Raw genomic sequence first — 109874 nt, 5'->3', positions numbered from 1 at the left:
GCATCGCCCGGGCACCGGCGCGCAGGATTTCCACCTGTTCCGGCGGCGTACCCGCCGCGGTGATCAGCGGCAGACCGGGCACCGCCGCCGTGCGGCCGATGATTTTCAGCCCCTCCAGCGCCTGCGGCTGCGCCCGGCGCAGCAGTTCCATGCTGATTGAATCGATGGCGGCGATATCCGCCTGCCCGCTGCGGATCAGCTTCAGCGACTGATAATGCGCGCCGGAGGCAATCGCCGCACCAAAGAATTTCCCGTCCTGCGCCAGCGGCGCGATCAGCGCGCGCAGGCCGTTGTAGCCGGATTGGGAATCGGTGCTGTTATAGGCCGCCGTCCGGCCGCGAAAATCCGCCAACCGTTCGCCGGGGTCGCCCGCGCGCACCACCAGCCAGCTGCGGTAATTCGGCCCGTCGCACCCCTCAACCCGATAATGGTAGGTGCCGATCAGCTGCACCTGCGGCAGAGTGCTGACCAACGGATAACCGCAGGTTTGGCTGAGCAGCAGATCGTCGCGCCGCCAGTGCTGCGCCAAATCGTCCGGCCAGCTGAGCCGCTCCGGCGCCGCCGGCAGCCCCAGGCGCAGCAGCTTGTCGCGCAATACCTGCCAGAAAGATTCGGCCTGCTCCCGGCCAACGCCGTACATCGGTAGAGACACCTGCATCATTTCCCCCTTACCCCGCCGGAGTGGTCGCCAGCGTCTGCTGACGCCAGGCGGTGAGATAACGCACCCAACGTTCGAACAGCATATCGGTGATAATAGCCAACAATGCCACCACCGCCGCGCCCTGGATCACATAGGCGGTGTTAAAGCCGCTCAGACCGATGATGATCGGCGAGCCGAGGGTCTTGGTGCCGACGGTGGAAGCGATGGCCGCCGTGCCGATGTTAATGATCACCGACGTGCGGATCCCGGCGACGATCACCGGCGCCGCCAGCGGCAATTCGACCCGCCACAGAATTTGCCAGGCGCTCATCCCCACGCCGCGGGCAATCTCGCGCGTGGCGGGCGGCACCGATTCGATGCCCGCCAGCGTGCCCTGCAAGATCGGCAGCAGGCCGTACAGCACCAGCGCAATGATCGCCGGCTGTTCGCTGAAGCCCATCACCGGCACCGCTACCGCCAGCACCGCTACCGGCGGGAAGGTCTGCCCCACCGCCACCACCGTTTCCACCAGCGAACGAAACTCCCGGCCGCTGCGCCGGGTTACCGCCACGCCGGCCGCCACGCCGAGAGCCACCGCGATCAGGCTGGAGATCGCCACCAGCGACAGGTGCGCCCCCACCAGCGCGATAAAGCTGTCCTGCTGATAAATGGGCCGTTCCAGATCGGGGAACCAGGCGGCAAACAGGCCGCGCAGATGATCCATGCCGAACACCAGCGCCAACAGCAGCGCCAGCGTCCAGGGCAGCGGATCGCGCAGCAGGCGCCAGATGCGCCCGCTCATGACAGCGCCTGCCCGGCGATCAGATCGTTGAAGTGCAACACCCCCAACGCTTCGCCCCGTTCATCCACCACCGGCAGGCAGTCGCTGCCGCGCGCCACAAACACCGACAGCGCCTCGCGCAGGCTCATGGCGGCGGCGATCGGCTCGCCCTCGGCGGCGCCGGGCCGCACTCGCTCCGCCACCGTTCCCAGCGACAGCAGCTTGATGCCGCGATCGCTGCGCCCGAAGAAGTCCCGCACGAAGTCGTTGGCCGGCGCGGTCAGCAGCGCCAGCGGCGTGCCCTGTTGCACCACCCGCCCCTGATCGAGCAGCACCAGGCGATCCGCCAAGCCCAGCGCCTCGTCGATGTCGTGCGTCACCAACACGATAGTGCGGTCGGAGAGCTGATGGATGCGCGCGATCTCCGCCTGCAACGCCGCGCGGGTGACCGGATCCAGCGCGCCGAACGGTTCGTCCATCAGCAACACCTCGGGATCGGCGGCCAGCGCGCGCGCCACCCCTACCCGTTGCTGCTGCCCGCCGGACAGCTGGTGCGGATAGCGACGGCGAAACAGATCCGGCTCCAGATGCAACAGCTCCAGCAGTTCGGTTACCCGATCGCGAATGCGCGCGCGCGGCCATTTCAGCAGCTGCGGCACGGTGGCAATGTTTTCCTCCACCGTCCAGTGCGGAAACAGGCCGATCGATTGGATCGCATAGCCCATGCGCCGCCGCAGATCCTGCGGTTTGAACGACTGGATCTCTTCGCCGGCAAAGAGAATCTTGCCCCGATCGTGCTCGATCAGGCGATTGATCATTTTTAACGTCGTGGACTTGCCGGAACCCGAGGTGCCGATCAACACGGTGAATTCGCCCTCGGCGATGTGCAGCGTGAGATCGTCTACCGCCGGCTTGCCCTGAAAAATTTTGCTGACTTGCTCAAAGTGAATCATCGGCGCGATACGTCCAGGATTGAAACCCAAAATTTAAACAGCGAATCGACGATGACCGCCATCATGACCACCGGGATCACCCCCAGCAGAACCAGATCCAGCGCGCTGCTGAGCAGCCCCTGAAAGACGATGGCGCCAAAGCCGCCGGCGCCGATCAGCGCCGCCACCACCGCCATGCCGACGGTTTGCACCGCCAGAATGCGCACGCCGGTCAGGAACAGCGGCAGCGCCAACGGTAGCTGCACGCGCAGGAAGATCTGCCCGCGCGTCAGCCCCATGCCGGTGGCGGATTCGATCACCCCCGCCGGCACGCTTTGCAGCCCCGCCACCACGCTGCGCACCAGCGGCAACAGTGCATACAGCACCAGCGCCACGATCGCCGGCGCCATGCCGATGCCGCTGACGCCGTGTTCTGCCAGCCAGGGCACCGCCGTCGCCAGCCCCGCCAACGGCGCGATCAGCAGGCCGAACAGCGCAATGGACGGCACGGTCTGGATAATGTTCAGCGCGGAGAAAATCGGCCGCTGCCAGCGCTCGGAGCGAAAACACAGCACCCCGAGCGGCACGCCGATCGCCAGCGCCGGCGCCATCGTCGCCAGCAGAATGGTCAGGTGCTGCAGCAGCGCGGCGTCAAACACCTCCTGACGATTGTGGTACTCCTTCAGCAGCGACAGCTGATCGAGCTGATGCCCGAACAGCAGCAGCGCCGGCGGCACCAGCACCAGCGCGTTGCCCAGCATGCGCCACAGGTGCGACGCGGTGATGCGCGCCATGGCGTCGGCGGCGATCAGCAGGCTCAGCGCCATCGTCAGCCAGCATCCGCTGCCCCAGGAGGTGCGCGCCAGGCGCGATCCCTCCTGCGCCAGACGCCCGGCGGCCTGCCCGCTGATCCAGAAGGCCAGCGTCAGCACCCCGCAGGCGGCCAGCGCCGCCAGCAGCGCCCGTCCCCGCGTCGGCGGCAACAGGCTGAGGATCGCCAATGCCGCCAGCGGCAACAGCAGCCACAGCGCCGGGCCGTGCAGCAGGGAGAACAAGGAGAGGCTTTTGCCCGACAACAGGCGATTGGGGGCATAACTGAGGAACGGCAGGCCGAACGCGGCCAGCAGCAACAGCATGAACAGCGTCAACAAGACGCGATGTTTTACGGCGATAGTCAAAGAAACGCTCCGGTTCCCTCGGTTTACCCCCTCTCCCGACGGCAGAGGGGGCACCTCGGCATTATCCCTTAACAAACCCTTTCTCTTTCAGGTAAGCGGCCGCCACCTGTTTGGCGTCCTGGCCTTCCACGGCGATCTGCGCGTTGAGTTTTTGCAGCGTCGGCCCGTCCAGCGAGGCGAACACCGGCTTCAGCAGCTCAGGCAGATTGGCGTGCGCCTTCAGGGCCGCTTCGCGCACGATCGGCGCCGGCGCGTAGATCGGCTGTACGCCTTTCGGATCCGCCAGCGTCTGCAGCCCCAGCGCCGCCACCGGGCCATCGGTGCCGTAGGCCATCGCCGCGTTGACGCCGGAGGTCTGCTCCGCCGCCGCCTTGATGGTCACCGCCGTATCGCCGCCGGCCAGGGACAGCAGCTGATCCTGATTCAGCTTGAAGCCGTAGGCATTCTGGAACGCCGGCAGCGCATCCGGCCGCTCGATAAATTCCGCCGAGGCCGCCAGCTTGAACTTGCCGCCGCCGTTGATCCACTTGCCGAGATCCGACAGCGTCTTCAGGTGATTGGCCTCCGCCACGTCCTGGCGAATGGCGATGGTCCAGGTGTTGTTGGCCGGCGCCGCGTCCAACCAGACGATTTTGTTTTTGTCGTAGTCGAGTTGCTTCACCTTCTCGAAACCGGCCTGGGCGTTCTTCCACGCCGGATCTTTCTCATCGGAGAAGAAAAACGCGCCGTTGCCGGTGTATTCCGGGTAGATGTCGATCTCGCCGGAGGTGATGGCGCCGCGCAGCACCTTGGTGGTGCCGAGCTGCAGCTTGTTGGTGGTCTGGATGCCGTTGGCTTCCAGCACCTGCACGATGATGTTGCCGAGCAGCGAACCTTCGGTGTCGATCTTGGAGCCGACGCGCACCGAGTCGGCCGCCTGCGCCAGACCGCCGGTGGCCAGCAGGGCCAGCGCGACGGCAAAGGAACGTCCGCGTGATAAGGTGATTGCCATACTTTTCCTCTGGTTATACGTTTTCCGGCTCATGGGCCGGTTAGGTTGGAAAATCCTGAGAAACGCGCTTCCAGCGCGCAATAAATTTTTCCGTCGGCAGGGCATCGCCCTCCCTTTGCGGTTCACCGGCGCGCAACGGATGCACGCCGACGTCGATCGGCGTCAGGGCGTAATCGCGCAGCCACTCGCCGTAGCCTTGCGCGACAAATCCCTGGCTGCGGCGCTGGTACGCCTCGCGCTCCGCCAGATAGACTTCGCGCAAACCATACCAGGGCAGGCCGGGCAGATCGTGATGCACTAAATGGTAGTTCAGATTGAGAAACAGCAGCCGCCACGGCCAACCCGCCTCATTAATAATAGAACGTGCCTGCGGTGCGTCCACGGCGCGATGCTCAAAAAACGATCTTACCTTGGTCAGCGCCAGCGCCGGGTAGCTGATGGCCAGCAGGTAAAACGCCGCGCCGATACCCTGCGCCTGCAGCCAGTCGAGCAGCATCGCCAACAGCGACAGGTGCACCAACCACCTCGTCCAGACGCGCCACTCCCCGGCGGCAAGCGCTTTCACCGCCCCGGCCAGGGTCGCGGCGATATCCAGCGCCGGGCCAAGGAGCACCCGGCCGATCAGCGTATTGCGCACGGCGGCCAGCAGCGGCAGCAGCCGGGGATAGCGCCGCCACTGCGCGGCGCTGAAGTAATAGCTTTCGGGATCTTCGTGCGGATCGGTCAGGTGGTCGTTGCGGTGGTGGCGCAGATGCGAATCGCGATACAGCCCGTAGGGATACCACACCGCCAGCGGCAACAGGCCGAACAGCTGATTGACGCGCGGCCAGCGCGTCGGATGGCCGTGGATCAGCTCGTGCTGTAACGACATGTACCAGGTGGTCAGCAGGATCAGCAGCGGCGCGCCAAGCCACGGGCCCAGCGTTTGCCAGCCCAGCGCCACGCCGAACCAGCCGCCGTACACCGCCGCCATGATCCCCCAGGTGGGCAGCTCCAGCCGCCAATGCCGGCGCCGATAAAGCTGCCTGATTCGTTCGCGCTGTTCGGGGTGTAAATAGAGGGCGTGGGACATGCTGCGGCTCGCGGTAAGAGATTTTCTCCCAGTATCCGTGAGCCGTAGCGGCATTCAAAATAACGAAAATGGCAAAGCTAAGTGAAAATTCAGCGGGTTGCGTACGCGTTAAAGCGAAAAAACGGGCCGCGCAGGCGGCCCGTCGGTCACATCTTCAGGGAACGAAATCGAGCACCACGGCGTTGAACAGCGCATACTCGGTGGCGTTGGCCATCGGCGGAAACTGCGCGCGCTGCACCGCCGCGCTCGCCGCTGCGCACAGGGGCGCGTCGCCTCTTACGATCTTGCTGCTCGCCAGCTTGCCGTCCGGCAGCAGCCGAATGCTGATGGTGCAGCGTTGGCCGCGCGCGCGTTCAGGCAAACGCAGCTCGCGGCTCACCGCGTTATGCACCCGCACCGGATAGCTGAGCGGCGCCGTGGCCTGCGCCCCGGCCTGCGGCTGCGGCAACGGGATGCCGGCCTGACGCCCGGCGCCGCAGCCGCTTAACAGCAACAGCGCCAACAGGCTTAGTGTCTTTTTCATTCCCTATATCCTTATTGGGTTGTTAATCCTTATATGACGGCGATCACTGCATATGACGGCGATCACTGCGCCGCCGGGTAAGCCTCGCCGTCATCCGCGTAACGCTGCAGCCGCTCGCGCCACCACTTCGCCGCCAGACCGCTGGCGCTTTCCCGCCAGCCGAAATAGGCAACGTCGCTGCAGCGCTCAGATTCAACGCGTTTCGCCACCAGTTCGCCGCTGTTCAGGTAAGGTTCCGCCAGCGAACGCGGCAGATAGCCGCAGCCCAGCCCGGCCAACTGCGCATGCAGCTTGGCGTCGAAGCCGAAGACCGTCAGCGTATCCTGTTCTTCCAGCAGGTTCAGGCTCTGCGGCGCGTTGACCCGTGAGGTATCGCGCACCACCACCGCCCGGTGCTGACGGATCTCATCCTTCGGCAACGGTTCCGGCAGCGCCGCCAGCGGATGCTGTGGCGCGACGGCGAACACGTAATCCAACTGCCCCAGGCGGCTGAACGCATAACCCACCCGCGACGGCGGCTCGCAGATGGCGCCGATGATAATGTCGGCGCAGCCGTAAACCAGCGATTCCCAAGAGCCGGCCAGCACCTCGTGGCTGAAACGCAGCCGGGTATGGTGATGCTGCCGATAGAACTCGTCGATCAGCGGCAACAGGCGGGCAAACGGGAAGGAGGCATCGATCCCGAGCGTGATCTCGCTTTCCCAGCCGTTCTCCACGTAGCGCGCCTGCTGCTCCAGATCCTGCGCCGCCCGCAGCAACACCCGCCCTTTTTCCAGCATCAACTTACCGGTATCGGTGAACTTCGCCCGGTGGCCGGAGCGATCCAGCAGGGTGATGTCGAGATCGTTCTCCAGCTTTTGCACCATATAGCTGAGTGCCGAAGGGGTTTTAAACAGTGCGGCGGCCGCGGCGGCGAAAGATCCGTGCCGGTCCAGCGCGTCCAAAATCAGCAGCGCTTCCAGGTTTAATCTCATGCTTTCTCCCGTGTATAAAAAAACTCAACAAGTCGGCAAAAATTCTGCGGTATCTTTGAAATCGCCCTCTGCCTACCATGCGTTTTATCGGCGTTACACTCATCAGATGTTCAACCGAAATATCACTGGGAAGGTAAATTATGTCCAAGTTTCAACTGCTTGATAAAGACAACTCCGCACTGATTTTTATCGACCATCAACCGCAAATGGCCTTCGGCGTGGCTAATATTGATCGTCAGCAACTGAAAAACAACGTTGTTGGTTTGGCGAAGGCGGGCAAGATTTTCAACGTGCCAACCCTTTTCACCTCGGTAGAAACCGAAAGCTTCAGCGGCTATATCTGGCCGGAACTGCTGGCGGTACACCCGGAAATCACCCCGATTGAACGCACCTCGATGAACTCCTGGGAAGACGCGGCCTTCGTTAAAGCCGTGGAAGCCACCGGCCGCAAAAAGCTGGTGATCTCCGCGCTGTGGACCGAAGTGTGCCTGACCTTCCCGGCGCTGATGGCGCTGGAAGCCGGCTATGAAGTGTATGTGGTGACCGACACCTCCGGCGGCACCTCCGTCGATGCGCACGAGCGTTCGATCGATCGCATGGTGCAGGCCGGCGCCGTGCCGGTGACCTGGCAGCAGGTGCTGCTGGAGTACCAGCGCGACTGGGCGCGCAAAGACACCTACGACGCGGTGATGGCGCTGGTGCGCGAGCACAGCGGCGCGTACGGCATGGGCGTCGACTACGCTTACACCATGGTGCACCACGCACCGGCCCGCACGCTGAAATAATTCCCCTTGCCCCGGCCCCGCGCCGGGGTATTTTCAGGAGTCGGTTTTATGGCCCATCCGCAGCATGTCACGCTGGTGATCACCCACCGTTTGGCGCCGGGGAACGAGCAGGCCTATGAGGCCTGGCTGAACCGCATCATGCCCGACGCCGCGGGCTTCACCGGCCATTTGGGCGTCAACGTGATTCGCCCTTCCGGCGACGAGCAGGCCTATACGGTGCTGGTCCGCTTCGACAACCTCGACAATCTGTACCGCTGGATCCACTCGCCGCTGCGCAAGCAATACATCGAAGAAGTCACCCCGCTGTTGCTGGAGAGCGACCATATCGAGATCCGCCCCGGCGCGGAGTTCTGGTTTACCCCGCCCAGCCCCGGCGTGCGCCAGCCGCCCCAGTGGAAGCAGTTCATCATCACCCTGCTGGTGATCTTCCCTTCCACCAATCTGGTGCCCTGGTTTTGGGGGTTGGCGCTGCCGCAGCTGAACGGCACGCTGCTCGGCCATTTTCTCAATGACGCCACCGTGGTCGCCCTGGTGGTGTACCTGTGGATGCCTATCGTGACCCGCGTTTTTCATCAATGGCTGACCCGCCGCTAGGCGGTTCGCCGGGAGAATGTTATGAACCACCACGCTTCATTGATTATCACCAACGGCAAGTTTCACACCGTCGATCGCCAAAATCCCACCGCGCAGGCGGTCGCCATCCGCGACGGCAAGTTTCTGGCGGTCGGCAGCGAAAGCGAAGTCATGCAGCACGCCGGGCCGGAAACCCAGGTGATCGATCTGCACGGCCACACCGCCATTCCGGGCCTGAACGACTCGCACCTGCACCTGATCCGCGGTGGCCTGAACTATAACCTGGAGCTGCGCTGGGAAGGCGTGCCTTCGCTGGCCGACGCGCTGCGCATGTTGAAAGAACAGGCGCTGCGCACGCCGAACCCGCAGTGGGTGCGGGTGGTCGGCGGCTGGACCGAATTCCAGTTCGCCGAACGCCGCATGCCGACGCTGGACGAAATCAACCAGGCGGCGCCGGACACGCCGGTATTTATTCTGCATTTATACGATCGCGCGCTGCTCAACCGCGCGGCGCTGAAGGTGGTCGGCTACACCAAAGACACGCCGAACCCGCCGGGCGGCGAAATCCAGCGCGACGCCAACGGCAACCCGACCGGCATGCTGATCGCCAAGCCCAACGCCATGATCCTGTACGCTACGCTGGCGAAAGGGCCGAAGCTGCCGCTGGAGCAGCAGGTCAACTCCACCCGCCAGTTTATGCGCGAGCTGAACCGTCTGGGCCTCACCAGCGCCATCGACGCCGGCGGCGGTTTCCAGAACTACCCGGAGGATTATCAGGTGATCGCCGAGCTGCACGAGAAAAAGCAGCTGACCATTCGCATCGCCTATAACCTGTTCACCCAGCGGCCGAAGCAGGAGCTGGAAGACTTCGAGCTGTGGACCGACATGCTCAAGCCGGGCCAGGGCACCGACTTTTATCGCCACAACGGTGCCGGCGAGATGCTGGTGTTCTCCGCCGCCGACTTCGAAGACTTCCTGCAGCCGCGCCCGGATCTGCCGCCGGGCACCGAGGACGAGCTGGAGCGGGTGGTGCGCCATCTGGTCGAGCACCGCTGGCCGTTCCGCCTGCACGCCACCTATGACGAATCCATCAGCCGCATGCTGGACGTGTTCGAGAAGGTGAACCGCGACATTCCGTTCAACGGGCTGCACTGGCTGTTCGACCACGCCGAAACCATTACCGAGCGCAATATCGAACGGGTCAAGGCATTGGGCGGCGGCATTGCGGTGCAGCACCGCATGGCATTCCAGGGCGAGTATTTCGCCGAGCGCTACGGCATCGAAGCCACCAAACATACGCCGCCGGTGGCGAAAATGCTGGCGGCCGAGCTGCCGGTCGGGCTGGGCACCGACGCCACCCGCGTCGCCAGCTACAACCCGTGGACAGCGCTGTACTGGCTGGTCTCCGGCCGCACCGTCGGCGGCATGGCGATGTACGACGACAGCGCGCGGCTGGATCGCGAAACGGCGCTGATGCTGTGGACGCAAGGCAGCGCCTGGTTCTCCACCGAGCAGGGCAAGAAAGGCCAGATCAAGGTCGGCCAACTGGCGGATGTGGCGGTGCTGTCGCAGGACTATTTCAGCGTGCCGGAAGAGCAGATCAAAGGCATTGAGTCGGTAATGACGGTGGTGGACGGCAAGGTGGTCTACGCCGCCGGCAGCTTCTCGCCGCTGGCGCCGCCGCCGCTGCCGGTGCTGCCGGAGTGGTCGCCGGTCACCCAGGTGCCGGGCCACTACCGCTCCGCGCCGCCGTCGGCGGCGGCCAAAGTCGGCGTGCTGAGCCAGGCGCACCAATGCTGCGGCCCGTGCGGCGTACACGCGCACCAGCATGACATCGCGCGCCGCTCCAGCATCCCGGTGTCGGATGAAAACGCCTTCTGGGGCGCGTTCGGCTGTTCGTGCTTCTCGTTCTAAGTTGCCAGGCAAACAACTTATTATGTAACTAGCTTAATAAGATATTAAGTTATTAACATGACAAACTAATGGCGCTGCCCACGGGAGAGCGCCATTTCATTTTCAATCGCGGTTAATCTCCAGCCAGCGCTGCTGCTCGGCGGATGCGGCTATCGCATCCAGCACGCAAGACACCTTCCAGCCTTCTTCAAAGTCCGGCCACATGCGATCGCCCACGGCGATGCCGTTGACCAGATCGCGGATCTCCACCGTCTTCTGATCGTTAAAGCCGATGCCGTGCCCGGCGCTGATGCAGAACGCCGCGTAGTCCGGGTGCTTCGGCCCTACCAACAGCGTTTTGAACCCTTGCCGCTCCGCCGGCTCATCGTGCCGATACAGCTTCAGCTCCGCCATCCGCTCCTGGGTATAGCTCAGCGTGCCCTTGGTGCCGGTGACCACATAGGTCAGCCCCATCTTGCGCCCGCAGGCAATGCGCGAGGTTTCGATAGTGCCCATCGCCCCGCCGGCGAAGCGCAGCAGCGCGCCGGCCTGATCTTCGTTTTCCACCGGCAGCAGGCGCGCCGGGTCTTGCGGGTCCGGGCGCTGTTTGATCACGGTTTGCATATCGCCACAGACCGCCACGATGTCGCCCACCAGGTAGTGCGCCATGTTGACGATGTGCGCCGCCAGATCCCCCAGCGCGCCCAGCCCGGCGCTGGCGCGGCGGCAGTGCCAGTCGAGCGGCGTGCGCGGGTCGGCCAGATAATCCTCATTGTGGGTGCCGTAAAAATGCACCACCTCGCCGATTTCACCGTTGGCGATGATCTCGCGCGCCAGCTGGCTGGTCGGGTTCTTCATGTAGTTGAAACCGACCAGCGTTTTCACGCCCTTGGCGCGGGCGGCCTGCACCATCTCCGCCGCGTCGGCGGCATCCAGCGCCAGCGGCTTTTCCGAATACACGTGCTTGCCGTGGCGGATCGCCTCCAGCGCCATCTCTTTGTGCAAGAAGTTGGGCGCGCAGATGTCCACCACGTCGATCGCCGGATCGGCCACCAGCTGCCGCCAATCGCCGGTCGAGCGCGCAAAGCCGAACTCGGCCGCGCGCTGCGCCGCCAGCTCGGGCGTCACTTCCGCCAGCATCTCCAGCACCAGCTCCCCTTTCAGAGGAAAGACCGTGGCGGCCTGCGCATAGGCGATAGCATGACAACGCCCGATATAGCCGGTGCCGATTAACCCAACGCGTACCTGTTTCATCATTTTCTCCCGTGATCGAAATCCTGTGTAGAACCACGCGCCGCTCAATGAAACGCGCCGGTTGATAACAGGTTTATATGGAATTTAAATTTCAACAACAAGAAAAAAGGAAAATAAAGTTCACATTCGTGATGCCGTTCATGAAACATTGACGGGATGATGCAACGGGGAAAGCCCGGATACGGCTTGCCGTATCCGGACGAGATAAAATGAACCGTTTATTTCATATTAAGGTAAACCGTTGGCGCCATGCTGCACGTAGCCAGGGCGTTGCAGCAGGCGCTGCTGATAGGCCGCCAGCGCCGCATAATTCGGCCGCTCGAACGGCGTCATCAGCCAGCGATTCAGCGACAGCCCCAGCACCACGTCCGCCAGCGTGAAGGCCGCGCCGGCGGCATAAGGGCCGTGCTGCGCCAAATGCTTGTCCAGCAGCCCCATCAGCCTATTCCACTCACGCTCGGCGGCGGCCAGGCTGGCGGCATCCTGAGAATCCGCATGCCCGCGCACCCGCGACATGAACACATAGCGCCAGGCGCCGTTCAGATCGGTGGCCTGCCAGTCCATCCACATCTCCACCGCCGCGCGCGCGCCGGGTTCCTGCGGCAGCAGATCGCGGCGCCCTTCCCGTCCGGCCAGGTAGCGGCAGATGGTGTTCGACTCCCACAGCACCCGCTCGCCGTCGATCAGCACCGGCACCAGGCCGTTGGGATTCAGCGCCAGAAACGCCGGCTCCTGCGTGGAGCGAAAGCCGCTGCCCCAGTCCTCCCGCGCCAGCGGCAACCCCAGCTCCTGGCAGGTCCACAATACCTTGCGCACGTTGATCGATGAGGCTTTGCCCAATAATTTCAGCATTCGCTTTCCTTACCCTCTCCAGAACGGTTTATCGCCTTCGCGCCGCGCATCCGCCCGCGTCAGGCCGATATCCGCCAATTGCCTGTCGTTCAGCAGCAGTAACTCTCTGCGCGTACTGCGGCGCAACAAATACCAACGCCAGCGTGACCAGCCTACCCGTCGCCACGTCGTCATGCCATCAAACAGTGCCATGTTGTTATTCTCCCTGCTGTTTTTGCGTTGCAGTCATCATGCTCGCCGGGAGAAAAACAATACAGATTCACGCTGGCGCTATTTTTTTCATACAGCTGCGCCAAAAAAACCGCTGAATGGTTTACTTTGAAAGCATCTGTACCGGTTTTTTAATCCTGTATCCCGATAAGAGGCCTCTGTATGACACGCTACGCCACTCTGGCCGCCATTCTCAGCCAACGCATTCAGCAAGGGCTGTATCCCGCCGGCCATCGCCTGCCTTCGGTGCGCGCGCTGAGCCAGGAGCACGGCGTCAGCATCAGCACGGTGCAGCAAGCCTACCGGCTGCTGGAAGAACAGCGCCTGGTGGAGGCGCGGCCGAAGTCGGGCTACTTCGTGCATACGCGGCGCGCGCAGGCCGAGCTGCCCGCCATGACGGCGCCGGTGCAGCGGCCGGTGGACATTTCGCAATGGGAGCAGGTGCTGGAGCTGGTGCGCAGCCGGCCGCGCGAGGGCCTGATCCAGCTGGGGCGCGGCATGCCGGATATCGCCGAGCCGACGATGAAACCGCTGATCGTCGCCCTGCGCAACGCCGCCCGCCACGGCGATCTGCGCAGCCTGTATTACGACAGCATTCAGGGCGTGGCCGCGCTGCGCGAGCAGGTCGCCCGCCTGCTGCTGGATTCCGGCTGCCAAATCGGCCCCGATCAGTTGCTGATCACCACCGGCTGCCAGGAAGCGATCTCCGCCGGGCTGCGCGCCGTTTGCCAACCCGGCGACATCGTGGCGGTCGATTCGCCCTGCTTCCACGGCACCATGCAGACGCTGAAGGGCCTGGGCATCAAGGCGCTGGAAATCCCCACCGATCCGCTCACCGGCGTCAGCCTGGCGGCGCTGGAGATGGCGCTGGAACAGTGGCCGATCAAAGCCATTCTGCTGACGCCCAACTGCAACAATCCGCTGGGCTACATCATGCCCGACGCCCACAAACAGAGGTTGCTGACGCTGGCGCAGCGCCACGACGCGGCGATCATCGAGGACGACGTCTACGGCGACATCGCCTATCACTACCCGCGGCCGCGCACCATCAAGTCGTTCGACGAAGACGGCCGCGTGCTGCTGTGCAGCTCGTTTTCCAAAACGCTGGCGCCGGGGCTGCGGGTGGGCTGGATCGCACCCGGCCGCTACCTGGAACGGGTGCTGCACATGAAGTTCATCGGCTCCGGCGCCACCGCCACCCAGCCGCAGCTGGCGATCGCCGAATTCATCCGCGGCGGGCACTATCTGCAGCACCTGCGGCGCATGCGCGCCCGCTACCAGCAGAACCGCGATCGCATGACCGACCTTATCCTGAAACACTTCCCGGCCGGCACCCGCGTCAGCCGGCCGCGCGGCGGCTTTATGCTGTGGATCGAACTGGACGAGGCGTTCGACACCCTGCGGCTGAACCGCCATCTCGAGCAGCAGGGCGTGCAGATCGCCGTCGGCAGCATCTTTTCCGCCGCCGGCAAATACCGCAACTGCCTGCGCATCAACTATGCGCCGAAGCTGACGGCGGAGATCGAACAGGCGGTGCAGCGGGTCGGCGCCACCATCCTGGCACTGATGCCGGCCGACAGCTTGGCGCAATCGGATTAAATCTTGACGCAATCGGATTATCGCTGCGCTGCCCGGCGCTCTAAAGTGGCATCACACCCACTCACAATCAGGAAGGTCATGATGTCTCAGTCACAGGTATGGTTAATCACCGGCAGTTCTCGCGGCCTGGGCCAACAGCTGGCGCAGGCGGTGTTGGCCGCCGGGCATCGTCTGGTCGCCACCGCCCGTCAGCCGCAACAGCTGCAGCCGCTGGTGGAACGCTACGGCGATCGGGTCGCCACGGTCGCGCTCGACGTCACCGACGCCGCCGCTGCCGAACGCGCGGTGCGCACGGCGATTGAACGGTTCGGTCGGCTTGATGTGTTGGTCAACAACGCCGGCTACGGCAATATCGCGCCGGTGGAGGAAGCCGATGAGGCCGATTTTCGCGCGCAGCTCGAAACCAACTTCTTCGGCGTGTTCAACGTCACCCGCGCGGCGCTGCCGATATTGCGTCAGCAAGGCAGCGGCCATATCATCCAGATCGCCACCATCGGCGCGCGCCTCGGCATCGCCGGCCTCAGCGCCTACCATACCGCCAAATGGGCGGTCGAAGGGTTCTCCGAATCATTGGCCAAAGAGATGGCCCCCTTCGGCGTCAAGGTGACGATGGTCGAACCCGGCGGCTTCCGCACCGACTGGGCCGGCGCCTCGATGACCATCGCGCCGCTCGGCGCAGCCTATCAGCCGACGCTGGCCCCGATGCTGGCCTTCCTGCAGCAGCATAACGGCAGCCAAACCGGCGATCCGGCCAAGGCGGCGCAGGCGATCCTACAACTGGCGGCGCTGGACGCTCCCCCGTTACGCCTTTTGCTCGGCAGCGACGCGGTGCATATAGCAGCGCAGGTGCTGGCAGAACGCCAGGCGGAGGACGCCGTCTTCCGCGCTCTCAGTCTCAGCACCGACCACGACGACAGTTCGCCGGATCACGCCGCCATCGCGGCAGTCGTGACAGGAAAACCCTAAGGAGCCCGCATTGAACAGCGATCAAATTCCGGTTTCCGGCGCGCTGGCGGTACACCTGGCGGCGCAGGGCGTCGATATCACGCAGCTCGGCCACCTGGCCGGGCTGCCTGCCGGGCTGTTCGGCGCGCGGCGCGACAAGATTAAACTCACCACGCAACAATTCTTCTCTCTTTGGCGCAGCCTGTCGCAGTTGACTGACGATCCCGCCTTCGGCCTGCGCCTGGGCGGCGAGGTACCGCCGGAACATTATGACATTGCCTTGGTCGCCGCGTTGCATTCCGCCACGCTGGGGGAAGCGTTGCAAAAGGTTGCGCGCTACAAACGGCTGGTTTGCCCGGAAGAGCTGATGCTGGAAGAAAACAGCGACAGCATGCGCTTGCACACGCGCTGGACCATGAGCGAAGCCCCTGCACCGGCGCTGCTGATCGACGCCATGTTCGCCGCCATCACGGCCCTGTGTCGCCGCGGCACCGGTCTGCCCATTCAGCCGCAGGCGATTGAATTGACCCGGCGGCCGGACGCCGCCTCGCCGCTGGCGCACTATTTCGGCTGCCCGGTGAAATTCAACGCCCCGCAGGACGTGCTGGTGTTTGACCGCGCGCTGATAGACCAACCGTTCCTCACTTACAATCAGGACATGCTGGCCGTATTGCTGCCTGGGCTGGAAGCGGAACTGGCCAAATCGCAGCCGGCGCACGATCTGCCCGCGCAGGTGATGACGATCCTCGGCCGCAGCATGCGCGGCCAGCGCCCCAGCGTCAACAGCGTGGCCGCTGAACTCTATCTCAGCCCGCGCACGCTGCAGCGCCGCTTGCAACAACATGGCTACAGCTACCAGCAGTTGTTGGACAAAACCCGGCACCGCACCGCCTGCCGATTGTTGGCGGAAACCGACCTTGAGCCGGGCGAAATCGCTTTTGTGCTGGGGTTTGAAGAACTGAATTCGTTCAGCCGCGCCTTTATTCAGTGGGAAGCGCTGACGCCCAGCCGCTGGCGTACACAGCGCGCCGCCGGCCAGTGGGAGAACAGAGCATGAAAGTGATTATTTTCGGCGCCAGCGGCATGGTGGGCCAGGGCGCGCTGCGGGAATGCCTGCTCGATCCACGGATCAGCGAAGTGCTCAGCATCGGCCGACGCCCGCTGGCGCAAAGCCACGCCAAACTGCGCCAGCTTTCTGTACCCGATCTGCGTAATCTGTCGGCGCTGGAGCCACAGCTCGCCGGCTACGACGCCTGTTTCTTCTGCCTGGGGATTTCGTCCGCCGGCCTGAGCGAAGCCGAGTATCGCGCGGTGACTTACGACCTGACGCTGGCCGCCGCCCGCCCGTTGGCGGCGCTGAATCCGTCGATGGTCTTCGTCTACGTCTCCGGCCTCGGCACCGACAGCAGCGAACGCGGCCGCAGCATGTGGGCCAGGGTCAAGGGCGCCACCGAAAACACGTTGCTGGCGCTGCCGTTCCACGCGGTGATGTTCCGTCCCGGCGCCATTGTGCCGCTGCACGGCATTCGCTCCAAAACCCGCTTCTACGATCTGGCCTATCGGCTGTTCAAGCCGCTATGGCTCGGCGCATTGCGGCTGTTCCCCGCCCAGGTGACCACCACCGAGCGGGTCGGGCTGGCGATGCTGGCGGTGGCGCGCCGGGAAACCGCCTTGCGCATCATCGAACCGGCGCAGATCAATCGGCTGGCATCGTCCTGAGACAACGGCGTTAACCGCCCCGCCGCCAATACTCCGCCACCCGGCGGCGCAGATGACCGATGCCCTGCGGGTGATGAATAAACTGCTCTACCGGCATCATTCGCCAGCGCTGCCCTTCATCGCCAAAGCGAATGGCGGCGATCTGCGCCGGGGTGATCACCCCGGCCATAAACCAGGTCGGCGGGTAGCCGGGCTGAATACCGTCGTAACGCCGCTGCCAGACAACCTGGCGTTCGGCGAGCAACACCCCGAACTCTTCCTGCGTTTCCCGCAGCACGCACTGCAGCGGCGTCTCGCCGTTTTCCCGCCCGCCGCCGGGCAGATCCCACATCCCGGGCCACGGAATGCCCGGCTTGTCGTCCCGTTGGTAAACCAGCAGGCGGCCGTCGCACAGCAGCGCGATCTTGGCCCCGCCAAACGCCCGATCCGTCATGTTTTCCGTCTCCCGCCCATACCGTTGCCTGAACATCATACTCCATCCCGGCACGGCCTGGTGTATAGTGAAAATCCGTTTTCACAACAGGCGAACAATACGATGAATTCTCCGTTTCTGGTGACCCCTCAATGGCTTGCGCAACATATCAACGATGAAAATCTGGTGGTGATCGACGTCCGGATGTCGCCGGTGGGGCTGACGCCGAAGAAAGATATGCTTGCCGAGTTCGAACGCGGCCATATCCCCGGCGCGGTCTATTTCGATATCGACGAGGTGGCGGACAAAAGCACCGCGCTGCCGCATATGCTGCCGACGGCGGCGGAATTCGCCGCGGCGGCGGGCCAATTGGGCATCAGCGAACGCGATACCCTGGTGATTTACGACGAGGGCAACCAGTTCTCCGCGCCGCGCGGCTGGTGGACTTTCCGCAATTTCGGCGCCGAGCGCGTTTACGTGCTGGACGAAGGGCTGAACGGCTGGACCGCGCAGGGCCAGGCGCTGGCAACCGGCCCGGCGCAGCCTGCCCCGCAGACGTTCAACGCCCGGTTCAACGCCGACGCGGTGGTGGATATGCGGCAAGTGGAGCAGGCGTTAGGCACGCCGGTGCAAATTCTCGACGCGCGCGCCGCGCCGCGCTTTTATGCCGAAGCGCCGGAGCCGCGCCCCGGCCTGCACCGCGGCCATATTCCCGGCAGCATCAACATTCCGTACGGCGAGCTGCTGGAAAACGGCCGCTTCAAATCGCTGGAGGCGCTGCGCCAAACCTTCAACGACAAGGGGGTGGATATCAACGGCCCGATCATCACCAGCTGCGGCTCCGGCGTGACGGCGGCGGTGCTGGCGTTCGGCCTGCTGTCGCTCGGCGCGCCGCAGGTCAAGCTGTATGACGGCGCCTGGAGCGAATGGGGCCAGCTGAGCGGCAAGCAGCCGATCGCCCAAGATTAAGTTTCGATCCGCTCGACCACGATCTGCGCCAGCCGCTGCACGGCGGCCGAAGGCTGATCCTCGGCGCGGTGCAGCACCACGCCGAGCTGGCCGAGAGCGGGCAGCAGATCGGGGGCCAGCGGCGCCAGGCCAGGCGGCAAACCCGCCGCCGTGCGCACCGTGACGCCCAATCCGGCGCTCACCGCCGCCCACACGCCGTTCAGGCTGCGGCTGGTAAAGGCGATGCGCCAGGGTATGCTGGCGCGATCCAGCGCCTGCGTCGCCGCGCTGCGCATCAGGCAAGGCGCGTCAAACATCACCAACGGCAACGGCTCGTCCCCTTCTCGCCAGGGCGCCAGCGCGAAGCCGGGCGAGGCGATCCAGTGCAGTTGCCGCTGCCCCAGCGCCAGATGAAACGGCGTGCTCAAACCGCCATCCCACGCCAGCGACAGATCCAGTTGACCTTTCAGCACCCAGTCGATCAGCTCGGCATTGCGCGCGATGCGCGCCTCGATGCGCACTTTCGGATTGGCGCGCGCGAAGCTGCCCAATACCTGCGGCAGAAACGTCTCGCCGAAATCCTCCTGCAGCCCCAGCCGCACCGTGCCCTGCAAATCCAACCCGCGCACCGCGGCGGCGGCTTCGTCATTGAGCTCCAGCAGGCGGCGCGCGTAACCGAGCAGCGTTTCCCCCGCCTCGGTCATCACCATGCCGCGCCCGGCCTTGCGCAGGATCGGCGCGCCGACCTGCTGTTCCAGCTTTTTCAGGTGAGCGCTGACCGCCGACGTCGAACGCCCCAGCCGTTCAGCCGCCTTGGCGAAGCTGCCCAGCTCGACGCCGGTGACGAAGCTGCGCAAATCCTCGAGATCGAACGTTATTCGCCTCATGCTGACCATCCTGATTTTCTGAACCATCGATAAAAATAATATCGATTTTACTGATAAAGATGGCGTGTCACGCTCTCCCGGTCAACGTCTTTGCGGAGAATCCTTATGCTCGCGATGCACGCAGCCCGCCAAGTGGCGGTTAGTGCGGCTGGATTTATGGCGTGAACCGCCGCAGGCGCAGCCGCACAACGGCCAGCTGTTCCGCGTCGGCCATCTGTCCGTCCCCTTTGACCACACTGCGCCGCGGGTTGACAGCCAAACTTGATATTGATAATCATTATCAACACTAAACATTCACTTGCGGCTCGCGGGATGCGGGCCGCTCTCCAGGGTCAACCGCCATGTCGTCATCACCGATCACACCTTACGCCACCACCTGCTGCATCGTGGGGGGCGGCCCCGCCGGGCTGATGCTCGGCTATCTGCTAGCGCGGGCGGGGATCGACGTGACGGTGCTGGAGAAGCACGCCGACTTCCTGCGCGATTTTCGCGGTGACACCATTCACCCGTCGACGCTGGAAGTCATGCACCAGCTGGGCCTGCTCGACGAACTGCTGGCGCTGCCACACCAGCGCGCCGAATCCCTGCACGCCGAAGTCGCCGGGCGCGACATTAAGCTGGCGGATTTCACTCGCCTGCCGACGCGCTGCAAATTTATCGCCTTTATGCCGCAGTGGGAGTTCCTCAACTTTTTGGCGCAGCAGGCCGCCGCGTTCCCCCATTTCAGGCTGCTCACCTCGACGCAGGTTCATAAGCTGCTCTACGACCGCAGCCAGGTATGCGGCGTGCTGGCCGACACGCCGGAAGGCCCGATCCGCGTACGCAGCCAGCTGGTGATCGGCACCGACGGCCGCAACTCGGTGGTGCGCGAGCAGGCGGCGCTCAGCAGCCGCTCCTTCGGCGCCCCGCGCGACGTATTGTGGATGAAGCTCAGCAAGCAGCCGGGCGATCCGGCCTGGTCGATGGGCCATACCGGGCCGAAGCAGAACTTCATCATGATCGATCGCGGCGACTACTGGCAGTGCGGCTACTCGATCGATAAAGGCAGCTTCGACGCGATCCGCCGCAGCGGCCTGGAGAAATTTTTGCTGCACCTCGCCGAGGTGGCGCCATTCCAGGACGATCGCCTGCAGGAGATCGTCGAGTGGGATCAGGTGAAGCTGCTGAGCATCCGCATCGATCGTCTGGATCGCTGGGCCAAACCGGGGGTGCTGTGCATCGGTGACGCCGCGCACGCCATGTCGCCGATCGGCGGCGTGGGCGTCAACCTGGCGATTCAGGACGCGGTGGCCGCCGCCAACGCCCTGATCCCGCCGCTGCGCCAGCATCGGCTGCAGCTGAAGCATCTGCTGAGCGTGCAGCGCCGGCGCGAATTCCCCACCCGGGCCATCCAGTTTTTGCAGATCAAAATGAGCCAGCGCAAGCCGGGCGAACGCCGCGCGGCGGGCGGATCGCGCCTGATCGCCCGCGTCGGCAACAGCCGCTGGCTGCCGCGCCTGTTCGGCCGCATCATCGGCCTGGGTTTTCGCCGCGAAACGCCGAGACATCTGTCCAACGAAACCTGCCCGCCGGAATAACATTGGTGCTTTTTTCATCGCACCGTATAATGGTTAAATCGAACGATTTAATTAATTGGAGCGATTAAATGTACGCACTCAGCGCGAACGAGGCCAAAACCCAATTCGGCGATTTGCTGCTCAAGGCGCAGCGTGAGCCGGTGCAAATCAATCGCAACGGCAAACCGGTCGCCGTCGTCATGTCGGTAGAAGACTACCAGGCGCTGGAAGATCTCAAACTACGCGCACTGCAGCAAAAAATCGCGCAGGCTACCGCCGAGGAAGACGCCGGTAAGGCGGTAGACGGTGATGCCTTCTTCAACCGTCTGCTCACCGATGAAACCGACTGATATGCCCGCGTTTCGCCTCACCCCGCAAGCCCAACAAGATCTGCTGGCTATTCGCCATTTCACCGTCGAGCACTGGGGCCAAACGCAATCTCGCCGCTATCTTGAGCAGTTGAGAGAGATCATGCATCATCTGGCGGACATGCCGGAAGCGGGTAAAGCCCACTTTCACGATCTGGGCGAAGAGATACGCAGTTTTCCTTACGCCAGCCATAGGATCTACTACCGCAGCCGCCCTGCCGGCATCACCGTTCTTGCCATTTTGCATCAGGCGATGGTGCCCCACCGGCATCTGGAACAACGGCTGTAATTTTTCTTACTCAAAGGGGCACAGATGTTCACCGTCCGTCAGGCATTGCTGGAAGATTTAACGCAGGTACGCGATATCGGCATCCGCACCTATCGCGCGCACTTCGGTGAGCTGTGGCGCTACCCGCACGAGCTGGAGGCCTTTCTGGCCGAGGATTTTGCCGTCTCCGCGCTGGAACGGACGCTGCGCGATCCCGACGTGTGCTGGCTGTTGGCCTATGAGGATGACGCCCTGGTCGGCTATGCGCGGCTCAACGTCGACAGCTTGCTGGCGCCAACGCAAACCCGCGGCGCAGAGCTGCAGAAAATCTATTTCCTGCCGGGCCATGCCGGCAACGGCTATGGCCCGCGCCTGTTCGAACAGGTGCAGCAGCGGGCCATCGAGCGCCGGCAGAAGACGCTGTGGCTGGAGGTGCTGCAACGCAACACCGGCGCCCAACGCTTTTATCAGCGCCAGGGATTGAGCATTTGTGGCGAGACCTGCTACACCAGCGCCCAGGGCTCGATAGGCATCTGGTATATGAGCAAGGCGCTGTAACCGCGCCCCGCTCCGCCTTCGTTTAGCGCGGCTCCCGCTGCAGCATCAGGAACAGCAAGGCAAACGCATTGGGCGCCAGGTAGATCAGTGCCCCCAGCTGCACCGCCAGCGGATCCTGCTTGGCCTGCCAGGCCATAAACCAGTCGCCGGCGACCACCATAAAGCCGACGCCCCACACCGCAATTGCGCAAATCGCCCCCAGCATCGCCCAGATTTTGCCCTTGGCGAAGGCGGCGTAAGGGCCTTTAAATCGCCCGATCATCAGCACCACGCCTGCGGCCGCGAATAGGCCGGCCAGCGTTTCCAGCGTGGTGATGACAGCCAACCCCAACATACAGGCCCAGTCGGCGCCGATCGCGCGCCACATCAACCCCGGTGTCTGATAGGTATCCTGCATGGCGAGCAGCGGGCCCACCGCATTGCGCGCGGTGCCGGCGAAATCCGCCGTATTGTTCAACAGGCTGAACAGCCCCCACAGGGCCGGAAACAGGGACAGGACGATGCAGCCGAGGCGTGACACAGTGATTTCGTTCATGGTTATCCTTAATGAGTAAACGCGTGGCTTCCGCCCTCATGGCGGTGCCGCAGTCGAGATCCTGAGAGTTTGACGTGCACGATGTAAGAACTAATCTTACAATGACGCAGCATAGCCGAAAGTGAGGGGGAACAATGGGCAGAACATTAACGGTAGATCTGGGTGACGAACTGCGTAGCTTCGTCGAAGACCTGGTGGCCAGCGGCGATTACCGCACGCCCAGCGAAGTCATCCGCGAATCCGTGCGCACTTTGCGCGAACGTACCGCCGCCTCAAAACTGGAAGAGCTTAGGCGCCTGATTGCCGAAGGAGAGCACAGCGGCGAAGCCGTCGAATGGGATCGTGATGTGTTCATGGAAAGAATACGGAGCAAAGCAAAAGGATGCGCAGGAAAGTAACCGTCCGCCCAAAAGCCTTGGACGATATGGAAGAGATCTATTTTTACGGATTGGCGCACTTTGGCTTACAGGTGGCCGAAGATTATCTGCGCCACCTGCACAGGCTTTCGATAACCTTAGCCACCACCAACTCGGCAGAAACATCGATGCAATCGGCCCCGGCCTATGGGTATTGCCCGTCGCCAACCACCTGATTTATTTTCGTCAGCACAGGCGGGAGGTGAATATCATCAGAGTGCTGCATCATTCCCGCGATCCGCTCAGCCGATCCTTTTTCAGCTGATCCAACGTCAAATCGCCACCAGCCCGCGTACACCGTCCTGTTCCATATTGCTGCCGGCTCCGCGCTGCACGATGCTGCCGCGCGACATCACCAGATAGCTGTCCGCCAGGTCGGCGGCAAAGTCATAGAACTGCTCCACCAGCAGGATCGCCATATCGCCCTTCGCCGCCAGCTGTTTGATCACCGCGCCGATCTCCTTGATCACCGAAGGCTGGATCCCTTCCGTCGGCTCGTCGAGGATCAGTAGCTGCGGCCGGCAGGCCAGCGCCCGGCCGATCGCCAACTGCTGCTGCTGCCCGCCGGAGAGATCGCCGCCGCGCCGATCCTTCATTTGCCGCAGCACCGGAAACAGTTCATAGATCGGATCCGGCACCGTGCGTGCAGCGGCGCCGGAAAAGCGCGCCAGCCCCATCAGCAGATTTTCCTCCACCGTCAGGCGCGGGAAAATCTCCCGCCCCTGCGGCACATAGGCGATGCCCGCCCGCACCCGCTGATGCGGCTTTTTACCGGTGATGGTTTCGCCCTGCCAACGCACGCTGCCGCTGCGCGCCGGGACCAATCCCATCAGGCATTTCAGCAGCGTGGTCTTGCCCACGCCGTTGCGCCCCAGCAGGCAGGTCACCTCGCCAATGCGCGCCTCGAACGACAGGCCGCGCAGAATGTGGCTGCCGCCGTAATATTGATTCAATTCCTCTACCTGCAGCATGATTACGCCTCCTCAGCGCCCCAGATATACCTCAATCACCCGTTCATCGGCCTGCACCTGCGCCAGCGATCCTTCCGCCAGCACCTGCCCCTGGTGCAGCACCGTCACGCGATCGGCGATGGTTTCCACAAACCCCATATCGTGCTCCACCACCATCAGCGAATGCTTGCCCGCCAGCTCGCGGAACAGTTCGGCGGTGTAGTCGGTTTCGGCGTCGGTCATGCCGGCCGCCGGCTCGTCGAGCAGCAGCAGGTGCGGCTCCTGCACCAGCAGCATGCCGATCTCGAGAAACTGTTTCTGCCCGTGTGACAGCAGCCCGGCGGGCCGGTGGCGTTCATGCCCCAGCCGCAGGGTCTTCAGCATCTCGTCGATGCGGTCGCGCTGTTCGCTGCTCAGGCGGGCGCGCAGGCAGGCCCACACCGACTTGCGGGTTTTCTGCGCGATCTCCAGATTTTCGAACACCGTCAGCGCCTCGAACACCGTCGGTTTTTGAAACTTGCGGCCGATGCCGGCGTGGGCGATCTGCATCGGCGCCAGCCGGGTCAGATCGACGGTCTGATCGTAAAACACCCTGCCGCTGTCCGGCCGGGTCTTGCCGGTGATCACATCCATCAGCGTGGTCTTGCCGGCGCCGTTGGGGCCGATCACGCAGCGCAGTTCGCCGACGCCAATGCGCAGCGACAGATCGGTCAGCGCGCGAAAACCGTCGAAGCTGACGTTGACGTTGTCGAGCTGCAGCACCGGATCGGTTTGCTGCCGGTATTTATCCGCCGGCAGCGGATGGGTAAACAGTTCGTCGGTCACTTGCATCGCCTTCATGAGGTTTTCCTCCGACGCAGCAGGCCAATCACGCCTTTCGGGAGAAATAGTGTGACGACGATAAACATCAGGCCGAGGAAAAACTGCCAGTATTCGGGAATGGCCATGGTGAACCAGCTCTTGGCGCCGTTGACGATGCCGGCGCCGAGCAGCGGCCCCACCAGCGTGCCGCGCCCGCCGAGCGCCACCCAGATGGCGGCCTCGATCGAGTTGGTCGGCGACATTTCGCCGGGGTTGATGATGCCGACCTGCGGCACATAGAGCGCGCCAGCCAGCCCGCACAGCACCGCCGACAGCGTCCAGACGAACAGCTTGAAGCCCTTCGGATCGTAGCCGCAGAAGGTCAGCCGGTTTTCCGCATCGCGCACCGCGGTCAGCACCCGGCCGAACTTGCTCCGCGCCAGCGCAAAACCGATGGCCAGGCTGGCGGCCAGCAGCAGCACCGTCGCCAGGAACAGCGCCACCCGCGTGCCGGCGGCGGTGATGGGAAAGCCGAGCAGCGTGGTGAAACCGGTAAAGCCGTTATTGCCGCCGAAGCCGGTTTCGTTGCGAAAGAACAGCAGCATGCCGGCATAGGTCAGCGCCTGGGTCATGATCGAGAAATACACCCCTTTGATTTTCGAGCGGAAGGCGAAGTAGCCGAACAGGAAAGCCAGCAGGCCCGGCACCAGCACGATCAGGCACAGCGCCCAGGCGAAATGCTGGGTGCCGCTCCAGAACCACGGCAGCTCATTCCAGGAGAGGAACGCCATAAACGCCGGCAGCCCGTCGCCCGCCGCCTGCCGCATCAGGTACATGCCCATGGCGTAGCCGCCGAGCGCGAAGAACAGCCCGTGGCCGAGCGACAGCAGCCCGGCATAGCCCCACACCAGATCGAGCGCCACCGCCACCACCGCGTAGCACAGGATCTTGCCCGCCAGCGTCAGGGTATAGGTGGACACCGCCAGCGGATGATCCGCCGGCAACAGCGTCAAGAACGGCATCACCAGCAACACCAGCAACGCCAGCGCGCCGATGCTCAACGCCAGCCGAGGCGCTTTCTGTACGCCGGTTACGGTCAATGGTTGGCTCATCAGTCAATCACCCTGCCCTTGAGGGCGAACAGCCCCTGCGGGCGCTTTTGAATAAACAGAACGATCAGCACCAGGATCAGGATCTTGCCCAGCACGGCGCCGATCTGCGGTTCGAGGATCTTATTGACGATGCCGAGGCCAAAGGCCGCCGCCACCGTCCCCGCCAGCTGGCCGACGCCACCGAGCACCACCACCAGGAACGAATCGATGATGTAACCTTGCCCCAGCTCCGGCCCGACGTTGCCCAACTGCGACAGCGCCACCCCGCCGAGCCCGGCGATGCCGGATCCCAACCCGAAGGCCAGCATGTCCACCCGCCCGGTGGGCACGCCGCAGCAGGCCGCCATCGCGCGGTTTTGCGTCACCGCGCGCACGTTCATGCCGAGCCGGGTCTTGTTCAGCAGCAGCCAGGTCAGCGCCAGCACCAACAGCACGAACGCGATCACCGCGATGCGGTTCCACGGCAGCACCAGGTTCGGCAGCAGCTGCACGCCGCCCGACAGCCACGCCGGGTTGGCGACCTCGACGTTCTGCGCCCCGAACAGCACCCGCACCAGCTGGATCAGCACCAGGCTGATGCCCCAGGTGGCCAGCAGGGTTTCCAGCGGCCGGCCGTACAGGTGGCGGATCACCGTGCGCTCCAGCAGCATGCCGATCCCGGCGGTGATGGCGAACGCCACCGGCAGCGCCGCCAGCGGGTAGAGCGCCAGCCACTGCGGCGCAAACTGCTGAAACAGCCCCTGCACCAGGTAAGCGGAATAGGCGCCGAGCATCAGCATTTCGCCGTGCGCCATATTGATGACGCCGAGCAGGCCGTAGGTGATCGCCAGCCCGAGCGCCGCCAGCAGCAGGATCGAGCCGAGCGACAGGCCGCTGAACGCCTGGCCGAGCAGATCGCCGATCATCAGGCGATGCTGCACCCGCTGCAGGCTGCGTTGCGCCTCGGCGCGCACCGCGGCGTCCGGCTCGTGAGCGGCGTCGGTCAACGCCTGCAGCCGCGCGCGGGTTTCCGGCTCGCCCGATTCCCCCAGCAGCCGCACCGCATTGAAGCGCACCTGCGGGCTGGCGTCGGTCAATTGCAGGTTCGCCAGCGCAATGCTCAGCGCGTCGCGTACCTGCGGGTCTTTCTCCTGCGCCAGCCGCCGGGTCAACAGCGGCAACTGCTCGCCCTGCGCTTCGCGCTGCAGCGCGGTCGCCGCCTGCAGCCGCACCGCCGCGTCCGCGCTGACCAACCGCTGCGCCGACAGCGCATTGGCGATCAGAATGCGCAGCCGGTTGTTCAGCCACACCTTCTTCGGTTCGCCAACCGGGGCCGCCTCACCTTCAAGCGGCAGATAGCGATCGCCCTGGCGGATAAAGGCGCGCTTCGCCCCGTCGATCGCCACGGTTTCCTGCTGCAGCCCCTGCAGCAGCGGCAGGCGCGCGGCGTCCGGCTCGGCCGCCCAGGCTTGCAACAACTTGGCCTGCTGCGCACGGTTGGCCGCCGCAAACTCATCGGCCGGCCCGGCCTGCGCCAGCAGGGGCCAGGCACACAGCAGCCACAGCCCGACGTGCAGAGAGGATAAAAACGGAGATTGCATCAGCTGCCTCTTCTGTTGGGCCGGCGGGCGCTGGGCCGCGCCGGCGCTGAGTGACGTTACTTGCCGCCTTTCACCGGGTAATCCGGTTTTTTGTCGTTGCCGGCGATATACGGGCTCCACGGCTGCGCGCGCACCGGTGCCTCGGTCTGCCACACCACGTTGAACTGGCCGTTGCCCTCGATCTCGCCGATCATCACCGGCTTGTGCAGGTGGTGATTGGTCTTGTCCATGGTCAGCGTGAAGCCCGACGGCGCGGCGAAGGTTTGCCCGGCCATCGCCGCGCGCACCTTATCGACGTCGGTGGTGCCGGCCTTTTCCACCGCCTGCGCCCACATGTGGAGGCCGACGTAGGTGGCCTCCATCGGATCGTTGGTCACCGCAGTGGCGTAATTCGGCAGGTTGTGCGCCTTGGCGTAGGCTTTCCACTGGCTGACAAACTGTTTGTTGGTCGGGTTATCCAGCGATTCGAAGTAGTTCCAGGCCGCCAGGTTGCCCACTAGCGGCTTGGTGTCGATGCCGCGCAGCTCTTCCTCGCCGACCGAGAAGGCGATCACCGGCACGTCGGTGGCCTTGACGCCCTGGTTGGCCAGTTCTTTGTAGAACGGCACGTTGGAGTCGCCGTTGATGGTGGAGATCACCGCGGTGTTGCCGCCGGCGGCGAATTTTTTGATGTTGGCGACGATGGTCTGGTAATCGCTGTAGCCGAACGGCGTGTAGACCTCTTCGATATCCTTGTCCTGCACGCCTTTGCTGTGCAGGAAGGCGCGCAGGATCTTGTTGGTGGTGCGCGGATAGACGTAATCGGTGCCCAGCAGGAAGAAGCGCTTGGCGCCGCCGCCGTCCTCGCTCAGCAGGTATTCCACCGCCGGGATCGCCTGCTGGTTCGGCGCCGCGCCGGTATAGAACACGTTCGGCGACATCTCTTCGCCCTCGTATTGCACCGGGTAGAACAGCAGCCCGTTCAGTTCCTCAAACACCGGCAGCACCGACTTGCGCGACACCGAAGTCCAGCAGCCGAACACCGCCGCCACCTTGTCCTGGCTCAGCAGCTGGCGCGCCTTCTCGGCGAACAGCGGCCAGTTGGAGGCCGGATCCACCACCACCGGCTCCAGCTTTTTGCCGAGCACCCCGCCTTTGGCGTTGATCTCGTCGATGGTCATCAGCGCCACATCCTTCAGCGGCGTCTCGGAAATCGCCATGGTGCCGGAAAGCGAACTCAGAATGCCGACCTTGATGGTGTCGGCGGCCTGCGCGCTCCAGGCCAGGCCCAGGCCGAGCGCGGCGGCGGACAGCGCAAAAGCTTTGATAAAACGACGACGTTGCATAGTTCAAACTCCTGATGTGTGTGAAATCAAAATCGTTACGCCGAGCGCGCCGGCTGCTGGGCCCGCGCCTGGTGCAACATGTGCAGCGTTATTTTTCGTACCTCTGCCTTGCTGACGGCGATATGCTCGCCGAGCAGCGCTTGCGCCACCCCGCTTTGCCGCTGCAGGATCGCCTGCAAAATGGCGGCGTGTTCGCGGTAGGTGGCGTCCACCCGCGCCTGCTGGGTGAAATCCAATCGGCGAATGATGCGGATCTTTTCGGTCAGCTCGCGGTGGATGCGCGCCATTTCGCCGTTGCCCGCCGCGGCCACCAACGCCTGATGAAACTGCTCGTCGTGCTGCGACACCGCCTGGCCGTCCGCCAGACGCGGCGCTTCGGTCCAAAAACGGTTCAGCGCCGCCAGCGCGGCCGGCGTTTCCCCGGCCGGCCATTCGCACAGCCGTTTCACCGCCTCTTGTTCCAGCACGATGCGCAGGTCGTACAGCTCTTCGAAGTAGGCGAAATCGAACGGCCGCACCTGCCAGCCGCTGCGAAACAGCACCTCGACATAGCCTTCGCGCTCGAGTCGAAACAGCGCCTGACGCACCGGCGTGCGGCTGGCCGCCATGCGCTGCGCCACGTCGCTTTCGCTGAAGCGATCGCCCGGCAGCAGGCGAAACTCGAAGATGTCGGCCTTGAGCTGCAGATAAATGCGCTCCGCCAGCCCCTCCGGCCGCGCCTTGTGCTCTCCGTTGGTGATTTGCATCCTCGCCCCTCCGTTCAGATCGCTTTTTCCAGCCACAGCAGGGCGTCGCCCGGCCCGACCGGCCGCCCCTGCCGGCAGCTGATGCGTTTGACGATCCCGGCGCGCGGCGCGGTGACCGCCAATTCCATCTTCATCGCCTCGACCACGATCAGCGGCTGCCCGGCCGCCACCGCCTGCCCCGGTTCCACCAGGATCTTCCACACGCTGCCGTTCAGATCGGCGCTGACCAGATCGCCATCGATCGCGTCTTCTTCAACCGGCGGCAACAGCTGCGCCTCGGCCTCGTCGTCATCGCTGCGCCAGCGCGCCACTTCGGCGATGAACGCCTGCTGCTGGCGATGCTGGAAGTCGGCGATCGCCCCGGCGTTGTCGGCCAGGAAATCGGTGTAGGCGGCGAAGTCGAATTCGCTCTCTTCGATGCGCACCTGCATGCGCCCTTCGCGGAACGCTTCGCGCTGCTCGTCCAGTTCTTGCTCGCTGACCGGGTAGAAGCGCACCTGATCGAAGAAGCGCAGCAGCCAGGGTTCACCGGCGGTGAACTGCGGGTTTTTGAGGAATTTGTTCCAGATCGGCAGCGTGCGCCCCACCAGCTGGTAACCGCCCGGCGAATCCATGCCGTAGATGCACATGTACATGCCGCCGATGCCGACCGTCCCTTCGGCGGTGTGGGTGCGCGCCGGGTTGTATTTGGAGCTCAGCAGGCGATGGCGCGGATCGAGCGGCACCGCGCAGGGCGCGCCGAGGTAGACGTCTCCCAATCCGAGGATCAGGTAGCTGGCGTCGAACAGGATGTCGCGCACCTGCTCGCGTCGGCTCAGGCCGTTGATACGCTGAATGAAATCGACGTTGTTCGGCAGCCAGGGCGCCGAAGCGCGCACCGTCTGCTGATAGCGATCGACCGCCCCCAGCGTGGCCGAATCCTCGAACGCCATCGGCAGCCAGACGGTGCGCGTCGGCACCTTCAGACGGCTGACGTCCCCCAGCGCCCGTTCGCGCGCCAGCAGGCGCTGCAGCAGATCGGCCTGGCTTATCAGCCGGCTGTCGTAGCGGATCTGCAGCGAACGCACGCCCGGCGCCAGCTCCGCCACGCCCGGTATCGCCTCCTGCCGCAGCGACTGCATCAGCAGATGAATGCGCAGCCGCAGCGCCAGATCGAGCACATTGTCGCCGTACTCCATCAGGATGTAGCCGTCTCCCGCCTGGCGATACGCCACCGCCGGGCGCCCTTCCGCCGCCGGCAGCGCCGCCAGCACCGCGGCGGAAACGGTCTCCGCCGGGGCCAGATCCGGCGGCGGCAGGGTGATGGCCTTCACCGCCGCCAGCGCTTCGATGCTACCGAGCTGCGCCTGTTCCAGCGACTGCGCCTGGCGAAAACCGATCGGATGGAACCGGATGCGGTCGCCCGGCTTCACCTGCCCCACTTTCCACAGCTCGGCCTTGGCGATGGTCACCGGGCAGACGAAGCCGCCGAGGCTAGGCCCGTCGCGGGTCAGGATCACCGGGAAGTCGCCGGTGAAATTGATCGCGCCGATGGCGTACTCGCAGTCGTGCACATTGGAAGGATGCAAACCGGCTTCGCCGCCGTCCTCTCTCGCCCACTCGGGCTTCGGCCCCGACAGGCGCACGCCGAGGCGATTGGAGTTGTAATGCACCTGCCAGTCGGTGGCGAAGAAGGCGTCTATCGATTCGGCGGTGAAAAAGTCCGGCGCGCCGTGCGGCCCGTACAGCACACCGATGTGCCACTGGTCGCCGTAATGTGGGATCAGACTGTCGTCCATCGCCTGCGGCGCGGCGATCGGCGCCGGCGTGGTGCTGGCGGCCAATTCCGGTTGAGCGATCGCCAGCATGTCCGCCACGCGCAAGGTGCGCCCGGCGTGGCCGCCGAACTGGCCGAGCGCGAAGGTGGAGCGGCTGCCGAGATACACCGGCACGTCGAAGCCGTTGCGTACCGCCAGATAGGTGCGGCAGCCGTGCGTGGCACGCCCCAGCGTCAGCACCTGCCCGGCCCGCACCGCGATCGGCCGCCAGTAGGTGACCGCTTCACCGTCCAGATCGGCCGGGCAGCTGGCACCCGTCAGCGCGATGGTGGCGTCGCAGTGAAAGCGCAGCGTCGGCCCCTGCAGGGTGAACTCCAGCCCGGCGGCCGCCGGGTGGTTGCCGACGATGCGGTTGGCCAGCCGGAACGCGAAGTCGTCCATCGGGCCGGACGGCGGCACGCCGATGTCCCAATAGCCGAGGCGGCCGGGATAGTCCTGCACGCTGCTGTAGGTGCCAGGTTGCAGCACTTCGAGGCAGTGCGGCTGGTAATGCAAATCGTCCAGCAGGCGCGTCCAAACGTCGCCGCGCTGAAATTGCGGCGTGGCGATCACCTGCCGCAAATAATCGAGGTTGGTGGCGATGCCGTGCAAACGGGTCGCCGCCAGCGCCACGCGCAGTTTTTCCAGCGCCTGCGCGCGGTCAGCGCCGTGTACGATCAGCTTGGCGATCATCGGGTCGTAAAACGCCGAGACTTCGCTGCCGGTCGCCACCCAACCGTCGAGGCGCACGTCGGCGGGGAAGTGCACCTCGGTCAGCACGCCGGGGCTGGGCTGGAAGTTCTTCAGCGGATCTTCGGCATAGAGGCGCACTTCGATCGCCGCGCCCTGCGGCGCGCGTTGCAACGCCGCCCAATCCAGCGCATCGCCCGCCGCCACCTGCAGCATGCATGCGATCAGATCCAGGCCGGTGACCATCTCGGTGACCGGGTGCTCGACCTGTAAGCGGGTGTTCACTTCGAGGAAGTAAAACTCGTCGCGCGCGGCGTCGTAAATAAATTCCACGGTGCCGGCGCTGCGATAGTTCACCGACTCGCCCAGCGCCACCGCTGCCCGATGCAGCGCCTGGCGGGTCGCCGCCGGCAGGTGTGGCGCCGGGGTTTCCTCCACCACTTTTTGGTTGCGGCGCTGCAGCGAGCAGTCGCGCTCGCCGAGCGCCGCCACCCGCCCCTGGCCGTCGCCGAAAATCTGCACCTCGACGTGGCGCGCCCGATCGACGAAGCGTTCGATAAAGGCGCCGGCGTCGCGGAAGAACTGCTCTCCCAGCCGTTTGACGCTGTCGTACGCCTCGCGCAGCGCCGCCTCGTCGTCACAGCGCGTCAGGCCGATGCCGCCGCCGCCGGCGGTGCTTTTCAGCATCACCGGGTAGCCGATGCGCGCGGCGGCGGCAACCGCCTGCTCCACGCTCTCCAGCAAGCCGGTGCCCGGCGTCATCGGCACCCCGGCCAACGCCGCCAGCTCGCGCGCCCGGTGCTTGAGACCGAACTCGCGCATCTGCGCCGCCGTCGGGCCGATAAAGGCGATGCCCGCCGCCTCGCAGGCGTCGGCAAACTCGGCGCTCTCGGACAAAAAGCCGTAGCCGGGGTAGATCGCCTGCGCGCCGGTGGCTGCCGCCGCCGCAAGGATCTTGTCGATGCTCAGGTAGCTGTCGGCGGCCTTGTCGCCGCCGAGCGCCACCGCCCTGTCGGCTTCGGTGACGTGCGGCGCATTGCGGTCGGCGTCGGAATAAACCGCCACGCTGGTGACGCCCAGGCGTTTCAGGGTGCGAATGGCGCGGCAGGCGATTTCGCCGCGGTTAGCGATCAGTACGGTAGTAAACATGTTCATGCCCCCTTAACGCCGGCGAGATAGTCGCGCCAGCCGCCAAACTCGGTAATATCCGTGGCGCCTTCCAGCGCCCAGGCTTCGCAGATAAACCCCTTCACCCGCCGGCCGTCCGCCAGCAGCAGCGTGCCGATACCCAAGGGCGCCGGAATTTCCGCCACAAACTCGCCGAAACGGGCCAGCGGGATGTCCCACAGCTCAAGACGGATCGCCGCTCCCTGCGCCGCGCGCGCCAGCCCCGGCTTCGGCGGCTCGGTATCGGCCAGCGCGTACAGGCGGTAACAGGGGGCGGTGACGGTTTGCTCCACCCGCACCGCGTCGCGCTGCGTCAGCTGGACGTTGAGCGGCATACCGCTGAGGTGAGCGCCCACTACCGCCAGACGCACGTGTCCCGAAGACGGCGCCGGCGCGGGCTGCGGCGGCAATGCCCGGCCGGTTGCGCCGAGCGGCAAGGCGCTTTGCCGTTGCCAGCGCAGGCCAAACGCCGCCAGCGCCCGGTCATGCCAGGCGGGCGCAATCAGGGTGATGCCCGCCGGCAGCCCGTCTTCGCGCAGCGGCCCCGGCAGCGCCAGCGCGCTCAGATCGGCCAGGTTGGTGAAATTGGTGTAAGTGCCGAACTGCGAATTGAACAGCACCGGCTCCTGCGCCATCTCCGCCAGGGTGCGAATAGTGGGCGCGGTCGGCACCACCAGCGCGTCGAACGGCGCCAGCCGCTGAGCGATCTGCCGCGCCAATTCGGCACGCAGGTATTCCGCCTTGTAGGCGTCGCAGGCGCTGTAGCCCAGGCCGTTGCCGACGATGCCGCGCACCACCGGGTCGATAGCCTGCGGGTTCGCTTCCAGCACCTGCTCAATCGCCACGGTGCGCTCCGCCACCCAGGGGCCGTAATACAGCTGCTCCGCCAGGGTGCGAAACGGCGCGAAATCGAGGGGCTCCAGCGTGGCTCCGCCCGCCTGCAGCTGCGCCAATGCGCGGTGAAACGCCCGCTCGGCCTGCACGTCACCGAAAAACTCCAGCTGGGCGGGAACGGCAAAACGCGGCGCGGCGGGGATATCCGCCGGCGCGGTATGCGGATCTGGGCGGGAATACGGGTCTGCCGGGTCAAAGCCGCTCGCCAGTTCCGCCACCTGCGCGGCATCGGCCACCGTCAGCGCGAAGACCGACACCGTATCGTTCAACCGGCAGGCCGGCACCACGCCGCGGTTGGACAACCGCCCTTTGGTCGGCTTCAGCCCGACGATGTTGTTGAACCCGGCGGGCACGCGCCCCGAACCGGCGGTGTCGGTGCCCAGCGCGAACGGCACCAGGCCGCGCGCCACCACCGAAGCGGAGCCGGAGCTGGAGCCGCCGCTGACGTAGCGGCTGTCGAAGCTGTTGACCACTGCGCCATAGGGTGAGCGGGTGCCCACCAACCCGGTAGCGAACTGGTCGAGGTTGGTTTTACCGAGGGCGATCGCCCCGGCGGCGCGCAGGTTGGCGACCACGGTGGCGTCCGCCGCGGCCTGATAGGTGAACGCCGGGCAGGCGGCGCTGGTCGGCCAGCCGCCGACGTCGATATTGTCTTTGATGGCGAAGGGCACGCCGAACAGCGGCAGGCGGCTGAGATCGCCGGCGACTGCTTCGAGCCTCTGTGCCAGTTGCCGATACTGCCGCTCGCGCTGCGCCGGGGTGGCGAGATACAGCCAGGCGTTGTCGTCTGAATCCAAATCGGCGACCAGCGCTTCAATCGTGGCGCTGACGCAGGCGAGGCGCTCGCCCGCCGGACGGGTTTGATAATGGTGCTGCCATTCACTGAGGGTAAAACCGCACGTTTCAACAGGGTCGCTCATCGGCTGAATTCCATCTGGTACACAAGATGGGATTCAACAGAGCAACCGGCGTGCCAATTTTTAATCTCATGATTTCAATAAATTATAATTAAAACTTATGACGACGACGGCGAACGACCTGCACCAGCGGCGCGCAGCGGGAGAACAAAAAGAGTGCAATAAGGGGATGATGCAGAGGAAAACCGGGGCGACGACGCTCGCCGCCCCGGGAGGGGGATGTGGATCAATACGCAATATGTTGCAGGCCAGGTTGCTACCAATTTTCTAACGCGATCCTTCTCCAGGTATTGGCCGCCGTGCAAACATAAAAGAATGCGGAATCTGCCGACCATTGACCGACTTTACCGGGGGCGGCGGCCGAAGCGGGGACGGCGACTCTGACACCTATGGGATCTCCGTTCACGTTCGCTGAATCATAAATATTCAACACTTTTATGTGGCCAGTGGAGAATTGGTTATTCGGCCCGCCAATAGGATAAGCACCGTTGCCGGCCGGGTAAATGCCATTATCCGCAACCGTTAACTGCTTAGTGTACAACCCGCTCCATTTGAATGAAGGTTGTCCTAAGGCGGTCGCGATATCCTTCTGCGGCGAAAAATCCGCAGGGGAGATGGATACGCCACTGCTGGTCGTATTGTTATTAGCGCCGAGCGTAAATTTAGGTGCAAAACTAATGAAAGAAGTCCCGTCCTGAGCCAACCTGACGCCTGGTTCAAATCCCTGAAGGTTTTTGCCTGGAGAAATGCCGCCAAAGTAATGGTAGTTGGTATTCCCTCCTCTGGCGGCATAGAACAGGTTATCGGATTCACCCTTGATGCCATGAAAAATGACTGGATAAGCGCCAGTGCTGGCTCTGTCCGCCAAGGACCACGGAAGCTGCCTCGGAGCCATATCGGCGATTGCCGCGTTGGCGAATCTTGTCGTATTGCTCATCATGTTATCAAATACAAATGCCGCCGCGATGCCGTTTACCGGCTCTGCCGCCACATTGTAAGTGGTATTACTCACATTATAGAAACCGCCTCGGCATTCAAAAGTGCTTCCATCACTCTGAAGAATGGTTTCACCTTCGCAAGTAAACTGCCCCAAGATGTTATCGGTGTCAGTTCGGGTGAGTTTAATAGCCGTAGCGCCGACGCCGCCGAACAGGTGGATATAGCAGAAACCGTTGTACCACCGCACCCTGTTGGCGTTTCCTCTCAGCTCCAGCCCTACGCCGGCATCCGTATTTGTGCCACCATCGCCCGGATTGCCGGAAACTTTTATCTGACATTGAATTTCGTGGAACCCCACGCCGTGGAAGGAGCTATCCCCGCCATTGCTCTCCATCAATATGTTGGACAGGCCGCGGTGGAACCGGCAAGAGTGAAAATTTACGAACTCGGTAAACGCACCGGCATAGCCGTTTAACAGATGTAGATTCACAAAAAACTTCATAATCAGCAGTCTTTCATGCCGCATGAAGCAGGAACCATTGATCCGATAGCCGGTGCCCGTATATAACGCGCCCTTGGCCGGCGTAATCGTCACGTCGCTGATATATCTGTTGGTATGGATCCCGGAACCGCCTTTCGACTCAAAACACGCATGATCATTAGACGTCGGCTTAAAGAAGAATTTCGTACTAATCCAATTTTCCCCCTCTATCGCAATGCCTTTATCTCCGATGTAGTTTTCTCCCCCTAAATTTAACGTATCCGTAATGTAATAGTTGCCAGCGGGAACATAGAGTTTCTTGTAGCCTTGATTAATCGCATAAGCGATAGCCTGTTTAAACGCCTGCGTATCATCTGTACCAACACCAGCTGTATCATTCCAATCGCCCTTCGCGCCGAACATCTGCGGGGTAATGTGTGCCACGCCTTCATTCGGGAAGGAATACTGAATGAGTCGATTGCCCGTCACCCCAGCAATCGTAGAGAGAATCGATTTAAAAGCGCAATCCCAGACGTTCTTGCCAATGAGGGTCGTTTCGTCAAATGCCCCGCCTAACTCCAGTGCACGAGCAGGCGAGGCAAGCTTAATCACATTCCCTTCAATAATGGCGTTTTTCCCATTCAAAAAGCGGATATAACCAAAACCAGAGTCCGTTACCCTATTGCCGGAAAACACCGTGCGGTCGCCATAGAGCTTGATCCATACCTGGCTGCTGGTCCATCCGGAGTCGGTTATCTTGTTGCCGGTCATCACGCAGCTATTGGCGAACAGGGCGACCTTACAGTTATTGATAATATTACCTGAAAGGGTCGCCTCCGTTGCGGCAATGCCATTGAAGGCCGACGCCGTGGAGGTACCACAGAAATTTAAAAAGTTATCTGCGATAACAGACTCCGCGACAGAAATATCGTTATTGCCGTGATAGTCGATGCCATTCTCAACGGTATCTTCCACGTGATTCCCAATGATTCGGGAATTATTCGTAGGGATTTTGCTGGGGTTATTTACTAAGGAATAGTCTATCTGAATGCCGAACCTTTCGATCGTTTTGATGTAGTTATTAGAGATATTAATGTCACTGATTCCACCCAGCGCGATGCCATAGCTGGTATTAACAATATGGTTATTGGCAACGGTCAGGTTAGTGAATGAATGAGGCGTGCCGGTCACCTCGTTATTCAGCGTCACCCCGCCCCCTCTTTGCGTGTGCCCTGCCCCTGCCGGTTTCGCAGGCTTGTGCCCGTCGTGAATATGATTGTTCACGATTAATATGTCATAAGCCTCTCTGTTCACGCCCGTTTTCAGCAGGATCCCATCACCCTGGTGATTCGTCAGCTCGTTATTCTGGATCGTGATATGGCGACCTCCACGAACCGCGATAGGTTCCTCTCCCAGATCTTTAAGTAAATTGTTCTCAAGGGTAACGGACGTACAGTCAGAAAGGCCCAAAGCATCAGTATGCATACTGATGACGCAATTTCTCACGGTGAAGTTTTCACAACGGGTGAAAGCCATGCCGGTACACGCGCGAGTGGCGTACCACCAAATAGGATCTGCATCTTTCTGAGTCACCTTTCTCGTGATCCTCAGATCTTCTACGATAAAATTCGACTGCTCAACGGTATTAAAAATGTTGATTTGAGGCGTATCGTCATCCAGGTGAATTTCACCACCGCCATAAACATGGCAGTTGCTGGGGATCTGCAAAGGCTGCCAAGCCGTACCCAGCGTCAATCTATAAACATTCGCCATTCTGACCTGCCGTTTTTTTATCGATTTAGCGGCGTCAATAGCCACTTTAGCGAACATGGCGCTGACAGCCTCTCGATCATCGGCCAGACCATCTCCTACGGCACCGAACTGTTCAGGGGTATATTCAGCGAATTCGCCGCCGTCATTGACCTGAACGGCGGTATTTCCTGCGTTGAACTGCTGATCTTCTTTTGACATTTGAGCCATTGAATTACTCCTCTGGATTTGACGTTTCAATCGACATTGAACGAACCCTAAAAAAGTAACCGGAGGGGCGGCCCGCCCTCCATCGATGGCGGATGGCTGAGAGCCAGTACAACAACGGCGGGCGGGAGAGCGGCAAAAAAAAAGCGCAACCTTGCGATTGCGCCCGATGTTCGGTGAACGCTGCGCGTTACTCGCCGCGAACGCGCTGCGCCAGCCCTTTGAGGAAGTAGCGCAGCATCTGATCGCCGCACGGGCGGTAGTTCTTGGTGCCTTCTTTGCGGAACAGCGCGCTCAGCTCCGGCTTGGAGATACGGAAGTCCACCGCGGTGAAGATCTGGTGCATATCGGTGTCTTTCAGCTCAAACGCCACGCGCAGCTTTTTCAGCACCAGGTTATTGGTGATCGGCAGCTCAACCGCCGGCGCCGGGAACTTGTCGTCCTTGCCGCGCTTGAAGAACACCAGGCCGTTGAGGAAGTGCGCCATCACTTCGTCCGGGCACTTCTCGTAGCCCGGCTCGCCTTCTTTGATCACGTAAGCGTCCATCGCCGACACCGCCACCTCGAAATCGTCCAGTTTGATAATCTCGACCATTTTGGCGTTGTTAATGCTCAGCATATAGCGCACGCTGCGCAGCACGTCGTTGTTCATCATGGGATTGCATTGCCTTATTTGTCTAACGGGGACGTGCGCACATTGCGAAACGAAATGACTGCCACACACCTTGAATGTGCGGCAGTATAGGGATCGGCAAGGGGTTTCTCAATCGATTTGGCTTTTTTGCTGATACAGCGGGATGTCTTCGCCGATGATGTACTTGTTGCGCAGCATCGACGAGACCTTGTCCATGATCATCACCACCACCACCAGGATCAGGGTGATGAACATCACCACGTCCCAGTTCCACAGCCGCATGTTCTCCGCGTATACCAGGCCGATGCCGCCGGCGCCGACGAAGCCCAGCACCGCCGCAGAGCGGGTGTTGGACTCGATCTGGTACAGGCTGAGCGCCAGGAAGGTGGGGAACGATTGGGTGAAGATGCCGTAGCGGTGCTTCTGCAACCCGTTGGCGCCTACCGCCGTCAGGCCACGGCTGGGGGACTTGTCCACCGCCTCGTGCCCTTCGGCGTACAGTTTGCCCAGCAGCCCGACGTCCTGCATCACGATCGCCAACACCCCGGCCAGCGGCCCCATGCCGACGGCGCGCACGAAGATAAGCCCCCAGATCGCCATGTCGATACCGCGCAGCACGTCCAGCAAGCGGCGCACCAGCACGGAGATCGGCCGCAGCAGCGGCGTCGACATCACGTTGCGCGCGGCGAAGAACGACAGCGGCAGCGCGATCAGCGACGCGGTAATGGTGCCGGCGAACACGATGGCGATGGTGATGCCGATCTGCTGGAAGTAGTACATGAACGGCCAGTTGACGAAGTCGTGCCAGACGAACATGCGCAGGAAATAGCGCCCCAGCTGCTGGCAGCCGTTGATAAACTGCGGCCAGGTAATGCCGAACACCAGGAAGAAGAACACGTAATACAGCACGATCGCCAATGCTATCAGGCCGACGGTGCGCAGGTAGCGCCCCTGCTGCGCGAAGATCGCCGGATGCTGCTGTTTCAACTGGCGCAGCGTTTCCGCCGACGCCGGAGTGCCCGCTATCATTTTGCCCCCTCCACCACGCGCTTGCGCAGCTCGCCCGACACGTAGTCGAGCACGGAAACCACCACGATAATCAACAGCAGCGTCATGCTGACCTGATCGTAGCGGTCGAGTTTAATGTTGGTCATCAGCTCCTGGCCGATGCCGCCCGCCCCCACCAGCCCCAAAATGGTCGACTGGCGGAAGTTGATCTCCAGCCGCATGAAGCTGTAGGAAAGAAACACCGGCTTCACCTGCGGCCACAGGCCGAAGCGCATGCGCTGCAGCGGCGTGGCGCCGCAGGCCGCCAGCCCGCGCACCGGTTTGTTGGAGGCGGTTTCGATCGATTCGTAGAACAGCTTGGTCAGGCTGCCGATGGTGTGCAGCGCCAGCGCCAGGAAGCCGGGAATGGCGCCGATGCCGAACGCCATCACGAACATCACCGCCCACGCCAGCTCCGGCATGGTGCGCAAAAACGCCACCAGCGTGCGGATCGCCAACCGCACCGAGGCCGGGGTATAGGTGTTACCGGCCGCCAGGAACGCCAGCACGGTCGCCACCAGCACCGAGAAAATGGTCGCCGCCAGCGCCAGCTGCAGGGTCTCCCAGATCAGCGGCAGCTGGATATTCAGGCGGTAACCCCAGTAGGCCAGCGAGCCCTCGGTGCGCCCGTCGGCGAACAGCAGAGGCCAGTGCAGCGTCGGAATGGTTTCGGCCAGGTAGTCGAAGAAGTGCGGAATAGACACCCAGACGGTGTGCAGGTTGAACTCGGCGAGGTTGCCGGCGCCCAGGTACAGCGCCACCAGCCCGAGCGACCACAGCAGCGCTTCGCGCTTTTGCTTGCTGCGGATCCGTTGGTAATAGTGTGCGAAATCGGTATTCAAAAGAGGTCTTCCATCTTTATGGAACAAGGGGCTCAGCACGCTGAACCCCTTCATTCGAACGGCCAGGGCAGCCGGGAATTAACGGTCGCCTTTGGTCAGCTCGCGCTTCATATCGATGATGGTCTGGTATTCCGCCAGGGTGGTGTCGCCGATGTGCTGCTTGCCGCCCATCGCCTTGATAAAGCACTGGTGATCGTCTTTATCCAGCTTCTTGATGGCGGTGACCACTTTGGCCTTGAAGTCGGCCGGCAGCGAGTTGCTCACCAGGATCGGGCCGTTCGGGATCAGCGGCGACTGCCAGATGATGCGGATCTGCTTCATCAGGTCTGGATGATCCATGCGGATCATGCGGGTGAACGCGCCGCTGGTGTAGCCGGTGTTGTAGTCGCCGATCATCGACGCCCAGGTCACCGCACCTTCGAACTGGCCGTTCAGCACGCCGAGGATGTCCTGCTCGTGGCCGCCGGAGAAGGTGACGCTGGAGAAGGTGTTGTTGTATTTGTTGTCGACCGTGCCGCCGAACAGCTTTTTAAACGCCTGGTTCGGGATCAGGAAGCCGGAGGTGGAATCCGGATCGGCGAAGCCGATGGCCTTGCCCTTCAGATCTTCCAGTTTCTGGTACGGGCTGCCGGCCTTCACCACCACCACCGAGTGGTAGCCGCGCGACTGGTCGACGTCGTCGACCGCGATGCCGACGATGTCCACCGCTTTCGGATCCTTGATGTAGACCGAGGCGAACGACGACGGCGACATGCTCAGCACCAGGTCAATCTTGCCGCCCAGCAGGCCCTGGATCACGCCGGAATAGTCGGACGAGTTGCGCAGCTTGGTATCGACGTTCAGCTCTTTGTCCAGAAACTGCTTCACGCACTGGTTATCGCCGATCTGCTGGGTGGCGTTCTGGCCGCCGAGAATGCCCAGGTTCAGCTCTTTCGGCGCATCCGCTGCGGCAGCATTAAATACCATCATCGCGCCGGCCATCAGGGTGGTCAGACTCAATACTTTTTTCATCAGGTGTGCCTTGTGTGTAAAGGGTAAAGGTCAAAAGTGCTTCAATGGATCTGATTGGCTTCTTCGCCATACAGCTGGTGCAGGATCCGTTCGTTCAGTTGCGAAGGATGCCCGTCAAACACGATCTTCCCGTGGGCGATGCCGATCACCCGCGAGCAATACTCTTTCACCAGTTCGACCGAGTGCAGGTTCACCATCACCGCGATGCCGTCTTCGCTGATTTTCTGCAGCGCGTCCATGATGCGGCGGGTGTTTTTCGGATCGAGCGACGCGACCGGCTCATCGGCCAGCAGGATTTGCGGGTTTTGCATCAGCGCGCGGCAGATGGCGACGCGCTGCATCTGGCCGCCGGAGAGGTGCTCGGCGCGCTGCAGCGCGTGCGGCAGCATGTTCAGCCACTGCAACAGCTCGATGGCGCGAGCGCGGTCGGCGTCATCGAACAGTTTGAAGAAGGATTTCAGAGTGGAAGTGTGGCTCAGGCGGCCCAGCAGCACGTTGGTCATCACGTCCAGCCGCGGCACCAGGCAGAAGTCCTGGAAGATCATGCCGCAGCGCGCGCGCCACTGGCGCATCTGGCGGCCGGCCAGCTGGGCGATATCCTGCGCTGCGCCATCGTCCTCGAAGTGCAGCATCTCGCCGCAGCTGGAAGGAATGGTGCCGTTCAGGGTGTGCAGCAGCGTGGACTTGCCCGCGCCGGAGCGGCCGATCACCGCCACGAATTCGCCGGCGTGCAGATCGAAATTGATGTCATCCAGCACGCGCTGCTGCGCTTTGTAGGCCTTGCCGAGTCCCTTTACCGACAATACTTTGCGGGATGCGGCGGCGTGCTGCCCTGGAAAGTCGTGCTGTGCCAATTTTAACAGTGCCTGAGCCATATGATTTCTCTGGTTTCAGTGGCTAATCATTATGGGCACCTATTAACGGATAAGTTTATGACAGTGGGATGATGGTTTTATGGCCGGGGCGTGACGCGTGCCGCCCCGGCGTTCGCCTCACGCCAGGGTGAAGAAGTCCAGCCCCAGCGCCGTCTTGACCTGCCGCAGCGTCTGCTGGCTGACCTGATGCGCGCGGCGGGTGCCGTGCTGCAGGATGCGCGTCAGCTCGCCTTTATCGGCGATGAATTCGGCGCGGCGGGTGCGGATCGGCTCAAGCAGGCTCTGCAGGCAATCCTCCAGCAGCCGTTTGATTTTCACGTCCCCCAACCCGCCGCGCCGATAGTGCGCCTTCAGATCCGCCACCAGCGCGGCGTCTTCGCAGAAGGCGTCCAGGTAGGTGAACACCATGTTGCCTTCCACCCGGCCGGGATCGCTGACGTTGAGATGGCCGGGGTCGGTGAACATGCTCATCACCGCCTTGTGCACCTCGTCGGCGCCGGCGCCTAGCTGAATGGCGTTGCCGCGCGATTTCGACATCTTGCCCTGCCCGTCCAGCCCCGGCAGACGCCCGACGTTGCTCAACAGTGGCCGGCACTCCGTTAATATCGCTTGGCCGACGATGTGGTTGAAACGCCGCACGATCTCATTGGTTTGCTCCAGCATCGGCAGCTGATCCTCGCCGACCGGCACGTGGGTGGCGCCAAAGGCGGTGATGTCCGCCGCCTGGCTGACCGGATAAATCAAAAAACCGGCCGGCAGGCTGCGGGCGAAATCCTTCTCGGCGATTTCGTTTTTCACCGTCGGGTTGCGTTCCAGCCGCGCCACACTGACCAAATTGAGGTAGTACATCGTCAGCTCGGCCAATGCCGGCAGCGCCGACTGCAGGCAGATCGTGGTCTTGTGCGGATCGATGCCCACCGCCAGATAGTCGGCCACCACGTTGAGCACGTTGGCGCTGATTTTTTGCGGGTTGTTGCCGTTGTCGGTCAGACCTTGCAGATCCGCCACCATCACCGTTTGGTTATGCTGGTGCTGCAGTTCCACGCGCTGGCGCAGCGAGCCGACGAAGTGGCCTAAATGCAGTGGGCCGGTGGCGCGATCGCCGGTAAGAATGGTGTAGCTCATGACAGTGCTCCTGAAGTCCTTGGACCGCCGGATCAACGCCACAAAAAATAATGCCGCCAAACCGGCGGCATTAATAAGAGATGTGAATACTCGTGCCGCCTCAGAAGAGGCGCCACCATGACTGATTGTGGGTGGAGTGCATCGATATATTCATGGCATCAAGGTATACCCGCAGCGGCAACGCGTCAATAGCGCGTAAGACGGCGTTACACTCCGGCATTTGCGTTCCTGCCCTGGCGCGCTAGGGTAAAACCTTCAACCTGAAAAAGGAGCGCATGATGAAGATCGGATTTGCCGGACTGGGTGGGATGGGCAGCGCCATGGCGGCCAACCTGTTGCAGGCGGGCTTCACCTTAACGGTATGGAACCGCTCGCCGCAGGCGGCGCAGCCGCTGGTGAGCGCCGGCGCGCAGCAGGCAGAACGGCCGGAACAGCTGGCCGATGCCGACGTGCTGATCACCATGCTGGCAGACGATGCCGCCACGCAACAGGTGGTGGTCGACAGCGGGTTGCTGCAACGGATGAAACCGGGCGCGCTGCATATCAATATGGCGACCATCTCGGTCGAACTCGCCAAGCGTTTGACGGCGCTGCATGCGGAACACGGCATCGGCTATCTCGCCGCGCCGGTGCTGGGGCGGGTCGACGTGGCCGCCGCCGGCAAGCTGAATATTCTGGCGGCCGGCGATAGCGAGCGGCTGAAGCAAGCGCAGCCGCTGTTCGATGCCCTCGGCCAGAAAACCTGGCACTTCGGCGCCGATCCGGCGCAGGCCAACGTGGTCAAAATCGCCACCAACTTTACGCTGGCCAGCGCCATTGAAGCGATGGCGGAAGGCAGCGCGCTGGTGCGCAACTACGGCGTGTCCGGCGCCGACTACCTGCAGATGCTGGGCGGCACCGTCTTCGCCGCCCCGGCCTATCAGGGCTATGGCGCGCTGATCGCCGCCGAGAAGTATTCCCCCGCCGGGTTCCGGCTGGCGCTGGGGCTGAAGGACGTCGGGCTGGCGCTGGCCGCCGGCGCCGACAGCCATACGCCGATGCCGTTCGCCGGGGTGCTGAAAGACAACTTCCTCGACGCGATGGCGCAGGGGGATGCGGATCTGGACTGGGCGGCGCTGGCCAAGGTGGCGGCGCGGCGGGCGGGCCTGAAATAACGAACGGGGGCTGAGGCCCCCGTTTTTCTGTTCTCAGAACACGATGTCCGCCGCGGGCACGGCGCGGATCGGCACGCCGAAGCTTTCGATATTCGACAGCGTCTCGTTATGGTGGGTGCGGATCAGCAGACCGTCGGCATAGGGTTTGTCGTGGCAGGTATGCGCATCCGCCGCCAGCGTCACCGGATAGCCGTGCGCCGCCGCGCTGCGCACCGTGGTGTCGATGCAAAACGGCGTGGAGTAGCCGCAAACCACCAGCTGCGATACGCCGTTAGCGATCAGCAACGCACCCAGTGAGGTGCGCAGGAACGAGTCCGGCGTGGTTTTATCCACCCGATGATCGCCCGGCGCCACCTTCAGCGCCGCGAGCACTTGCCAGGCGGCGCTGCCGTGCGGCAGCTCGTCGTCCGGCGTATGATGCTGAATCACGACAACCGGCACGCCCGCCCGGCGGGCGCGCTCGCTCAGCTGATTGATGCGCGCAACGGTGCCCGCGGCATCCGCCGGCGGCGGCGTAAACAATCCTTCCTGCACATCGATAATCAACAGCGCGCTGGTCATGGCGGCTCCCGAAGAGAAGATAAGTGGTGTCAGCACACCGGCTGGCGCGGGCGGAAAATATGGTCGACGCCCTGCTCGCGCAGCCGGTTAACCAGATCGTGCCCGCCGTTCGGCGTGGCGTGCGCCAGCTGCCGCTCGGCGGTAAACACCGGGCTGGCCCAGAACAGGTTCACCGGATCGCCGTACTGCTGCGGCAGAGTCAGGTGCGCATTATGCGGGTAGAAGGACGACGATAAAATATAGCCCTCGTAGCCCAGCGGCGCCACGTCCGACTCCAGCGTATGCCCTTCGCCGATCCAGGTCAGCCGCGCCCACGGCGCATGCGCGAAACCGGCCAGCGCGCTGGCCATCTGCACCGCGTTGTCTTCGGTCATGTATTGGCTGTCGATGGCGATCGCCATCTCCATACGGCGATAGCGCGAAGCCTCGTCGTTGAACAGGATCTCCACCCACGGCATCGGCCGGATGCTGACCCCCATGGTGAGGAAGTAATAGATGCCGTCGCGCTCATGCTGGGTGATGGCCATCGGCGGCCACTTGCCCTGATCGATGGCGTAGTACTTCACCGAAGGGCCGAAATGCGGCTCATAGCGCGCCTGAAAATCGCGCTGCATCTTCGGCCACGGGTTGCCCTCTTCACGCTGCCAGCTGCGCCAGAACTGGCGGGTGCTCTCCGCCTGCGCATACTGGGTGTTGGTCGAGGCCGAGCCGAGCGGATAGGCCAGCGGGCTCTCCTTGATGCAGCTGGCGGAATAGCACACCGAATGGTCGATATACAGGCTCCAGCCGGGGATCACCGCCAGCAGTTGGCCGTAATACCACAGGGCCGCGCCGTCGTCGCTTTCGCTCCACACCACCATCAGCCCTTCCGGGTTCAGCGGCGCTTCGCCTTCCAGGTTGCGGCAATACTCCGCCGCCAGCATCGGCGGCTGCCCTTGTTCCAGCGCGGCGCGATCTTCCTGCAGCGGCGCGGCGGCCAGGTTGCGCAGCCAGCAGGCGCGCACCTGATAGCGATCGCTGTAGGCTTCGGCGGGATAGATATAAAAATAGGCTGCCCTGCTCCCTTGCTGAACCACCGCAACCAGCGTCTGGTTCTCATTGCTGACTTCAGCAAGTACGTATGACTCGTTCATATCACCTCAATAGGGTCAGGGCGCGGCAGAATCGGCTGCGCGCTAAAAATGGAATGTGGTTTTGCCCCCAAGTGTAAAACGCATTACTGGCCGGATCACCCGTAAAAGTCTCAAAAGCGGCCGTAAACGAAGATAAACAAAGACTAATTATAGCGGCTGTGGCTCATGACGGCTGAGTGATGCGCCGCACCGCGCGCTGATAGGAGCCGTTGCGCATCGACGCGCCCAGCACCTTGCCGAGGCCTGCGGCGCCCGTTCGCACCAGCCGCCGCCGCAGCGCGCCCGGATGAAAACCGAACTGCCGCTGCGCCCAATCGGGCAACAGATCGATGCCCGCCTGCATCACCACCCCGCCGAGCGGGCGCGCCAATGCGCTCGGCGCCGGCGCCTTCAGCAGAATGCGCGCCACCTCTTGCGTGCGTTCATCGCAGACCAGCTGCGGCCGCATCGCCTGCAGGTACTCTTCGACCTCCGCGCAGGACTGAGGGATGGCGGTCGCCCCCAGCGCGGCGGCCACGCGCGCCGCTTCGCGGTAGTATTGATCCTGCAAATCGCGGGAAAGATGGGGGTTGCGGTAGCGCAGGTGGCTGGCCAGAAAACGGCTGCTCTCCGCGACGTGTACCCAGGTCAGCAGCGCCGGATCGCTGGCGGCATAAGGCGTGCCGTCGCTGCCGACGCCGGTCACCCGCAGATGGATGGCTTTGACTTTGGCAATCAGCCGCTGCGCCTCGGCGGTCGGGCCGAAGGTGGTGACCGACACGAACTGGCTGGTGCGGCGCAGGCGGCCAATCATATCTTCACGGAAGTTGGAGTGATCCCACACCCCGGCCAGCGCCAGCGGGTGCAGCATCTGCAGCAGCAAGGCGCTGACGCCGCCGCACAGCATCGGGGTGAAATCGCGGTGAACCTGCCAGATGACCGACTGCGGGCCGAACAAGCCCGGATCGCCGGGCGGGTTCTCAAAATCGACGCCGCCGAGCGCCAGCCCGGTCAGGCTGAGCACCTGTTTTTCTATCGCTGCGCGTACCGCTTCCATCCTGCTGCCCTCTCGCTCATTCAGCGGCCAGTGTATCACGCGGCGAACGCCCCATTGCGCCCTGCGGCGGTTGAAAGCATTAACTTACTGAATTACATTTATTATACCGCTGGCAGAAAGGCGGGCCTATTCGATCCACTGCAGAGGCGCTTTGCAGGGCGTTAACCCACGTTAATTCGGCACTAACCCCACAAAACCTCTATCTAGTTTTTTTCCTCCAACTTAGATAGCAGAGAGTTCGATGATTACCATCAGAGCACGCGCGGCGGAAGACAACGCGCAATTGGCAGATATCTGGCTGCGTTCGGTGCGCGCCACTCACCATTTTTTAACCGAAGACAACATCGCGCAGCTGTTCCCGCTGGTGCTGAACGACTACCTGCCGGCGGTTAACGTCTGGGTGGCCGAAGAGCGGCCGGGGCACCCCTGCGGCTTTATCGGCCTGAACGGCAACAAGGTGGAGATGCTGTTTATCGACGCCGATCAGCGCGGCAAAGGGGTGGGCAAAGCGCTGCTCACCCACGCGGAAACGCTGCACGATGAGCTGCAGTTGGACGTGAACGAGCAAAATCCGCAGGCCAGCGGCTTCTACCGCCACTACGGGTTTGTCATCACCGGCCGCTCGCCGCTCGACGGCCAGGGCAACCCGTTCCCGCTGCTGCACATGAAGCTGGACAAACGCTAGCCCTCCCGCCGGCCGCCCTGCGGCCGGTTTTCTCCCCCCTGTTTCACCCGCCGTTTTATATATCAAATCAGAATAAGTAATAGAATTTACATTCTTCCTGTCACTATAAACCCTCGGTAGGATTGCCCGGTATTCACCCGCAACAGAGGTTCCGTCCGCCACTCCCCGCCGGGTTGTGCCCGCCGAAAAGCCGAACGATCCCTGTCCGGCGCACCGCGCTCTGGACGGAATGCTGTGATGTATCGATAAGGATCCGCTTCGTTATGATCGTTCTTTCGAACGTTTGCAAAACTTTTGACAGCACACAGGGCCGCGTCGTGGCGGTAGACAACGTCAGTCTGGCGGTAGAGGCCGGGCAAATTTACGGCATCATCGGCTACAGCGGCGCCGGCAAAAGCACGCTGATCCGCCTGCTTAACGGCCTGGAGACGCCCACCAGCGGCCGCATTGACGTAGGCGGCTTCGATATCGCCCGCGCCAAAGGCAGCCACCTGCGCCAGGCGCGCCTGAAAGTCAGCATGGTGTTTCAGCACTTCAACCTGCTGTGGTCGCGCACCGTCAGCCAAAACATCGCATTTTCCATGCAGATCGCCGGCGTGCCCAAGGCGCAGATTGCGCCGCGCGTGGCGGAACTGATCGCGCTGGTCGGCCTGCAGGGGCGTGAAGACGCCTACCCTTCGCAGCTCAGCGGCGGCCAGAAACAGCGCGTCGGCATCGCCCGCGCGCTGGCCAATAACCCGAGCGTGCTGCTGTGCGACGAGGCCACCTCGGCGCTCGATCCGCAGACCACCGACGCCATTCTCGACCTGCTGCTGGACATCAACCGCCAGCTGAAATTGACCATCGTGCTGATCACCCACGAGATGCACGTGGTACGCAAAATCTGCCACCGCGTAGCGGTGATGGAAAACGGCCGCATCGTCGAAGAAGGCCCGGTGCTCGACGTGTTCACCCGGCCACAGCAGCCGATCACCCGGCAGTTCGTCAAACAGGTGTCGCAGTATGCGGATACCGAAGAGAGCTTCAACCCGCTGCTCACCGCCCATCTGCCGGGGGCGATTTTCAAGCTGACCTTCGTGGGCGTGCAAACCCATCAGGCGGTGATCTCTGAAGTGATCCGGCGCTACGCCCTGACCATCAACATTCTGCACGGCAAGATCAGCCACACCCTCAACGGTTCGTTCGGCGAACTGTATATTCACGCCGAAGGCAACGAACAACAAGTCGCCGACATGCTCAGCCTGCTGCACGAAAGAGATATCGCCGTCGAGGTTATCCAACATGATTGAATCCCTGTTCCCCCACCTGCGCCTTGACTCACTGTGGGACGCCACCTGGGAAACGCTGTACATGACCGGCATCGCCGGTTTGGCCACGCTGGTGCTGGGCATCGTGCTCGGCGTGCTGCTGTTTTTAACCTCGAAAGGCCAGCTGTGGCAGAACCGTGCGGTCTACTCGCTGATCTCCGTGTTGGTCAACGTCTTCCGCTCCATTCCGTTCATCATTCTGATCGTGCTGCTGATCCCGTTCACCAAATCGCTGATCGGCACCATTCTCGGCGCGGATGCGGCCCTGCCGGCGCTGATCGTCGGCGCGGCGCCGTTCTACGCCCGGCTGGTGGAGATCGCGCTGCGCGAGGTCGACAAAGGGGTGATCGAAGCGGCGCGCTCGATGGGCGCCAAAAACCGTACCCTGATTTTCCGCGTATTGCTGCCGGAGAGCTCGCCGGCGCTGGTTTCCGGCATCACCGTCACCCTGATCGCGCTGGTGAGCTACACCGCGATGGCCGGGGTGATCGGCGCCGGCGGCCTGGGCAACCTGGCCTATCTGGAAGGGTTTCAACGCAACCACAGTGATGTGACGCTGGTGGCGACGCTGACGATTCTGCTGATCGTTTTCGTCATTCAGTTCATCGGCGACACCCTGACAAGAACCCTCGATAAACGTTAATTAACCAAGGAAAACGATGATGAAAAAGCACCTACTGATGTTGGCTTTCGCCTCCGTCGCCACCCTCGCCTCTTACGGCGCCGCCGCGGCGACCAAGCTGGTGGTCGGCGCCTCCAACGTGCCGCACGCCGAGATCCTCGAACAGGCCAAGCCGATACTGGCGAAGGAAGGCATCGATCTGCAGATCAAGCGCTTCCAGGACTACATCCTGCCGAACACCGCCTTGGCCAGCCGCGACATCGACGCCAACTACTTCCAGCACGTGCCTTACCTGAACTCGGTGCTGAAAGACCACGCCGACGACAAGAGCTACGACTTCGTCAGCGCCGGCGCGATCCATATTGAGCCTATCGGCATCTACTCGAAGAAGTACAAGAGCCTGAAAGATCTGCCGGAAAACGGCAAAATCATCATGCGCGACGCGGTGGCGGAAGAAGGCCGCATCCTGTCTATTTTTGAACGGGAAGGCGTGATCAAGCTGAAGCCGGGGGTGAGCAAAGTGGACGCGCGCATCACCGACGTGGTGGAAAACCCGAAACACCTGAAATTCCAGGCCAACGTTGAGGGCGCGCTGCTGCCGCAGATGTACAACAACGACGAAGGCGACGCGGTGGTGATCAACGCCAACTACGCCATCGACGCCGGGCTGAACCCGACCAAAGATCCGATCGCGGTCGAAAGCGGCGAAAACAACCCGTACGCCAACATCATCACCGTGCACCAGGCCGACGTGAACAAGCCGGAGATCGTGGCGCTGGTGAAGGTGCTGCACTCCAAACCGATTCAGGACTTTATCCGCGAGAAATATCAGGGCGCGGTGATCCCGGTCAATCAATAATGGGTTACACGGCCCGGTAAAAGCCGGGCCGGTTGTTATACCTTATTGCCAATCTGGCTGAGCCGCGGCCACACCAGCATCAACGCCTCCAGCAACCGCAGCAGATCGCTCCGGCTTGCCCCTTCGCGCGCCTGCACCGACATGCCTTCAATGGTGCAAATCACGTATTTCGCCAGCAGCGTGGTGTCGGTTTTCGCCAGCAGTTCGCCCTGCTGCACCTTGCGATCGAAGCAGGCCTTCAGCGCCGCTTCCTGCGCATGATGTTTCCTGCGCAGCATCTGGGCGACGTCATCGGACGCAGACGACAGCGCGGCCGAGGCGCACACCATAAAGCAGCCTGACGGCGTATCGGGGTCGGTAAACACTTCGACGGAAGAGCGTACGTAGGCCTCGACGATCTCGGCCACCGGCAGATCCTGCTCCAACAGTTGGTTGGTGCAGGTGGTGTATTTTTGCAGATAGCGTTCCACCGCCGCGCGGAACATTCCTTCCTTGTTGCCGAATTCCGCATACAGCGTCGGCGCCTTGGCGCCGGTCACTTCCACCAGATCGGCCAGCGAGGTGGCTTCATAACCGTGCCGCCAGAACAGATCGAGCGCGCTTTCCAGCGCCCGGTCGCGATCAAATTGTTTCGGTCTGCCGCGGCTTTTCTTGCCGCAAACCTCTTCATTGATGCTCATCGTTCCTCTCCTATCCCGCTCCACGGCAGGGTTAGCACAAATAAATTAACGATCATTATAAAAAAATATTGCGCCTTCGTCGAGAACCGATTAGCATTTAGTTATCGATCGTTAAGATAATTTAGCGAAGCGGATTAAAACCCTCTATTCACCGTTATCGGAAAGGAATTAACATTATGAAAAACTTAAAATTAACCTTAGCAGCTCTCACTCTGGCCAGCGTTTCCTTCGGCAGCTTCGCCGCCGATTTAGTCCAGAACCAACCGGCAGACCAGCAGAAAGTGGGCGTCATCACCGTCAGCGGCGCGTCCGATCTGACCTCGCTGGAAAGCAGCCTGGCCGCCAAAGCCGATCAGGCGGGTGCCAAATCCTTCCGCATCATCGGCGCCGGTGGTAACAACCAGCTGCATGGAACCGCAGAAATCTATCAATAACAAGACATTAAACCAGCGGATCGCGAGAAATTCTGCTCCCGACGCCAGGGCATCAAAAAAAATTAATTAACGAGCATTAAAAAAATACTTGCAATCCGTCAAACCGGCATCTAACATTAAATTATCGATCGTTAATTAATTTAACGACCTTACAAAACAAACATCGTAAAGAACATAGATAGGAAATAAGACCATGAAAAACCTGAAAATGACCATCGCCGCCATCGCACTGGCCTCCGTCTCCTTCGGCAGCTTCGCCGCCGAACTGGTCAACGCTCAACCGGCCGATCTGCAAAAAGCCGGCGTCGTTACCGTCAGCGGTGCTTCCGACCTGAGCAGCCTGGAAAACAAACTGGCGGCCAAAGCCGACGCGGCCGGCGCCAAATCCTTCCAGATCATCGCCACCACCGGCGACAACAAACTGCACGGTACCGCGATCATCTACAATTAATTGCCAGATAGGTAATCGTGCAAAAGGGCGGCTCAGGCCGCCTTTTGTTTGTTTTGACGCCAACGTTCTGTTGTAAGCTGTAGCAACCTTTTTTTTGCTGAGCCGAGCAACGACATGACTCCCCTGCTGTTTCACAAATATCACGGCCTGGGCAACGACTACCTGGTATGCCACCGTTCGGTCGCCGATCGTCTGAGCCAGGAACAGATCCGCCTGCTGTGCCACCCGCATTACGGCATCGGTTCCGACGGCCTGCTGATCGACAGCGGCGACGCCGTCAATCCCACCCTGCGCATCATCAACCCGGACGGCTCCGAAGCGGAGAAAAGCGGCAACGGCCTGCGTATCTACGCGCGGTATCTGTTCGACAGCGAGCGCGTGGGGCATCAGCCGTTTCTGGTGCACACCGCCGGCGGCGACGTGCGTTGCCAAGTGGCGGAAGACGCGCATCAGATAACCGTGGAGATGGGGCGCGCCAATTTCAGCCCGGCGGCGCTGCCGGCCTTGATCGATCTGCCGGAGGCGCTGAACTATCCCCTGCCCCTGAGGGAGGAGACGTTAAGCGTTTCGCTGGTGTCGATGGGCAACCCGCACTGCGTGGTGCCGGTGGAGAAACTTGATCTGGCGCAGGTGCATCGGCTCGGACCGCAGATTGAACGCCATCCGCTGTTCCCGAAACGCACCAATGTACAACTGGTGGAAGTGGTCGATCGCCAGACGCTGCGCATCGGCATCTGGGAGCGCGGCGCCGGTTTTACCCTCGCCTCCGGCAGCAGCAGCTGCGCCGCCGCCAGCGTGATGCGCAAGTTGGGACGAGTCGGCGATCGGGTTAGCGTGCGGATGCCGGGCGGCGAACTGCAGATCGCCTTCAGCGGCGATTTTCAGGTCAGCATGCGCGGACCGGTGCATAAAATCGCCACCCTGACGCTGGACGAAGATTGTTTTGCCGGCGGCGCGGGGCTGTTTACGGGATCCACCCCAGCAGCCTGAACCACAGATAGTCCAACGGCACCAGCAGCGCAAAGCTGAGCGCGGCCAACAGCAGGCACAGCTTCAGCCCTTCGCGCGCCGGCACTTTGCCCATCCCCATCGCCACCACGATCGGCGAAGCCTGATACGGCAGCAGCGGCGTGGCGTAACCGATCACCTGGGTCATCAGCACCGTCAGCAGCGGCAGGCCGCTGCCCGCAGACAGCGCCTGCGCCAGCGGGGTAAACAGCGCCGGTACGCCGTTGGCGGTCACCACGAAATTCAGCAACGCGGTGATCCCCACCAGCGAACCGAATGCGGTGAACGGTTTGCCGTGCAGATCCGGCATCATCGCCAGCAGCGCACCGCCCAGCCGATCGCCAAGCCCCGAGTGGCTGACCAGCGCCGTCAGCCCCAGGATCCCCGCCACGTAGATGCAGGTGCGCACGTTAACCCCGGCGGCGAACTGCTCGCCGTTGAGAAACCCGATACGCGGCAACAGGCACAAGCAGGCCGCCGCCAACCCGATCCAGGCGGGAGCGATGCCGTGCCAGCTGTCGGTCATCCACAGCAACACCGTGGCGCCCAACAGCGCGATCAGCCGCCATTCGGCGGCGCTGAGCGGGGTTTGCGCCGCCTCGGCCGCCACCGGCTGCGGCCGCGCACGGAACAGGCCGCAGATGCACAGCGTCAGCAGTGCGCCTTTGGCGATCCCGAGCACCGGGGCGTGCAACAGCAGGTAAGAGAGATAAGCGAAGTGGCTGCCGTAGGCGCTTTCCGCCGCGCCGCTCATCACCAGGTTGGGCACATTGGCCGGCAGGATGCTGGCGGAGAGCTGGAAGGTGCCGAACCCCACCGCCAGCGCCAAACCGATGCGGCCGCGCGTGCCCTCAGCCAGACCGGCGCGATCGGCCAACGCCATGACGATCGGCATCAGCAGCGTAATGCGCCCCATGTTGGAAGGCATGACAAACGCCAGCGCGTAGCTTATCGCCACCACCCCGCCCACCAGGCGGGGCCAGGAGCCGGCCAGGTGCGGCAAGAGCCGGTTGGCCAGGCGATCCGCCAAGCCGGTGCTGCGGATGGCGGTGCCCAGCACGAAACCGCTGAGCACCAGCCAGAATGCGGAAGACGCGAAACCGGAAAAGGTCACTGCGGCGGGCGCCAGCTGCAACACCATCACCGCCGCGAAGAACAGCAGCGCGACCAGATACTCCGGTAAGCGGGCGCTGGCCCATAGCGCGATGACCACCAGCGTGACCAGCGCGGACAGCGCCATCGGATCCCCCAACATAGTTTCCTCCCTGATAAAACGTTGTGATTGTTATCAAACGGTTAACAGGGTGGCACAAGGCGCGGGCGCTAACCTTGAAACCGCTCACATATCGTCGTTCTGCAGATTTTTCAGCATGCACACGTTGCAGCCGTGATGGCCGGTGTTGCCGCGCCGTTCCGTCAACAGCGTGAACCCCAGCGCGTAGTACAGCCCGATCGCCTCTTTCAACTGTTCGGTGGTTTCCAGGTAGCAGTAGCGATACCCCGCCGCCCGCGCCGCCTTAAGCGCCTGCACCACCATATAGCGCGCCATGCCCAGCCCGCGCGCGCCGGGCTTGAAGAACAGTTTCTGCAGCTCGCAATAGCCGGGCTCTTCGCCCGCCAGCGGCGCCATGCCGACGCCCCCCACCACCTGCCCTTCCCGCTCCAGCACCCAGTAGTGGCCGCCGTTGTCGCGATACAGGCCGGTCAGCCGATCGAGATCCGGATCGTGCAGGCTGACGCCTTCCATCTTGTCCATACCGTACTCGCGAAACACGTCGCGAATGATCGCCGCCATCGCCGCATCGTCGCGCGCGGCGATCGGCCGCACCCGCAGGTTGGCGTCGCGCTGTTTGCGCGCGCTGCGCAGCGCCGCGGTCATCTTTTTCATCGCCGCCGTGGTGCTCGCCAGCTCATCGTCGTCCAACTGCGCCAGCGCCGCCTGCATAAAACCGTCGGCGTCGCTCTCGATGCCGGCCAGCGCCTTGCCGCCCTTTTTACTCAGCCGATGCAGGTTGTGCCGCCTGTCATCCGGATGATCCACCGTTTCTATCACACCGGCGGCCACCAGGCTGCGCAGCGCCCGGCTGGCGCTGGCCTTGTCGATGCAAAGCCGGGCCGCCAGCTCGGTGACGCCCAGCGGCTGTTCGCTGACTTCGATCATCAGATGGATCTGCAGCGGCGAAAAGCGCGAGCCGTTGCTCTGCTTGTTCAACATGCCGAATTCTCTGACCAAACTACGCGCCAATGCTCTGAAATCCCTGATGTTCACAATTGATATCCCCGATTAGCTGCCGATGAAAAATGACATTTGGTTGATAATGTTACCTAATTTTCACTACCTTAACGGATCATCAAGCCGCCATGAACCCCGGCATAACACAGGAGTTGATGCAAAACGTAACATTACTCAATACAACAAACTGATTAGTTAAAATATTTCAGGATTAATGGCCATATGTTTGCGATTAAAAAGACAATAACCCAGACAAAAAATGCACAATCGTGGAAAACGCTGTGATGACAAGAGAAAATCGAGACTAATTCATTGCATTCCAATAGGTTACAACAATGTTAATAGCGGCATTAATGCCGATATCTTGTTGTAATTTGTTACATATTCATGGCAGGATCGCGGCGTTTCCATAACGGCGACAACGTTCGTTATGTCAACGTCGGGCGCGGGTTGCTCCCGCGCTGTTTTATGCTCATGGAGAGATCGCATGCCAATGAAAAAATCACTCGCCGTCTGTTCCGTTGCCCTTTCCGTCACTTTGCTGGCGGGCTGCGCGACCGAATCCTCCCGCTCTTTGGAAGTGCCGAAAGTGGCTTCCTACAACACCACTTATCAGGGCCCACGCAGCCCTATCGCCGTCGGCAAATTCGACAACCGATCCAGCTACATGAACGGCATCTTCTCCGATGGCGTCGATCGGCTGGGCAATCAGTCCAAGACTATCCTGATCACGCATTTGCAGCAGACTGGCCGTTTCAACGTGCTGGATCGCGCCAACATGGAAGAGTTGAAAACTGAAGCCGGCATTAAAGGGAAGGCGCAAACGCTGAAAGGCGCCAACTATGTGATTACCGGCGATGTCACCGAATTCGGCCGTAAAGAAGTCGGCGATCATCAGCTGTGGGGGATTTTGGGCCGTGGTAAATCACAGGTCGCTTACGCCAAAGTCAATCTGAACGTCGTAAACGTACAGACCTCAGAAGTCGTCTATTCCGCTCAGGGCGCCGGTGAATACGAACTGTCCAATCGCGAAATCATCGGTTTCGGGGGCACCGCCAGCTACGACTCCACCCTCAACGGCAAGGTGCTGGATCTGGCCGTGCGTGAAGCCGTCAATAACCTGGTCACCGGTATCGAAAACGGCGCATGGCGCCCTGCTAACTAACGGAATAGAAGCAGAAAGATGATAACTAAAAAAATGGGCGGGGCGCTGTTTGCAGCGACCCTGCTGGCCGGCTGCGCCGCGCCGAAAACGCTTTACAATTGGGATGGCTACCAGACTTCTCTCTATCAATACTACCAGCAGGAGGGGCAAAGCCCTGAGCAGCAGATCGCCACGCTGAAAGAGATCGTCGAGAAATCCCGCGCCAAGGATAAAGCCGTACCGCCAGGTCTGCATGCGCAGCTGGGGCTGCTGTACAGCAAAATCGGCAACGACGGACAAGCCATGAATGAATTCAACACGGAAAAAACGCTGTTCCCGGAGTCGGCGCCGTTTATGAATTTCCTGATGGCCAGGGATAAAGGGAGCTTTAAATGAAACGTGTACTCACTTTCCTCGCCGTTGCCGCCACCCTGTTGCTAAGCGGCTGTGCCAAGCAGACGCCTTATGACTATGCGGCGTTCCATGAGAGCAAGCCGAAGTCGATCCTGGTCTTGCCGCCGGTTAACCAGTCGCCGGACGTCAAAGCCAGCCACAGCGTGCTCGCCAGCGCCACCTTGCCGCTGGCCGAGGCCGGTTACTATGTGTTGCCGGTCGCTGTAGTGGAGGAAACCTTCCTGCAAAACGGCCTAACCAACGCCAACGACATCCGCGCCGTCAGTCCGAAAAAACTGCACCAGATTTTCGGCGCCGACACCGTGCTGTACCTGGATGTCACGCAATACGGTACCAGCTACATGGTGATCAGCAGCGAAACCCGCGTTACCGTAGCCGCTCGCCTGGTCGATCTGCGCAACGGCAAACAGCTGTGGGCCGGCACCGCCACCGCATCCAGCAACGAAGGCAACAACAACTCCGGTGGCCTGCTGGGCATGGTGATCAGCGCCGCGATTTCGCAAATCGCCGATACCATCAGCGACAAAGGATTTGATGTTGGCGCCATCGCCAACACCCGCCTGCTATCGGCGACAGGTCAGAACGGCGCCATTCTTTATGGCCCACGCTCACCTCATTACGCCAGCCAGCGTTAAGCCATCTCTCGGGCGGCCTTCTCGGGCCGCCTATGCCAAACTTGTCCCTTTTGCCAAAAGTAGCCCATGCTTTAACGGCAACTGCTCCTCTCCTTCTGGCTAACCGGGACGCTGGCTCATGACGAAAAAAACCACCCTGCTGCAATTCTTCCACTGGTACTACCCCGACGGCGGCAAACTGTGGCAGGAGGCCGCCGAGCGCGCGCCGCACCTCGCCGAACTGGGCATCACCGATCTGTGGCTGCCGCCCGCCTGCAAGGGCGCTTCCGGCGGCTACTCCGTCGGCTACGATACTTACGATCTGTTCGATCTCGGCGAGTTTGACCAGAAAGGCAGCGTGGCCACCAAATACGGCGACAAGGCGGCGCTCGAACACGCCGCCAATACGCTGCGCGAACACGGCGTGGGGGTGCTCTACGACGTGGTGTTCAACCACAAGCTCGGCGCGGACGAGAAAGAACAGGTACACGTGTTCAAGGTGGACGCCAACAACCGCAACGACATCGACGACCAGGGCTTCGACGCGCTGGCCTACACCCGCTTCACCTTTCCCGGCCGCCAGGGCGTGCATTCCGAGTTTATCTGGGATTACAAATGCTTCAGCGGCGTCGACTACGTTGAGCAGCCGGACGACAAAGGGGTGTTCAAAATCGCCAACGACTATGGCGACGACGGCTGGAACGATCAGGTCGACGACGAAAAGGGCAACTACGACTATCTGATGGGCGCCGACGTGGAGTTCCGCAATACCGCCGTGACGGAGGAGCTCAAATACTGGGCGCGCTGGCTGTTGGAAAGCCTGCCGTGCGACGGCTTCCGCCTGGACGCCGCCAAACACATTCCCGCCTGGTTCTTCAAAGAGTGGGCGGATCACGTGCGCGACAGCGCGCAGCGCGACCTGCTGATCGTTGCCGAATACTGGTCGCACGATCTGAGCGCGCTGCAACAATACATCGAGTTGGTGGACGGCAAGGTGATGCTGTTCGACGTGGCGCTGCACCTGAAGTTTCATCAGGCGTCGAAACAGGGCGACGGCTTCGACATGGCGCAAATCTTCACCGATACCCTGACCGCCGCCGATCCGGCCCACGCGGTGACGCTGGTCGCCAACCACGACACCCAGCCGCTGCAGTCGCTGGAAGCGCCGGTGGAACCCTGGTTCAAACCGCTGGCCTACGCGCTGATCCTGCTGCGCGAACAGGGCGTACCCTGCGTGTTTTACCCCGACCTGTATGGCGCCAGCTACCGCGACAAGGGGCGCGACGGCGGCGAGTACCAGATTGATATGCCGGCGATCCCGGAGCTGGAGAAGCTGATCGCCGCCCGCCAGCGTTTCGCCAACGGCCCGCAAACCGACTACTTCGACGACAGCCACTGCGTGGCCTTCAGCCGCGCCGGCACCGCCGAGGCCCCCGGCTGCGTGGTGGTGCTGACCAACGGCGGCGAAAGCGGCAAAACCGTCGCGCTGGGGGCCGATCTGGCGCACACCGCCTGGCGCGATTTCCTCGGCAACCGTCAGGAGGAAATCACCACCGACGACCAGGGCAGCGCCCATTTCCCGGTCAACGCCGGCAGCGTCAGCGTCTGGGTGCCGGCCGCCAGCCTGTGAGCGCCCGCCGCCGCGCAATGATGCAGCGGCGGCAAAACTAATGTTTGCCTTTCGGGTCTAACTTACGCTATCAACTGCGCAAGCCATTCACACCGGAGCCTAAATAGGGTACAAGGCTGCATGAAAATTCCAAAACGACTCCAGCCGCTGGTTGATGACGGATTAATCGACGACGTCATCCGCCGGTTGAAAAGCGGCAAAGAAGCCGACGTGTTTATCGTGCGCTGCGGCGATGAGATCCGCTGCGCCAAAGTGTACAAAGAGGCCGAGAAGCGCAACTTCAAGCAGGCCGTTCACTATCAGGAAGGGCGCAAGGTGCGCAACAGCCGCGACGCGCGCGCCATGAGCAAAGGCTCCAAATTCGGCCGCCAGCAGCAGGAAGAAGCCTGGCAAAACACCGAAGTGGACGCGCTGTATCTGCTGGCCAAGGCCGGGGTGCGGGTGCCGCAGCCGGATATCTGCCTGGACGGCGTGCTGCTGATGGAGCTGATCACCGACGAAGAAGGCCTGGTGGCGCCGCGCCTGAGCGATGTCATCCTGACGCCGGAACAGGCGCGCGCCGATCACGCCCTGATGATGAACTACGCGGTGCGCATGCTGTGCGCCGGCCTGGTCCACGGCGACCTGTCGGAATTCAACGTGCTGATGGATAAAGACGGGCCGGTGATCATCGATCTGCCGCAGGTGGTGGACGCCGCCGCCAACAACCACGCCAAAAGCATGTTCGAGCGCGATATCGGCAATCTGGCGGAGTATTACGGCCAGTTCGCGCCGGAGCTGCGCGATAGCCAATACGCCAAAGAGATTTGGGCGCTGTATCAGGAAGGCAACCTGACGCCGGACAGCGTCCTCAGCGGCCGGTTCAGCGAAACCCTGAAACGCGCCGACGTCGGCTCGGTGCTGGAAGAGATCCAGGCCGCCGGCGAGGAACATCAACGCCGCATGATGGCGCGCAACGCGGAAGAGTAACGCGCCGCGCTATTCGACGCGAAACACCTCCGGCCGCTGTGGCGTCGCCGCCTCGTGATAAATATCCCCCAGATAGCCGGCGATCTCCTCTTCGCGCAGGTCGGCCGGCAGCACGATATCGCAGCTGGGAGCATATTTGCGCTCCGGCAGCGTCACGCGGAACAGCCGCCATTCGTCCCCGATGCGCTTCACGCCCAGCAGACGGCCGAATACGTTAAAAATCATCATCCGCGATTCCCCCGCTCGTCGCTTTCAGGCTATAACACTGTGATGCCGCCGCAGTGAAAAGGAAAGCGTATGAGTGAAAAAACGCCGCAGTTCTGGCGCGATCCGCAGTTGCCGTTCGTCGAAGCCCGCGCCATCGCGGATGGCCGCCAGGTGTGCTACAGCCTGCACAGCCACGAATTCTTTTCCATCGGCGCCATCACCGGCGGCGTCAGCACCTATGTCAACGGCGAGCAGCGCATGCAGGTCGGCGCCGGCGATTTGGTTGTCATCAACCCGCAGCAGGCGCATGCCTGCAACCCCATCGCCGACCGCCGTTGGTCATACATCATGTTCTATCTCGATCTCGCCTGGCTCGGCGCGCTGCAGCAGGAAATGATGGGCGGCGACGGCGACCGCTTTGTCCCCTTCAGCCGGCCGCTCAGCCGCGATCCGGCGCTGTTCAACGGGCTGAACCAACTGTACGCGCTGCTGACGAACGCGCAGTGCGGCGCGCTGGAAAAACAGATCGCCCTGGTGGAGTATTTCAGCGCCCTGCAGCTCGCGCTGGGCAGCGGCCGCCACCCGGAGACGCCGCCGCACCCCCGACTGGAAGCGGCGGCGGCGTTTATCGACGCGCACTGCACTCAGTCGCTGACGCTGGACGACATTTGCCACGCCGCCGCGCTCTCGCCCTCCTACCTGATCCGCGCCTTCCGCCAGCGCTACGGCATGACGCCGCACGCCTATCTGGTCAACCGCCGCGTGCAGCACGGTCATCGGCTGTTGAAAAGCGGCCTGCCGATCGCCGCGGCCGCCAGCGAAAGCGGCTTTGCCGATCAGGCGCACTTCCAGCGCACCTTCAAACAGCTGCTGGCCGCCACACCCGGCCAGTATCAAAAACCCTCCGCCAGCAGATAGCAGGCGCTGGCCGCCAGCAACGCCGCCATTGCGCGGTTGAAACGCCGCACGTTGCGCGCCTGCCTGAGCAGGCCGCGCAGCATCGCGCCGACATAGGCCCAGCAGGCCACCGAGGCATAGCAAATCACGAAGTAGAGCCCGGCGAACTGCCACAGCAGCCGGATGTCGCCGTCGCCGACAAAGGCGCCGAGGCTGGCCACCGACGCCAGCCACGCCTTGGGGTTCAGCCATTGCATCAGCGCGCCGTAGCGGCAGGAAGGCGCCCGCGCCGCGCCGCTGCCCAACCTGCCGTCGTCAAACGCCAGCCGATAGGCCATAAACAGCAGGAAAGCCACGCCGGCCCACTGAATCAAGCGGGTCAGCGCCGGCCACAGGATCAGCAGCTGGTGCATGCCCAATCCCAGCAGCACCAGCAACAGGGTAAACCCCAGCGTGGCGCCGAACACGTGGCGCTGGGCCGCGCCAAAGCCGAATTGCGCCCCGGCGCTCAATGCGACGATGTTGACCGGGCCGGGGGTGATGGAGGCCGCCAGCGCAAACGCGGCCATGGAAAGGTAGATATTCATGATGGTCACCTGAGAAAGTATTCACAGGCACCAGAATGCCGACCGCCGTCGACAAGGTATTGAACAGAATTGCCCTGTTCGGTTTAACGCGCGATCGCCGCCCGGCGGCGCGGCAGCCCGAAGGTGTTGACCGCCATGCCGCCCAGCACCAGCAATGCGCCGCCGAACTGCGCCGGCGACAGCGCTTCATCCAGCAGCAGCCAAGCGGCGAACAGCCCGACCAGCGGCACCAGCAGCGTCAGCGGCGCAACGCGCCAGGTTTCATAGCGCCCCAGCAGGCTGCCCCACACCGAATAACCGAACAGCGTGGCGGCAAACGCCAGATAGGCAACCGCCAGCCAGGTGCCGACCTGCACATGGCCCAGGCTGCTCAGCACCGCCTGCGGGCCGTCGAACAGCCAGCTGCAGGCCAGGAACGGCACGACCGGGATCGGCGCGCTCCACACCACCAGCGACAAAATGTTGCGCTGCGGGAAACCGGCCAGGATCTTCTTGTTGGTCAGGTTGCCCAGCGCCCAGGAAAACGCCGCCGCCAGCGTCAGCAGCAGGCCCGCCAGGGGGACCGCGCCGCTGCCCGGCTTATGCAGGCTGGCCTGCGCCAGCACCAGCATGCCGCCGCTGGCGATAGCGATGCCGACGAAATGGTTGACGCGCAGCTTTTCGCCCATCAGCACGACCCCCAACAGCAGGGTGAAGAACACCTGCGCCTGCAACACCAGCGAAGCCAGCCCCGCCGGCATGCCCACCTTGATGGCGACAAACAGGAAGGCAAACTGCGCGAAGCTCATGGTCATGCCGTACAGCAGCAGCCATTTCCATGGGATCGTCGGGCGCGGGATAAAGAAGATCGCCGGCAACGCCACCAGCAAAAAACGCATCCCGGCCAGCAGAAACGGCGGCATGCCCTGTAAACCGAACTTGATCACGACGAAATTCACGCCCCAGATCACCACCACCAACAGCGCCAACAGCCGATCGCGCAATGTCATCCTCGCCCCGCTTATCCCATTGAAAATTCGCTTTAGCTTGCAGGTTACAACCAAACCGGGCGTATGGACACCGGCAAACGCCGGCGATTATTCCGGCATCAGGCCGATAAAGGTGGTCTTCTTGCGCGGGCCGGTCATCAGCGCTTCCAGCTTCTCCACGCACTGCAGGTAGTGCGGGGTCTGCTTGTGCGCCGCCACCGCCTGCTCGTCGCGATAGGCTTCATAGATGTAAAACCGCGTCGGAATCTGTTCATCCTGCAGCACGTCGAAGCGCAGGTTGCCCGGCTCTTCGATTGCACCCAGGTGATTGGCGCGGAAAACATCGATAAATTCGTCGATTTTGTCTTGTTTAACGTTGATCTCAACCAATGTGACGTGCATGACAGCTCCTTGTTTGAACGGCGCGCCGTAGCATGGCGCTTTCCAACCATAGGTTTATTCCCGTCGATTGCCCTGCCGCAACGGCAATTTTGCCGCCTGGCTCACAAATCGCACCGGCGACGCCCACTCCTCCCCCGGCGGGGTAAGGCGGCGGCATCTATAGTTAACACTCCTCCCCCTGAGAGCATAGGCTATGGATAACTACTTGATGGCGCTGGACGCAGGAACGGGCAGTATTCGCGCGGTGATCTTCGATCTGGCGGGCAATCAGATCGCGCACGGCCAGGCGGAGTGGCAACACCTGGCGGTGCCGGGCGTGCCCGGCTCGATGGAGTTTGACCTCAGCCGCAACTGGCAGCTGGCCTGCCAGTGCATTCGCCAGGCCTTGCAGCGCGCCGGGCTGACGGCGCAGGCGATACGCGCGGTGGCCTGCTGCTCGATGCGTGAAGGCATCGTTCTGTACGACCGCAACGGCGTGCCGATCTGGGCCTGCGCCAACGTCGACGCGCGCGCCAGCCACGAAGTCAGCGAGCTGAAAGAGTTGCATAACCACGGCTTCGAACGCGAGGTGTATCAATACTCCGGCCAGACGCTGGCGCTGAGTGCCATGCCGCGTCTGCTGTGGCTGGCGCACCATCGGCCGGACATCTACCGCCAGGCGGCGACGCTGACCATGATCAGCGACTGGCTGGCCAACATGCTCAGCGGCGAGCTGGCGGTCGATCCTTCCAACGCCGGCACCACCGGCATGCTGGATCTGACCAGCCGCGACTGGCGGCCGGCGCTGCTCGACATGGCCGGGCTGCGCGCCGATATTTTGTCGCCGGTGAAAGAAACCGGCAGCGTGCTGGGGCGCGTCACCGAACAGGCGGCGCAGGAGAGCGGGCTGCTGCGCGGCACCCCGGTGGTGATGGGCGGCGGCGACGTGCAGCTCGGCAGCCTGGGGCTTGGCATCGTGCGCGCCGGGCAGACGGCGGTGCTCGGCGGCACCTTCTGGCAGCAGATCGTCAACCTGCCGGAGCCGGCCATCGATCCGGAGATGAACATCCGCATCAACCCCCACGTCATTCCCGGCATGGCGCAGGCGGAATCCATCAGCTTCTTTACCGGCCTGACCATGCGCTGGTTCCGCGACGCCTTCTGCGCGGAGGAAAAATTGCTGGCGGAGCGGCTGGGGGTCGATGCCTACAGCCTGCTGGAAGAGATGGCGGCCAGGGTACCGCCGGGCGCCTACGGCGTGATGCCGATTTTCTCCGACGCCATGCATTTCAAAACCTGGTATCACGCGGCGCCGTCGTTCATCAATATGTCGATCGACCCGGAGCGCTGCAATAAACAGACGCTGTTCCGCGCGCTGGAGGAGAACGCCGCCATCGTCTCCGCCTGCAACCTGGAGCAGATCGCCGCCTTCTCCGGCGTGCAGGCGCGCTCGCTGGTGTTCGCCGGCGGCGGCGCCAAGGGCAAGCTGTGGAGCCAGATCCTCAGCGACGTCACCGGGTTGACGGTGCGGGTGCCGGTGGTGAAAGAAGCCACCGCGCTGGGCTGCGCGATCGCCGCCGGCGTCGGCGCCGGGCTGTTCGAGTCGCTGGCCGAAACCGGCGAACGCCTGGTGCGCTGGGAGCGCGAGCATCAACCCGACATGACCCACCATGCGCTGTATCAGGAACAGAAAGAAACCTGGCGGCAGGTTTACGCCGATCAGCTGACGCTGGTGGATAACGGCCTGACCACCTCGCTGTGGAAAGCGCCGGGGCTTTAAACACAAGCGGCATTCGGTCATAACCTTATGCCGTTTTATTCCTTTCCCCCGCAGCGCGGCGCAAGCCGCGTTTTCACTCGCCGCCGGCGATTGTTTCCCCTCAGAAACAGTGTAACCACCGCAAACGGATTTATCCGCGGCTTCGGCCTGCCGTAGATTGTGACTTCGGTCACACCGCGCCCCGAGCGCGGCCTGCGCATTCACCCAAGACGAGCGGCATTATGCTGAATAATAAAGATAAACCTGCATCATCCCCGTGGCCGGCGATCTTCTCGCTGACGGTCGCCTGTTTTGTCATGGTCACCACCGAGTTTCTGCCGATCGGCCTGCTGACCAACATCGCCCCTTCGCTCGGCGTCAGCACCGGCACCGCCGGGCTGATGGTCACCATGCCCGGCATCGTGGCGGCGGTGGCCGCACCGGTGTTGAGCCTGGCTTCCGGCCGGCTGGACAGACGCCTGCTGATGCTGGGACTGTCGTTGCTGCTGATGGTGTCCAACCTGGTGGCGGCGCTGGCCGTCAACTTCCCGATGATGCTGCTGGGCCGCGTGCTGCTGGGCGTCTGCGTCGGCGGCTTCTGGTCGTTCGCCGCCAACTACGGCCGCCATCTGGTGCCGGAAGCCAGCCAGGGCCGCGCCACCGCGCTGATCCTCAGCGGCATCTCGGTCGGCGCGGTGTGCGGCGTGCCGGCGGGGGCGCTGATCGGCGATCTGTTCGGTTGGCGCGCCGCCTTCTTCGGCGGTGCGGCGCTGGCGGTCGGCGTACTGTTGGCGCAGCTGCGTTTACTCACGTCGGTACCGCCTTCCCGGCCGGTTACGCCGCGCGATCTGGTGCTGCCGCTGCGCCTGCCGATGGCGCGCATCGGCCTGATCGCCATCGTGCTGCTGTTCATCGGCCACTTCGCCGCCTATACCTATCTGCGCCCTCTGCTGCAACAGGTGTTCGTGCTCAGCCCATCGGCGATCTCGCTGCAGCTGCTGGCCTATGGCGCCATCGGCCTGCTGGGCACCTTCCTCGGCGAGCGCCTGGCGGAACACAGCCTGCGCGCCACCTTTATCCTGATCGCCGCCATGCTGGCGGGTATTCTGATCGTTTCGCCGCTGCTCAGCGGCCTCGCCGGCGCCACGCTGATGGTGTTGGTCTGGGGGTTGGCGTTCGGCGCCGTGCCGGTATGCGCCACCAACTGGATGTTCGCCGCGGTGCCGCAGGCGCCGGAAGCCGGCCAGGCGCTGCTGGTGTGCGTCATCCAGATCGCACTGGCCTCCGGCGCACTGCTGGGCGGCGAGGTGGTGGACTGGCAGGGCGTCAGCAGCGCCATGCTGTTCGGCGGCGCGCTGATCCTCTCCGCCACGCTGGTGTTCGGCCTCAGCTTGCGCTCCGGCGCGATTGGCGCTAAACAGTGTTAATCATTATCTATCTGCAGAAACATGCCCCGGCCACTGCCGGGGCATGACGTTGGGAACCTATGGACCATCATTTGCTCGCTATCCGGGTATTTAACCGCGTGGTGGAAACCGGCGGTTTTACCCGCGCCGCCGATTCGCTGGGCATGCCGAAAGCGACGGTCACCAAGCTGATCCAGAATCTGGAGGATCACCTGCAGACCAAGCTGTTCCAGCGCACCACCCGCAGCGTGTCGGTCACCCGCGAAGGCGAATGCTATTACCAGAATACGGTGAAATGGCTGGCGGATTTGGAGCAGATGGAGGGCTGTCTGACCGAGTCACAGAATTCTCCGCAGGGCGTGCTGCGCATCGATACCGGCAGCGGCACCGCCCGCCAGCTGCTGTTGCCGGCGCTGCCAGGCTTTTTGGAACGCTACCCGCAAATCCAGATCGATCTCAGCATCGGCGATCGCGTTATCGATCTGATCAGCGACAGCGCGGACTGCGTGATTCGCAGCGGCCCGTTGGCCGACTCCAGCCTGATCGCCCGGCGTCTGTTCGATCTGGACTGGGTCAGCTGCGCCACCCCGGCTTATCTGGCGCGCCACGGCGCCCCACGCCACCCGTGCGATCTGGAACAGGGTTTTCCGATGGTGCACTACCGCCATCCGGTCAACGACCGCATCCATCCGCAACGCTATGTCGAACGCGGCAAAGAGATCGCCATTCAACAGCGCTACCCGGTCAGCATTAACGAAGGCAACGCGCTGCTGGCGGCGAGCCTGGCCGGATTGGGCATCATCCAGATCTATCGGTTTATGGCGCAGCCGCACCTCGAGCGCGGCGAGCTGGTCAGCCTGCTGCACGACTGGCAGCCGCCGCCGGAGCAGATGTACGTGGTGTACCCGTCCAATCGCCACCTCAGCGGCAAGCTGCGGGCGTTTATCGACTGGGCAGTGGAGACATTTCGCTAGCGACAGGATGAGCCGCACGTTGTCGCCGCACGCAGTGTGGTATTATTTGCCGCATAGTGATTCACGACGGACGACCACCATGGCCTATATCCCCAAAAACTATGCGAAGCTGGAAACCGGCTATCGCGAAAAAGCGCTGAAACTGTTCCCCTGGGTATGCGGGCGCTGCTCGCGCGAGTTCGTTTATTCCAACCTGCGCGAACTGACGGTGCACCACATCGATCACGATCACAGCAACAACCCCGAAGACGGCAGCAACTGGGAAATGCTGTGCCTGTACTGCCACGACCACGAGCACTCGAAATACACCGAGGCCGATCAATACGGTTCGACGGTGGTGGCCGGTGAAGACGCGCAGAAAGATGTCGGCGTCGCCACCCATAACCCGTTCGCCAACCTGAAGGCGATGATGAAGAAGTAACGCCACCGACAGCTTAATGAGCCACTAACTTATTAAGCTGTTAAATTAACAACTCCCTCTTCCGTTCCGCCACTTCCCAGAGAATTCCTACTTACCCATCCGGGCCATCCAGCGCAAAATAAGCTGCGCAGTTAACGACATACTGGCTTGGCAAGCCGCCGCAGTTGGTGCATATTGTTCGCGAGTTGTTCTTGTTAACCTGTTTGATTATCAACCTAACAAGCACATTAACTTAATAAGTTATCAGCTTAATAACTTGAGAGATGGCAGCATGATTGTTCTGATTGGCTCGCAAAAAGGCGGCGTCGGCAAATCGACGAAAGCGGTGAATATCGCCGGGTATCTGATTCTTAAGCAAGGCAAGACGGCGATCATCGTCGATGCCGACGACCAGAAATCGATCATGACTTGGTACAACGACCGTCAGAACGTCGAGGGGCTGCCGCACATTCCGGTGGTGGCCGCGTCGGGCAAAATCAAGGAAACGCTGCTGGAACTGGATCGCCATTACGACTACGTAATCGTCGACACCGCCGGCCGCGACAGCGCCGAACTGCGCTCCGGGCTGCTGGCCGCCGATCTGTTCCTCTCGCCGCTGCGCCCTTCGCAGATGGATCTCGACACCATCGGCTATCTGTCGGAGATGTTCTCCACCGCGCAGGAATACAACGAGAAGGTCAAAGGCTACATCGTGCTGAACATGTGCCCGACCAACATCTTCATCAATGAAGCCAACGAAGCGGCGCAGGTGCTGAGCGAATACCCGGAGTTCACCCTGGTGAGCCACCGCCTGTGCGACCGCAAGATTTACCGTGACGCCTGGGGCGAAGCCATCACCGTGCATGAGGCGAACAACGAAAAGGCGCAGAGCGAAATTGAATGCCTGGTGAAAGAGGTGATCCTGTGAAGAAGCGCACCCCCACCCACCGCATGTCGGAAGACGAATTCATCAACAGCGCCACCTCGCACACGCTGCCGGTCGCGGCGCCCGCGCCGGAAGCCAAACCGGCCGGCCGCAGGCGCACCTATAAGGCGATTTCCGTCAGCCTGACGGACAGCCACATTGAAGCCATCGATGAAGTGATCGTGCAGGCGGCGCGCAGCGGCATCGTGCGCATTACCCGCTCCGACATCATCAAGCTGGCCATCGACGGGCTGGCGGAGAAAAGCGAAGCGCAGCTGCTGGCGCTGCTGAAGAAGCTCTGAGCGCGCGGCAGCCGGCGGGCCGTTACACCGAGGAGAACTCGCGTGGGAACGGCATCGTACGATAGGTTTTGCCGGTGGCCTTATGCAGCGCGCTGGCTATCGCCGGAGCGACCACCGCAGTCGACACTTCTCCGCATCCCTGCGGCGCACGCGCGCTGTCGAGCACCACCACTTCCACTTTGGGCATTTCGGCGATCGCCAGCAGCGGATAACGATCGAAATTCCCTTCCACCACACCGCCCCGTTCAAAGTGCAGTTCGCTGTGCAGACAGGTGGTCAGCGCAAAGCCGATGCCGCCCTCTACGTTGGCGCGCACCAGATTTGGGTTTATCACCTTGCCGCAGTCAATCGCACATACCGCGCGGAGCACCCGCAGCCGCCCTTCCTGAATGGCGATTTCAACCACCAAACCGACGTAAGTGGTGAAAGCGTTATTGCGGCCGAGCCAAATATTGCACGACATCCCGCGATAAACGCCCGGCGGCGGTTCGCGCTGCCAACCCGCCGCCGCCGCGGTAGCCTCCAGTACGCGCAACGCCTCTGGGTTGCCCTGCAGCAGATACCGCCGATACTGATACTCGTCCCGCTTGGCCTTATGGCTGAGTTCGCTGATAAAGCTTTCCAAAAAGAACAGGCTGGCGACGCTGCCGACGCCGCGCAGATAGCTCAGGGAAATCGGCTGTTCGACGATGCCGGCCTCCACCTTCAGATGAGGGATGCGATACGGCGTGCTGTAAACGCACTCCACCATACTTTCATCCCATCCCCCGGCCTCGTGTACCGTTTCGCGCCGCATTTGCCAGAATAGCGACTGCCCGGCATAGCGCGCCCACAGCGCCTGCGGGTAGCCGTTTTCATCCAGCAGCGCCCGATAATGGCTGATGCAGGCCGGACGATAATATTCATGCCGCATGTCGATCTCGCGCGGATAGATCACCTTGACCGGTTTCCCCACCGCCCGGGAGGCGGCGGTAGCATGCATTACGGCATCCGGCAGATATTTGCGCCCAAAGCTGCCCCCCAGGTAGGTCGTATTCACCACCACATCCGCCGGCTTCAGCCCGAACATTTTCGCCAGAACGTTGCGCACCATGTCCTGCCCCTGGAAAGGGCCCCAGGTTTCGATACGGCCCTCTTCATAATGGCTGGTGGCGTTGCAAGGCTCCAGGGTGGCATGCGCCACATAAGGCGCGCTGTAACGCGCCTCATGCAGGCGCGAACCCTGCTCAGCGTCATGGATCAACGCCGACGCCTCACCGCGATTGACCGCCGGCACCAAGGTATCGCCGTCCAGCATCGCCAGATTCTCCGCCGCAATCGCGCTACCGGACAGCGCTTGCCCTGCGCCCGGCAGCCAGTCGACCTCCAGCAAATCCGCCGCCTTTTTGGCCTGCCAGTAGCTCGCCGCCACCACGATCACCGTATTGAGCGACATATCGTGATCCAATCCGACCATGTTGTTCATCGACCACTGCCGGGTCAGCACCAGATCCACCACGCCGGGCATGGCCCGGATCTGCCGTTCATTACGCACGGCGACCAGCTTTCCGCTGAGATCGGGCACCATCCAGGGGACGCCGATCAGCATCTCCGGCAGGTCGATATCGATACCGTAAATCGCGCTGCCGTCCACTTTCTCCGGCGTATCGACCCGCAACAACGGCTTGCCGATGAAGCTCTCTTGCTCTTGCGCTTCGCTCTTTAAACCAGGCTGCGGATCCAACGGCAGCTCGGCGGCATAGCGCACCAAATCGCCGTAGGCGACCTTGCGCTGCCCGCCCTCCTCAATCACCCAGCCTTTCTCCGTGCGGCACTGTTGCGGTGAAAGTGCAAGATGTCGCGCACCGGCCCGCAGAAAGAAATCTCTCGCCTGCGCGCCGGCCAACCGGGTGCGCTGATAAAATTTGGTCATGGAGGTTGAAGCGGCGACAAATTGCGCGAAAGCCTCGCCCCCGGCAACCTGACGGTAGGCATCGCGGCCGGTGACGAACTTCACCGTCACCTGCGCCCAATCGGCATCCATTTCCGCCGCCACCACTTCGGCCAGGCCGGTGTAAATCCCCTGCCCGACCTCACATTGCGACACGCCGATGACGATGCGGCCGCCGCTATCGATCCAGATCCAATCGTTCAATTCGTACTGACCGTCGGGCGGCGCCGCATCCTGCGAAACCACGGCTGCCAGGCTGCGCGTCGATATCGGCAACAGCATGGCGGCCACCGCCAACGCGCTGCCTTTTAGCAAGGTTCTGCGGGTGATCGCCATGCTTAGGGTTCTCCCTTGTCGGCGGCGCGGTGCACCGCCGCGCGGATACGGTGATAAGTGGCGCAGCGGCACAGATTGGTCAGGCCGGTATCTATCTGCCGGTCGTCCGGCTTCGGGTGCTCCGCCAACAGCGCGCTGACCGCCATGATCATGCCCGATTGGCAGTAGCCGCACTGCGGCACATCCTCCGCTATCCAGGCCTGCTGCACCGGATGACTGCGATCGGTGGACAATCCTTCGATGGTGGTCACCTGCCGATCGCGTACCAATTGCAGCGGATAGCAACATGAACGCACTGCCTTACCGTCGACATGTACCGTACAGGCGCCGCAGGCGCCGATACCGCAGCCGAACTTGGTGCCGGTTAACTTAAAATGTTCCCGGATCACCCACAGCAGCGGCGTATCCGGCTCGCCGTTAAATTCGACCGCCTGGCCGTTCAGATTGAACTTCATGCCACTCTCTCCTCGCTCAACGCTTCACCCGACGTTTCACCCACGCCCCGATGACGATCAATGCCAGCAATACCCCGCCCCAAAACACATAAGGCAGTGACGCGATCAACCACGGTTTCTCACCGCCAGCCCGCAGCTGAGCCACTTGCTGCGGCGTTATCCTGACCGCCGGATTGCCGAATTGCTGCAATACGTAATTGCCCAGCTCGGCCAGTTGCCGGTCATCCAGGCTGTCGGCGAATCCCGGCATCCAGGTTTGCAGCGTCTCTCCCTGGCGCTGCACGCCATGCAGCATCACCATGATCAGGTTATTGGCCTGCTCGCTGCCTACGGTGGAATTGTTTGTCAAAGAAGGGAAATGGCCGTCGTAGGCGCCTTCGCCGCCCAGGCGATGGCAACTGGCGCAGGCAGCGGCATACAGCGCCTGCCCGGCGGCACGGCCTTCACCGCCTCCCTGATAGGCATAGGCCGCTTTCGTTCCTTGCGCGGTGGCGATCGGCGGCGTCTGTTTAAGCCAGTCGGCGATGGCGTCAAGATCGTCGTCGCTCAGGAAACGCAGGCTGTGCTCCACCGCCTCCGCCATGCCGCCGGCCGCCTGGGCTTTGTCATTGCGCCCGGTACGCAAATACTGCACCAACTCTTCCCTGCTCCAGCCGCCGATGCCGCTGACGGGATTCGAGGTGATATTCGGCGCGATCCAACCGCCGGCCTCCCCGCCCGCCAGATAGCGATCGTCGCGTTCGGCCATCATCGCGTTGCGCGGGCTGTGGCACGCCGAGCAATGCCCCAAAACATCCACCAGATAGCGACCCCGCGCTTTTTTCACGTCTTCATCGACGGGCGTTTTTTTCAGAAACAGCCAGTTCCAGCCGTGGATCGCATAACGCCAGGAAAAAGGGAACGCCAGTTGGGTCTCAGGCACCGCGCGATCGACCGGGGCGACGCCGGCCATGAAATAACGATACAGCGCGTGCAGATCGTCATCGCTCAACCCCCGATAAGCGGTATAGGGCATGGCGGGATACAAGGGTTGGCCGTCTCGCCGGATGCCCTGCGTTAACGCGCGGCGAAACTCTGGCTCACTGTAGTCGCCAATGCCGGTTCCTTTGGCGGGCGTGATATTGCTGGCGATGATATTGCCCATCGGCGAAGCGATGGCATAACCGCCGACGTAGGGGGCGTCCTGTTGGGCGCTGCCGCGGTGACAAGCCGCGCAATCTGCGGCGATCGCCAGGTATTTTCCGCGTGCGATGACCTGTTGGTCATTCTGGCTGGCGAAGACCGGGCAGGAGAAGATCCCCAACGCGATAACGCACAGCTGTTGTGCTCTCCGCCAGCGGCCGTTCACGCTTCACCTTCCGGCTTCATCGCACCTGCTCGCTCCTCCGCTAACAGCGCAAACTCGTCCGGCAATAGATTTTCCTGTTCGAGCATCGCTATCGCGTTATGTTTGATGCCAAACAATACGCGGTAAAAAGCCTCCAGATCGCCGGCCGAAATGCCGTTGAGCAGCTTTTGCCGTGCCTGTTGGCTTGAGTGATCCAACTGCGCCAGCATCTCCTGCCCGGCCGCGGTCATTCTCACGCCTTTAGCGCGCTTATCCTCAGACAGGGCATCGCGAGCGATCAGCCGATTTTTTTCCAAAAACAGCAACGCACGCGACATCGTCGAGACTTCGGCGTTCAAATGCTGCGAAACGTCTTTCAGGGTGCAGCCATCACCCAAATCGGCAATCGCGCTCAGCGCCAGCCAGTGCGGGCGCGTCAGATTGGTCATTTTTACCGACTGGTCCATCGCCGTGCGCCACAGGCGATTGGTCACATCCAGATGGATGCCCAGCGCAGCAGGAAGTTTGCGTGGTTGTGACATACCGGATTGCTCTCGATTATTTATTTGCTTGTGCAAACAAATAATAGATCGGACGTTATGACAGGATCAAGCAGATGTCGCGGAATAAAATTAAATCCAGTTAATACAGAGCGATATATCGCATTTTTACAGATTTGCTCCCCGACAACGCGGGGAGCGATAAGAAAAACTCAGTTCCCCGCCACCGCGCAGTGGTAGTCCTGAATTTCGCCGGCCGAGCCCAGGTTCAGGTCGGTCAACTTCAAACGGTTGGCCAACAGCAGCATCTCACCCTGCGGGCTGACCGCCAGCGCCAGGCCATAATTGCCGATGCTGTCGCCCTGCTCGACCACATAGTTGTGCAGCAAACGGAAAGGATCTTCCTCGGTTAAATCGGTGCCCGCCAATTTTCTGGCCAGATATTGGTGGCCGACTAATTTCACCGCCAGCGGGCGCCACTGCTGATCTAATTGCTCCGCCTGTTGCCCCAGCGCGTTATAGACATCCTGACGCAGGCAGGCAACGTGAATATGCAGCTGATCCTGAGAACGGCCATATTTCGAATTGACCGCCAGCGAAAGCCACGCATCTTTTAACGGTTTACCCAGCTCGCCGGATATATGTTCGCGGTTATTCCAGGCCTGGGCGAAATAAGGCGGCGCGTGATCCGTCTGCAATACCGGACTCTCGATGCCGCTGACCTTTTCGGTTGGCATCACCAGATCGTGATAGGGGCCTTTGCTGTCCTTAAACAGCACATAACCCTGTGTTAAATCAACCTTTAAGCAGGGCGCCGGATCGTCGTTCTGCTGCTGATTGGGCACGCACTGTTGGCTGACGATTTGCCACAGCGCATTCGGATTGCCGCGCCCAAAGAACCACCACAGCACCGCCGCCAGCAGTAAAATGGCAAGCAAAATAATTAATAGTCTGAAAAGTTTTTTCATCATGACTCCCTGTTTAGCTATTCCATCTTGAAAGGAGCGCCAGCATAAACCAAGGCGCTTATCGTCACCAGAATATTATCATTAGCATTACCTTTCATTGACGTCTTGTTATCAAGGGAAATTAAAAATAAGGATTTGCCTGAGTAATTTAAGGTAAATTAATACCGCAGTTCGAATATGAGTGTGATATAAGCAGCCGGACTCTCTTTATATTAAGGAACCGATAAGATGCCAACGATGGGCAACTCCCTGCATTATCTCGACGTGGGCTCAGGCTTTCCGTTGCTGCTGGGCCACAGCTATCTGTTCGATCTGAACATGTGGGCGCCGCAGTTTGAAGCGCTGGCGAAACGCTACCGCCTGATCGTGCCGGATCTCTGGGGCCACGGCGACTCACCGGCGCTGCCGACCGGGCGAAACAGCCTGTCGGATATCGCCGCCGATCATTTGGCGCTGATGGATCGCTTGGATATTGAAGAGTTCGGCATCGTCGGCCTGTCCGTCGGCGGCATGTGGGGCGCCGAACTGGCGGCGCTGGCGCCGGAACGGGTCAAGGTGCTGGCGCTGATGGACAGCTACCTGGGCGACGAAACGCCGGAGGCGCGGCAGCGTTATATGGGCATGCTGGCCGCCGTGGAGCAAGCCGGCGCCATCACTTCGCCGCTGCTGGAACATGTCGCGTCGCTGTTTTATTCCGATGACGTCCCCGACGCCTTATTGCAATCGCTGTTGTGTCAGCTCCAGAGCCTGCCCGCCGATCGCCTGCGCGAGAGCATCGTACCGCTGGGCCGGATGATCTTCGGTCGCCCCGACAAGCTGGCGCTGCTGGAAAACATCACCGCCGCCAGCATCGTCATCACCGGCGCCCAGGATAAGCCGCGCCCGCCGGCGGAAGGCCAGCGCATGGCGGATCTTCTCGGCTGTCAACATGTGCTGATCCCCAACGCCGGGCATATCAGCAACAAGGAAAACCCGACGGCGGTCAACGAAACCCTACTGGCGTTTCTGGCTGAAAACACCACCCCGCTGTTCTGGTAACATTCTCCGGGCCGCCAGGCCCGGCCATGCATGCCGCCGGCGTCGTCCGCAACGGCGCGCATCCATCCGTATTGACCAGGCAAACGGCGAAATAATGGATTGGGCGCCCTAAAATAAAATCAGGCCTAAAATAATTATTTTTAATCTCATAATTAATTAGCCATATCATTTTAAATAACAACCAATCAATCCCATTTAAAAATACAAAAAAATAAAGGCGATACTTTGCGAAAAATGAATTGATGACATAACCTTTCTAAACCCTATAACTCCACTCCCCGGAGATTAACATGCGTTTAGCGGTAATTCCTCCTCGTTGTCATGACAGAAACATTCTTGATATCACCATGAATTTATATACTTATCCAACCATCATTATCGCGCACCGCCTGGGCGTATTTGAATTCATGTCTAAATCGCCAAGAAATATTAACGATATCAGTACAGAACTGCAGATTAAAAAGCGGCCGGCGGAAGCGATCATGGCCACGCTGCGCGCGTTGAATCTGGTCGAACTGAATGCGGGCCTCTTTAGGCTCACGTCGGAGGCACAAGAGTTTTTATTAAAGGGCAGCCCAAATTACTTCGGTTACTTTTGGGACATGATGTATGAAAACAGTGAAAACTTCTCGCTAAAAAATCTGGAATCAGCCATCAGGAAGGATACGGCCCAAGTTTATCGCGAACGCGCTCTTTTCGATACGCATGCTCATGATACCGAGAAAGCGCGCAAATTCACCCACGCCATGCATAGCCTGAGCATGGGCTCGGCCAGCGTTTGGCCCACCGCGCTCTCTTTGGCATCACACCGCAAGGCGCTCGATATCGGCGGAGCATCAGGCGCGCACGCCATCGGCATGAGCGCGCATTGGCCCAATCTCCAGTGCACCATTTTCGATTTGCCGGAGGTTTGCCCGCTTTCGGCCGATTATATACGGCAATATGGTTTTGATGATCGAATTGGCACCCATTGCGGCAATATGTGGCATGATGATTACCCCGCTGCGGACCTTCATTTCTACTCCAATATTTTCCACGACTGGCCGACGGAAAAAAACCGTTTTCTGGCGCAGAAAAGTTATGCGTCATTGCCGAAAGGCGGAAGGATAGTTATTCATGAAATACTGTATGACGACACAGAACCGGGGCCACTTGCCGCTGCCGCCTACAGTTTGATGATGCTAGGCTGGACGGAGGGGCAACAATACTCCGGCAAAGAAATTGGCTCTCTGCTCTCTGAAGCGGGATTCGAAAACATTGAAGTATTTCCCGCCCTCGGTTATTTCAGCATTGTTACCGCAATAAAAAAATAAACCGTATTTTTGAGCGGCAAGGCGCATCACGTCCGTACATTACCCATCAACTTGATTGCCATAAGGTGAAAACGATGTCTTATCCAGCCGAACCTTTTCGTATAAAAAGTGTTGAAACGGTAACACTGCTCTCCCGGGAAGAAAGAATAAAAAAAATAGAGGAGGCGGGTTACAACACTTTCCTGCTGAATTCGCGGGATGTGTATATCGATTTGCTGACCGACAGCGGCACCAATGCCATGAGCGATAAACAGTGGGCGGGCATCATGTCGGGAGATGAAGCCTATGCCGGCAGCGAAAACTTTTTCCACCTTGAACGAACCGTCCGCGAGTTGTTTGGCTTCAAATATCTGGTGCCTACCCATCAGGGGCGCGGCGCGGAAAATTTGCTCTCTCAGGTCGCGATAAAACCGGGCCAATTCGTCGCCGGCAACATGTATTTCACCACCACCCGCTATCATCAGGAAAAAAACGGCGCCACCTTTGTTGACGTCATCAGAGACGAAGCCCATGACGCCGGCGCGATTCTGCCGTTTAAAGGCGATGTCGATCTGCGCAAACTGGCAGCGCTGATCGCGGAAAAAGGTGCTGAAAACATCGCCTATGTTTGCCTGGCGGTCACCGTCAATATGGCCGGTGGTCAACCGGTATCGATGGGCAACATGCGCGCCGTTAGCGAACTGACCCGTCGACACGGCATTAAACTTTATTACGATGCGACCCGGTGCGTGGAAAACGCCTATTTCATCAAAGAAAGAGAAGAGGGATTCAGGCAGCGGTCGATCGCGGATATCGTTCTGGAAATGTTCAGCTACGCCGACGGCTGTACGATGAGCGGCAAAAAAGACTGTCTGGTGAACATCGGCGGATTTCTTTGCATGAATGACGAAGAAACGTTTAACGCCGTGCGGGAATTGGTCGTGGTGTATGAGGGAATGCCCTCTTACGGCGGGCTCGCCGGGCGTGATATGGAGGCGATGGCGATCGGCCTGCGCGAAGCGATGCAATTCGAATACATTGAACATCGTGTTCAGCAAGTACGCTACCTAGGCGACAGGTTGCTCGCGGCCGGCATTCCCATTGTCGAACCCGTGGGCGGGCATGCGGTTTTCCTCGATGCGCGCCGTTTTTGCCCGCATCTTCAACAGGAGCAATTGCCCGCGCAAAGCCTGGCCGCCAGCATCTATATCGCAACCGGCGTGCGCGCCATGGAACGCGGCATCGTTTCGGCCGGGCGCGATGCGAAGACAGGCGACAACCGTCGGCCAAATCTGGAAACCGTGCGCCTGACCATACCGCGTCGCGTATACACCTACGCGCATATGGACAAAGTCGCCGACGGCATTATTGCGCTATATCAGCGCAGAGCAAGCATTCACGGTCTGCAGTTTACTTATGAACCCAAACAGCTCCGATTCTTCACGGCGCGTTTTGCTTACCGCTAACATCCGCGCTCTTGGCGGTTGCTCGAACGCGCTATATGGCTGCCAACATGTGCAGATCCCCCGGGCCGTCAGGCCCGGAGTTTCCTCTCAGTTAAGCCATTTGCGATCGCGAGTAAAAGAAACGGCCAATCACAGATCGTCGTCATCCATCCCTAAACCGGACTGAATTTCTTCGCGCATTGCATCCAACTCGTCTAACTTAACGCTCTGCACGACCCCCATCAAAATATTGATTTCGATAATGCTGATGCGCCCGTCATTTTGGCAATAGCTGTGATAATCGATGATATTGTGCCTGGCACCAGCGCCGCCATCGTCTTCTCAACCAAAGTGTCCAGTTCAACCGGCACCACGCGCAGCATATCCTTCAACGCGGGCCGCAAAATTTTGCCAACCGACGGCAACATTGCCAGAGCGATCACCACCAAAAACACATTCACCAATGCCTGCCGACATCTCACCCGATCGCTGCGTCCTCAGGCTTTCCGCCGCGCAACCGCTGGCCACGAGCGATGACCGCATCGTGACGGCGCAAAAACCCCGGGCTTAGCGGTTCACCGAGCGCGCTATGCGGCTGTAGGTGTGGCGCACGCCGCGAATCGCCACGCTGTAAGCGAAGATGTTTTCCGGCAGCGCCAGCCCCAGATAGCCGGTATCGCCGATATGGTGCAGATCCGCGCCGGCCATTTTGCTCATCAGCGCAATCTGCCGCACGGTCTGCACGTCGGCCCCCTCTTGCGAGGTGCCGATCGCCGTCATTGCCAGCGCGCCCTGCCGCTGCGCATAAGCAATCAGCGCCGCCACTTTCTCCTGCGACATGCCGGGAATGGTGCCGGGCGCCGGCAACAGCACGATGTCCGCACCGTTCTCCACGAACAGCGCGATGTCCTGCTCGCCGATCAGCTGGCTGCCGCTTTCGCGCACAATACCGGCCCCGTGCATCTTGCCGGTCACCAGCACCATCTCGTCGCCCACCTCATCACGGATCGCTTTCAGCGCGGCGGCGATCGCCTGATTGCTGACGCCGTTGTTCGGGTTGCCGGTCAGCACCAGCATGCGCGCGCCGAGTTGATACAGCTTGCGCGCATTCTCGGCGGTGGCGGCACGCCCCGCCGTCATCTGCCAGAAATCGTTATGTTCGGTGGCGAAGGCCGGATCGACGGCCTCCAGGTTCACCCCGATCACCCGTCCGGTCAGCCGCTGCAGCGTGCGCAGCGCCTCCTGCGGCGGCACGTCGGCGGGCAGGCCCGCAATATGCGGCTGGTCAACGTCGAACAGGTTCAGCAGCAGCAGGTCGGCGCCCTGGCTGGCCGCCAGCTCGGCGTTGGTGACGTTATTGAGCAGCGGCTGAGTGACCGCAATGGTTTCGCTGACCAAGATGCGCCCTTCGCTGGCGCGGATGGCGTAGAGCAGGTCGGCTTTGCCGATATCGGCCAGATCGCTGGCGCTGCAGTCCAGATAGCGTTTCATGAGGCAAGCTCCGATGACGTTAGCGGGAATGAATAGATGCCCCCTCGCTCAGCGCGGCGAACGAGGGGGACAGGGTTACTTCAGCGTAAAGCTTTGCGCCTGCACGTTGTCGGAGTCCAGGCCGACGAACACGTTGAATTTGCCCGGCTCCGCCCCCCATTTCAGGCTGGCGTTGTAGAACTTCAGATCGTCTTCGCTAATCGGCAGCTCAACCTGCTGCGACTGGCCGGCCTTCAGCGTCACTTTCTTGAAGTTGCGCAGCTCTTTTACCGGCCGGCTGACCGAGGCGGTCACGTTCTGCAGATACAGCTGCACCACCGTGGCGCCGTCGTACTTGCCGGTATTCTTCAGCGTGACGCTGGCGGTTAGCTTGCCGTTGCGCGCCATCGTCGGGCTGGACAGTTTCAGATCCGACAGGCTGAAGGTGGTGTAGCTCAGGCCGTAACCGAACGGATACAGCGGGCCGTTCGGCGAATCGAAGTAGCGCGAGGTGTACTTGCCCGGATTCTCCTTGCCGAACGGGCGGCCGGTGTTCAGGTGGTTGTAGTACATCGGGATCTGGCCGACCGAGCGCGGGAAGGTCATCGGCAGCTTGCCCGACGGGTTGTAGTCGCCGAACAGCACGTCCGCCACCGCGTTGCCGCCCTCGGTGCCGCTGTACCAGGTTTCCAGCATCGCGTCCGCCTGCTCGCTCTCCCAACTCAGCGCCAGCGGCCGGCCGTTCATCAGCACCAGCACCAGCGGCTTGCCGGTGGCTTTCAGCGCGGCGATCAGATCGCGCTGGCTCTGCGGGATCGTGATGTCGGCGCGGCTGGAGGCCTCATGCGCCATGCCCTGCGATTCCCCCACCACCGCTACCACCACGTCGGCCTTGTTCGCCGCCTGCACCGCTTCGTCGAGCATCTGCTGCGGCGAACGGGTGTCGAACGCCACCGCCGGCTCATACTCGTTCAGGTAGTCGATGATGCCTTTATCCTGCGTGACGTTGGCGCCCTTGGCGTAAAGAATGCGCGCCTTGTCGCCCACCGCCCGCTCCAGCCCTTCGCGCAGGGTCACCGACTGCTTGACCACCCCGGCGGCGGACCAGCTGCCCATCACGTCGCGCTGGCTGTCGGCCATCGGCCCGACCAGCGCGATGGTCGCCTGTTTGCTCAGCGGCAGCGTCTGCTTATCGTTCTTCAGCAGCACCATCGTTTTGCGCGCCACCACCCGCGCCTCGGCGCGGTGCAGGCGGCTTTCGGCGTTGGTGTCCTGCGGATCGGCACCCGCCGGGCCCAGATGCACATACGGATCGGTGAACAGTCCCATGTCGTACTTGGTGTTCAGCACGTCGCGGCAGGCGCGGTCGATATCGCTTTCAGCCACCAGCCCGTCTTTCACCAGGCCCGGCAGGTATTTGTCGTAGAACTCGTCGCTCATGCTCATGTCGACGCCGGAGGTGATTGCCAGCCGCACCGCGTCGCGCGCGTCGGCGGCCACGCCGTGTTTAATCAGTTCTTTAATTGCGCCGTGGTCGCTGATGGTGATGCCTTTAAAGCCCCACTGGTCGCGCAGCAGATCTTTCAGCAGCCACGGGTTGGCGGTGGCCGGCACGCCGTTGATCGCGTTGAGCGACACCATCACCCCGCCGCTGCCGGCATCCACCGCCGCTTTATAAGGCGGCAGATAGTCCTGATGCATGCGCAGCGGGCTCATGTCGACGGTGTTGTAATCGCGGCCGCCTTCGACGGCGCCGTACAGCGCAAAGTGCTTGACGCTGGCCATCACCGAACCGGGTTTGGCCGGGTCGCCGTTCTGGAAACCGTCGACCATCACCTTGGCGATTTTCGACACCAGCCAGGTGTCTTCGCCGAAGCCTTCGGAGACCCGCCCCCAGCGCGGATCGCGGGTGATATCGACCATCGGCGCAAAGGTCATGTTGAGGCCGTCATCGCTGGCCTCCTGCGCCGCCACCCGAGCGCTGAGCGCGATGGCTTCCAGATCGAAGCTGGCCGCCAGCCCCAGGCTGATCGGGAACACGGTGCGCTGGCCATGCACCACGTCATAGGCGAAGAACAACGGGATTTTCAGGCGGCTGAGCTGCATCGCCTGATCCTGCATCACCCGGATATCCGGCCGGGTAACGGTATTGAAGATGGCGCCGATCTGCCCTTTGCGGATGCCCTCGCGGATCGCTTCTTTCGGGTTATCCGGCCCGACGCTGATCAGCCGCAGCTGGCCGATCTTCTCTTCCAGCGTCATCTGCTTCATCAAATTGGACACGAAGGCGTCGCGCTGCTGGGCGTGCATGCCCTGCGTTATCGGCGTTTCCTGCGCAAAAGCCGGGCTGAGGGCCAGACCGGACAACATACTCACCACACAAAGCCATTTCATCTTGTTTTATCTCAGGCGTGTTTCCGCCGCCAACGCCGCGGAGTTTAATCGGAGTGAAGAAACAGTTTGCCACACTCTGTTTCATCGCCAAGGGAATTCGCATCGTTAATGTTTACAAAGCATTACAGGTTATCGGCAGGTAATTCTGCAGCCGGGCGCGGCTGTCGGCGGCCTCCGCCGTCAGGAAATCGATAAACTGCGCCAGCGCCGGCGATGGCGCCCCGCGTTCAGGATAGACCAAATAATAGGCCGCGCCGCTGCTGACGCAGAGTGGGAACGGCGTGACGATACGCCGCGCCTGAATATCCTCCTCCAGCAGGCACAGATCGCCGATGGCGATGCCGAACCCCTGCAGCGCGGCGCTCATCGCCAGATCGAGGGTATCGAAATGCTGAGCCTTGCCGGACGGCAGCGCATCGGCCCCCGCCGCCTTCAGCCAGCGCAGCCAGTCGCGCCGATCGCGCGTCGGGTGCAGCAGGGTTTTGTCCGTCAAGTCCGCCAGCCGGGGCGTTGGCGGCAGGAACGTCGGCGTGCAGACCGGCGTGAGGATTTCGTCGAAGAGCAGGTGCGCGCTCAGCTTTTTGCCCGGCGGCCGGCCGAATACCACCGCGGCGTCAAATTGCTCGGTGCTGAAATCCAGACCGTGCGACACCGAAGCGGTCAGCTCAATATGCATGTCCGGCCGTTCATTCTGCAGGCGAATGATGCGCGGCAGCACCCAGCGCATGGCGCAGGTCGGGCATTTGATGCGCAGCGCCCCCGGCGGGGCGGCGGCCCGCGTCAGCGCCTCGTCCAACTGCCCCAGCGCCTGCTGCACCGGCGCCAACAGCTGCGCGCCCTGCGGCGTCAGCGCCAAACCGCGCGCCTGGCGGCTGAACAGCGGATAGCCCAGGCGCTGTTCCAGCCCGAGAATTTGCCGGCTGACCGCCCCCTGCGTCAGGTGCAACTGCCGGGCGGCATGGGTAAAATTGAGGCGTTGCGCCACCACCACGAAGGTTTTCAACACGTCGAGCGACGGCAGGGATATCGGCATAGCGGGCCTCGATTAGGTATGATCGTAGTGCATGGCAAGTATGACAAACTTTCCCTTGTCCGCCTACGCCGCCTGATGCTTAATCGCTCAACACTTCCCTGTTTGCCTGGAGCCCATCATGCAGAGCGCTTGCTCATCCCGCTCGAAGCTGCCGGACGTCGGCACCACCATTTTCACCGTCATTGGCCAACTCAGCGCCGAACATCAGGCCCTCAATCTGTCGCAGGGCGCGCCCAACTTCGCCGGTGACCCGCAGCTGATCGAGGCGACGGCGCAAGCCATGCGCGCAGGTCATAACCAATACGCGCCGATGAGCGGCGTGGCGGCGTTACGTGCTGCTCTGGCGGAAAAAGCTGAACGATTGTATGGCACACGCTATGACGCCGACGAAGAAATCACGGTGATCGCCAGCGCCAGCGAAGGGTTGTACTCGGCGATTAGCGCGCTGGTGCATCCCGGCGACGAGGTGATCTATTTCGAACCGGCGTTCGACAGCTATGCGCCGATCGTGCGCCTGCAGGGCGCCACGCCGGTGGCGATCAAGCTGTCGTTGCAGGATTTTCGCGTCGACTGGGACGAAGTGGCCGCCGCCATCAACGGCAAAACGCGCATGATCATCGTCAACACGCCGCACAACCCGACCGGCGCGGTGTTTGACGCGCACGACATCGAACGTCTGACCGCCCTGACCCGCGACACCGACATCGTGATCCTGTCCGACGAGGTCTACGAGCACGTGGTGTTCGACGGCGATATTCACCACAGCATGGCGCGCTACCCGCAGCTGGCGGAACGCAGCGTGATCGTGTCGTCGTTCGGTAAAACCTACCACGTCACCGGCTGGCGCGTCGGCTACTGCCTGGCGCCGGCGGCGCTGATGGACGAGATCCGCAAGGTGCACCAGTTTATGGTGTTCTCCGCCGATACGCCGATGCAGCACGCCTTCGCCGCCGCGCTCGCCAACCCGCAGAGCTACCTGGGGCTGGCGGCGTTTTATCAACAAAAGCGCGATCTGCTGGCCAGCGCCCTGCAGGATTCGCGCTTTGAGCTGCTGCCCAGCCGCGGCAGCTTCTTCATGCTGGCCCGCTTTAGCGGCTTCAGTCACGAAAGCGACAATGATTTCGCCGTGCGCTTGATCCGCGAAGCGAAGGTGGCGACGATCCCGCTGTCGGCGTTCTACAGTGACGGCACCGATACCGGCATTATCCGGCTGAGTTTTTCCAAAGATAACGAGACCCTGCTGGAAGGCGCGCGCCGCCTGAGCCAGGTGTGATTTTTTGTCCAACCATGGGAAAGGGGCACTGCCTATGAAAGCATTGAAAACGCTGTTCGCCGCCGGATGCCTGCTGGCCGCCGGCGCTTCGCTGGCGGCGGAAAACAGCCTGCGCTTCGGCCTGGAAGCGCTGTATCCGCCGTTCGAATCCAAATCCGCCAGCGGCAAACTGGAAGGGTTCGACATCGAACTGGGCGACGCGGTGTGCACCGCCGCGCAGTTGCAATGCAGCTGGGTGGAAACCTCGTTCGACAGCCTGATCCCGGCGCTGCAGGCGCGCAAGTTCGACGCCATCAACTCGGCGATGAACGTGACCGAACAGCGGCGCCAGGCGATCGCCTTCACCGACGCCATCTATCAGGTGCCGAACCGCCTGATCGCCAAGGCCGGCAGCGGCCTGCTGCCGGACGCCAAATCGCTGGCGGGCAAACACGTGGGCGTGCTGCAAGGATCGATTCAGGAGATTTACGCCAAAACCCATTGGGCGCCGGCGGGCGTGGACGTGGTGTCTTATCAGGATCAGAATCAGGTTTATCTCGATCTGGCGGCCGGTCGGCTTGACGCCACGCTGGTGATGGCGCCGTCGGGGCAAAGCGGCTTCCTGTCGCAGCCGGACGGCAAAGGCTTCGCCTTCGTCGGCGAGGCGGTGCGCGACGACAAAATCCTCGGTGAAGGTATCGCCTTCGGCCTGCGTAAAGGGGATGAGGCGCTGAAGAAAAAACTGGATGCTGCCATCGCCAAAGTGAAACAGCAAGGCACGGTGGCGGCGCTGTCGAAGAAGTATTTCGGCGATATCGATGTGACGGTGAAGTGAGAGACGGGGGCGGCACCGCCGCCCCCTGCCGCGATTAGCGATCGAACACCGAGCTGTTCAGCGCGCGATCCTGCTGGTGGCGCTCCAGCGCCAATTCGATCAGGCGCGTGATCAGCGCCTGATAGCTGACGCCGCTGGCGGCCCACAGCTTGGGATACATGCTGATATTGGTGAAGCCCGGCAGCGTGTTGATTTCGTTGATCACCACCTGGTTGTCCGGCGTCAGGAACACATCCACCCGCGCCAGCCCGAAGCACTCCAGCGCGCGGAACGCCTTCAGCGCCACCTCGCGGATGTGGTCGCTCACTTCCGGCGCGATCGCCGCCGGCACCACCACCTGAGCGCCCTGCTCATTGATGTATTTGGTGTCGTAAGAATAGAAGGCGTCGCTCAGCACGATCTCGCCGCACACGCTGGCCTGCGGATCGTCGTTGCCCAGCACCGCGCACTCGATCTCGCGGCCGACGATCGCCGACTCCACCAGCACCTTGTGATCGAAGCTGAAGGCCAGCGATACCGCCGCGTCGAACTCGGCGCGGTTTTCCACCTTGCTGACCCCGACCGACGAGCCCTGGTTGGCCGGCTTGACGAACAGCGGCAGGCCGAGGCGCTCGCTCAGTTGCTCAAACGTGAATCCGGCGCGGTTGGCGCGGGTCAGGGTGACGAACGGCGCCACCGCCAGCCCGGCATCGCGCAGCAGGCGCTTGGTCACGTCTTTATCCATGCTGACCGCCGAGCCGAGCACGCCGGCGCCGACGAACGGCATATTGGCCATGCGCAGCAGCCCCTGCAGCGAGCCGTCCTCCCCCAGCGTGCCGTGCACGATCGGGAAGATGACGTCGAGCTGGCCCAACGCGCCGGCGCTGCCCGCTTCGATCAGCTGCTGTTTTTCCTGGCCCGGGATCAGCGCCACGTTCTTGTTCGAGCGGTTCAGCGCGATCAGCGCCGGGTTCTCGGCGTTGAGCAGGTAGTTGGAGGCGTCGTTGATGTGCCACTGCCCCTGTTTGTCGATCCCCAGCAGCGTGACGTCAAACTTCTCTTTGTCGATTGCATCCACAATGTTTTTGGCCGACTGCAGCGACACCTCATGCTCCGCCGACTTACCGCCAAAAATCACCCCAACACGTAGTTTAGTCACGCCTTAAATCCTTCTGAAAAATCATGGCAAAAAAGTCGTTTATCACAATAAACGCATTGCCTGGCGGCGGCAATCGTTGTTGCCAGAATCTTCTTACGCCACAGAATGCCACATCGCCACCATCCTAAACGTATACACTTCGTATATCGTTCACTTAGGGAGACGCCGATGGGCATCGTAAAAATTTCAGACGCGCTGCATGACGATCTGCGCCTCGCCAGCCTGACCATGACGCGTTCGATCAACGCGCAGGCCGAGTACTGGATCAAGATCGGCATGCTGGCGGAGTTCCATCCGGAACTGACCTACCCGCAGCTGGTAAAAAAAATGATGAAAGATAACGCGCTGACGCTGAAGGAGATTGTCGGGTGAAACAGATTGTGATTAAAACGCCGGAAGAGATTGCCAAAATGCGCCATTCCGGCGCCCTGCTGGCGAAAGTGTTTGCTATGCTCGATGAGGTCATCGTCGAAGGCATCTCCACCATGGAGATCAACGACCGCGCCGAGGCGTTTATCGTCGAAGAGCTGAAGTCGCGCCCGGCCAGCAAGGGGCAGTATGATTTCCCCTATGTGCTCAACACCTCAATCGACGACGTGGTGTGCCACGGGGTGCCGTCGGCCAGCAAAATCCTGCGTTCCGGCATGATCGTCAACGTGGACATCACGCTGGAAAACGGCGGCTATATCGCCGACTCCAGCAAGATGTACTGCGTCGGCCAGGTGACGCCGCTGGCCAAACGGCTGGTGAACAACGTCTATGAATCGATGTGGCAAGGCATTCGCGCGGTAAAACCGGGCGCTACCCTAGGGGATATCGGCCATGCCGTCCAGCGGCACGCCGAGCAGGCCGGCTACAGCATCGTGCGGGAATATTGCGGCCACGGCATCGGCCGCGATATGCATGAAGAGCCGGCGGTGCTGCACTACGGCCAACCCGGCAGCGGTCTGGTACTGCAGGAAGGCATGGTGTTCACCATCGAGCCGATGATCAACCAGGGCGACCGCCGCATCAAGCAGAAGAAAGACGGCTGGACGGTGGTGACGCGCGACAAAAAACTGTCGGCGCAGTGGGAGCACACCGTGGCGGTCACCGCCGACGGTGTGGAGATCCTGACGCTGCGCGACGAAGAGCGCCGAGCCGGCTACGCCGAGCGTTACTAAACCCGCAAGCCATTAGCCTGGCAAGCTGATAGCTTAATAAGTTATTTAATTGATAACCTCTTAGCTTATATGCGGCACTCCGGCGCCGCGGTTAAAGCGACGGGGATGACAGGGAGACAGACAGCATGCAGTCAGGCAATCAGGCGTTTATCAATCAGCTCAAGGACATCGTCGGCGGCCCGCAGCTGTTGACCGGCGATCGCAACACCGAGCGGTATCGCAAGGGGTTCCGCTCCGGCGAAGGCCAGGCGCTGGCGGTGGTATTCCCAACCAACCTGCTGCAGCTGTGGCGCATTTTGCAGGCCTGCGTGGCCGCCGACAAAATCGTCATCATGCAGGCCGCCAATACCGGCCTGACCGAAGGATCGACCCCCAGCGGCAACGACTATGATCGCGACATCGTCATCGTCAGCACCCTGCGCCTCGACCATATTCAGGTGCTGGACAACGGCAAGCAGGTGGTCGGCTTCCCCGGCAGCACCCTGCACCACCTCGAGAAATTGCTCAAACCCTACGGCCGCGAACCGCATTCGGTGATCGGTTCCTCCTGTATCGGCGCCTCGGTGATCGGCGGCGTGTGCAACAACTCCGGCGGCTCGCTGGTGAAACGCGGCCCGGCCTATACCGAAATGGCGCTGTACGCCCAGCTAGGGGAAGACGGCCAGCTGCGCCTGGTGAATCATTTGGGCATCCGCCTCGGCGACACGCCGGAAGAGATCCTCACCCGGCTGGAAAAAGGCGATTACCGTCCAGAGGACGTCGAATACGGCGAGCTGCGCGCCTCGGATAACGAGTACGCCAGTCGGGTGCGCGACGTCGATGCCGACACCCCTTCCCGCTTCAACGCCGACAAACGCCGCCTGTTCGAGGCCTCCGGCTGCGCCGGCAAGCTGGCGGTGTTCGCGGTGCGGCTCGACACCTTCGAGAAAGAAGGCAAAGAGCAGGTGTTCTATATCGGCACCAACGACACCGCGGTGCTGACCGAGCTGCGCCGCCACATGCTGAGCCAGTTCGACAATCTGCCGGTGGCCGGTGAGTACATGCACCGCGATATCTTCGACATCGCCGAGGTCTACGGCAAAGACACCTTCATGATGATCGACAAGCTCGGCACCGATCAGATGCCGCGCTTCTTCACCCTGAAAGGCCGCATGGACGCCAGCCTCAACAAGCTGCCGCTGCTGCCGCACAACCTGACCGACCGGCTGATGCAGGGCCTGAGCCATCTGGCGCCGAGCCACCTGCCGAAGCGCATGAAGGACTACCGCGAACGTTTCGAACATCACCTGCTGCTGAAGATGGCCGGCCCCGGCGTAGACGAAGCGCAGCGCTACCTGACCGAGTACTTCGCCCAGGCCGAAGGCGCTTTCTTCGCCTGCACGCCTGACGAAGGCAAAAAGGCCTTCCTGCACCGCTTCGCCGCCGCCGGCGCCGCCGTGCGCTACCATGCGGTGCACGCCGACAAGGTGGAGGATATTCTGGCGCTGGATATCGCCCTGCGCCGCAACGACACCGACTGGTTTGAAACGCTGCCGCCGGAAATCGACAGCCAGCTGGTGCATAAGCTGTATTACGGTCACTTTATGTGCCACGTCTTCCATCAGGACTACGTGGTGAAAAAAGGCGTCGACAGCCACGCACTGAAAGAAAAGATGCTCGAGATCCTCAACCGGCGCGGCGCCGAGTACCCGGCGGAGCATAACGTCGGCCACCTGTATCACGCCAAACCGGATCTGCAGGCGTTCTACCGCGCCGCCGATCCGACCAACAGCTTCAACCCCGGCATCGGCAAAACCAGTAAACGCAAAGGCTGGGCCGAAGTCCCCCGCTAAGACCGCCCGATTGGCCCGCCGCCGCACCCGGCGCGGGCCTACTCTCCCCTGCCTGCCTCATCGTGATCTTTCTGCGCCCTTAAAGATGTATTTATATTGCAACTTATAAATTTCCCGATTACCATTCATCGCAAATGAGAATCAATTACAAAACTGTCATGACGGATACATGGCATCCGCCGTGGCAATCACCGCGAAGTTGTTAATGAGAAGGAACCTACCATGAGTCAGACCCTCGATTCCGCCCAGCTGTTAGCCGCGCTCGATAAAGTGATGGTGATCTCCACCACCGATCTGCAAGGCACCATCACCTACGTCAACGATCTGTTTTGCCAACTGACCGGCTTTTCCCGGGAAGAGCTGGTGGGCCAGCCCCATAGCATCGTGCGCCACCCTTCCGTGCCGAAAGCGGTTTACAAAGCGATGTGGGACACCATCAAGGCGGGCGGCATCTGGACCGGCATCATTCCGAACGTCGGCAAAGGCGGCGTGCTGTACGTGGTCGACACCACAGTGCAACCGCTGTATGACGCCCAGGGCAATATCGCGGCCTATATCAGCATCCGCCGCGTGATCAACGATCTGATGACCGACTTCGAATCGGTGGAATTCGCCAAAGAACAGTTCGACAACCACTACGACAAGTAACCGCCATGGCCGACCTTATCGAACGCATCCTGATTGGTTACGGTTCGGAGTCGGGCAACGCCCGGGCGCTGGCGATGCGCCTGGGCGAGCAAAGCAGCCTGCAACCCTACCGCCCCGTCGTGAAAGAACTCAACGCCATCCAGCCCGCCGATGTGGGCGAGCATGACGCCCTACTGATCGTCTCGAGCTCATTTGGCGACGGCGAACCGCCCGCCAACGCCGAACGTTTTTCCGACGCGCTGGCGCAATGGCCTAACCGCCATCGGTTGCGCTACGCCATCTTCGGCCTCGGCGACACCGCGTACCCGCATTTCTGCGGCTTCACGCAGGCGCTGGATGCACGCCTGACGCAATACGGCGCCCACGCCATCGTCAATCGCGTCGACGCAGACGTTAACTTCGAACCGTTCTTCGCAACCTGGCTGACGACGCTGGATAAGGTGCTGGCCGGCGATGCCCAGGCCGGCCGCGATTTACATCTGCGCGTAACCGCCTACGGTGAAGACCATGCGTTCAGCGCCGCCCTCCTCGAACGGCGGCCGCTCAGCGCACGCACGCCGCAGGCCTGGCACCTGCGGCTGAATATCGCCGGCAGCGGCATCGTTTACCGGGCGGGAGATACCGTCTATCTGTTGCCGGAGAACGACGAAGGATTATTGACCCGGCTGGCTGACTGGCTCGGCAGGCCGGAGGCCGTCGACACGCTGCGGCGTCGGGAGCTGCGCCAGCTCAGCAAAACGACGCTGCGCGAACTGGCGCAGTTGGCCGACAGCGAAGAACTCAAAGGCTTGCTCAAGATCCGCCAGCGCAAAGCCCTGGAGAGTTATCTGTACGGCGCCGATCTGCTGGACGTGCTGCACGATTTTTGCCCGCCGCACGCGGTCACGCTGGAGAACCTGCTGACGCTGCTGCCCGTTTGCCTACCGCGCGCCTACTCCATCGCTTCGGCAACGCGGGAAGAGAGCCTCGATCTGTGCGTGCGCGACGTGCATTATGAACGCGGCGGCCGCACCCGGCGCGGCACGGCGACCGGCTGGCTGCTCAGCCAACCCGGCCCTTTCCGCCTCTTCTGCCGCGCCAACCCCGGCTTTTACCTGCCGCGCGATACCACCGTACCGGTGCTGCTTATCGGTACCGGTACCGGCATCGCACCGTTGATTGGCTTACTGCGCGAAATGGCCGCCCAGGGCGAACGGCGTGAAACCGTGCTGATCTTCGGTGAGAAAAGGCGCGATGAAGACTTCCTGTATGGCGAGGAATTGGTCACGCTGAACGCGGCGGGCGTACTCACGCGGCTCATCACGGCATTCTCGCGCGACACCGCCGACAAGTATTACGTGCAACACGCCATCGACGATCACGCCGGTGTCGTCAGCGGCCTGCTGCGGCGGGGCGCGCATGTCTACCTGTGCGGCAATCGTCAGTATCTGGAACATGCCGTGGCGACGGCGCTGGAGCAAGCCCACGGGGCGGAAAACCTGTGGCAGACGCTGATTGAGCAGCAGCGCCTGCATCTGGAGCTCTATTGAGACAGGGCGGCGTTCACCGCTCCGCGCGCAGCAGCAAGGACACGATGAACGCGCCCCCCAGCCCCGCCGTAATGATGCCGATGGGCAGTTCCTGATTGGGGATCAGGCTGCGGCTGAGCATGTCACCGCCGGTCAGCAGCATCGCCCCCAGCATGCCGCACATCGGCACGGACAATCGGTGGCGCACGCCCACCAGGCTCCGGGCCAGATAAGGCACCATCAGCCCGACAAAGCCGATCACGCCCGTCAGCGAAACGAGAAACGCCGTGGACAGTGCGCAGCACAGAAAGGTCTCGGTGCGCAGCCGCGCCACGTTGACCCCCATCGAATGGGCGGTTTGCTCGCCCGCCAGCAGCGCGTCCAGCGCCCGCCAACGCAGCGCCGTAAACCCGGCCAGTAGCACGAAACTCGCCAGCGGAATGAACAGATTATCCCAACGCGCCAGCCCCAGCCCGCCGAGCGACCAGAACAACACCGAACCGGCCGCCCGCTGATCGCCGGAAAACACCAGGTAGCTGGTGAGCGCGCTAAACAAAAATGAGACCGCCAGGCCACAGACGATCAACTGCTCGGCGCGCCTGACCCGGCTGACGCGAAACAGGATCATCACCGCCATCGCGGACAGAATGCCGCCGACGAAAGCCGACAGCGGCAACGTCAGTGCGCCCAGCGCATCACCGAAGCGCGTGATGACCAGCACCGCGCCGGCGGAGGCACCGGAAGAGAGCCCAAACAAAAAAGGATCGGCCAGCTCATTGCGGGTGGTGGTCTGCAGCAGCGCGCCGGTCATCGCCAGTCCGGCGCCGGTTAACGCCGCCAACAAAGCCCTGGGCACCCGCAGCTGCACGACGATGGTGTCCAGCATGCCGGAAAGCGGCGCCGAACCGAGCCCTAACGCCGCAAACGCCTGCCGCCATGACAGCGCGACGCTGCCCAGCTGCAGGCTCCAGATCATTAGCCCGCACAATACCGACAGCGCCAGCGGTGCGAGCAGCATAAAGCGCCGAGTCGGCGAGTTCATTCAGCCTCCGGCGCGTACAGCGCCCGCGCCAGCTTTTCCACTGCGCCGATGTTAGCCGGCCCCGGCGTCAGCTCCGCATACTGCAGTTTCAGATAGCGGTGGTGCCGTACGGCAGGCGTCAATTTCATCAACGGGTGAGACTCGAGGAAGCGCCGCAGCGCATCGGCGCCCGAACCGGTCTGGTAATCCAGCAGAATAATGAAATCAGGCTCGGCCGCCGCTACCGCCTCCCAGGACGCCGTCGTCCAGCTCGCCGGCAAACCGTCCATCACGTTGCGGCCGCCCGCCGCTTCGACGATCGCCGTCGGCATAGCGTATTTGCCGCTGGTGAAAGGCTTCTCCTCCCCCGAGTCATAGACGAACACCTTGAGCGGCGGCTGGCCCGCCGGCCTGGCGGGAAGCGCAGCCAACCGGCGCTGCCAGCCCTCAACCAGCGCGGTGGCCTCTTGCTGCTTGCCGAAAATCTTGCCGAGCTTCAGCTCATCGTCATACAGCAGGTTCATATCGGCCTTCTGCGGCCGCCCGCCGGCCTGTACGCAGCTCTCGCTCAGCACCAGCGTTTTGATGCCGAACGGGGCGAGCTTCTCCGGCGTGACGTCGCCGCCGATCTTCATGCCGTAATTCCAGCCGGCGAAAAAGAAATCCGGCTGTGCCGCCAGCAGCGTTTCCAAAGCGGGATATTTCGGCGCCAGCTCGGGAACGGTGCCCATCGCGGCCTTGAAGTCGGGCGTCAGTTTGTACCAGCCGGTGATGCCGGTCAGCCCGACAATGCGATCCTGCAGATGCAGTGCAAAGGCCATCTCGGCCATGTTGATGTCGTTGATGACGGCGCGCTGCGGCGCCTGGTTGAAGGTGACCGGCACACCGCAGCTTTCTACGGTGACGGGAAAATGTTCGGCCGCCGCCGACCTGGCGGCCAGCAGCAGAAGCAGAATGAATACGCGTGCGTTCATGTTTCTCTCTGGTTTATCAAGCGCAATGGGGAACGTCAAAAATGCGCAGCGTTTTCCCGCTGACGGGATGTGCCACCTTGAAACTGTTCATGCCGAACACCGGCAAAATCACCGGAGTTTGCAACACCGCCTCGGGCGTACCACAGGCCACCTGACGGCTTTCGTTGAGCACCAGGATCCGATCGGCAAACGCCTCTGCCACGGGCAGATCGTGCAAGACCGCAATCACGGCGATGTCTTTATTTTTCACTAACGACAGCAGCGCCGAGCGCCCGGGCGGATCGAGGTGATTGGTCGGTTCATCCAGCAACAGCAGATCGGGAGACTGCGCCAACGCCCGAGCCAGCGCGGCACGCTGGCGCTGGCCGCCCGAGAGCCGCCCCAACGGATGGCGCCTGAGCGGCACCAACCCGGTTTCCCCGATGGCTTCATCAACGATGCGCTTTCCCGTCGCAGAACATGCGCCGTGCGGCAAACGGCCCAACGCCACGTAGTCCTCAACCAACAGCCGCAAATCCGGCGAATCGTTTTGCGCCAGAAAGGCGATGCTTCTGGCGCGCTCCGCCGCCGGCCACGCGGACAAGGCGCGCCCTCGCCAGTAAATGCCGCCGCTGTCCGGCCGCGTTTCACCGATCAGGGCACGCAACAGGCTGGACTTGCCGCTGCCGTTAGGGCCGATCACCGCCAGCTTCTCACCGGCGCGCAGCGCGAAATGGATGTTGTCGAGTATCAATGCCCCGCCGTGGGCGGTCAGGCTAATCCCATCAACGTGGAGGATGTCGTGAACTGAATTCATTATGCGTAAATTGTTATATTATAACATATCAATATTTTTACCACGATTACGCGCCTTCTGCAAAAGCGAATCGCAGCGTCTTTCGTCGCACGCATTGCGTGAACCGAGGCAAGAGCAAGCCGCGCCCTCTGCGTCAAAACTGCGCGGCCAAAGCAACATAACATACCTCTCAATAAATGATAATGATTTTCATTATCATTTAAATCACTGCGATTTCCGATTGCACGCCCCGCTGAACTTAGTTATGTTTGAGCGATTAGTTTCATTCCCGGTTTTCAGGAACTCACATGGCCTACCTGGCGCACAGCACAGATCCGACAAACGCGACCGTTCCGGCCGCCGTTTTGCTGTGTGCTTCTTCCGCTCCACCCGCCGTTTCCTCTGTCGTTTCAGCGGTTGCCGCTTACCCGCCACGCATTGTGGTCGTGCGCTAAGCCAAACCGACTTTTTACCTCCGGCTTATTGATCTGTTGCGTTCAGGCGTAGACCGCTACGCACGCCGGAGCCTGTAATTTTCACGACAGGTGAAATTGACATGCGATTACCTTCTCTCTGGGCCAATGCCGGCCTGGCTACGCTGTTCGTCCTGCTTTGGAGCAGCGGCGCGATCTTCTCCCGCTGGGGGCTGGAGCACGCCTCCGCCTTCGCTTTCCTGTTCTTCCGCTGCGCCATCGCGCTGGCGGTGCTGTTGGCCATCGGCCTGTGGCAGCGCCAGTGCCTGCCCGCCCCCGGCACCCGCCGGCGCGTCGCGCTGATTGGCGTGCTGATGATCGGCAGCTATCAAATCTGCTATCTGCTGGCGTTGGAACAGGGTATTACGCCCGGCGTGCTGGCCACGTTGCTCGGCGTACAGCCGATCCTCACCCAGTTCATCACTGAACGGCGCTGCACTGGGCTGCGGGCGCTCGGCCTGGCGCTGGCGATGGCCGGGCTGACGCTGGTGGTGTACCAAAGCCTGATGGTGGCCCACTTCTCGCTGAGCGGCATGCTGTTCGCCTTTATCGCGCTGGGCTGCATGACCGCCGGCACCCTGCTGCAAAAAGGCATGACGCAGCCGCCGCTGGCGGTCTTGCCGCTGCAGTATGCCGTCGGGTTGCTGATGTGTACGCTGGCGCTGCCGTTTGAGCCGCTGCGGGTCGAGTGGCGGCCAGAGTTCGTGCTGCCGCTGCTGTGGATGGCGGTGGTGATCTCGGTGCTGGCAACCTTCTTGCTGTATCGCCTGATCCAGCGCGGCAACCTGGTGCAGGTCACCAGCCTGTTCTATCTGATCCCGGCGGTCACCGCCCTGCTGGACTACCTGCTGCTCGGCCACGCGCTGGCGGCGCTGAGCCTGCTGGGCATGGCGGGCATCGTGCTCGGCGTGATGCTGGTTTTCCGCCGCGCATAAAAGCAAAAGCCCCCGCGCCGTTCCACCGGCGCGGGGGCGACAACAACAACCGTTAACTCAGAATAACCAGGAACCGTACCCCCACAGCAGCACCGTCACCCCAAGCAGCAGCTCGAGCAACAGAATGCCGATGGCGAAGGTCGAGCTGGAGAAGATGAACCCTTCCTTACTGTCGATATTCAGGAAGTGCGGGATCCCCAGATTCAGCAGATAGCCCGAATAGCACAGGCCGATAATGCCGACAAACAGACACAGCCAGACGACCGGATAGAGCGCCACAATCCCGCTGAGGAACATCGGGGTCGCCACGTAGCCGGCGAACACCATGCAGCGGTGCAGGCTGGGGCGCGATTCATAGCGCCGCGCCATCCAGTGAATGACTTTCCCCATGGCCGCTACGCCCGCCAGCATCAGCAGGTAAAACGCCACGGCGGTATAAAGCGCGGTAAACATGTCGAGCCTGATGGCATGTCCCTCGCCGGAGAGCCAGCCCAGCTGGGTGGTGCCGATAAAGGCGCAGACCACCGGGATTGCTGCCAAGAGCAACACGTGATGGGTGTATAGGTGCGAGACGCTTTCATTCTCGTTTTTGATCTGTTCGAACTCGGCGCTGGGATGCGCCAGAAGTCCCCAAACATGACTGACCATGAGACACCTCCTATCTCGCCGTAGGCCGCGATCGGCGAACGAATTTCACACCTCCGACGGACTGCTACCCGTGCGAGGATTGCGGCCACGGGGCTCTCTCCCCTGTACTCATTATAGTCTTTCGGCGAAAAAACGTGCGGAAAGCGCAACGCCGCGGCGCTTTGTCTTATACTCCCACCATAAAAACCAGGCTGCGAGGAAGGCCATGTCATCCGTTATCACCACCCGCCAGGCGGGGATCGTCGACGTCGACGCCGGGCGCAACGTCACCGTTGTCGAGCCCTGCAATCTGTACGGCTGCCGGCTCGGCGACGATGTCTTCGTCGGCCCGTTCGTGGAGATCCAGCGCCACGTCAGCATCGGCGCGCGCAGTAAAATTCAGTCGCACAGCTTTATCTGCGAATACGTTACCCTCGGCGAAGCGTGCTTTGTCGGCCACGGCGTCACCTTCGCCAACGATCTGTTCAAAGACGGCGCACCCAATGCCGATCCGGCCAGCTGGGGGCGCACGCGCGTCGGCGATCGGGTGTCCATCGGCTCCGGCGCCACCATCCTGGCGGTGGAGATCTGCAGCGACGCGGTGATCGGCGCCGGGGCGGTCGTGACCCGCGACATCACCCGCAAGGGGATTTATGCCGGCAACCCGGCGCGCCTGCTGCGGGAGCTGCCGTAATGATCCCGGCCATCCGCATCGCGGCCATTGAGGCGCTGCCCGATGATTACCTGACGCGCGGCGATTTCGGCTTTACCATCCGCTGTTACGCCCTGCCGCAGTTCGACACCCCGGTCGACAGCTGGCCAACCCGCCCGGTGGCGCCGTTTCGCAAACAGTATCCCCTGGCGCCGTTCGCCAACGAAGACAGCGCGACTTTCCTGGCGTATCGCCAGGACCAAGCCGTTGGCCACATCACGCTGAGCAAAAACTGGAACGGTTACACCCTGATCGACGAGATCGCGGTCAGCGCTCACGCGCGCCGTCAGGGCATCGCCGGGGCGCTGCTGGACTGCGCCAAACAGTGGGCGCGGCAGCAGGAAACCTCAGGTATGATGCTCGAAACGCAGAACAACAATCTGGCCGCCTGTCGCTGCTACCAGCATTACGGGTTTATTCTCGGCGGCATCGACCGTTTGCTGTACCGCGCCGAGCCGGAGATCGCCGATCACGAAATCGCGCTGTTCTGGTATTTGCCGTTCAATAGCGAAATCGGTTACTGATTTATCGGCCGCCATTGAGGCTATGTTTACTTTTTAACCCCTACCATCGGATGAGAACTGTTATCACTGACTCTGATAAGCCAGCGACACCCAGGGAGGGCCGTATGAACCAGAACAAGGTTGTTTTACTGATGTTAGCTATCGCCATGAGCGGATGCGCCGAGCGCCCCACCGCCGTCTCCCCCGCAACGCCGCCGACCGACGTCATCGTTTCGCCGCCGGCTGTGCAACCGCAGATGGACGCCAGCACCCGCAGCAAGCTGCATGAGATCCTCGCGCTGCGCGCCGGTTGGCCCGCCACGCAGCCGCATGGCCGCACCGTCGATTTGATTTCGCGCGAGTTTCTCGGCACGCCCTATCTCGCCAACCGCCTGATCGGTTCGCAGAGCACGCCCGAGCAGCTGGTGATCGACTTCCGCGGGCTGGATTGCTTCACCTACATCGATTATGTGGAAGCGCTCAGCACCGCCAGCAGCGAGGGCGAGTTCGTACAGCGCCTGGTAGACATTCGCTACGTCGACGGCAAAATCGCCTTCCCGCAGCGCAAACACTTCTTCACCGATTGGGCGCAGCGGCCGAAAAAAGTGGCTGAAGACATCACCGCGCGGCTCAGCCCGCACGCCGTCACCCTCGTGAAAACCCTCAACCGCAAAGCGGATGGCGGCAGCTACCTGCCCGGCTTACCCGACGTACAACGCAGCGTGACCTATATCCCCAGCGACCGCATCGACGACAAGGTGCTGGCCCAGCTGCGCACCGGCGATTACATCGGCATTTACACCAACCTGGACGGGCTGGACGTGACCCACACCGGCATCTTCGTGATGATCGACAACGGCCCGGTGCTGCGCAACGCCTCATCGCGCAAGGCCAACATGCGGGTGGTCGATTCGCCCTTTATGGATTACGTGATGGCCACGCCGGGCATCGTGGTGCTGCGTTCGCTCAGCCGATAATCCCCCGCCGCATAACGGCTATAAGCTATAGCCGTTTATGCTGAGCGAGCGTTTGACTTCATCGGCGGTTCAAGCTTAGCTGTAAGAACAAAAACCAACTGATTTTATTGTTCTTTTCAGGGAGACTTCGATGACCTTACGCTGGCGTATCACCCCTCTGGCGGCGGCCTTCGCCGCCGTTTTGGCGCTTCAGGGCTGCGATCAAAAAACCGATCGGAACCATATCAAGGTCGGCGTCATCAACGGCGCGGAACAGGACGTGGCGGAAGTCGCCAGGCAAGTGGCGAAAGAGAAATACGGGCTGGACGTCGAGCTGGTCGGCTTCAGCGGTTCGCTGCTGCCGAACGACGCCACCGACAAGGGCGAACTGGACGCCAACGTGTTCCAGCACCGCCCGTTCCTCGAACAGCAAAACAAAGATCACGGCTATAAGCTGGTGGCGGTCGGCAATACCTTTGTCTTCCCGATGGCCGGCTACTCCAAAAAGATAAAATCGCTCAAAGAGCTGCCTGACGGCGCGGTGATCGCCATCCCGCTCGATCCGACCAACCTGGGGCGTGCCCTGCTGCTGCTGGAAAAAACCGGATTGATTACGCTGAAACAAGGCAAGGGGTTGTTGCCCACCGCCCTGGACATCAGCGCCAACCCGCACCGTTACCAAATCATGGAGCTGGAAGGCGCGCAGCTGCCGCACGTGCTGGACGATCCAAAGGTGACCGTCGCCGTCATCAGCACCACCTACATCAACCAGACCGGCCTGTCGCCGACCAAAGACGGCATCTTCATCGAGGATAAAGACTCGCCGTACACCAACATCATCGTCACCCGCGAAGACAACAAGGACGCGCCGAACGTGCAGAACTTCATCAAAGCCTATGAGTCTGACGAAGTGGCCAAGGCCGCCGAGAAAATCTTCAACGGCGGCGCAGTGAAAGGCTGGTAATTCCAGGCACAGCGCCACAGGGGCTCTCCCCAAAGAACCCCTTGTCAGCTAATCATCGCCTTTTCTTATCTCACCATAAGAAAACCCGATTTACCCCGGCGGCGAGCGGCGCGCATAATGGCGTTTATCCGCTGATTTCCAAGGTAAACAGGCATTACCATGACGCTCTCCGCTCCCGTACTCAGCCTCCTCGATGCCACGCCGGACGATATGGCCGCCGTGCTGCAAATTTACACTCACCACGTGCTGTACGGTGCCGCCTCGTTTGAAGAACAGCCGCCGCCCCTGGCGGAAATGCAGCTGCGGCTGAGCAAGGTGCAAGAAGCCGGGCTGCCCTGGCTGGTGGCGAAAAGCGAAGGCCATATTGTGGGCTACTGCTACGCCACGCCGTATCGGCCCCGGCCGGCCTATCGTTTTACCGTGGAAGACTCGGTGTATATCGCCGAGGGGCAACAGGGTAAAGGCGTCGGCAAGGCGCTGCTGAGCAAGCTTATCGCCCGCTGCGAGCAAGGCCCCTGGCGCCAGATGCTGGCGATCGTCGGCGATTCCGCCGCCAACCGCGGTTCGCTGGCGCTGCACCAGTCGCTCGGCTTTACCAGCGTCGGGACGTTAAAGGCCGTGGGGTTCAAACTGGGGGAATGGCGCGACACCCACCTCATGCAGCGCGCGCTGGGCGCGGGCGACAGTCAGCATCCTTGAATACATGGCGACGCACGATAGGAAGTTAGCGTCTATAGTGAAGAGTGATTTCATTAAGTTAGCGCCAATCGTGCGCCACATTTAACCGGTAAGGGAGAAGTAAATGAAAATTATTCTGTGGATTGTCGCCATCATCTTCATCGTGGGTTTGTTGACGATTACCGGCGTTCTCAAACTGATTTTTTAAAGCGTCAGCTCCGTCCCGCCCCTTGCGGGGCGAGACTTTTCATCATGCCTTGAAACGCGCGCGCACCGCGCCCAGCGCCGACACCACCGCCAGCACCACGCCGCCGGCAATCGCGCCGAACACCACGTTCAGCAGAGCTGGAATGACACCCTGCAAAATATGCCCCAACGTCGGCACCACCGTAGCGTAGGAAGCCCAGTCCTCAAACAGATGGTGCACCGGCGGCAGACCGTGGGTCAGGATGCCGCCGCCGACCATAAACATGGCGACTGTGCCGACGATCGACAGCGTTTTCATCAAATAAGGCGCGGCGCGCACGATGCCGCCGCCGACGGCGCGCGCCAACGCGCTGCCCTTGCGGCTCAGGTACAGCCCCAAATCATCCAGCTTGACGATACCGGCGACGATGCCGTAAACCCCCAGCGTCATCACCAGCGCGATGCCGCACAGCACGATCACCTGCTGACTGAAAGTGGCGCCGGCGACGGTGCCCAACGTAATGGCGATAATCTCGGCGGATAACACGAAATCGGTACGCACAGCCCCTTTTATCTTGCGCTTTTCATAGGCCGCCACATCCTCATTGGCGCCCGGTCCGTCTTGTTTATCCTCATGCGCCTGCTTGTCTTGGCTCAGGCTGTGATACACCTTTTCGAACCCTTCGTAGCACAGGTAGGCGCCGCCCACCATCAGCAGCGGCGTGATCGCCCAGGGCGCGAAAGCGCTGATCAGCAGCGCCAGCGGCACCAGGATCGCCTTGTTGATCAGCGAACCTTTGGCGACGCTCCACACCACCGGCAGTTCGCGGTCGGCTTTAACGCCGGTGACCTGCTGCGCGTTGAGCGCCAGATCGTCCCCCAGCACCCCAGCGGTTTTTTTTGCCGCCATCTTGGTCATCAAAGAGACATCGTCCAGCAACGAGGCGATGTCGTCGATAAGGGTAAGTAAGCTACTTCCTGCCAAAATGATTCATCCTTTTACATATGCATACGCGGGTTATTGTACGTTTAGCATAGCGGTAAACCACCGCGAGCGGATATGGGATAAACGCCACTTTCTCCATCACCTCAGATCCCCCGCCGGCACATTGAGCTGCCAGGAAAGCCCAAAGCGATCGTTGAGCCAGCCGAAACGAGCGCTGAAGCCGTAGTCGTCGAGCGGCATCAGCACCTTACCGCCCTCCGCCAGGCGGTGGAACGCCCTCTCCAACGCTTCTTCGTTAGGCAGGTTGATGAACAGCGACACCGCCGGGGTAAAGCTGAAATCATGGCTGATCGGGCTGTCGATAAACACCAGGTTCTGCCGATCGAAATCGATGGTGGCATGCTTGATTAACCGCCGGCCGTCCGGCGTCGGGTCGTAATGCTGCACCTGCATGAGCCGAAAACGCTCAAACACCTGGCTGTAGAGGTCGATCGCCTGCTGCGCCTCCCCCTGGAACATGACAAAGGTCGAAACCTGACTCATAACATCCCCTTCGGTAATCGTTGTGGTATTAATGGAGGATAGCGGATTACCCTTGAAGCGGCGAAAGGAGCAACCATGAGCATCATTCATCGCCTGGCGCAGCCGGACGATCTCAACGGCCTGTTGGCTCTGTATCGCGAGCTGCGCCCACAGGATGCGCCGCTGCGCAGCGACGACGCGCGCCGTGCCCTGCAACGCCTGCTGGACGATCCGGCGATCCGTCTGGTGGTGGCGGCGCAAGAGGAACAACCGATCGCCACCTGCATGCTGGCGCTGATCCCGGGGCTGGCGCATCAGGCGCAGCCGTTCGGCGTCATCGAACACGTGGTGACGGCGGAGCCCTATCGCGGCCACGGCGTGGCGCTCGCGATGATCGAATACGCGCTGCAGCTGGCCTGGCGCAAGGGCTGTTACAAGGTGATGCTGCTGTCGGGGCAGCAACGCACCGGCGCGCACCAGCTTTATCTCAAGGCGGGTTTCGACGGCGATCGCGAGCGGGGATTTGTCATCAGGCGGCCCGAGGGCCGATAGCGGCCTGCCGCAAACGGGCAGGCCGCCAGGCGGGTTATTCGCTGTCGTTCTTCGCCAGACGGGCGTCTTTTTGGCGGCGATAGTCACGGGCGGCGGCCGGGATCGGCGTCACCTTGCCGGTTTCAATCCAGCTGCGCAGCCGGTTGGCGTCGGCGAAGTGGGTATATTTGCCGAAGGCGTCCAGCACCACCAGCGACACCGAGCGGTTACCGATCACCGTGCGCATCGCCAGGCAGTGGCCCGCCTGGTTGGTGAAGCCGGTTTTGGTCAGCTGGATGTTCCATTTCGGGTTGTACACCAGGTGGTTGGTGTTGCGGAACGGCAGCGTGTAGTTCGGATCCTTGAAGCTGGCCATGCGCTCGGTGGTGGTGCTGAGCTGGCCGATCAACGGGTATTGCTTGGTGGCGATCAGCAGCTTGGTCAGATCGCGCGCCGTCGACACGTTATGAATAGACAGCCCGGTCGGTTCCACATAATGGGTATTGGTCATGCCCAGCGCCCTGGCCTTGGCGTTCATCGCTTTGATGAAGGCGTTGTAGCCCCCCGGATAGTGGTGCGCCAGGCTGGCGGCGGCGCGGTTTTCCGACGACATCAGCGCCAGCAGCAGCATATCCTTACGGCTGATTTCGCTGTTCAGGCGCACCCGCGAATACACCCCTTTCATCTCCGGCGTCTGGTGGATATCCACCGCCAGCATCTCGTCGAGCGGCAGGTGCGCGTCGAGCGTGACCATGGCGGTCATCAGCTTGGTGATCGAGGCGATCGGCACCACTTCATCCGGGTTGCGCGCGTACATCACCTTATGGGTTTGCATATCGACGACCATCGCGCTGCCGGAGGCCAGCTCCGGTTGGGTGGCGTGCAGGGCGGCGGCGTTGTCGCTGGCCAACGCGCGCGGCGCAAAGCCTGCGCCCGCCTGCAAAGCGAGCAGGGTCAGAACCAAAACACGTATTTTCACAGGCATTACTCTGAAATGGGGGCTTGAACTCAGCGAATTATATGTGAGGGTTCAGCGCTTGGCACTGGGATTGTATGGCGGATTTGTGACAAATTCTGTCCGCTGAAAAACGACGCAGCCCGCGGGCGCTCTGGGATGAACGCCCGCGTGGAAAAAGTTACAGCGCCGGCTGCCAGGCCGACTGCGGCAACAGGTACAGCCCCGGCGTTTGCCGCGCCCCGGCGCCGACGATATGGCCGATGCCGGCCGCCATCACCGCCAGCGTCACATCGAAGGCGTTAAGGCTGTCGCCATAGCCGGCGGTCAGGTTAAACATCGAGCCGTTGGCCAGCAAATACACCGTCTTCTCATTAAGTTGGTAAGCGTTCACATAAGGCATCGGCTCGTGGTGCGGCAGGCCTTGCAGGAAGCCGACGTCGATCTCTTCCGCCACGTGGCCGACGTTGAGGATAAACACGCCGTCCTGGGCCTGTTGCAAATGCTGCGCCGAGAGCACGTTTTTCGCGCCGGTTGCGGTGGCGATCACGTCCGCCTGCGCGACGGCGCTCGCCAGATCCACCACCTGCCAGCCGTCATAACGCGCCTGCAGCGCGCGCGCCGGATCGATTTCCGCCACCATCACCTGGCCGCCGTAAGCCCTGGCCGCCGCCGCTGTCCCCTGCCCGACCAGGCCGTAGCCGATCACCAGCACGCGCTTTTCGTGCAGCGTCAAATGGGTGGTCTGGAAGAAGGTGTGCCAGGCGGTCAGCCCAACCATATGTCGATTGTGCAGCCCCTCTTTCACCGGCAGATCGTCCCAGTTGAAGATCGGGTAGCGCGGCGCCACGCCGTTTAACCGGCTGATGCCCGATCCGGTGGCTTCCAGCCCGGCGACGATCTGCGGGCCGTTCGGCGATTGGTGCAAACGGGTGGTCAGATCCGCCCCCATTTCGCACAGGTGAGTCGGCTGCCAAGCCAGCGCGCGGTCGAAGGACTCCGACCATTCGCCGGCGTTCATGTCGCGCCAGGCATAGGCCTGCGCGCCCCGCCGTTCCAGCCAGGCCACCACGTCGTTCTGCACCGTGGTGGGATTGCAGGTGGTCAGGAAGATCGCCGCGCCCTTATCCAGCAGGCCGGCCACCAGCGGCGCCATTTTCAGATCCAGGTGCATATTGCACGCCAGCCGCACCCCGTGCAGGTCCGGCAACGCCGCCACCGCCGCCCGGGTGCGCGGCATATGGCGCATCGCCCAGTTCAATTCGCTCTCGAAATCCTGATACATCCGTTGCTCCTCTGGTGTGCCCCGCCGCCAGGCGTGGCAAAAAAGTTATCCCGCGCGGCCGAGCCGGCGGATCGCCTGCGGCGACAGGCCAAATACGCGGATAAACGCCCGCCTCATGCGCTCCGGATCGCTGAACCCCACCGAACGGGCGATCGCCTCCAGTGGCTCGGCGCTCTCTTCGATGCGCACCCTGGCCGCCTCCACCCGCAGTTGTTCGATCACCTTGGCCGGCGTCTGCCCGGTTTCGGCGCGGAACAGCCGGCCGAACTGGCGCTCGCTCAGGCAGGCGGCGTCGGCCAGATCCGCCACCGACAGCGGCAGGTGCAAGTGCTCGCGCGCGAACGACAGCGCGGCGCGCATGCGATCCGACGACGGGTTCAACGCCAGCAGCAGCGAATACTGCGACTGCCCGCCGGGGCGCCGATGATAGACCACCAGCTGCCGCGCCACGGCCGCCGCCAGGGTGGCGCCAAGGTCGTCTTCTATCAACGCCAGCGCCAGATCGATACCGGCGCTGATGCCGGCCGAGGTCCAGATATCGCCGTCGCGAATGAAAATGCGGTTGCTGTCGACGCGGATGCGCGGATAGCTCTGCTGCAGCCGCGCCGCGTGATACCAGTGGGTGGTAGCGCGCTTGCCGTCCAGCAAACCGCAGGCCGCCAGAATAAACGCGCCGGTGCACACGCTGGCGATGCGCCGCGCCCGCCGGCTGTGGGTGGTCAGAAACGCCACCAGCGCCGGCGACTGCGCCGCCATCACGTTGCCGCTGCCGCCGGCCACCACCAGCGTATCGAAACGCTCGTCGCCGCACGGCTGCGTGGCGATCTCCACCCCGGCCGAGCTGGCGACCATCCCGCCCTGCGGCGAGATCGCCACGCAGCGGTAGGCCGGCGGATCGGTAAACTGGCTGACGTTATCGAACGCCGCCAGCGGGCCGGCAAAGTCCAGCAGGTTGAAACCGGGAAAAACCACAAAACCGATCGTTTTCATGATGGCGCTTTTTGAGGGTTATCTGTCATACCAGCCAAAAACAGGGCGGCTATTATGGCCCAGGTCCAACGATAAAAATGAGGCGAATGTCATGTCTGAACCACTCGTGATTGTATTTCCCATCTATCAAGGCGTCACCCAGCTCGACTTCACCGGCCCGCTGCAGTTTCTGCGCCACATGCCGGGCGCGGAAATCATCGTCGCTTCGGTAGACGGCGCGGATGTCGAATCGGAAGGCTTGCACTTCACCCAGCTGCGCCCGCTGCCGGAGATCGCGCGCTGCGACGTGCTGTGCGTGCCGGGCGGCAGCGGCTGTACCCAGGCGCTGCAGGATAAAGCGTTCATGCAGCAAATCCGGCGGCTGGGCGCCGATGCCCGCTACCTGACCTCGGTGTGCACCGGTTCGCTGATCCTGGCCGCGGCCGGCCTGCTGGCGGGCAAACGCGCCGCCTGCCACTGGTCGATGCGCGACAGCCTGGCGCTGTTCGGCGCCATCCCCAGCGCTGCACGCGTAGAGCGCGACGGCAACGTGATCAGCGGCGGCGGCGTCACCGCCGGCATCGACTTTGCGCTGGCGCTGATCGCCGAACTGCACGGCGAAGACACTGCCCAGACGATCCAGCTTTATCTGGAGTACGCCCCGGCCCCGCCGTTCACGGGCGGCACGCCGGAACTGGCCCCGCCGTACATTTACGCCAAGGTAGAGGCACAAATGGCGGAAAGCCTGGCACGGCGCAGAGCGTTGGTGGCCCAGATCGCCCAAGGCTAGCGATCGGGCGTATACTTGCCCTTATGCGTCAGTCACATAAGGAGTAAGGAATGACCGATTTGGCCCACTACATTACGGACTACGGTTACTGGGCGTTGTTTATCGGCTGCCTGGCTGAGGGGGAGACCATCACGCTGCTGGGCGGCATCGCCGCCCATGAAGGCTTGCTGCACTGGCCGTGGGTGATCGCGGTGGTGGCGCTGGGCGGTACGCTGGGGGATCAGCTGCTGTACTTCGCCGGCCGCCGGTTCGAAGGCCGGGTCATCTCGCGGCTCAAGGGGCAGGAAAAGCGCATCGCGCGCGCCAGAAAGCTGATCGCCCGCCACCCAATGCTGTTCGTTATCGGGGTGCGCTTTATGTACGGTTTCCGCATCATCGGCCCGGTGCTGATCGGCGCCAGCCGCCTGCCGCCGTCGCGTTTTGTGCCGCTAAACATCCTCGGCGCCATTCTGTGGGCGACGATCTTCGTCATGCTCGGCTATTTTGGCGGCCAGGCGATCGAACGCTTCGTTACCGGCTTCGACAAAAAACTCTCCAGCCTGCTGTTTGTCGCGCTGGCGATCGCCGCCATCCTGCTGGTGCGCTTCTGGTGGCGCAAACGCCACGCGGAATAAGCCAGCGCGCCTGGCGTCAGCCTTCCTGCGGCGCCGCGCGCATCAGCTCGACCAGCTCGCGCGCCGCCTTGTCCAGCGGGCGATTCTTCAGCCAGATCAAATGCATCGGCAAGCGCAGCTCGTTCTTGGTGTTTTTGAATTTCAGCCGTACCAGCCGCCCCTGCGCCAGCAGCGGCTCGGCCAGCGACAGCGGGAAATTGCCCCACCCCAGGCCCGCTTCCACCATGTTCAGCGCCATCGGCAGGCTGTCGGTGCGCCAGTAGGCCTCCGCCACCTGCGGGCGCAGATCGCCGATCGGCAGATCGCGGCTGGCCACCATGATCTGCCGCACGTTGACCAGATCCTCGAGAAACAGTTCGCCCGCCGCGCCGTCCAGCGCCGGGTGCTGCGGCGAGACCATCGCCACCAGCGATTCCGCGCCGACGGAGTGGAACTGCTCCGCGCTGTTGATGTTCAGCCCGCCGAACGCCAGGCAAACGCCAATGCGCTCCTGGTGCAGCATGTGCAGCACGTCGTCCTGCGGCGCGCTGAGCACTTCGATGTTGAGCAACGGATAACGCTGCGACAGCGTCTTCACCGCCGCCAGCAGGCTGGCGCCGTTAATGTCCGACGCCACGCCGATCGAAAGCCGGCTCTCCAGCCCCTGAGACAGTTCGATAGCGTGCACCTGCAGCTGCTTGAGCTGCCCGGCGATCAGGCGGGCGTGCGGCGCCAGGGCCAACGCCAGCGCGGTCGGCGTCGGTTCGCGGTGCGAGCGATCGAACAGCGCGAAACCGAGTTCCGCCTCCATGTTGGCGATGCCCATGCTGACAGCGGACGGTACGCGCCGCAGCGCGCGGGCGGCGGCGGAAAACGAACCGCGATCGAGCACCGCCAGAAACAGTTCGATATTGTCGCTGGAAAAGTTCATCGTTTAACCTGTCAGTTAAACTGACAGCTCCTGACTTTTTCTATCAATGTGATTGACGTTATCTTAGCCGCCGTCGCCGCAGAGGCAACTAAAAACAGATCGGGAGAAAACAATGCAAGGCGTCAAACGCAAACTGGTGTATGTCACCGCTTATGAAATCATCGGCATGGCGATCTCGGCGCTGGGGCTGGCGCTGCTGTCGGGCCATGCGCCGAGCAGCACCGGGCCGCTGGCGGTGGTGATCACCACCATCGCGGTAAGCTGGAACTTTATTTACAACTCTTTATTCGAGTGGTGGGAAAGCCGCCAGCTGTCGCGCACCCGCACGCTCAAGCGCCGCATTTTGCACGCCGTCGGCTTTCAGCTGACGCTGGTGGTGTATCTGATCCCGCTGATCGCCTGGTGGATGGGCATCACGCTGTGGCAGGCGCTGCTGCTGGATATGGCGCTGATCGTCATCATTCCTTGCTACACCTTCCTGTTTAACTGGGCGTTCGACAAGCTGTTCGGCCTGCCGGCTTCGGCTCTGCCGGCCGGTGAATCCGCCTAAAAAGCCCCCGCGTCCGATTCGCCTGCGCACGCTAATTACTGCGCAGGCGCCATCGCTTTATTTTCCGCCCGCCTTCCCCCTCACGCAAAATAACGTCCAAATCCCTTTAATTTGCACGGTAATTATTATTCTGTGATTTCAATCACTTTTATCGTTCGATATTTCCGTGTTGATAATGAGACTCATCTTACTGAATAATATGCGCTTTTGTTTTCAGTTTAAAAAATACACACAATTGTTCACGCTTTGTACGCAGGTTTTTTTGCCAGCTTTATCGGGAAACGGTAGCATGCCACGCCGTTATTTAACGGCGGCTGTATACACAATAAACAGCGGAATGATGCCACGACCTCATTCTCATTACGATTGCTGATGGCAATCGTTTGCCCTGCAGCTCAGGGCGGCGTTCATCATAGACAGGTAAACAGGACGGATAATGCACTCACAAAAAAAGTCGGCGGACGATAAACACGCCGCCAGAAGACGCTGGCTAGACTCTCATGAATCCGGTTATCACAAAAGCATGGGCAACCGGCAGATCCAAATGATCGCCATCGGCGGTTCGATCGGCACCGGCTTGTTCCTCGGTACCGGCGGCCGTCTCGAACTGGCCGGGCCGGCGCTGGCGCTGGTCTATCTGGTGTGCGGGATCTTCTCTTTCTTCATCCTGCGCGCGCTGGGCGAGCTGGTGCTGCATCGCCCTTCCAGCGGCAGCTTCGTTTCTTACGCCCGCGAATTTCTCGGTGAGAAAGCCTCTTACGTCGCCGGCTGGATGTACTTCCTCAACTGGGCGATGACCGGCATCGTCGATATCACCGCGGTGGCGCTGTACATGCACTACTGGGGCACCTTCGCCGACGTGCCGCAGTGGCTGTTCGCCCTCGGCGCGCTCGGCATCGTCGCCACCATGAACATG

At 61.9% G+C, this 109874-nt stretch carries 116 protein-coding genes and 1 pseudogene (2 of these 117 cut by a window edge); 58 read left to right on the top strand and 59 right to left on the bottom strand.

Features of this window, described 5'->3' with window-relative positions; genetic code table 11:
- The 8 genes from ACJ8IM_RS06600 to ACJ8IM_RS06565 all read right to left on the bottom strand — a co-directional run.
- Positions 1 to 640, bottom strand: the 5' portion of a protein-coding gene (locus ACJ8IM_RS06600) for a phosphate/phosphite/phosphonate ABC transporter substrate-binding protein (RefSeq protein WP_080289897.1). It extends 122 nt beyond the left edge of the window; the window shows 640 of its 762 coding nt (coding positions 1–640); the start codon lies at positions 638 to 640; its stop codon lies beyond the left edge, outside the window.
- A gap of 28 nt (positions 641 to 668) precedes the next feature.
- Positions 669 to 1442: an ABC transporter permease gene (locus tag ACJ8IM_RS06595; RefSeq protein ID WP_033637624.1), complete on the bottom strand. Its 774-nt coding sequence runs from the start codon at positions 1440 to 1442 to the stop codon at positions 669 to 671.
- A complete protein-coding gene (locus ACJ8IM_RS06590; protein WP_033653424.1) occupies positions 1439 to 2374 on the bottom strand; it encodes an ABC transporter ATP-binding protein in 936 nt (311 codons plus the stop codon). Before ACJ8IM_RS06590 ends, ACJ8IM_RS06595 begins: the two co-directional genes overlap by 4 nt.
- Positions 2371 to 3531 (bottom strand): ABC transporter permease, encoded by a 1161-nt coding sequence (locus tag ACJ8IM_RS06585; protein WP_033637622.1) that lies wholly within the window; start codon positions 3529 to 3531, stop codon positions 2371 to 2373. The genes ACJ8IM_RS06590 and ACJ8IM_RS06585 overlap by 4 nt, the downstream gene beginning before the upstream one ends.
- Before the next feature lie 61 nt (positions 3532 to 3592).
- Complete coding sequence (osmF, locus tag ACJ8IM_RS06580; protein ID WP_033637621.1) at positions 3593 to 4522, bottom strand: glycine betaine ABC transporter substrate-binding protein OsmF; 930 nt, start codon at positions 4520 to 4522, stop codon at positions 3593 to 3595.
- A gap of 40 nt (positions 4523 to 4562) precedes the next feature.
- Positions 4563 to 5594: a fatty acid desaturase gene (locus ACJ8IM_RS06575; RefSeq protein ID WP_033653425.1), complete on the bottom strand. Its 1032-nt coding sequence runs from the start codon at positions 5592 to 5594 to the stop codon at positions 4563 to 4565.
- 154 nt (positions 5595 to 5748) lie between these two features.
- Positions 5749 to 6117, bottom strand: a complete 369-nt coding sequence (locus ACJ8IM_RS06570; RefSeq protein WP_033653426.1) for a cell envelope integrity TolA C-terminal domain-containing protein — start codon at positions 6115 to 6117, stop codon at positions 5749 to 5751.
- Positions 6118 to 6179: 62 nt separating this feature from the next.
- Entirely contained in the window at positions 6180 to 7091 is a 912-nt protein-coding gene (locus ACJ8IM_RS06565) for a LysR substrate-binding domain-containing protein (protein WP_033653427.1), read from the bottom strand.
- A gap of 140 nt (positions 7092 to 7231) precedes the next feature.
- Here ACJ8IM_RS06565 and ACJ8IM_RS06560 point away from each other — a divergent pair, with 140 nt between their 5' ends.
- The 3 genes from ACJ8IM_RS06560 to ACJ8IM_RS06550 are packed head-to-tail and all read left to right on the top strand — an operon-like array spanning position 7232 to position 10363.
- Complete coding sequence (locus tag ACJ8IM_RS06560; protein WP_033637618.1) at positions 7232 to 7876, top strand: hydrolase; 645 nt, start codon at positions 7232 to 7234, stop codon at positions 7874 to 7876.
- Between the two features lie 48 nt (positions 7877 to 7924).
- Positions 7925 to 8470 carry an antibiotic biosynthesis monooxygenase gene (locus ACJ8IM_RS06555; protein ID WP_033637617.1) on the top strand — a complete coding sequence of 182 codons (546 nt, stop codon included), beginning with the start codon at positions 7925 to 7927 and terminating at the stop codon, positions 8468 to 8470.
- Between the two features lie 21 nt (positions 8471 to 8491).
- Positions 8492 to 10363, top strand: coding sequence for an amidohydrolase (locus tag ACJ8IM_RS06550; protein WP_033653428.1), 1872 nt, complete (start codon positions 8492 to 8494; stop codon positions 10361 to 10363).
- 102 nt (positions 10364 to 10465) lie between these two features.
- On the opposite strand, the gene ACJ8IM_RS06545 is transcribed toward ACJ8IM_RS06550, so the two are convergent.
- From ACJ8IM_RS06545 to ACJ8IM_RS06535, 3 genes are all read right to left on the bottom strand, one after another.
- A complete protein-coding gene (locus tag ACJ8IM_RS06545; protein ID WP_033653429.1) occupies positions 10466 to 11596 on the bottom strand; it encodes a Gfo/Idh/MocA family protein in 1131 nt (376 codons plus the stop codon).
- Between the two features lie 228 nt (positions 11597 to 11824).
- A complete protein-coding gene (locus tag ACJ8IM_RS06540; RefSeq protein ID WP_033653430.1) occupies positions 11825 to 12448 on the bottom strand; it encodes a glutathione S-transferase family protein in 624 nt (207 codons plus the stop codon).
- A gap of 9 nt (positions 12449 to 12457) precedes the next feature.
- On the bottom strand, positions 12458 to 12640 hold the full coding sequence (locus tag ACJ8IM_RS06535; protein ID WP_033637613.1) for a DUF1127 domain-containing protein: 183 nt from the start codon (positions 12638 to 12640) through the stop codon (positions 12458 to 12460).
- A 180-nt stretch (positions 12641 to 12820) separates the two neighbouring features.
- Here ACJ8IM_RS06535 and ACJ8IM_RS06530 point away from each other — a divergent pair, with 180 nt between their 5' ends.
- The 4 genes from ACJ8IM_RS06530 to ACJ8IM_RS06515 all read left to right on the top strand — a co-directional run bounded on the left by ACJ8IM_RS06530 (position 12821) and on the right by ACJ8IM_RS06515 (position 16921).
- Positions 12821 to 14257, top strand: a complete 1437-nt coding sequence (locus tag ACJ8IM_RS06530) for an aminotransferase-like domain-containing protein (protein ID WP_033653431.1) — start codon at positions 12821 to 12823, stop codon at positions 14255 to 14257.
- 78 nt (positions 14258 to 14335) lie between these two features.
- Positions 14336 to 15223, top strand: coding sequence for an oxidoreductase (locus ACJ8IM_RS06525; RefSeq protein ID WP_229601691.1), 888 nt, complete (start codon positions 14336 to 14338; stop codon positions 15221 to 15223).
- A gap of 10 nt (positions 15224 to 15233) precedes the next feature.
- Entirely contained in the window at positions 15234 to 16259 is a 1026-nt protein-coding gene (locus ACJ8IM_RS06520; RefSeq protein ID WP_033653432.1) for an AraC family transcriptional regulator, read from the top strand.
- Complete coding sequence (locus tag ACJ8IM_RS06515) at positions 16256 to 16921, top strand: epimerase (protein ID WP_033653433.1); 666 nt, start codon at positions 16256 to 16258, stop codon at positions 16919 to 16921. The genes ACJ8IM_RS06520 and ACJ8IM_RS06515 overlap by 4 nt, the downstream gene beginning before the upstream one ends.
- Positions 16922 to 16931: 10 nt before the next feature.
- On the opposite strand, the gene ACJ8IM_RS06510 is transcribed toward ACJ8IM_RS06515, so the two are convergent.
- The gene (locus ACJ8IM_RS06510; RefSeq protein WP_033653434.1) at positions 16932 to 17354 is read right to left on the bottom strand and encodes an NUDIX hydrolase; all 423 of its coding nucleotides are present in this window, start codon (positions 17352 to 17354) and stop codon (positions 16932 to 16934) included.
- A gap of 102 nt (positions 17355 to 17456) precedes the next feature.
- Here ACJ8IM_RS06510 and sseA point away from each other — a divergent pair, with 102 nt between their 5' ends.
- Entirely contained in the window at positions 17457 to 18302 is an 846-nt protein-coding gene (gene sseA / locus ACJ8IM_RS06505; RefSeq protein ID WP_033653435.1) for a 3-mercaptopyruvate sulfurtransferase, read from the top strand.
- Here sseA and ACJ8IM_RS06500 read toward each other — a convergent pair.
- A complete protein-coding gene (locus ACJ8IM_RS06500) occupies positions 18299 to 19168 on the bottom strand; it encodes a LysR substrate-binding domain-containing protein (RefSeq protein WP_033653436.1) in 870 nt (289 codons plus the stop codon). The genes sseA and ACJ8IM_RS06500 overlap by 4 nt on opposite strands.
- Positions 19169 to 19292: 124 nt before the next feature.
- Between ACJ8IM_RS06500 and ACJ8IM_RS06495 the strand changes: the two are divergent.
- The 5 genes and pseudogenes from ACJ8IM_RS06495 to ACJ8IM_RS06475 form a co-directional block, all read left to right on the top strand.
- Positions 19293 to 19433, top strand: a pseudogene (locus ACJ8IM_RS06495) (DUF4865 family protein); the annotation flags it as partial.
- Positions 19434 to 19509: 76 nt separating this feature from the next.
- Positions 19510 to 20745, top strand: coding sequence for an FAD-dependent oxidoreductase (locus tag ACJ8IM_RS06490; RefSeq protein ID WP_033653437.1), 1236 nt, complete (start codon positions 19510 to 19512; stop codon positions 20743 to 20745).
- Positions 20746 to 20813: 68 nt separating this feature from the next.
- Entirely contained in the window at positions 20814 to 21074 is a 261-nt protein-coding gene (locus ACJ8IM_RS06485; protein WP_033637606.1) for a type II toxin-antitoxin system Phd/YefM family antitoxin, read from the top strand.
- A gap of 1 nt (position 21075) precedes the next feature.
- Positions 21076 to 21381, top strand: coding sequence for a type II toxin-antitoxin system RelE/ParE family toxin (locus tag ACJ8IM_RS06480; protein ID WP_033637605.1), 306 nt, complete (start codon positions 21076 to 21078; stop codon positions 21379 to 21381).
- Between the two features lie 24 nt (positions 21382 to 21405).
- On the top strand, positions 21406 to 21918 hold the full coding sequence (locus ACJ8IM_RS06475) for a GNAT family N-acetyltransferase (protein ID WP_033653438.1): 513 nt from the start codon (positions 21406 to 21408) through the stop codon (positions 21916 to 21918).
- Positions 21919 to 21940: 22 nt separating this feature from the next.
- Here the strand turns inward: ACJ8IM_RS06475 and ACJ8IM_RS06470 are convergent, their stop codons facing one another.
- Entirely contained in the window at positions 21941 to 22453 is a 513-nt protein-coding gene (locus tag ACJ8IM_RS06470; RefSeq protein ID WP_033653439.1) for a DUF2165 family protein, read from the bottom strand.
- Between the two features lie 134 nt (positions 22454 to 22587).
- Between ACJ8IM_RS06470 and ACJ8IM_RS06465 the strand changes: the two genes are divergently transcribed.
- The 3 genes from ACJ8IM_RS06465 to ACJ8IM_RS06455 are packed head-to-tail and all read left to right on the top strand — an operon-like array spanning position 22588 to position 23134.
- Positions 22588 to 22851, top strand: coding sequence for a type II toxin-antitoxin system ParD family antitoxin (locus ACJ8IM_RS06465; protein WP_033646967.1), 264 nt, complete (start codon positions 22588 to 22590; stop codon positions 22849 to 22851).
- A complete protein-coding gene (locus ACJ8IM_RS06460; RefSeq protein WP_229601695.1) occupies positions 22836 to 23045 on the top strand; it encodes a hypothetical protein in 210 nt (69 codons plus the stop codon). The genes ACJ8IM_RS06465 and ACJ8IM_RS06460 overlap by 16 nt, the downstream gene beginning before the upstream one ends.
- Positions 22994 to 23134, top strand: coding sequence for a type II toxin-antitoxin system RelE/ParE family toxin (locus tag ACJ8IM_RS06455; RefSeq protein ID WP_230116467.1), 141 nt, complete (start codon positions 22994 to 22996; stop codon positions 23132 to 23134). The genes ACJ8IM_RS06460 and ACJ8IM_RS06455 overlap by 52 nt, the downstream gene beginning before the upstream one ends.
- 7 nt (positions 23135 to 23141) lie before the next feature.
- Here the strand turns inward: ACJ8IM_RS06455 and urtE are convergent, their stop codons facing one another.
- The 15 genes from urtE to trpS form a co-directional block, all read right to left on the bottom strand.
- On the bottom strand, positions 23142 to 23840 hold the full coding sequence (gene urtE / locus ACJ8IM_RS06450; RefSeq protein WP_033653440.1) for an urea ABC transporter ATP-binding subunit UrtE: 699 nt from the start codon (positions 23838 to 23840) through the stop codon (positions 23142 to 23144).
- A gap of 12 nt (positions 23841 to 23852) precedes the next feature.
- Positions 23853 to 24659 (bottom strand): urea ABC transporter ATP-binding protein UrtD, encoded by an 807-nt coding sequence (urtD, locus tag ACJ8IM_RS06445; RefSeq protein WP_015377102.1) that lies wholly within the window; start codon positions 24657 to 24659, stop codon positions 23853 to 23855.
- Complete coding sequence (urtC, locus tag ACJ8IM_RS06440; RefSeq protein WP_033637598.1) at positions 24656 to 25732, bottom strand: urea ABC transporter permease subunit UrtC; 1077 nt, start codon at positions 25730 to 25732, stop codon at positions 24656 to 24658. The genes urtD and urtC overlap by 4 nt, the downstream gene beginning before the upstream one ends.
- On the bottom strand, positions 25732 to 27312 hold the full coding sequence (gene urtB / locus ACJ8IM_RS06435) for an urea ABC transporter permease subunit UrtB (protein WP_033653441.1): 1581 nt from the start codon (positions 27310 to 27312) through the stop codon (positions 25732 to 25734). The genes urtC and urtB overlap by 1 nt, the downstream gene beginning before the upstream one ends.
- Positions 27313 to 27368: 56 nt before the next feature.
- Complete coding sequence (gene urtA / locus ACJ8IM_RS06430) at positions 27369 to 28637, bottom strand: urea ABC transporter substrate-binding protein (RefSeq protein WP_033653442.1); 1269 nt, start codon at positions 28635 to 28637, stop codon at positions 27369 to 27371.
- Between the two features lie 35 nt (positions 28638 to 28672).
- Complete coding sequence (locus ACJ8IM_RS06425; RefSeq protein WP_033653443.1) at positions 28673 to 29383, bottom strand: GntR family transcriptional regulator; 711 nt, start codon at positions 29381 to 29383, stop codon at positions 28673 to 28675.
- Between the two features lie 14 nt (positions 29384 to 29397).
- The gene (gene uca, locus ACJ8IM_RS06420; RefSeq protein WP_033653541.1) at positions 29398 to 33018 is read right to left on the bottom strand and encodes an urea carboxylase; all 3621 of its coding nucleotides are present in this window, start codon (positions 33016 to 33018) and stop codon (positions 29398 to 29400) included.
- 2 nt (positions 33019 to 33020) lie between these two features.
- On the bottom strand, positions 33021 to 34850 hold the full coding sequence (gene atzF, locus ACJ8IM_RS06415; protein ID WP_033653444.1) for an allophanate hydrolase: 1830 nt from the start codon (positions 34848 to 34850) through the stop codon (positions 33021 to 33023).
- 253 nt (positions 34851 to 35103) lie between these two features.
- A complete protein-coding gene (locus ACJ8IM_RS06410) occupies positions 35104 to 38247 on the bottom strand; it encodes a right-handed parallel beta-helix repeat-containing protein (protein WP_033653445.1) in 3144 nt (1047 codons plus the stop codon).
- 187 nt (positions 38248 to 38434) lie between these two features.
- A complete protein-coding gene (locus ACJ8IM_RS06405) occupies positions 38435 to 38899 on the bottom strand; it encodes a DUF1456 family protein (protein ID WP_004939471.1) in 465 nt (154 codons plus the stop codon).
- Between the two features lie 108 nt (positions 38900 to 39007).
- The gene (phnE, locus tag ACJ8IM_RS06400) at positions 39008 to 39907 is read right to left on the bottom strand and encodes a phosphonate ABC transporter, permease protein PhnE (RefSeq protein WP_033637591.1); all 900 of its coding nucleotides are present in this window, start codon (positions 39905 to 39907) and stop codon (positions 39008 to 39010) included.
- Positions 39904 to 40767 (bottom strand): phosphonate ABC transporter, permease protein PhnE, encoded by an 864-nt coding sequence (gene phnE / locus ACJ8IM_RS06395; RefSeq protein ID WP_033637590.1) that lies wholly within the window; start codon positions 40765 to 40767, stop codon positions 39904 to 39906. The genes phnE (ACJ8IM_RS06400) and phnE (ACJ8IM_RS06395) overlap by 4 nt, the downstream gene beginning before the upstream one ends.
- A 78-nt stretch (positions 40768 to 40845) precedes the next feature.
- Entirely contained in the window at positions 40846 to 41778 is a 933-nt protein-coding gene (phnD, locus tag ACJ8IM_RS06390; RefSeq protein WP_025302014.1) for a phosphonate ABC transporter substrate-binding protein, read from the bottom strand.
- 41 nt (positions 41779 to 41819) lie between these two features.
- Positions 41820 to 42653, bottom strand: a complete 834-nt coding sequence (gene phnC / locus ACJ8IM_RS06385; RefSeq protein ID WP_033642325.1) for a phosphonate ABC transporter ATP-binding protein — start codon at positions 42651 to 42653, stop codon at positions 41820 to 41822.
- A 117-nt stretch (positions 42654 to 42770) separates the two neighbouring features.
- Complete coding sequence (gene trpS / locus ACJ8IM_RS06380) at positions 42771 to 43778, bottom strand: tryptophan--tRNA ligase (protein WP_033653446.1); 1008 nt, start codon at positions 43776 to 43778, stop codon at positions 42771 to 42773.
- Between the two features lie 278 nt (positions 43779 to 44056).
- Here trpS and ACJ8IM_RS06375 point away from each other — a divergent pair, with 278 nt between their 5' ends.
- Positions 44057 to 44932: an NAD(P)-dependent oxidoreductase gene (locus ACJ8IM_RS06375; RefSeq protein ID WP_033653447.1), complete on the top strand. Its 876-nt coding sequence runs from the start codon at positions 44057 to 44059 to the stop codon at positions 44930 to 44932.
- Between the two features lie 33 nt (positions 44933 to 44965).
- Here the strand turns inward: ACJ8IM_RS06375 and ACJ8IM_RS06370 are convergent, their stop codons facing one another.
- From ACJ8IM_RS06370 to ACJ8IM_RS06360, 3 genes are all read right to left on the bottom strand, one after another.
- Positions 44966 to 45493 carry a cysteine hydrolase family protein gene (locus ACJ8IM_RS06370; RefSeq protein WP_033653449.1) on the bottom strand — a complete coding sequence of 176 codons (528 nt, stop codon included), beginning with the start codon at positions 45491 to 45493 and terminating at the stop codon, positions 44966 to 44968.
- A gap of 29 nt (positions 45494 to 45522) precedes the next feature.
- Positions 45523 to 46626, bottom strand: coding sequence for a suppressor of fused domain protein (locus tag ACJ8IM_RS06365; RefSeq protein ID WP_033653450.1), 1104 nt, complete (start codon positions 46624 to 46626; stop codon positions 45523 to 45525).
- A gap of 163 nt (positions 46627 to 46789) precedes the next feature.
- Complete coding sequence (locus tag ACJ8IM_RS06360; RefSeq protein ID WP_004939498.1) at positions 46790 to 47662, bottom strand: oxygenase MpaB family protein; 873 nt, start codon at positions 47660 to 47662, stop codon at positions 46790 to 46792.
- Between the two features lie 241 nt (positions 47663 to 47903).
- Between ACJ8IM_RS06360 and ACJ8IM_RS06355 the strand changes: the two genes are divergently transcribed.
- From ACJ8IM_RS06355 to ACJ8IM_RS06340, 4 genes are all read left to right on the top strand, one after another.
- Positions 47904 to 48347 (top strand): acetyltransferase, encoded by a 444-nt coding sequence (locus tag ACJ8IM_RS06355; RefSeq protein ID WP_015377088.1) that lies wholly within the window; start codon positions 47904 to 47906, stop codon positions 48345 to 48347.
- A gap of 263 nt (positions 48348 to 48610) precedes the next feature.
- On the top strand, positions 48611 to 49636 hold the full coding sequence (locus tag ACJ8IM_RS06350) for a methionine ABC transporter ATP-binding protein (RefSeq protein ID WP_033653451.1): 1026 nt from the start codon (positions 48611 to 48613) through the stop codon (positions 49634 to 49636).
- Entirely contained in the window at positions 49629 to 50297 is a 669-nt protein-coding gene (locus ACJ8IM_RS06345) for a methionine ABC transporter permease (protein ID WP_033653452.1), read from the top strand. Before ACJ8IM_RS06350 ends, ACJ8IM_RS06345 begins: the two co-directional genes overlap by 8 nt.
- A 19-nt stretch (positions 50298 to 50316) precedes the next feature.
- Positions 50317 to 51135, top strand: coding sequence for a MetQ/NlpA family ABC transporter substrate-binding protein (locus tag ACJ8IM_RS06340; protein WP_033653453.1), 819 nt, complete (start codon positions 50317 to 50319; stop codon positions 51133 to 51135).
- Positions 51136 to 51170: 35 nt separating this feature from the next.
- Here ACJ8IM_RS06340 and ACJ8IM_RS06335 read toward each other — a convergent pair whose 3' ends face one another.
- A complete protein-coding gene (locus ACJ8IM_RS06335) occupies positions 51171 to 51815 on the bottom strand; it encodes a TetR/AcrR family transcriptional regulator (RefSeq protein ID WP_033637579.1) in 645 nt (214 codons plus the stop codon).
- 176 nt (positions 51816 to 51991) lie between these two features.
- On the opposite strand from ACJ8IM_RS06335, the gene bhsA (ACJ8IM_RS06330) reads away from it, so the two are divergent.
- The 3 genes from bhsA (ACJ8IM_RS06330) (at position 51992) to dapF (ending at position 53690) form a co-directional block, all read left to right on the top strand.
- Complete coding sequence (gene bhsA / locus ACJ8IM_RS06330) at positions 51992 to 52249, top strand: multiple stress resistance protein BhsA (RefSeq protein ID WP_033637578.1); 258 nt, start codon at positions 51992 to 51994, stop codon at positions 52247 to 52249.
- Positions 52250 to 52442: 193 nt separating this feature from the next.
- A complete protein-coding gene (gene bhsA / locus ACJ8IM_RS06325; RefSeq protein WP_004939517.1) occupies positions 52443 to 52700 on the top strand; it encodes a multiple stress resistance protein BhsA in 258 nt (85 codons plus the stop codon).
- 114 nt (positions 52701 to 52814) lie between these two features.
- Positions 52815 to 53690 (top strand): diaminopimelate epimerase, encoded by an 876-nt coding sequence (gene dapF, locus ACJ8IM_RS06320; protein WP_033647009.1) that lies wholly within the window; start codon positions 52815 to 52817, stop codon positions 53688 to 53690.
- Here dapF and ACJ8IM_RS06315 read toward each other — a convergent pair.
- Positions 53665 to 54963 (bottom strand): SLC13 family permease, encoded by a 1299-nt coding sequence (locus ACJ8IM_RS06315; RefSeq protein WP_033653454.1) that lies wholly within the window; start codon positions 54961 to 54963, stop codon positions 53665 to 53667. The two genes, dapF and ACJ8IM_RS06315, sit on opposite strands and share 26 nt — an antisense overlap.
- A gap of 84 nt (positions 54964 to 55047) precedes the next feature.
- A complete protein-coding gene (locus ACJ8IM_RS06310; protein WP_033653455.1) occupies positions 55048 to 55953 on the bottom strand; it encodes a bifunctional helix-turn-helix transcriptional regulator/GNAT family N-acetyltransferase in 906 nt (301 codons plus the stop codon).
- A 481-nt stretch (positions 55954 to 56434) separates the two neighbouring features.
- Between ACJ8IM_RS06310 and ACJ8IM_RS06305 the strand changes: the two genes are divergently transcribed.
- From ACJ8IM_RS06305 to ACJ8IM_RS06285, 5 genes are all read left to right on the top strand, one after another.
- Positions 56435 to 57106 (top strand): CsgG/HfaB family protein, encoded by a 672-nt coding sequence (locus ACJ8IM_RS06305; RefSeq protein WP_033647014.1) that lies wholly within the window; start codon positions 56435 to 56437, stop codon positions 57104 to 57106.
- An 18-nt stretch (positions 57107 to 57124) separates the two neighbouring features.
- Positions 57125 to 57481, top strand: coding sequence for a DUF4810 domain-containing protein (locus ACJ8IM_RS06300; RefSeq protein ID WP_033637573.1), 357 nt, complete (start codon positions 57125 to 57127; stop codon positions 57479 to 57481).
- Positions 57478 to 58134 (top strand): DUF799 domain-containing protein, encoded by a 657-nt coding sequence (locus ACJ8IM_RS06295; RefSeq protein WP_033647017.1) that lies wholly within the window; start codon positions 57478 to 57480, stop codon positions 58132 to 58134. Before ACJ8IM_RS06300 ends, ACJ8IM_RS06295 begins: the two co-directional genes overlap by 4 nt.
- A 118-nt stretch (positions 58135 to 58252) precedes the next feature.
- Complete coding sequence (amyA, locus tag ACJ8IM_RS06290) at positions 58253 to 59743, top strand: alpha-amylase (RefSeq protein WP_033647018.1); 1491 nt, start codon at positions 58253 to 58255, stop codon at positions 59741 to 59743.
- Positions 59744 to 59863: 120 nt separating this feature from the next.
- Complete coding sequence (locus tag ACJ8IM_RS06285; RefSeq protein WP_033637570.1) at positions 59864 to 60712, top strand: PA4780 family RIO1-like protein kinase; 849 nt, start codon at positions 59864 to 59866, stop codon at positions 60710 to 60712.
- 9 nt (positions 60713 to 60721) lie between these two features.
- Here the strand turns inward: ACJ8IM_RS06285 and ACJ8IM_RS06280 are convergent, their stop codons facing one another.
- Positions 60722 to 60940, bottom strand: coding sequence for a DUF7661 family protein (locus tag ACJ8IM_RS06280; RefSeq protein ID WP_033653456.1), 219 nt, complete (start codon positions 60938 to 60940; stop codon positions 60722 to 60724).
- A gap of 69 nt (positions 60941 to 61009) precedes the next feature.
- Between ACJ8IM_RS06280 and ACJ8IM_RS06275 the strand changes: the two genes are divergently transcribed.
- Positions 61010 to 61837, top strand: a complete 828-nt coding sequence (locus ACJ8IM_RS06275; RefSeq protein WP_033653457.1) for an AraC family transcriptional regulator — start codon at positions 61010 to 61012, stop codon at positions 61835 to 61837.
- Here ACJ8IM_RS06275 and ACJ8IM_RS06270 read toward each other — a convergent pair.
- The 3 genes from ACJ8IM_RS06270 to lsrG form a co-directional block, all read right to left on the bottom strand.
- Complete coding sequence (locus tag ACJ8IM_RS06270) at positions 61813 to 62403, bottom strand: LysE family translocator (protein ID WP_033638700.1); 591 nt, start codon at positions 62401 to 62403, stop codon at positions 61813 to 61815. The two genes, ACJ8IM_RS06275 and ACJ8IM_RS06270, sit on opposite strands and share 25 nt — an antisense overlap.
- An 83-nt stretch (positions 62404 to 62486) precedes the next feature.
- Positions 62487 to 63392, bottom strand: a complete 906-nt coding sequence (locus ACJ8IM_RS06265; protein WP_033647025.1) for an EamA family transporter — start codon at positions 63390 to 63392, stop codon at positions 62487 to 62489.
- An 87-nt stretch (positions 63393 to 63479) separates the two neighbouring features.
- A complete protein-coding gene (gene lsrG / locus ACJ8IM_RS06260; protein WP_004939559.1) occupies positions 63480 to 63773 on the bottom strand; it encodes a (4S)-4-hydroxy-5-phosphonooxypentane-2,3-dione isomerase in 294 nt (97 codons plus the stop codon).
- Positions 63774 to 63966: 193 nt separating this feature from the next.
- Between lsrG and lsrK the strand changes: the two genes are divergently transcribed.
- The 6 genes from lsrK (at position 63967) to ACJ8IM_RS06230 (ending at position 69518) form a co-directional block, all read left to right on the top strand.
- Positions 63967 to 65532 carry an autoinducer-2 kinase gene (lsrK, locus tag ACJ8IM_RS06255; protein WP_033637567.1) on the top strand — a complete coding sequence of 522 codons (1566 nt, stop codon included), beginning with the start codon at positions 63967 to 63969 and terminating at the stop codon, positions 65530 to 65532.
- 221 nt (positions 65533 to 65753) lie between these two features.
- Positions 65754 to 66938: an MFS transporter gene (locus ACJ8IM_RS06250; RefSeq protein WP_033637566.1), complete on the top strand. Its 1185-nt coding sequence runs from the start codon at positions 65754 to 65756 to the stop codon at positions 66936 to 66938.
- A gap of 59 nt (positions 66939 to 66997) precedes the next feature.
- Positions 66998 to 67891, top strand: a complete 894-nt coding sequence (locus ACJ8IM_RS06245) for a LysR family transcriptional regulator (protein ID WP_033637565.1) — start codon at positions 66998 to 67000, stop codon at positions 67889 to 67891.
- A gap of 79 nt (positions 67892 to 67970) precedes the next feature.
- Positions 67971 to 68312: an HNH nuclease YajD gene (gene yajD / locus ACJ8IM_RS06240; protein WP_016928619.1), complete on the top strand. Its 342-nt coding sequence runs from the start codon at positions 67971 to 67973 to the stop codon at positions 68310 to 68312.
- A gap of 271 nt (positions 68313 to 68583) precedes the next feature.
- Entirely contained in the window at positions 68584 to 69219 is a 636-nt protein-coding gene (locus ACJ8IM_RS06235; protein ID WP_033637564.1) for an AAA family ATPase, read from the top strand.
- Positions 69216 to 69518: a hypothetical protein gene (locus tag ACJ8IM_RS06230; RefSeq protein WP_033653458.1), complete on the top strand. Its 303-nt coding sequence runs from the start codon at positions 69216 to 69218 to the stop codon at positions 69516 to 69518. The genes ACJ8IM_RS06235 and ACJ8IM_RS06230 overlap by 4 nt, the downstream gene beginning before the upstream one ends.
- Before the next feature lie 22 nt (positions 69519 to 69540).
- Here ACJ8IM_RS06230 and ACJ8IM_RS06225 read toward each other — a convergent pair whose 3' ends face one another.
- The 5 genes from ACJ8IM_RS06225 to ACJ8IM_RS06205 all read right to left on the bottom strand — a co-directional run bounded on the left by ACJ8IM_RS06225 (position 69541) and on the right by ACJ8IM_RS06205 (position 75034).
- A complete protein-coding gene (locus ACJ8IM_RS06225; protein WP_033653459.1) occupies positions 69541 to 71784 on the bottom strand; it encodes a xanthine dehydrogenase family protein molybdopterin-binding subunit in 2244 nt (747 codons plus the stop codon).
- Positions 71785 to 71786: 2 nt separating this feature from the next.
- Positions 71787 to 72239 carry a (2Fe-2S)-binding protein gene (locus ACJ8IM_RS06220; RefSeq protein ID WP_033653460.1) on the bottom strand — a complete coding sequence of 151 codons (453 nt, stop codon included), beginning with the start codon at positions 72237 to 72239 and terminating at the stop codon, positions 71787 to 71789.
- A gap of 16 nt (positions 72240 to 72255) precedes the next feature.
- Positions 72256 to 73587 (bottom strand): c-type cytochrome, encoded by a 1332-nt coding sequence (locus ACJ8IM_RS06215; protein ID WP_051917611.1) that lies wholly within the window; start codon positions 73585 to 73587, stop codon positions 72256 to 72258.
- The gene (locus tag ACJ8IM_RS06210) at positions 73584 to 74108 is read right to left on the bottom strand and encodes a MarR family winged helix-turn-helix transcriptional regulator (RefSeq protein ID WP_049212833.1); all 525 of its coding nucleotides are present in this window, start codon (positions 74106 to 74108) and stop codon (positions 73584 to 73586) included. Before ACJ8IM_RS06210 ends, ACJ8IM_RS06215 begins: the two co-directional genes overlap by 4 nt.
- 170 nt (positions 74109 to 74278) lie before the next feature.
- Positions 74279 to 75034 (bottom strand): CDP-diacylglycerol diphosphatase, encoded by a 756-nt coding sequence (locus ACJ8IM_RS06205; RefSeq protein WP_033653461.1) that lies wholly within the window; start codon positions 75032 to 75034, stop codon positions 74279 to 74281.
- Between the two features lie 237 nt (positions 75035 to 75271).
- Here ACJ8IM_RS06205 and ACJ8IM_RS06200 point away from each other — a divergent pair, with 237 nt between their 5' ends.
- The 3 genes from ACJ8IM_RS06200 (at position 75272) to ACJ8IM_RS06190 (ending at position 78830) form a co-directional block, all read left to right on the top strand.
- Complete coding sequence (locus ACJ8IM_RS06200; RefSeq protein ID WP_077791438.1) at positions 75272 to 76072, top strand: alpha/beta fold hydrolase; 801 nt, start codon at positions 75272 to 75274, stop codon at positions 76070 to 76072.
- A 290-nt stretch (positions 76073 to 76362) separates the two neighbouring features.
- The gene (locus ACJ8IM_RS06195) at positions 76363 to 77385 is read left to right on the top strand and encodes a methyltransferase (protein WP_051917612.1); all 1023 of its coding nucleotides are present in this window, start codon (positions 76363 to 76365) and stop codon (positions 77383 to 77385) included.
- Positions 77386 to 77459: 74 nt separating this feature from the next.
- Positions 77460 to 78830 carry a tyrosine phenol-lyase gene (locus ACJ8IM_RS06190; RefSeq protein WP_033653464.1) on the top strand — a complete coding sequence of 457 codons (1371 nt, stop codon included), beginning with the start codon at positions 77460 to 77462 and terminating at the stop codon, positions 78828 to 78830.
- A 221-nt stretch (positions 78831 to 79051) separates the two neighbouring features.
- On the opposite strand, the gene ACJ8IM_RS06185 is transcribed toward ACJ8IM_RS06190, so the two are convergent.
- The 4 genes from ACJ8IM_RS06185 to ACJ8IM_RS06170 form a co-directional block, all read right to left on the bottom strand.
- On the bottom strand, positions 79052 to 79270 hold the full coding sequence (locus tag ACJ8IM_RS06185) for a hypothetical protein (RefSeq protein WP_144337685.1): 219 nt from the start codon (positions 79268 to 79270) through the stop codon (positions 79052 to 79054).
- A 106-nt stretch (positions 79271 to 79376) separates the two neighbouring features.
- A complete protein-coding gene (locus tag ACJ8IM_RS06180) occupies positions 79377 to 80300 on the bottom strand; it encodes a DUF7916 family protein (protein WP_101455789.1) in 924 nt (307 codons plus the stop codon).
- A gap of 75 nt (positions 80301 to 80375) precedes the next feature.
- A complete protein-coding gene (gene bglX / locus ACJ8IM_RS06175) occupies positions 80376 to 82673 on the bottom strand; it encodes a beta-glucosidase BglX (protein WP_101455788.1) in 2298 nt (765 codons plus the stop codon).
- A 112-nt stretch (positions 82674 to 82785) separates the two neighbouring features.
- The gene (locus ACJ8IM_RS06170) at positions 82786 to 83706 is read right to left on the bottom strand and encodes a LysR substrate-binding domain-containing protein (protein ID WP_033653469.1); all 921 of its coding nucleotides are present in this window, start codon (positions 83704 to 83706) and stop codon (positions 82786 to 82788) included.
- Positions 83707 to 83824: 118 nt separating this feature from the next.
- Between ACJ8IM_RS06170 and ACJ8IM_RS06165 the strand changes: the two genes are divergently transcribed.
- Positions 83825 to 84979 (top strand): pyridoxal phosphate-dependent aminotransferase, encoded by a 1155-nt coding sequence (locus ACJ8IM_RS06165; RefSeq protein ID WP_033653470.1) that lies wholly within the window; start codon positions 83825 to 83827, stop codon positions 84977 to 84979.
- 34 nt (positions 84980 to 85013) lie between these two features.
- Entirely contained in the window at positions 85014 to 85793 is a 780-nt protein-coding gene (locus ACJ8IM_RS06160; protein ID WP_033653471.1) for an ABC transporter substrate-binding protein, read from the top strand.
- Positions 85794 to 85827: 34 nt separating this feature from the next.
- Here ACJ8IM_RS06160 and ddlA read toward each other — a convergent pair whose 3' ends face one another.
- Positions 85828 to 86931 carry a D-alanine--D-alanine ligase gene (gene ddlA, locus ACJ8IM_RS06155; protein ID WP_033637551.1) on the bottom strand — a complete coding sequence of 368 codons (1104 nt, stop codon included), beginning with the start codon at positions 86929 to 86931 and terminating at the stop codon, positions 85828 to 85830.
- Positions 86932 to 87099: 168 nt separating this feature from the next.
- Here ddlA and ACJ8IM_RS06150 point away from each other — a divergent pair, with 168 nt between their 5' ends.
- The 5 genes from ACJ8IM_RS06150 to ACJ8IM_RS06130 all read left to right on the top strand — a co-directional run bounded on the left by ACJ8IM_RS06150 (position 87100) and on the right by ACJ8IM_RS06130 (position 92103).
- Positions 87100 to 87303 carry a ParD-like family protein gene (locus ACJ8IM_RS06150; protein WP_006324220.1) on the top strand — a complete coding sequence of 68 codons (204 nt, stop codon included), beginning with the start codon at positions 87100 to 87102 and terminating at the stop codon, positions 87301 to 87303.
- The gene (gene map, locus ACJ8IM_RS06145; protein ID WP_033653472.1) at positions 87300 to 88094 is read left to right on the top strand and encodes a type I methionyl aminopeptidase; all 795 of its coding nucleotides are present in this window, start codon (positions 87300 to 87302) and stop codon (positions 88092 to 88094) included. The genes ACJ8IM_RS06150 and map overlap by 4 nt, the downstream gene beginning before the upstream one ends.
- Before the next feature lie 125 nt (positions 88095 to 88219).
- Positions 88220 to 89926: a D-lactate dehydrogenase gene (dld, locus tag ACJ8IM_RS06140; protein WP_033653473.1), complete on the top strand. Its 1707-nt coding sequence runs from the start codon at positions 88220 to 88222 to the stop codon at positions 89924 to 89926.
- A 222-nt stretch (positions 89927 to 90148) separates the two neighbouring features.
- Positions 90149 to 90574 (top strand): PAS domain-containing protein, encoded by a 426-nt coding sequence (locus tag ACJ8IM_RS06135; protein ID WP_033647052.1) that lies wholly within the window; start codon positions 90149 to 90151, stop codon positions 90572 to 90574.
- A 5-nt stretch (positions 90575 to 90579) separates the two neighbouring features.
- Complete coding sequence (locus ACJ8IM_RS06130) at positions 90580 to 92103, top strand: flavodoxin domain-containing protein (RefSeq protein ID WP_033653474.1); 1524 nt, start codon at positions 90580 to 90582, stop codon at positions 92101 to 92103.
- Between the two features lie 13 nt (positions 92104 to 92116).
- Here the strand turns inward: ACJ8IM_RS06130 and ACJ8IM_RS06125 are convergent, their stop codons facing one another.
- Genes ACJ8IM_RS06125 through ACJ8IM_RS06115 form a run of 3 tightly spaced genes read right to left on the bottom strand, consistent with a single transcriptional unit; the run spans position 92117 to position 94810 of the window.
- Positions 92117 to 93124, bottom strand: a complete 1008-nt coding sequence (locus ACJ8IM_RS06125; RefSeq protein ID WP_033653475.1) for a FecCD family ABC transporter permease — start codon at positions 93122 to 93124, stop codon at positions 92117 to 92119.
- The gene (locus ACJ8IM_RS06120; RefSeq protein ID WP_033653476.1) at positions 93121 to 94077 is read right to left on the bottom strand and encodes an ABC transporter substrate-binding protein; all 957 of its coding nucleotides are present in this window, start codon (positions 94075 to 94077) and stop codon (positions 93121 to 93123) included. Before ACJ8IM_RS06120 ends, ACJ8IM_RS06125 begins: the two co-directional genes overlap by 4 nt.
- Before the next feature lie 16 nt (positions 94078 to 94093).
- On the bottom strand, positions 94094 to 94810 hold the full coding sequence (locus ACJ8IM_RS06115; RefSeq protein WP_033653477.1) for an ABC transporter ATP-binding protein: 717 nt from the start codon (positions 94808 to 94810) through the stop codon (positions 94094 to 94096).
- Between the two features lie 598 nt (positions 94811 to 95408).
- On the opposite strand from ACJ8IM_RS06115, the gene ACJ8IM_RS06110 reads away from it, so the two are divergent.
- Entirely contained in the window at positions 95409 to 96260 is an 852-nt protein-coding gene (locus ACJ8IM_RS06110) for a DMT family transporter (RefSeq protein ID WP_033653478.1), read from the top strand.
- Between the two features lie 57 nt (positions 96261 to 96317).
- Here ACJ8IM_RS06110 and ACJ8IM_RS06105 read toward each other — a convergent pair whose 3' ends face one another.
- Positions 96318 to 96908: a Yip1 family protein gene (locus tag ACJ8IM_RS06105; RefSeq protein ID WP_033637547.1), complete on the bottom strand. Its 591-nt coding sequence runs from the start codon at positions 96906 to 96908 to the stop codon at positions 96318 to 96320.
- A 205-nt stretch (positions 96909 to 97113) separates the two neighbouring features.
- Between ACJ8IM_RS06105 and ACJ8IM_RS06100 the strand changes: the two genes are divergently transcribed.
- From ACJ8IM_RS06100 to ACJ8IM_RS06075, 6 genes are all read left to right on the top strand, one after another.
- Positions 97114 to 97581, top strand: coding sequence for an acyltransferase (locus ACJ8IM_RS06100; protein ID WP_033637546.1), 468 nt, complete (start codon positions 97114 to 97116; stop codon positions 97579 to 97581).
- Positions 97581 to 98123 carry a GNAT family N-acetyltransferase gene (locus tag ACJ8IM_RS06095; protein ID WP_033653479.1) on the top strand — a complete coding sequence of 181 codons (543 nt, stop codon included), beginning with the start codon at positions 97581 to 97583 and terminating at the stop codon, positions 98121 to 98123. The genes ACJ8IM_RS06100 and ACJ8IM_RS06095 overlap by 1 nt, the downstream gene beginning before the upstream one ends.
- A 104-nt stretch (positions 98124 to 98227) precedes the next feature.
- Positions 98228 to 99079, top strand: coding sequence for a DUF1460 domain-containing protein (locus tag ACJ8IM_RS06090; RefSeq protein WP_033653480.1), 852 nt, complete (start codon positions 98228 to 98230; stop codon positions 99077 to 99079).
- A 130-nt stretch (positions 99080 to 99209) separates the two neighbouring features.
- Positions 99210 to 100022: a MetQ/NlpA family lipoprotein gene (locus ACJ8IM_RS06085; RefSeq protein ID WP_033653481.1), complete on the top strand. Its 813-nt coding sequence runs from the start codon at positions 99210 to 99212 to the stop codon at positions 100020 to 100022.
- 159 nt (positions 100023 to 100181) lie between these two features.
- Positions 100182 to 100721, top strand: coding sequence for a GNAT family N-acetyltransferase (locus ACJ8IM_RS06080; protein ID WP_033653482.1), 540 nt, complete (start codon positions 100182 to 100184; stop codon positions 100719 to 100721).
- A gap of 103 nt (positions 100722 to 100824) precedes the next feature.
- Complete coding sequence (locus ACJ8IM_RS06075) at positions 100825 to 100908, top strand: membrane protein (protein WP_016928643.1); 84 nt, start codon at positions 100825 to 100827, stop codon at positions 100906 to 100908.
- Between the two features lie 42 nt (positions 100909 to 100950).
- Here the strand turns inward: ACJ8IM_RS06075 and ACJ8IM_RS06070 are convergent, their stop codons facing one another.
- The gene (locus tag ACJ8IM_RS06070) at positions 100951 to 101871 is read right to left on the bottom strand and encodes a DUF808 domain-containing protein (protein ID WP_033653484.1); all 921 of its coding nucleotides are present in this window, start codon (positions 101869 to 101871) and stop codon (positions 100951 to 100953) included.
- Between the two features lie 99 nt (positions 101872 to 101970).
- Complete coding sequence (locus ACJ8IM_RS06065) at positions 101971 to 102375, bottom strand: VOC family protein (RefSeq protein ID WP_033653485.1); 405 nt, start codon at positions 102373 to 102375, stop codon at positions 101971 to 101973.
- Between the two features lie 75 nt (positions 102376 to 102450).
- Between ACJ8IM_RS06065 and ACJ8IM_RS06060 the strand changes: the two genes are divergently transcribed.
- Positions 102451 to 102906, top strand: a complete 456-nt coding sequence (locus ACJ8IM_RS06060; protein WP_033647069.1) for a GNAT family N-acetyltransferase — start codon at positions 102451 to 102453, stop codon at positions 102904 to 102906.
- Positions 102907 to 102940: 34 nt separating this feature from the next.
- Here ACJ8IM_RS06060 and pbpG read toward each other — a convergent pair whose 3' ends face one another.
- From pbpG to ACJ8IM_RS06045, 3 genes are all read right to left on the bottom strand, one after another.
- Complete coding sequence (gene pbpG, locus ACJ8IM_RS06055) at positions 102941 to 103870, bottom strand: D-alanyl-D-alanine endopeptidase (protein WP_033637537.1); 930 nt, start codon at positions 103868 to 103870, stop codon at positions 102941 to 102943.
- 151 nt (positions 103871 to 104021) lie between these two features.
- Positions 104022 to 105125 (bottom strand): adenosylhomocysteinase, encoded by a 1104-nt coding sequence (locus ACJ8IM_RS06050; RefSeq protein ID WP_033653486.1) that lies wholly within the window; start codon positions 105123 to 105125, stop codon positions 104022 to 104024.
- Positions 105126 to 105170: 45 nt separating this feature from the next.
- Positions 105171 to 106115 carry a GlxA family transcriptional regulator gene (locus ACJ8IM_RS06045; protein ID WP_033653487.1) on the bottom strand — a complete coding sequence of 315 codons (945 nt, stop codon included), beginning with the start codon at positions 106113 to 106115 and terminating at the stop codon, positions 105171 to 105173.
- A gap of 91 nt (positions 106116 to 106206) precedes the next feature.
- On the opposite strand from ACJ8IM_RS06045, the gene ACJ8IM_RS06040 reads away from it, so the two are divergent.
- The gene (locus tag ACJ8IM_RS06040; protein ID WP_033653488.1) at positions 106207 to 106884 is read left to right on the top strand and encodes a DJ-1/PfpI family protein; all 678 of its coding nucleotides are present in this window, start codon (positions 106207 to 106209) and stop codon (positions 106882 to 106884) included.
- A 50-nt stretch (positions 106885 to 106934) separates the two neighbouring features.
- Entirely contained in the window at positions 106935 to 107498 is a 564-nt protein-coding gene (locus tag ACJ8IM_RS06035) for a DedA family protein (RefSeq protein ID WP_033647075.1), read from the top strand.
- A gap of 16 nt (positions 107499 to 107514) precedes the next feature.
- Here the strand turns inward: ACJ8IM_RS06035 and ACJ8IM_RS06030 are convergent, their stop codons facing one another.
- The gene (locus ACJ8IM_RS06030) at positions 107515 to 108408 is read right to left on the bottom strand and encodes a LysR family transcriptional regulator (protein ID WP_033637531.1); all 894 of its coding nucleotides are present in this window, start codon (positions 108406 to 108408) and stop codon (positions 107515 to 107517) included.
- Positions 108409 to 108520: 112 nt separating this feature from the next.
- On the opposite strand from ACJ8IM_RS06030, the gene ACJ8IM_RS06025 reads away from it, so the two are divergent.
- On the top strand, positions 108521 to 108958 hold the full coding sequence (locus ACJ8IM_RS06025) for a PACE efflux transporter (RefSeq protein WP_033637530.1): 438 nt from the start codon (positions 108521 to 108523) through the stop codon (positions 108956 to 108958).
- A 436-nt stretch (positions 108959 to 109394) separates the two neighbouring features.
- Positions 109395 to 109874: the 5' portion of an L-asparagine permease gene (ansP, locus tag ACJ8IM_RS06020; protein WP_033637529.1), read on the top strand. 987 nt of this gene lie beyond the right edge of the window; 480 of the gene's 1467 nt are visible here — the first part of the coding sequence; the start codon lies at positions 109395 to 109397; its stop codon lies beyond the right edge, outside the window.

This window comes from Serratia sp. CY33525 (assembly GCF_052169115.1).
GTDB classification, from domain to species: domain Bacteria; phylum Pseudomonadota; class Gammaproteobacteria; order Enterobacterales; family Enterobacteriaceae; genus Serratia; species Serratia sarumanii.
The sequence above is the reverse complement of the archived record's forward strand: the minus strand, read 5'-3'. Positions and strand labels throughout refer to the sequence as shown.

Coding starts and splice junctions, on each gene's coding strand:
- ACJ8IM_RS06595 (WP_033637624.1), bottom strand. CDS start 1,442: ATGAGCGGGCGCATCTGGCGCCTGCTGCGCGATCCGCTGCCCTGGACG.
- ACJ8IM_RS06590 (WP_033653424.1), bottom strand. CDS start 2,374: ATGATTCACTTTGAGCAAGTCAGCAAAATTTTTCAGGGCAAGCCGGCG.
- osmF (WP_033637621.1), bottom strand. CDS start 4,522: ATGGCAATCACCTTATCACGCGGACGTTCCTTTGCCGTCGCGCTGGCC.
- ACJ8IM_RS06575 (WP_033653425.1), bottom strand. CDS start 5,594: ATGTCCCACGCCCTCTATTTACACCCCGAACAGCGCGAACGAATCAGG.
- ACJ8IM_RS06570 (WP_033653426.1), bottom strand. CDS start 6,117: ATGAAAAAGACACTAAGCCTGTTGGCGCTGTTGCTGTTAAGCGGCTGC.
- ACJ8IM_RS06565 (WP_033653427.1), bottom strand. CDS start 7,091: ATGAGATTAAACCTGGAAGCGCTGCTGATTTTGGACGCGCTGGACCGG.
- ACJ8IM_RS06560 (WP_033637618.1), top strand. CDS start 7,232: ATGTCCAAGTTTCAACTGCTTGATAAAGACAACTCCGCACTGATTTTT.
- ACJ8IM_RS06555 (WP_033637617.1), top strand. CDS start 7,925: ATGGCCCATCCGCAGCATGTCACGCTGGTGATCACCCACCGTTTGGCG.
- ACJ8IM_RS06550 (WP_033653428.1), top strand. CDS start 8,492: ATGAACCACCACGCTTCATTGATTATCACCAACGGCAAGTTTCACACC.
- ACJ8IM_RS06545 (WP_033653429.1), bottom strand. CDS start 11,596: ATGAAACAGGTACGCGTTGGGTTAATCGGCACCGGCTATATCGGGCGT.
- ACJ8IM_RS06540 (WP_033653430.1), bottom strand. CDS start 12,448: ATGCTGAAATTATTGGGCAAAGCCTCATCGATCAACGTGCGCAAGGTA.
- ACJ8IM_RS06535 (WP_033637613.1), bottom strand. CDS start 12,640: ATGGCACTGTTTGATGGCATGACGACGTGGCGACGGGTAGGCTGGTCA.
- ACJ8IM_RS06530 (WP_033653431.1), top strand. CDS start 12,821: ATGACACGCTACGCCACTCTGGCCGCCATTCTCAGCCAACGCATTCAG.
- ACJ8IM_RS06525 (WP_229601691.1), top strand. CDS start 14,336: ATGATGTCTCAGTCACAGGTATGGTTAATCACCGGCAGTTCTCGCGGC.
- ACJ8IM_RS06515 (WP_033653433.1), top strand. CDS start 16,256: ATGAAAGTGATTATTTTCGGCGCCAGCGGCATGGTGGGCCAGGGCGCG.
- ACJ8IM_RS06510 (WP_033653434.1), bottom strand. CDS start 17,354: ATGACGGATCGGGCGTTTGGCGGGGCCAAGATCGCGCTGCTGTGCGAC.
- sseA (WP_033653435.1), top strand. CDS start 17,457: ATGAATTCTCCGTTTCTGGTGACCCCTCAATGGCTTGCGCAACATATC.
- ACJ8IM_RS06500 (WP_033653436.1), bottom strand. CDS start 19,168: ATGAGGCGAATAACGTTCGATCTCGAGGATTTGCGCAGCTTCGTCACC.
- ACJ8IM_RS06490 (WP_033653437.1), top strand. CDS start 19,510: ATGTCGTCATCACCGATCACACCTTACGCCACCACCTGCTGCATCGTG.
- ACJ8IM_RS06485 (WP_033637606.1), top strand. CDS start 20,814: ATGTACGCACTCAGCGCGAACGAGGCCAAAACCCAATTCGGCGATTTG.
- ACJ8IM_RS06480 (WP_033637605.1), top strand. CDS start 21,076: ATGCCCGCGTTTCGCCTCACCCCGCAAGCCCAACAAGATCTGCTGGCT.
- ACJ8IM_RS06475 (WP_033653438.1), top strand. CDS start 21,406: ATGTTCACCGTCCGTCAGGCATTGCTGGAAGATTTAACGCAGGTACGC.
- ACJ8IM_RS06470 (WP_033653439.1), bottom strand. CDS start 22,453: ATGAACGAAATCACTGTGTCACGCCTCGGCTGCATCGTCCTGTCCCTG.
- ACJ8IM_RS06465 (WP_033646967.1), top strand. CDS start 22,588: ATGGGCAGAACATTAACGGTAGATCTGGGTGACGAACTGCGTAGCTTC.
- ACJ8IM_RS06460 (WP_229601695.1), top strand. CDS start 22,836: ATGCGCAGGAAAGTAACCGTCCGCCCAAAAGCCTTGGACGATATGGAA.
- urtE (WP_033653440.1), bottom strand. CDS start 23,840: ATGCTGCAGGTAGAGGAATTGAATCAATATTACGGCGGCAGCCACATT.
- urtD (WP_015377102.1), bottom strand. CDS start 24,659: ATGAAGGCGATGCAAGTGACCGACGAACTGTTTACCCATCCGCTGCCG.
- urtC (WP_033637598.1), bottom strand. CDS start 25,732: ATGAGCCAACCATTGACCGTAACCGGCGTACAGAAAGCGCCTCGGCTG.
- urtB (WP_033653441.1), bottom strand. CDS start 27,312: ATGCAATCTCCGTTTTTATCCTCTCTGCACGTCGGGCTGTGGCTGCTG.
- urtA (WP_033653442.1), bottom strand. CDS start 28,637: ATGCAACGTCGTCGTTTTATCAAAGCTTTTGCGCTGTCCGCCGCCGCG.
- ACJ8IM_RS06425 (WP_033653443.1), bottom strand. CDS start 29,383: ATGCAAATCACCAACGGAGAGCACAAGGCGCGGCCGGAGGGGCTGGCG.
- uca (WP_033653541.1), bottom strand. CDS start 33,018: ATGTTTACTACCGTACTGATCGCTAACCGCGGCGAAATCGCCTGCCGC.
- atzF (WP_033653444.1), bottom strand. CDS start 34,850: ATGAGCGACCCTGTTGAAACGTGCGGTTTTACCCTCAGTGAATGGCAG.
- ACJ8IM_RS06410 (WP_033653445.1), bottom strand. CDS start 38,247: ATGGCTCAAATGTCAAAAGAAGATCAGCAGTTCAACGCAGGAAATACC.
- ACJ8IM_RS06405 (WP_004939471.1), bottom strand. CDS start 38,899: ATGATGAACAACGACGTGCTGCGCAGCGTGCGCTATATGCTGAGCATT.
- phnE (WP_033637591.1), bottom strand. CDS start 39,907: ATGATAGCGGGCACTCCGGCGTCGGCGGAAACGCTGCGCCAGTTGAAA.
- phnD (WP_025302014.1), bottom strand. CDS start 41,778: ATGAAAAAAGTATTGAGTCTGACCACCCTGATGGCCGGCGCGATGATG.
- phnC (WP_033642325.1), bottom strand. CDS start 42,653: ATGGCTCAGGCACTGTTAAAATTGGCACAGCACGACTTTCCAGGGCAG.
- trpS (WP_033653446.1), bottom strand. CDS start 43,778: ATGAGCTACACCATTCTTACCGGCGATCGCGCCACCGGCCCACTGCAT.
- ACJ8IM_RS06375 (WP_033653447.1), top strand. CDS start 44,057: ATGAAGATCGGATTTGCCGGACTGGGTGGGATGGGCAGCGCCATGGCG.
- ACJ8IM_RS06370 (WP_033653449.1), bottom strand. CDS start 45,493: ATGACCAGCGCGCTGTTGATTATCGATGTGCAGGAAGGATTGTTTACG.
- ACJ8IM_RS06365 (WP_033653450.1), bottom strand. CDS start 46,626: ATGAACGAGTCATACGTACTTGCTGAAGTCAGCAATGAGAACCAGACG.
- ACJ8IM_RS06360 (WP_004939498.1), bottom strand. CDS start 47,662: ATGGAAGCGGTACGCGCAGCGATAGAAAAACAGGTGCTCAGCCTGACC.
- ACJ8IM_RS06355 (WP_015377088.1), top strand. CDS start 47,904: ATGATTACCATCAGAGCACGCGCGGCGGAAGACAACGCGCAATTGGCA.
- ACJ8IM_RS06350 (WP_033653451.1), top strand. CDS start 48,611: ATGATCGTTCTTTCGAACGTTTGCAAAACTTTTGACAGCACACAGGGC.
- ACJ8IM_RS06345 (WP_033653452.1), top strand. CDS start 49,629: ATGATTGAATCCCTGTTCCCCCACCTGCGCCTTGACTCACTGTGGGAC.
- ACJ8IM_RS06340 (WP_033653453.1), top strand. CDS start 50,317: ATGAAAAAGCACCTACTGATGTTGGCTTTCGCCTCCGTCGCCACCCTC.
- ACJ8IM_RS06335 (WP_033637579.1), bottom strand. CDS start 51,815: ATGAGCATCAATGAAGAGGTTTGCGGCAAGAAAAGCCGCGGCAGACCG.
- bhsA (WP_033637578.1), top strand. CDS start 51,992: ATGAAAAACTTAAAATTAACCTTAGCAGCTCTCACTCTGGCCAGCGTT.
- bhsA (WP_004939517.1), top strand. CDS start 52,443: ATGAAAAACCTGAAAATGACCATCGCCGCCATCGCACTGGCCTCCGTC.
- dapF (WP_033647009.1), top strand. CDS start 52,815: ATGACTCCCCTGCTGTTTCACAAATATCACGGCCTGGGCAACGACTAC.
- ACJ8IM_RS06315 (WP_033653454.1), bottom strand. CDS start 54,963: ATGTTGGGGGATCCGATGGCGCTGTCCGCGCTGGTCACGCTGGTGGTC.
- ACJ8IM_RS06305 (WP_033647014.1), top strand. CDS start 56,435: ATGAAAAAATCACTCGCCGTCTGTTCCGTTGCCCTTTCCGTCACTTTG.
- ACJ8IM_RS06300 (WP_033637573.1), top strand. CDS start 57,125: ATGATAACTAAAAAAATGGGCGGGGCGCTGTTTGCAGCGACCCTGCTG.
- ACJ8IM_RS06295 (WP_033647017.1), top strand. CDS start 57,478: ATGAAACGTGTACTCACTTTCCTCGCCGTTGCCGCCACCCTGTTGCTA.
- amyA (WP_033647018.1), top strand. CDS start 58,253: ATGACGAAAAAAACCACCCTGCTGCAATTCTTCCACTGGTACTACCCC.
- ACJ8IM_RS06285 (WP_033637570.1), top strand. CDS start 59,864: ATGAAAATTCCAAAACGACTCCAGCCGCTGGTTGATGACGGATTAATC.
- ACJ8IM_RS06280 (WP_033653456.1), bottom strand. CDS start 60,940: ATGATGATTTTTAACGTATTCGGCCGTCTGCTGGGCGTGAAGCGCATC.
- ACJ8IM_RS06275 (WP_033653457.1), top strand. CDS start 61,010: ATGAGTGAAAAAACGCCGCAGTTCTGGCGCGATCCGCAGTTGCCGTTC.
- ACJ8IM_RS06270 (WP_033638700.1), bottom strand. CDS start 62,403: ATGAATATCTACCTTTCCATGGCCGCGTTTGCGCTGGCGGCCTCCATC.
- ACJ8IM_RS06265 (WP_033647025.1), bottom strand. CDS start 63,392: ATGACATTGCGCGATCGGCTGTTGGCGCTGTTGGTGGTGGTGATCTGG.
- lsrG (WP_004939559.1), bottom strand. CDS start 63,773: ATGCACGTCACATTGGTTGAGATCAACGTTAAACAAGACAAAATCGAC.
- lsrK (WP_033637567.1), top strand. CDS start 63,967: ATGGATAACTACTTGATGGCGCTGGACGCAGGAACGGGCAGTATTCGC.
- ACJ8IM_RS06250 (WP_033637566.1), top strand. CDS start 65,754: ATGCTGAATAATAAAGATAAACCTGCATCATCCCCGTGGCCGGCGATC.
- ACJ8IM_RS06245 (WP_033637565.1), top strand. CDS start 66,998: ATGGACCATCATTTGCTCGCTATCCGGGTATTTAACCGCGTGGTGGAA.
- yajD (WP_016928619.1), top strand. CDS start 67,971: ATGGCCTATATCCCCAAAAACTATGCGAAGCTGGAAACCGGCTATCGC.
- ACJ8IM_RS06235 (WP_033637564.1), top strand. CDS start 68,584: ATGATTGTTCTGATTGGCTCGCAAAAAGGCGGCGTCGGCAAATCGACG.
- ACJ8IM_RS06225 (WP_033653459.1), bottom strand. CDS start 71,784: ATGGCGATCACCCGCAGAACCTTGCTAAAAGGCAGCGCGTTGGCGGTG.
- ACJ8IM_RS06220 (WP_033653460.1), bottom strand. CDS start 72,239: ATGAAGTTCAATCTGAACGGCCAGGCGGTCGAATTTAACGGCGAGCCG.
- ACJ8IM_RS06210 (WP_049212833.1), bottom strand. CDS start 74,108: ATGTCACAACCACGCAAACTTCCTGCTGCGCTGGGCATCCATCTGGAT.
- ACJ8IM_RS06205 (WP_033653461.1), bottom strand. CDS start 75,034: ATGAAAAAACTTTTCAGACTATTAATTATTTTGCTTGCCATTTTACTG.
- ACJ8IM_RS06200 (WP_077791438.1), top strand. CDS start 75,272: ATGGGCAACTCCCTGCATTATCTCGACGTGGGCTCAGGCTTTCCGTTG.
- ACJ8IM_RS06195 (WP_051917612.1), top strand. CDS start 76,363: ATGCGTTTAGCGGTAATTCCTCCTCGTTGTCATGACAGAAACATTCTT.
- ACJ8IM_RS06190 (WP_033653464.1), top strand. CDS start 77,460: ATGTCTTATCCAGCCGAACCTTTTCGTATAAAAAGTGTTGAAACGGTA.
- ACJ8IM_RS06180 (WP_101455789.1), bottom strand. CDS start 80,300: ATGAAACGCTATCTGGACTGCAGCGCCAGCGATCTGGCCGATATCGGC.
- bglX (WP_101455788.1), bottom strand. CDS start 82,673: ATGAAATGGCTTTGTGTGGTGAGTATGTTGTCCGGTCTGGCCCTCAGC.
- ACJ8IM_RS06170 (WP_033653469.1), bottom strand. CDS start 83,706: ATGCCGATATCCCTGCCGTCGCTCGACGTGTTGAAAACCTTCGTGGTG.
- ACJ8IM_RS06165 (WP_033653470.1), top strand. CDS start 83,825: ATGCAGAGCGCTTGCTCATCCCGCTCGAAGCTGCCGGACGTCGGCACC.
- ACJ8IM_RS06160 (WP_033653471.1), top strand. CDS start 85,014: ATGAAAGCATTGAAAACGCTGTTCGCCGCCGGATGCCTGCTGGCCGCC.
- ACJ8IM_RS06150 (WP_006324220.1), top strand. CDS start 87,100: ATGGGCATCGTAAAAATTTCAGACGCGCTGCATGACGATCTGCGCCTC.
- dld (WP_033653473.1), top strand. CDS start 88,220: ATGCAGTCAGGCAATCAGGCGTTTATCAATCAGCTCAAGGACATCGTC.
- ACJ8IM_RS06135 (WP_033647052.1), top strand. CDS start 90,149: ATGAGTCAGACCCTCGATTCCGCCCAGCTGTTAGCCGCGCTCGATAAA.
- ACJ8IM_RS06130 (WP_033653474.1), top strand. CDS start 90,580: ATGGCCGACCTTATCGAACGCATCCTGATTGGTTACGGTTCGGAGTCG.
- ACJ8IM_RS06125 (WP_033653475.1), bottom strand. CDS start 93,124: ATGAACTCGCCGACTCGGCGCTTTATGCTGCTCGCACCGCTGGCGCTG.
- ACJ8IM_RS06120 (WP_033653476.1), bottom strand. CDS start 94,077: ATGAACGCACGCGTATTCATTCTGCTTCTGCTGCTGGCCGCCAGGTCG.
- ACJ8IM_RS06110 (WP_033653478.1), top strand. CDS start 95,409: ATGCGATTACCTTCTCTCTGGGCCAATGCCGGCCTGGCTACGCTGTTC.
- ACJ8IM_RS06105 (WP_033637547.1), bottom strand. CDS start 96,908: ATGGTCAGTCATGTTTGGGGACTTCTGGCGCATCCCAGCGCCGAGTTC.
- ACJ8IM_RS06100 (WP_033637546.1), top strand. CDS start 97,114: ATGTCATCCGTTATCACCACCCGCCAGGCGGGGATCGTCGACGTCGAC.
- ACJ8IM_RS06095 (WP_033653479.1), top strand. CDS start 97,581: ATGATCCCGGCCATCCGCATCGCGGCCATTGAGGCGCTGCCCGATGAT.
- ACJ8IM_RS06090 (WP_033653480.1), top strand. CDS start 98,228: ATGAACCAGAACAAGGTTGTTTTACTGATGTTAGCTATCGCCATGAGC.
- ACJ8IM_RS06085 (WP_033653481.1), top strand. CDS start 99,210: ATGACCTTACGCTGGCGTATCACCCCTCTGGCGGCGGCCTTCGCCGCC.
- ACJ8IM_RS06080 (WP_033653482.1), top strand. CDS start 100,182: ATGACGCTCTCCGCTCCCGTACTCAGCCTCCTCGATGCCACGCCGGAC.
- ACJ8IM_RS06075 (WP_016928643.1), top strand. CDS start 100,825: ATGAAAATTATTCTGTGGATTGTCGCCATCATCTTCATCGTGGGTTTG.
- ACJ8IM_RS06065 (WP_033653485.1), bottom strand. CDS start 102,375: ATGAGTCAGGTTTCGACCTTTGTCATGTTCCAGGGGGAGGCGCAGCAG.
- ACJ8IM_RS06060 (WP_033647069.1), top strand. CDS start 102,451: ATGAGCATCATTCATCGCCTGGCGCAGCCGGACGATCTCAACGGCCTG.
- pbpG (WP_033637537.1), bottom strand. CDS start 103,870: ATGCCTGTGAAAATACGTGTTTTGGTTCTGACCCTGCTCGCTTTGCAG.
- ACJ8IM_RS06050 (WP_033653486.1), bottom strand. CDS start 105,125: ATGTATCAGGATTTCGAGAGCGAATTGAACTGGGCGATGCGCCATATG.
- ACJ8IM_RS06045 (WP_033653487.1), bottom strand. CDS start 106,115: ATGAAAACGATCGGTTTTGTGGTTTTTCCCGGTTTCAACCTGCTGGAC.
- ACJ8IM_RS06040 (WP_033653488.1), top strand. CDS start 106,207: ATGTCTGAACCACTCGTGATTGTATTTCCCATCTATCAAGGCGTCACC.
- ACJ8IM_RS06035 (WP_033647075.1), top strand. CDS start 106,935: ATGACCGATTTGGCCCACTACATTACGGACTACGGTTACTGGGCGTTG.
- ACJ8IM_RS06030 (WP_033637531.1), bottom strand. CDS start 108,408: ATGAACTTTTCCAGCGACAATATCGAACTGTTTCTGGCGGTGCTCGAT.
- ACJ8IM_RS06025 (WP_033637530.1), top strand. CDS start 108,521: ATGCAAGGCGTCAAACGCAAACTGGTGTATGTCACCGCTTATGAAATC.